The organism is Blastococcus sp. SYSU DS0541 (assembly GCF_054050875.1).
Map to the genome: position 1 here is coordinate 1 of NZ_JBJHAD010000006.1, position 115343 is coordinate 115343.

108 protein-coding genes (1 of these 108 running past the window's edge) are annotated in these 115343 nt (G+C 74.3%); 60 read left to right on the forward strand and 48 right to left on the reverse strand.

All coding sequences use genetic code 11. From position 1 onward, the window contains the following. Positions 1-171: 171 nt before the first annotated feature. A complete protein-coding gene (locus tag ACI794_RS08435; protein WP_456603850.1) occupies positions 172-1164 on the forward strand; it encodes an NAD(P)H-quinone oxidoreductase in 993 nt (330 codons plus the stop codon). Here the strand turns inward: ACI794_RS08435 and ACI794_RS08440 are convergent. The 7 genes from ACI794_RS08440 to ACI794_RS08470 all read right to left on the reverse strand — a co-directional run bounded on the left by ACI794_RS08440 (position 1150) and on the right by ACI794_RS08470 (position 6433). Then, complete coding sequence (locus ACI794_RS08440; protein ID WP_456616132.1) at positions 1150-1509, reverse strand: hypothetical protein; 360 nt, start codon at positions 1507-1509, stop codon at positions 1150-1152. The genes ACI794_RS08435 and ACI794_RS08440 overlap by 15 nt on opposite strands. 110 nt (positions 1510-1619) lie before the next feature. Then, positions 1620-3941 carry a heavy metal translocating P-type ATPase gene (locus tag ACI794_RS08445; RefSeq protein ID WP_456616133.1) on the reverse strand — a complete coding sequence of 774 codons (2322 nt, stop codon included), beginning with the start codon at positions 3939-3941 and terminating at the stop codon, positions 1620-1622. Next, a complete protein-coding gene (locus ACI794_RS08450) occupies positions 3941-4852 on the reverse strand; it encodes a hypothetical protein (RefSeq protein ID WP_456616134.1) in 912 nt (303 codons plus the stop codon). Before ACI794_RS08450 ends, ACI794_RS08445 begins: the two co-directional genes overlap by 1 nt. A gap of 13 nt (positions 4853-4865) precedes the next feature. Further along, positions 4866-5075, reverse strand: coding sequence for a heavy-metal-associated domain-containing protein (locus tag ACI794_RS08455; protein ID WP_456581546.1), 210 nt, complete (start codon positions 5073-5075; stop codon positions 4866-4868). Positions 5076-5099: 24 nt separating this feature from the next. Next, positions 5100-5420 (reverse strand): metal-sensitive transcriptional regulator, encoded by a 321-nt coding sequence (locus tag ACI794_RS08460; RefSeq protein ID WP_456581545.1) that lies wholly within the window; start codon positions 5418-5420, stop codon positions 5100-5102. Positions 5421-5481: 61 nt separating this feature from the next. Next, positions 5482-5823 (reverse strand): helix-turn-helix domain-containing protein, encoded by a 342-nt coding sequence (locus ACI794_RS08465; RefSeq protein WP_456603846.1) that lies wholly within the window; start codon positions 5821-5823, stop codon positions 5482-5484. A gap of 112 nt (positions 5824-5935) precedes the next feature. Continuing rightward, complete coding sequence (locus ACI794_RS08470; protein WP_456581543.1) at positions 5936-6433, reverse strand: Hsp20/alpha crystallin family protein; 498 nt, start codon at positions 6431-6433, stop codon at positions 5936-5938. A gap of 188 nt (positions 6434-6621) precedes the next feature. On the opposite strand from ACI794_RS08470, the gene ACI794_RS08475 reads away from it, so the two are divergent. Genes ACI794_RS08475 through ACI794_RS08490 form a run of 4 tightly spaced genes read left to right on the forward strand, consistent with a single transcriptional unit; the run spans position 6622 to position 9477 of the window. Further along, positions 6622-7068: an STAS domain-containing protein gene (locus tag ACI794_RS08475; protein ID WP_456581542.1), complete on the forward strand. Its 447-nt coding sequence runs from the start codon at positions 6622-6624 to the stop codon at positions 7066-7068. Positions 7069-7116: 48 nt separating this feature from the next. Beyond that, complete coding sequence (locus ACI794_RS08480; RefSeq protein ID WP_456603845.1) at positions 7117-8391, forward strand: YibE/F family protein; 1275 nt, start codon at positions 7117-7119, stop codon at positions 8389-8391. After that, positions 8388-9095, forward strand: a complete 708-nt coding sequence (locus ACI794_RS08485) for a class I SAM-dependent methyltransferase (protein ID WP_456616135.1) — start codon at positions 8388-8390, stop codon at positions 9093-9095. Before ACI794_RS08480 ends, ACI794_RS08485 begins: the two co-directional genes overlap by 4 nt. 49 nt (positions 9096-9144) lie before the next feature. Next, positions 9145-9477, forward strand: a complete 333-nt coding sequence (locus tag ACI794_RS08490) for a TraR/DksA family transcriptional regulator (protein WP_456616136.1) — start codon at positions 9145-9147, stop codon at positions 9475-9477. 66 nt (positions 9478-9543) lie between these two features. Here the strand turns inward: ACI794_RS08490 and ACI794_RS08495 are convergent, their stop codons facing one another. From ACI794_RS08495 to ACI794_RS08515, 5 genes are read right to left on the reverse strand one after another with little or no spacing between them, the layout of a single operon-like run. Then, positions 9544-10491, reverse strand: a complete 948-nt coding sequence (locus ACI794_RS08495; protein ID WP_456603843.1) for a glycosyltransferase family 2 protein — start codon at positions 10489-10491, stop codon at positions 9544-9546. Beyond that, positions 10488-11369: a glycosyltransferase family 2 protein gene (locus tag ACI794_RS08500; protein WP_456603842.1), complete on the reverse strand. Its 882-nt coding sequence runs from the start codon at positions 11367-11369 to the stop codon at positions 10488-10490. The genes ACI794_RS08495 and ACI794_RS08500 overlap by 4 nt, the downstream gene beginning before the upstream one ends. Further along, positions 11366-12454 (reverse strand): prenyltransferase, encoded by a 1089-nt coding sequence (locus ACI794_RS08505; RefSeq protein WP_456616137.1) that lies wholly within the window; start codon positions 12452-12454, stop codon positions 11366-11368. Before ACI794_RS08505 ends, ACI794_RS08500 begins: the two co-directional genes overlap by 4 nt. Before the next feature lie 10 nt (positions 12455-12464). After that, positions 12465-13229 carry a class I SAM-dependent methyltransferase gene (locus ACI794_RS08510; RefSeq protein ID WP_456616138.1) on the reverse strand — a complete coding sequence of 255 codons (765 nt, stop codon included), beginning with the start codon at positions 13227-13229 and terminating at the stop codon, positions 12465-12467. Further along, on the reverse strand, positions 13223-14476 hold the full coding sequence (locus ACI794_RS08515) for a glycosyltransferase family 4 protein (protein WP_456603839.1): 1254 nt from the start codon (positions 14474-14476) through the stop codon (positions 13223-13225). Before ACI794_RS08515 ends, ACI794_RS08510 begins: the two co-directional genes overlap by 7 nt. Positions 14477-14571: 95 nt before the next feature. Here ACI794_RS08515 and ACI794_RS08520 point away from each other — a divergent pair, with 95 nt between their 5' ends. The 3 genes from ACI794_RS08520 to ACI794_RS08530 all read left to right on the forward strand — a co-directional run bounded on the left by ACI794_RS08520 (position 14572) and on the right by ACI794_RS08530 (position 16842). Then, the gene (locus ACI794_RS08520; protein WP_456603838.1) at positions 14572-14865 is read left to right on the forward strand and encodes a Dabb family protein; all 294 of its coding nucleotides are present in this window, start codon (positions 14572-14574) and stop codon (positions 14863-14865) included. 37 nt (positions 14866-14902) lie between these two features. After that, entirely contained in the window at positions 14903-15658 is a 756-nt protein-coding gene (locus ACI794_RS08525) for a hypothetical protein (RefSeq protein ID WP_456603837.1), read from the forward strand. Between the two features lie 95 nt (positions 15659-15753). Next, positions 15754-16842, forward strand: a complete 1089-nt coding sequence (locus tag ACI794_RS08530) for a DUF4192 domain-containing protein (protein ID WP_456616139.1) — start codon at positions 15754-15756, stop codon at positions 16840-16842. Positions 16843-16856: 14 nt separating this feature from the next. On the opposite strand, the gene ACI794_RS08535 is transcribed toward ACI794_RS08530, so the two are convergent. From ACI794_RS08535 to ACI794_RS08545, 3 genes are all read right to left on the reverse strand, one after another. Further along, positions 16857-18947 (reverse strand): S9 family peptidase, encoded by a 2091-nt coding sequence (locus tag ACI794_RS08535; RefSeq protein WP_456603835.1) that lies wholly within the window; start codon positions 18945-18947, stop codon positions 16857-16859. 69 nt (positions 18948-19016) lie between these two features. Continuing rightward, complete coding sequence (locus ACI794_RS08540; RefSeq protein WP_456603834.1) at positions 19017-19163, reverse strand: hypothetical protein; 147 nt, start codon at positions 19161-19163, stop codon at positions 19017-19019. 12 nt (positions 19164-19175) lie between these two features. Then, positions 19176-19901 (reverse strand): metal-dependent transcriptional regulator, encoded by a 726-nt coding sequence (locus ACI794_RS08545; protein ID WP_456580406.1) that lies wholly within the window; start codon positions 19899-19901, stop codon positions 19176-19178. Positions 19902-20056: 155 nt separating this feature from the next. On the opposite strand from ACI794_RS08545, the gene ACI794_RS08550 reads away from it, so the two are divergent. From ACI794_RS08550 to ACI794_RS08560, 3 genes are all read left to right on the forward strand, one after another. Then, positions 20057-21238 carry an acetoin utilization protein AcuC gene (locus ACI794_RS08550; RefSeq protein ID WP_456603833.1) on the forward strand — a complete coding sequence of 394 codons (1182 nt, stop codon included), beginning with the start codon at positions 20057-20059 and terminating at the stop codon, positions 21236-21238. Between the two features lie 66 nt (positions 21239-21304). After that, entirely contained in the window at positions 21305-23992 is a 2688-nt protein-coding gene (locus ACI794_RS08555; protein ID WP_456616140.1) for a bifunctional acetate--CoA ligase family protein/GNAT family N-acetyltransferase, read from the forward strand. 102 nt (positions 23993-24094) lie between these two features. Next, entirely contained in the window at positions 24095-24691 is a 597-nt protein-coding gene (locus ACI794_RS08560) for a class I SAM-dependent methyltransferase (protein WP_456603831.1), read from the forward strand. A 185-nt stretch (positions 24692-24876) separates the two neighbouring features. On the opposite strand, the gene sigB is transcribed toward ACI794_RS08560, so the two are convergent. Together sigB and dtd are read right to left on the reverse strand one after the other, a co-directional pair. After that, positions 24877-25863, reverse strand: a complete 987-nt coding sequence (gene sigB / locus ACI794_RS08565; protein WP_456580410.1) for an RNA polymerase sigma factor SigB — start codon at positions 25861-25863, stop codon at positions 24877-24879. A gap of 279 nt (positions 25864-26142) precedes the next feature. Next, positions 26143-26574 (reverse strand): D-aminoacyl-tRNA deacylase, encoded by a 432-nt coding sequence (gene dtd / locus ACI794_RS08570; RefSeq protein WP_456616141.1) that lies wholly within the window; start codon positions 26572-26574, stop codon positions 26143-26145. Positions 26575-26723: 149 nt separating this feature from the next. Here dtd and ACI794_RS08575 point away from each other — a divergent pair, with 149 nt between their 5' ends. Continuing rightward, positions 26724-27263 (forward strand): hypothetical protein, encoded by a 540-nt coding sequence (locus ACI794_RS08575; protein ID WP_456616142.1) that lies wholly within the window; start codon positions 26724-26726, stop codon positions 27261-27263. Between the two features lie 47 nt (positions 27264-27310). Here the strand turns inward: ACI794_RS08575 and ACI794_RS08580 are convergent, their stop codons facing one another. Next, positions 27311-27775, reverse strand: coding sequence for an ATP-binding protein (locus ACI794_RS08580; protein WP_456603828.1), 465 nt, complete (start codon positions 27773-27775; stop codon positions 27311-27313). Positions 27776-28143: 368 nt separating this feature from the next. On the opposite strand from ACI794_RS08580, the gene ACI794_RS08585 reads away from it, so the two are divergent. Beyond that, complete coding sequence (locus tag ACI794_RS08585) at positions 28144-28857, forward strand: GAF and ANTAR domain-containing protein (protein ID WP_456616143.1); 714 nt, start codon at positions 28144-28146, stop codon at positions 28855-28857. 135 nt (positions 28858-28992) lie between these two features. Then, the gene (locus ACI794_RS08590; RefSeq protein ID WP_456603826.1) at positions 28993-29469 is read left to right on the forward strand and encodes a hypothetical protein; all 477 of its coding nucleotides are present in this window, start codon (positions 28993-28995) and stop codon (positions 29467-29469) included. 39 nt (positions 29470-29508) lie between these two features. On the opposite strand, the gene ACI794_RS08595 is transcribed toward ACI794_RS08590, so the two are convergent. Then, a complete protein-coding gene (locus ACI794_RS08595; RefSeq protein ID WP_456616144.1) occupies positions 29509-30039 on the reverse strand; it encodes a DUF421 domain-containing protein in 531 nt (176 codons plus the stop codon). Positions 30040-30736: 697 nt separating this feature from the next. Here ACI794_RS08595 and ACI794_RS08600 point away from each other — a divergent pair. From ACI794_RS08600 to ACI794_RS08615, 4 genes are all read left to right on the forward strand, one after another. Further along, entirely contained in the window at positions 30737-31318 is a 582-nt protein-coding gene (locus ACI794_RS08600; protein ID WP_456616145.1) for a hypothetical protein, read from the forward strand. 868 nt (positions 31319-32186) lie between these two features. Next, positions 32187-32972 (forward strand): bifunctional 2-polyprenyl-6-hydroxyphenol methylase/3-demethylubiquinol 3-O-methyltransferase UbiG, encoded by a 786-nt coding sequence (ubiG, locus tag ACI794_RS08605; protein ID WP_456616146.1) that lies wholly within the window; start codon positions 32187-32189, stop codon positions 32970-32972. 109 nt (positions 32973-33081) lie between these two features. Next, on the forward strand, positions 33082-33666 hold the full coding sequence (locus ACI794_RS08610) for an HhH-GPD-type base excision DNA repair protein (RefSeq protein WP_456616147.1): 585 nt from the start codon (positions 33082-33084) through the stop codon (positions 33664-33666). A gap of 105 nt (positions 33667-33771) precedes the next feature. Then, positions 33772-34110, forward strand: a complete 339-nt coding sequence (locus ACI794_RS08615; protein ID WP_456580421.1) for a DUF3099 domain-containing protein — start codon at positions 33772-33774, stop codon at positions 34108-34110. Positions 34111-34521: 411 nt separating this feature from the next. Here the strand turns inward: ACI794_RS08615 and ACI794_RS08620 are convergent, their stop codons facing one another. Together ACI794_RS08620 and ACI794_RS08625 are read right to left on the reverse strand one after the other, a co-directional pair. Further along, complete coding sequence (locus ACI794_RS08620; protein ID WP_456616148.1) at positions 34522-35400, reverse strand: carbohydrate kinase family protein; 879 nt, start codon at positions 35398-35400, stop codon at positions 34522-34524. 8 nt (positions 35401-35408) lie between these two features. After that, complete coding sequence (locus tag ACI794_RS08625; protein WP_456616149.1) at positions 35409-36338, reverse strand: pseudouridine-5'-phosphate glycosidase; 930 nt, start codon at positions 36336-36338, stop codon at positions 35409-35411. A gap of 91 nt (positions 36339-36429) precedes the next feature. Between ACI794_RS08625 and ACI794_RS08630 the strand changes: the two genes are divergently transcribed. Then, positions 36430-36660: a DUF3039 domain-containing protein gene (locus tag ACI794_RS08630; protein ID WP_456580424.1), complete on the forward strand. Its 231-nt coding sequence runs from the start codon at positions 36430-36432 to the stop codon at positions 36658-36660. Between the two features lie 145 nt (positions 36661-36805). Here ACI794_RS08630 and ACI794_RS08635 read toward each other — a convergent pair whose 3' ends face one another. The 5 genes from ACI794_RS08635 to ppgK form a co-directional block, all read right to left on the reverse strand. Then, positions 36806-37864: a YihY/virulence factor BrkB family protein gene (locus ACI794_RS08635; RefSeq protein WP_456603821.1), complete on the reverse strand. Its 1059-nt coding sequence runs from the start codon at positions 37862-37864 to the stop codon at positions 36806-36808. Between the two features lie 83 nt (positions 37865-37947). Further along, positions 37948-40221: a VanW family protein gene (locus tag ACI794_RS08640; RefSeq protein WP_456616150.1), complete on the reverse strand. Its 2274-nt coding sequence runs from the start codon at positions 40219-40221 to the stop codon at positions 37948-37950. Positions 40222-40363: 142 nt separating this feature from the next. Then, on the reverse strand, positions 40364-40588 hold the full coding sequence (locus tag ACI794_RS08645; RefSeq protein ID WP_091930645.1) for a DUF7455 domain-containing protein: 225 nt from the start codon (positions 40586-40588) through the stop codon (positions 40364-40366). Between the two features lie 406 nt (positions 40589-40994). Continuing rightward, entirely contained in the window at positions 40995-42326 is a 1332-nt protein-coding gene (locus ACI794_RS08650; protein ID WP_456603819.1) for an RNA polymerase sigma factor, read from the reverse strand. 289 nt (positions 42327-42615) lie between these two features. After that, entirely contained in the window at positions 42616-43359 is a 744-nt protein-coding gene (gene ppgK / locus ACI794_RS08655; RefSeq protein ID WP_456616151.1) for a polyphosphate--glucose phosphotransferase, read from the reverse strand. Between the two features lie 87 nt (positions 43360-43446). Here ppgK and ACI794_RS08660 point away from each other — a divergent pair, with 87 nt between their 5' ends. Then, positions 43447-44277 carry an inositol monophosphatase family protein gene (locus tag ACI794_RS08660; RefSeq protein ID WP_456616152.1) on the forward strand — a complete coding sequence of 277 codons (831 nt, stop codon included), beginning with the start codon at positions 43447-43449 and terminating at the stop codon, positions 44275-44277. 16 nt (positions 44278-44293) lie between these two features. Here ACI794_RS08660 and ACI794_RS08665 read toward each other — a convergent pair whose 3' ends face one another. Together ACI794_RS08665 and ACI794_RS08670 are read right to left on the reverse strand one after the other, a co-directional pair. After that, positions 44294-44830 (reverse strand): LytR C-terminal domain-containing protein, encoded by a 537-nt coding sequence (locus ACI794_RS08665; RefSeq protein ID WP_456580430.1) that lies wholly within the window; start codon positions 44828-44830, stop codon positions 44294-44296. Positions 44831-44948: 118 nt separating this feature from the next. After that, a complete protein-coding gene (locus ACI794_RS08670) occupies positions 44949-45995 on the reverse strand; it encodes a phosphotransferase family protein (protein WP_456603816.1) in 1047 nt (348 codons plus the stop codon). Positions 45996-46279: 284 nt separating this feature from the next. On the opposite strand from ACI794_RS08670, the gene ACI794_RS08675 reads away from it, so the two are divergent. From ACI794_RS08675 to ACI794_RS08700, 6 genes are all read left to right on the forward strand, one after another. Continuing rightward, entirely contained in the window at positions 46280-46579 is a 300-nt protein-coding gene (locus ACI794_RS08675) for a DUF4193 domain-containing protein (protein ID WP_091930594.1), read from the forward strand. Positions 46580-46665: 86 nt separating this feature from the next. Next, positions 46666-47541, forward strand: coding sequence for a hypothetical protein (locus tag ACI794_RS08680; RefSeq protein WP_456616153.1), 876 nt, complete (start codon positions 46666-46668; stop codon positions 47539-47541). A gap of 101 nt (positions 47542-47642) precedes the next feature. Further along, positions 47643-48143 (forward strand): dUTP diphosphatase, encoded by a 501-nt coding sequence (gene dut, locus ACI794_RS08685; RefSeq protein ID WP_456603814.1) that lies wholly within the window; start codon positions 47643-47645, stop codon positions 48141-48143. A 1-nt stretch (position 48144) separates the two neighbouring features. Further along, the gene (locus ACI794_RS08690; protein WP_456616154.1) at positions 48145-48864 is read left to right on the forward strand and encodes a DUF3710 domain-containing protein; all 720 of its coding nucleotides are present in this window, start codon (positions 48145-48147) and stop codon (positions 48862-48864) included. A 64-nt stretch (positions 48865-48928) separates the two neighbouring features. Continuing rightward, positions 48929-49306 (forward strand): OB-fold nucleic acid binding domain-containing protein, encoded by a 378-nt coding sequence (locus ACI794_RS08695; RefSeq protein WP_456580435.1) that lies wholly within the window; start codon positions 48929-48931, stop codon positions 49304-49306. 61 nt (positions 49307-49367) lie between these two features. Beyond that, a complete protein-coding gene (locus ACI794_RS08700) occupies positions 49368-50153 on the forward strand; it encodes a DUF3159 domain-containing protein (protein WP_456616155.1) in 786 nt (261 codons plus the stop codon). A gap of 66 nt (positions 50154-50219) precedes the next feature. Here the strand turns inward: ACI794_RS08700 and ACI794_RS08705 are convergent, their stop codons facing one another. Next, positions 50220-50900: a potassium channel family protein gene (locus ACI794_RS08705; RefSeq protein ID WP_456616156.1), complete on the reverse strand. Its 681-nt coding sequence runs from the start codon at positions 50898-50900 to the stop codon at positions 50220-50222. Beyond that, complete coding sequence (locus ACI794_RS08710; RefSeq protein ID WP_456580438.1) at positions 50900-51568, reverse strand: potassium channel family protein; 669 nt, start codon at positions 51566-51568, stop codon at positions 50900-50902. Before ACI794_RS08710 ends, ACI794_RS08705 begins: the two co-directional genes overlap by 1 nt. A 173-nt stretch (positions 51569-51741) precedes the next feature. Here ACI794_RS08710 and ACI794_RS08715 point away from each other — a divergent pair, with 173 nt between their 5' ends. The 7 genes from ACI794_RS08715 (at position 51742) to ACI794_RS08745 (ending at position 58436) form a co-directional block, all read left to right on the forward strand. Beyond that, the gene (locus ACI794_RS08715; protein ID WP_456603810.1) at positions 51742-53784 is read left to right on the forward strand and encodes an APC family permease; all 2043 of its coding nucleotides are present in this window, start codon (positions 51742-51744) and stop codon (positions 53782-53784) included. A gap of 106 nt (positions 53785-53890) precedes the next feature. After that, positions 53891-55135, forward strand: coding sequence for a class I SAM-dependent RNA methyltransferase (locus ACI794_RS08720; protein ID WP_456616157.1), 1245 nt, complete (start codon positions 53891-53893; stop codon positions 55133-55135). 126 nt (positions 55136-55261) lie between these two features. Continuing rightward, positions 55262-55390, forward strand: a complete 129-nt coding sequence (locus ACI794_RS08725; protein WP_456580441.1) for a hypothetical protein — start codon at positions 55262-55264, stop codon at positions 55388-55390. 92 nt (positions 55391-55482) lie between these two features. Next, complete coding sequence (locus ACI794_RS08730; protein WP_091930586.1) at positions 55483-55710, forward strand: DUF4177 domain-containing protein; 228 nt, start codon at positions 55483-55485, stop codon at positions 55708-55710. Positions 55711-55764: 54 nt separating this feature from the next. After that, positions 55765-56133, forward strand: coding sequence for a hypothetical protein (locus tag ACI794_RS08735; RefSeq protein ID WP_456580442.1), 369 nt, complete (start codon positions 55765-55767; stop codon positions 56131-56133). A gap of 105 nt (positions 56134-56238) precedes the next feature. Beyond that, entirely contained in the window at positions 56239-58155 is a 1917-nt protein-coding gene (dxs, locus tag ACI794_RS08740) for a 1-deoxy-D-xylulose-5-phosphate synthase (RefSeq protein ID WP_456602541.1), read from the forward strand. Continuing rightward, positions 58152-58436, forward strand: a complete 285-nt coding sequence (locus ACI794_RS08745) for a thiamine-binding protein (protein ID WP_456616158.1) — start codon at positions 58152-58154, stop codon at positions 58434-58436. Before dxs ends, ACI794_RS08745 begins: the two co-directional genes overlap by 4 nt. 181 nt (positions 58437-58617) lie before the next feature. On the opposite strand, the gene ACI794_RS08750 is transcribed toward ACI794_RS08745, so the two are convergent. The 3 genes from ACI794_RS08750 to ACI794_RS08760 all read right to left on the reverse strand — a co-directional run bounded on the left by ACI794_RS08750 (position 58618) and on the right by ACI794_RS08760 (position 63283). After that, positions 58618-59745 (reverse strand): ScyD/ScyE family protein, encoded by a 1128-nt coding sequence (locus ACI794_RS08750; RefSeq protein WP_456616159.1) that lies wholly within the window; start codon positions 59743-59745, stop codon positions 58618-58620. A 230-nt stretch (positions 59746-59975) separates the two neighbouring features. Beyond that, the gene (locus tag ACI794_RS08755; protein WP_456616160.1) at positions 59976-62063 is read right to left on the reverse strand and encodes a 3-hydroxyacyl-CoA dehydrogenase NAD-binding domain-containing protein; all 2088 of its coding nucleotides are present in this window, start codon (positions 62061-62063) and stop codon (positions 59976-59978) included. Beyond that, the gene (locus ACI794_RS08760) at positions 62060-63283 is read right to left on the reverse strand and encodes a thiolase family protein (RefSeq protein WP_456616161.1); all 1224 of its coding nucleotides are present in this window, start codon (positions 63281-63283) and stop codon (positions 62060-62062) included. The genes ACI794_RS08755 and ACI794_RS08760 overlap by 4 nt, the downstream gene beginning before the upstream one ends. Before the next feature lie 223 nt (positions 63284-63506). Between ACI794_RS08760 and ACI794_RS08765 the strand changes: the two genes are divergently transcribed. The 3 genes from ACI794_RS08765 (at position 63507) to ACI794_RS08775 (ending at position 66844) form a co-directional block, all read left to right on the forward strand. Continuing rightward, positions 63507-64601, forward strand: a complete 1095-nt coding sequence (locus ACI794_RS08765; RefSeq protein ID WP_456602536.1) for a sugar ABC transporter substrate-binding protein — start codon at positions 63507-63509, stop codon at positions 64599-64601. Positions 64602-64740: 139 nt separating this feature from the next. Further along, on the forward strand, positions 64741-65547 hold the full coding sequence (locus ACI794_RS08770; RefSeq protein WP_456602535.1) for an ATP-binding cassette domain-containing protein: 807 nt from the start codon (positions 64741-64743) through the stop codon (positions 65545-65547). Positions 65548-65557: 10 nt separating this feature from the next. Next, complete coding sequence (locus tag ACI794_RS08775; protein ID WP_456580450.1) at positions 65558-66844, forward strand: sugar ABC transporter permease; 1287 nt, start codon at positions 65558-65560, stop codon at positions 66842-66844. Between the two features lie 141 nt (positions 66845-66985). Here the strand turns inward: ACI794_RS08775 and ACI794_RS08780 are convergent, their stop codons facing one another. Both ACI794_RS08780 and ACI794_RS08785 read right to left on the reverse strand, forming a co-directional pair. Continuing rightward, positions 66986-68236, reverse strand: a complete 1251-nt coding sequence (locus tag ACI794_RS08780; RefSeq protein WP_456616247.1) for a ribonuclease D — start codon at positions 68234-68236, stop codon at positions 66986-66988. A gap of 130 nt (positions 68237-68366) precedes the next feature. Continuing rightward, the gene (locus ACI794_RS08785; RefSeq protein ID WP_456602534.1) at positions 68367-68999 is read right to left on the reverse strand and encodes a DUF3000 domain-containing protein; all 633 of its coding nucleotides are present in this window, start codon (positions 68997-68999) and stop codon (positions 68367-68369) included. Positions 69000-69102: 103 nt separating this feature from the next. Here ACI794_RS08785 and hemE point away from each other — a divergent pair, with 103 nt between their 5' ends. The 3 genes from hemE to hemQ all read left to right on the forward strand — a co-directional run bounded on the left by hemE (position 69103) and on the right by hemQ (position 72618). Beyond that, positions 69103-70155 carry a uroporphyrinogen decarboxylase gene (gene hemE, locus ACI794_RS08790; protein WP_456580452.1) on the forward strand — a complete coding sequence of 351 codons (1053 nt, stop codon included), beginning with the start codon at positions 69103-69105 and terminating at the stop codon, positions 70153-70155. Then, positions 70152-71525 carry a protoporphyrinogen oxidase gene (gene hemG / locus ACI794_RS08795; RefSeq protein WP_456616162.1) on the forward strand — a complete coding sequence of 458 codons (1374 nt, stop codon included), beginning with the start codon at positions 70152-70154 and terminating at the stop codon, positions 71523-71525. Before hemE ends, hemG begins: the two co-directional genes overlap by 4 nt. Before the next feature lie 382 nt (positions 71526-71907). Beyond that, complete coding sequence (gene hemQ, locus ACI794_RS08800) at positions 71908-72618, forward strand: hydrogen peroxide-dependent heme synthase (protein ID WP_456602532.1); 711 nt, start codon at positions 71908-71910, stop codon at positions 72616-72618. Between the two features lie 68 nt (positions 72619-72686). Here hemQ and msrB read toward each other — a convergent pair whose 3' ends face one another. Genes msrB through ACI794_RS08815 form a run of 3 tightly spaced genes read right to left on the reverse strand, consistent with a single transcriptional unit; the run spans position 72687 to position 76094 of the window. Next, positions 72687-73103 carry a peptide-methionine (R)-S-oxide reductase MsrB gene (gene msrB, locus ACI794_RS08805; protein ID WP_456616163.1) on the reverse strand — a complete coding sequence of 139 codons (417 nt, stop codon included), beginning with the start codon at positions 73101-73103 and terminating at the stop codon, positions 72687-72689. Between the two features lie 41 nt (positions 73104-73144). Beyond that, positions 73145-73810, reverse strand: a complete 666-nt coding sequence (locus ACI794_RS08810; protein WP_456616164.1) for a response regulator — start codon at positions 73808-73810, stop codon at positions 73145-73147. Beyond that, positions 73803-76094: a sensor histidine kinase gene (locus tag ACI794_RS08815; protein ID WP_456616165.1), complete on the reverse strand. Its 2292-nt coding sequence runs from the start codon at positions 76092-76094 to the stop codon at positions 73803-73805. Before ACI794_RS08815 ends, ACI794_RS08810 begins: the two co-directional genes overlap by 8 nt. Positions 76095-76268: 174 nt before the next feature. On the opposite strand from ACI794_RS08815, the gene ACI794_RS08820 reads away from it, so the two are divergent. Together ACI794_RS08820 and ACI794_RS08825 are read left to right on the forward strand one after the other, a co-directional pair. Next, a complete protein-coding gene (locus tag ACI794_RS08820) occupies positions 76269-76913 on the forward strand; it encodes a hypothetical protein (protein WP_456616166.1) in 645 nt (214 codons plus the stop codon). Positions 76914-77037: 124 nt separating this feature from the next. Next, entirely contained in the window at positions 77038-77514 is a 477-nt protein-coding gene (locus ACI794_RS08825; RefSeq protein ID WP_456602527.1) for a hypothetical protein, read from the forward strand. Positions 77515-77579: 65 nt separating this feature from the next. Here ACI794_RS08825 and ACI794_RS08830 read toward each other — a convergent pair whose 3' ends face one another. Both ACI794_RS08830 and ACI794_RS08835 read right to left on the reverse strand, forming a co-directional pair. Next, positions 77580-77783, reverse strand: a complete 204-nt coding sequence (locus tag ACI794_RS08830; protein ID WP_040339721.1) for a cold-shock protein — start codon at positions 77781-77783, stop codon at positions 77580-77582. 158 nt (positions 77784-77941) lie between these two features. Continuing rightward, positions 77942-78337, reverse strand: a complete 396-nt coding sequence (locus tag ACI794_RS08835) for a hypothetical protein (RefSeq protein ID WP_456616167.1) — start codon at positions 78335-78337, stop codon at positions 77942-77944. Between the two features lie 258 nt (positions 78338-78595). Here ACI794_RS08835 and ACI794_RS08840 point away from each other — a divergent pair, with 258 nt between their 5' ends. Further along, positions 78596-78853, forward strand: a complete 258-nt coding sequence (locus tag ACI794_RS08840) for a hypothetical protein (protein WP_456616168.1) — start codon at positions 78596-78598, stop codon at positions 78851-78853. A 409-nt stretch (positions 78854-79262) separates the two neighbouring features. Next, on the forward strand, positions 79263-79571 hold the full coding sequence (locus ACI794_RS08845) for a hypothetical protein (protein ID WP_456616169.1): 309 nt from the start codon (positions 79263-79265) through the stop codon (positions 79569-79571). Positions 79572-79583: 12 nt separating this feature from the next. Here ACI794_RS08845 and ligD read toward each other — a convergent pair whose 3' ends face one another. The 5 genes from ligD to treZ form a co-directional block, all read right to left on the reverse strand. After that, a complete protein-coding gene (gene ligD, locus ACI794_RS08850) occupies positions 79584-80654 on the reverse strand; it encodes a non-homologous end-joining DNA ligase (RefSeq protein WP_456616170.1) in 1071 nt (356 codons plus the stop codon). 34 nt (positions 80655-80688) lie between these two features. Continuing rightward, positions 80689-82248 (reverse strand): alpha/beta hydrolase, encoded by a 1560-nt coding sequence (locus tag ACI794_RS08855; RefSeq protein WP_456616171.1) that lies wholly within the window; start codon positions 82246-82248, stop codon positions 80689-80691. A 107-nt stretch (positions 82249-82355) separates the two neighbouring features. Beyond that, on the reverse strand, positions 82356-83426 hold the full coding sequence (locus tag ACI794_RS08860) for an ATP-dependent DNA ligase (protein ID WP_456616172.1): 1071 nt from the start codon (positions 83424-83426) through the stop codon (positions 82356-82358). A gap of 310 nt (positions 83427-83736) precedes the next feature. After that, the gene (locus ACI794_RS08865) at positions 83737-84474 is read right to left on the reverse strand and encodes a dihydrofolate reductase family protein (RefSeq protein WP_456616173.1); all 738 of its coding nucleotides are present in this window, start codon (positions 84472-84474) and stop codon (positions 83737-83739) included. Further along, positions 84474-86228 (reverse strand): malto-oligosyltrehalose trehalohydrolase, encoded by a 1755-nt coding sequence (gene treZ, locus ACI794_RS08870; RefSeq protein WP_456616174.1) that lies wholly within the window; start codon positions 86226-86228, stop codon positions 84474-84476. The genes ACI794_RS08865 and treZ overlap by 1 nt, the downstream gene beginning before the upstream one ends. A 268-nt stretch (positions 86229-86496) precedes the next feature. Here treZ and ACI794_RS08875 point away from each other — a divergent pair, with 268 nt between their 5' ends. Both ACI794_RS08875 and ACI794_RS08880 read left to right on the forward strand, forming a co-directional pair. After that, the gene (locus tag ACI794_RS08875) at positions 86497-87390 is read left to right on the forward strand and encodes an ATP-grasp fold amidoligase family protein (protein WP_456616175.1); all 894 of its coding nucleotides are present in this window, start codon (positions 86497-86499) and stop codon (positions 87388-87390) included. A gap of 168 nt (positions 87391-87558) precedes the next feature. Further along, positions 87559-88500, forward strand: coding sequence for an ATP-grasp fold amidoligase family protein (locus tag ACI794_RS08880; protein WP_456616176.1), 942 nt, complete (start codon positions 87559-87561; stop codon positions 88498-88500). A 34-nt stretch (positions 88501-88534) separates the two neighbouring features. On the opposite strand, the gene treY is transcribed toward ACI794_RS08880, so the two are convergent. Further along, entirely contained in the window at positions 88535-90910 is a 2376-nt protein-coding gene (gene treY / locus ACI794_RS08885) for a malto-oligosyltrehalose synthase (RefSeq protein ID WP_456616177.1), read from the reverse strand. After that, positions 90907-93018, reverse strand: a complete 2112-nt coding sequence (gene glgX, locus ACI794_RS08890; RefSeq protein WP_456602516.1) for a glycogen debranching protein GlgX — start codon at positions 93016-93018, stop codon at positions 90907-90909. Before glgX ends, treY begins: the two co-directional genes overlap by 4 nt. Positions 93019-93485: 467 nt before the next feature. On the opposite strand from glgX, the gene uvrB reads away from it, so the two are divergent. From uvrB to ACI794_RS08920, 6 genes are all read left to right on the forward strand, one after another. Then, positions 93486-95603, forward strand: a complete 2118-nt coding sequence (gene uvrB, locus ACI794_RS08895) for an excinuclease ABC subunit UvrB (protein ID WP_456580472.1) — start codon at positions 93486-93488, stop codon at positions 95601-95603. Between the two features lie 274 nt (positions 95604-95877). Next, positions 95878-97059, forward strand: a complete 1182-nt coding sequence (locus tag ACI794_RS08900; RefSeq protein ID WP_456616178.1) for a TerC family protein — start codon at positions 95878-95880, stop codon at positions 97057-97059. 220 nt (positions 97060-97279) lie between these two features. Next, a complete protein-coding gene (locus ACI794_RS08905) occupies positions 97280-98383 on the forward strand; it encodes a TerC family protein (RefSeq protein ID WP_456602513.1) in 1104 nt (367 codons plus the stop codon). Between the two features lie 54 nt (positions 98384-98437). Beyond that, positions 98438-100399 (forward strand): S9 family peptidase, encoded by a 1962-nt coding sequence (locus tag ACI794_RS08910; RefSeq protein ID WP_456616179.1) that lies wholly within the window; start codon positions 98438-98440, stop codon positions 100397-100399. A gap of 259 nt (positions 100400-100658) precedes the next feature. Beyond that, entirely contained in the window at positions 100659-102314 is a 1656-nt protein-coding gene (locus tag ACI794_RS08915; RefSeq protein WP_456616180.1) for a M28 family peptidase, read from the forward strand. Positions 102315-102417: 103 nt separating this feature from the next. After that, positions 102418-102705, forward strand: a complete 288-nt coding sequence (locus ACI794_RS08920) for a hypothetical protein (protein ID WP_456602510.1) — start codon at positions 102418-102420, stop codon at positions 102703-102705. A gap of 12 nt (positions 102706-102717) precedes the next feature. On the opposite strand, the gene ACI794_RS08925 is transcribed toward ACI794_RS08920, so the two are convergent. After that, complete coding sequence (locus ACI794_RS08925) at positions 102718-103383, reverse strand: MBL fold metallo-hydrolase (protein ID WP_456580478.1); 666 nt, start codon at positions 103381-103383, stop codon at positions 102718-102720. A 47-nt stretch (positions 103384-103430) separates the two neighbouring features. Here ACI794_RS08925 and ACI794_RS08930 point away from each other — a divergent pair, with 47 nt between their 5' ends. The 9 genes from ACI794_RS08930 to ACI794_RS08970 form a co-directional block, all read left to right on the forward strand. After that, complete coding sequence (locus ACI794_RS08930; protein ID WP_456616181.1) at positions 103431-104936, forward strand: amidase; 1506 nt, start codon at positions 103431-103433, stop codon at positions 104934-104936. 166 nt (positions 104937-105102) lie between these two features. Next, the gene (uvrA, locus tag ACI794_RS08935) at positions 105103-108000 is read left to right on the forward strand and encodes an excinuclease ABC subunit UvrA (protein ID WP_456616182.1); all 2898 of its coding nucleotides are present in this window, start codon (positions 105103-105105) and stop codon (positions 107998-108000) included. A gap of 194 nt (positions 108001-108194) precedes the next feature. Continuing rightward, the gene (locus ACI794_RS08940) at positions 108195-108470 is read left to right on the forward strand and encodes a hypothetical protein (RefSeq protein WP_456580481.1); all 276 of its coding nucleotides are present in this window, start codon (positions 108195-108197) and stop codon (positions 108468-108470) included. 131 nt (positions 108471-108601) lie between these two features. Then, entirely contained in the window at positions 108602-110635 is a 2034-nt protein-coding gene (gene uvrC / locus ACI794_RS08945) for an excinuclease ABC subunit UvrC (RefSeq protein ID WP_456616183.1), read from the forward strand. Then, positions 110632-111624 (forward strand): RNase adapter RapZ, encoded by a 993-nt coding sequence (rapZ, locus tag ACI794_RS08950; protein WP_456602506.1) that lies wholly within the window; start codon positions 110632-110634, stop codon positions 111622-111624. The genes uvrC and rapZ overlap by 4 nt, the downstream gene beginning before the upstream one ends. Then, positions 111624-112592 (forward strand): gluconeogenesis factor YvcK family protein, encoded by a 969-nt coding sequence (locus ACI794_RS08955; protein ID WP_456616184.1) that lies wholly within the window; start codon positions 111624-111626, stop codon positions 112590-112592. The genes rapZ and ACI794_RS08955 overlap by 1 nt, the downstream gene beginning before the upstream one ends. A 134-nt stretch (positions 112593-112726) precedes the next feature. Continuing rightward, entirely contained in the window at positions 112727-113707 is a 981-nt protein-coding gene (gene whiA / locus ACI794_RS08960; RefSeq protein WP_091930636.1) for a DNA-binding protein WhiA, read from the forward strand. A gap of 233 nt (positions 113708-113940) precedes the next feature. Continuing rightward, positions 113941-114945, forward strand: a complete 1005-nt coding sequence (gene gap / locus ACI794_RS08965; RefSeq protein ID WP_456602504.1) for a type I glyceraldehyde-3-phosphate dehydrogenase — start codon at positions 113941-113943, stop codon at positions 114943-114945. Next, positions 114945-115343: the 5' portion of a phosphoglycerate kinase gene (locus tag ACI794_RS08970; protein WP_456616185.1), read on the forward strand. Its footprint extends 795 nt past the window's final position; 399 of the gene's 1194 nt are visible here — the first part of the coding sequence; it begins with the start codon at positions 114945-114947; the stop codon falls past the right edge of the window. Before gap ends, ACI794_RS08970 begins: the two co-directional genes overlap by 1 nt.

The window sequence follows — 115343 nt, forward strand, 5'->3', positions numbered from 1 at the left end:
AGCGGCTACGGCCGGGAGCTCACCGAGCTGGGCATGCGGGAGTTCATGAACGCCAAGACCGTGTGGATCGGCGGGCCCAGCAGCCAGCAGGCCAAGGGCAGCACCGCCGGCGCCGCCGCGGAATGACATCCCCGTCCCGGGGCCAGGTGCAGGTTCGGTGAGGAGCGGTCGATGCGTGCGGTGACGATGACGGGGCCCGGCGGCCCGGAGGTACTGGGCTGGGGAGAGGTGCCCGACCCGGTGTGCGGCCCGGACGAGGTGGTCGTCGACGTCGTCGCCGCGGCCGTCAACCGCGCCGACATCATGCAGCGGGAGGGCAACTACCCACCGCCCCCCGGGGCGAGCGAGATCCTCGGGCTGGAGTGCAGCGGCGTCATCAGCGAGGTCGGCCCGCAGGTGACCGGCTGGTCGGCCGGCGACGAGGTCTGCGCCCTCCTCTCCGGTGGCGGCTACGCCGAGCGGGTGGCCGTGCCCGCGAGCCAGCTGCTGCCACCGCCGGCCGGGATGGACCTGGCCACCGCCGCCGCGCTCCCCGAGGTGGTCTGCACGGTGTGGTCGAACGTCTTCATGCTCGCGGGGCTGCGCGCCGGTCAGGTGTTCCTCGTGCACGGCGGGTCCAGCGGCATCGGGACGATGGCGATCCAGCTGGCCGCCCGCGCCGGGGCGCGGGTGGCGACCACCGCCGGCAGCGCGGCGAAGCTGGACGTCTGCCGGCAGCTGGGGGCAGAGATCCTGGTCGACTACCGGGAGCAGGACTTCGTGGCGGAGGTGCGGCGGGCCACCGGCGGGCACGGCGCCGACGTCGTGCTCGACAACATGGGCGCCGCCTACCTCGGGCGCAACGTCGACGTCCTGGCCACCGGCGGGCAGCTGGTGACGATCGGCATGCAGGGCGGCACCAGGGGGGAGCTCGACTTCGGTGTCCTCATGCGCAAGCGGGGGACCGTGCGGGCCACCACGCTGCGCGGCCGGCCCGCCACCGGCCCGGGGAGCAAGGCGGAGGTCGTCGCGGCCGTGCGGGCCGAGGTCTGGCCCGACGTCGAGAAGGGGGTGATCCGGCCCGTCGTGGACCGGAGCCTGCCGATGAGCCGGGCCGGGGAGGCCCACGCGCTGCTGGAGGCCAGCACGCACGTGGGCAAGGTGCTGCTGCTACCGGGGGGCTGACCCCGCCGACCGCTGCGCCGCCAGTGCGGAGAGCGCCGCCACCCCGCCGCTGACCAGGGCGGCCCGGCGGTAGCGGGGGAGGGCGAGCGCCGGCAGCATGCTCGCCGCGTGCAGCCCGTCCACGGCCGCCGCGAACCGCAGCGTCCGCGGGCCCGGGGAGACGAGGACCGCTCCGTGCTGGACCACCAGCCGGGCACCGAGCACCCGGGCCACCCGGCGCCGCTCGTCGGGGAACCGCGGGTCGATCGCGGCGACCACCCCCTGCGGCCGGAGCACCAGCGCCAGGCCGGCGGCCAGCCCGGCCGTCGCCAGGGTGCGGACCGTCGCTCGGTGCACGTTCCTCATGGGTGGCCTCCGGGGCGGTGGGTGGGTCCTCGAGCGGTAGCGCTCTGCCCCGCGGGGGTGGGCAGAGGGCAACTGTGCCGGACGGTGGCCGGGACCGGAGGTGGGCCCCGTCAGGCCGGGGTGTGCGCGTCGGCGCGGTGACCCCCGGGCACGGCCAGGGTGGCGTCCCGGTTCTCGGGCAGCGGCGCAAAGCCGCGCAGCCGCAGGCTGTTGGAGACGACGAACACCGAGCTGAACGCCATGGCGGCGCCGGCGATCATCGGGTTGAGCAGCCCGGCGGCGGCCAGCGGCAGGGCGGCGACGTTGTAGGCGAACGCCCAGAACAGGTTGCCCCTGATGGTGGCCAGCGTCCGCCGGGCCAGCCGGATGGCGTCCGCGGCCACCCGCAGGTCGCCCCGCACCAGGGTCAGGTCGCTCGCCTGGATCGCGACGTCCGTGCCGGTGCCCATCGCCAGGCCGAGATCGGCCTGGGCCAGCGCCGGGGCGTCGTTCACGCCGTCCCCGACCATCGCGACGGTCCGGCCCTCCGCCTGCAGCCGGCGGACGACGTCGACCTTGTCCCGCGGCAGCACCTCGGCGACGACCTCGTCGATGCCCACCTCGCCGGCGACCGCCCGTGCGGCCCGCTCGTTGTCGCCGGTGAGCAGGATCGGGGTCAGCCCGAGCGCGCGGAGCTGGGCGATCGCCGTCGCCGAGGTGTCCTTCACCGCGTCGGCGACCACGAGCACGCCGCGGGCGGCGCCGTCCCACCCGACGGCGACGGCGGTGCGCCCGGCCGCCTCCGCCTCGTCGGTGGCGCGGACCAGCTCCTCGGGCAGCGGGAGCGACCAGTCGGCCAGCAGCCGCCGGCGGCCGACGACCACCGCCGCGCCCTCGACGACGCCCTGGACACCGAGGCCCTCGACGTTGGTGAAGTCGGCCACCGGGGGGAGCTCGCCGGTGCGCTCGGCGGCGCCGGCGGCGACGGCACGGGCGATCGGGTGCTCCGAGGCGGCCTCGAGCGCGCCGGCCAGCCGCACCACGCGGTCGGGGTCCTCGCCGGGGGCGGGGACGACGTCCAGCAGCGTCATGCGGCCCGTGGTGACGGTGCCGGTCTTGTCCAGGACGACGGTGTCGACCCGGCGGGTGGACTCCAGCACCTCGGGGCCCTTGATGAGGATGCCGAGCTGGGCGCCGCGGCCGGTGCCGACCATCAGCGCGGTCGGGGTGGCCAGGCCCAGGGCGCAGGGGCAGGCGATGATCAGCACCGCCACCGCGGCCGTGAAGGCGGCCGGGAGCCCCGCGCCCGTGCCGACCCAGAACCCGAGGGTGGCCGCGGTCAGCGCCAGCACGACGGGCACGAAGACCCCGGAGATGCGGTCGGCCAGGCGCTGCACCTCGGCCTTGCCGTTCTGCGCCTCCTCGACCAGCCGGGCCATCTGCGCCAGCTGCGTCTCGCTGCCCACCCGGGTGGCCCGCACGACCAGCCGGCCCCCGGCGTTGACGGTGCCCCCGGTGACGGTGTCGCCGGGGCGGACCTCGACCGGTACGGACTCGCCGGTCAGCATCGAGGCGTCGACGGCGGAGGAGCCCTCGGTGACCTCGCCGTCGGCCGCGAGCTTCTCGCCCGGGCGGACGACGAAGCGGTCGCCCGCCGCGAGCTCGGCGACGGGGACCCGCTGCTCGCTGCCCCCGCGCAGCACGGAGACCTCCTTGGCGCCGAGCTCGAGCAGCGCCCGCAGGGCCGCGCCGGCCCGCCGCTTGGACCGCGCCTCGAACCAGCGCCCGGCGAGGATGAACGTCGTCACCCCGGCTGCGGCCTCGAGGTAGATGTTCGCGCTGCCGTCGGTGCGGGCGATGGTGAGCTCGAACGGGTGCGTCATCCCCGGGACGCCGGCGGTGCCCCAGAACAGTGCGTACAGCGACCAGCCGAAGGCCGCGAGCGTGCCGAGGGAGACCAGGGTGTCCATGGTCGCCGCGCCGTGGCGCAGGTTGGTCCACGCGGCCCGGTGGAACGGCAGCCCGCCCCACACGACGACCGGTGCGGCCAGGGTGAGGGAGAGCCACTGCCAGTACTGGAACTGCAGTGCCGGCGCCATCGCCATGGCGACCACCGGGACGGTGAGCAGCGTCGAGACGACCAGCCGGGTGCGCAACGCCCGTAGAAGGGCCCCGTCCTCCTCACCCCTCGCGGGCTCGGGGTGAGCCTCTGCACGGGGCCGCTGGGGCAGCCGGGCGGTGTAGCCGGTCTTCTCCACCGTGGCGATGAGGTCCTCGGTGCTCACGCCGTCGGCGTAGCTGACCTTCGCCTTCTCGGTGGCGTAGTTGACCGTGGCGGTGACGCCCTCGATCTTGTTGAGCTTCTTCTCGACGCGGGCCGCGCAGGACGCGCAGGTCATGCCGCCGATGAGCAGCTCGACGTCGCTGGTGGCGCTGCCGGGGGCGGTGGTCATCAGGGGTGCTCCTCCGAGTGCTCGGCGGTCACCGTGAACGCGGCCGTGTGCACGGCGTCGTCGTGCCGGAAGTCCAGGAACAGCCGGTAGGTGCCCGCCGAGGGGGCGGTGGTGGTGAAGGGGACGTGCGGCCCGGGAGCGGCCCGGGTGCCCTCGTGCTCGGCGGGGTGGACGTGCAGGTAGGCGAGGTCCCCGTCCCGCAGGGCGACCAGGTGCCCGTAGGCGCCGAGATACGGCTGCAGGTCGGTGACCGGGACGCCGTCCCGGCTCACGCTCAGCGTCAGCTCCGACTCCTCGCCCGGGGTGAGCCCGCCGGTGAGGACGACGGTGTAGCCGTCGACCTCCGCCACCTGCGAGGGCGCCGGCACGGGAGCGGGGTCGTAGGGGCCGGGAACGGCGAGGTCGGCGCCCAGGACGCGGTTCTCGCCATCGGCCGCGGCGGTGAAGTCGGCGAAGAGCCGCCAGCTGCCCGGCTCCAGCTCCAGGGGAGCGCGCCAGACGCCGTCCTCGCCGAGCCGGGGGTGCACGTGCTGGTAGCCGGTGAGGTCGCGGCGGACCGCGACCAGGTGCAGGTCGACGTCGTGGTCGGTCTCGTAGGCCGTGACCGGGGAGCCGTCGGGCCCCAGGACGCGGAAGGCGACCTCCGTGGAGGGGCCGGCCGGGACGGTGCCGTCGGCGAGGGCGAGGGTGTAGCCGTCCTCGCTCACCTGGAGGCCGGCGGGCGCCTCCACGGCGGCCGGGGCGGCGGCGTCGTGGCCGCCGTCCCCGTGTCCGTCGCCGTCCCCGTGCCCGGCTCCGGCCGGGGCCTCGACCGTGCCGGTGGGGCCGACCGCGGAGCCCACGCCGACCGCCGCGCCGAAGACGGCGACCAGGCCGACGGCGAAGGCGGCGATCCTCGCGGGTGCGTTCATGGCGCCGGCCGCGTCAGCGGCCGCTCACCTCGTATCCGGCCTCCTCGACCGCGGCGCGGACGGCGGCGTCGTCGACCGGCTGCTCGCTGCTGACGGTGAGCCCGCCGGTGGCGAGGTCGACCTCGACGCCGGTCACGCCGGGCACCTGCGAGACCTCCTCGGTCACCGCGCCGACGCAGTGGCCGCAGGTCATGCCGGTGACGGTGTAGCTGGTGGTGGTCATGGGTGTTCCTCTCGGTTCAGGTGGTCAGGAGCGGACGAGGCGGGCGATCGCGTCGGTGGCCTCGCGGACCTTCTCCTCGGCCTCGCGGCCGCCGGCGCGCGCGGCGTCGACGACGCAGTGGCTCAGGTGCTCCTCGAGCAACCCGAGCGAGACCGCCTGCAGCGCCTTGGTCATCGCCGAGACCTGGGTGAGGATGTCGATGCAGTACTTCTCGTCCTCCACCATGCGCTGCAGACCGCGGGCCTGCCCCTCGATCCGCCGCAGGCGCTTGAGGTAGTCGTCCTTGCGGTGGATGTAGCCGTGCGCGTGGTCGTGGCCGGTGCAGGCACCGTCGGTGGTCTCCACGTCGTCCCTCCTGCCGGCGCCGCACCCTGCGACACCGGGACGAACCATACCCCCCTAGGGTTCAGTCGTCCACCGGGTTCGGGTCCTGCGGCTCCTCCTGCAGCCGGGCGAGGTCGGCGCGGGCCGCGGCGAGCTCGTCCTGCAGGCCGACGATGACCTCGGCGGACGCGACCGGGTGCCCGTCGTCCAGGAGGCCCCGCATGCGCGCGGCGAGCTCCAGCTGCCGGCGGGAGTAGCGCCGGTGGCCGCCGGGGGAGCGGTGCGGGGACAGGATGCCGGAGCCGTCGAGGCTGCGCAGGAAGGCGGCCTGCACGCCGAGCAGCTCGGCGGCCTGGCTCATGGTGAGCGCCGGGTACTCCGGGTCGTCCAGCCGGCGCAGCGGGTCCTGCTCCTCGGGTGCCATCGCGGCGCGCTCCTGTCCTCGTGGGCGGTGGCCCGGTGGGCGGGTCGGGAACGGCGCAGGGGCCGGGCCCCGGACGGGCCCGGCCCCTGCGGTGCTGCCGGTTCGGCCGCGGTCAGCTCTCGACCGCCTTGGCCTCCTGCTGGGACTCGCCCTCGATCGTGCGGGCCTCGACCTGGGCGGGTGCGTCGGCGCGGGTCACGGTGATCCGGCGCGCCTTCGCCTTCTCCGCCACCGGGATGCTGATGGTCAGCACCCCGTCGTGGTAGCTCGCCTCGAGCCGGTCGGTGTCGAGGCTGCGGCCGAGCACCAGCTGACGGGTGTAGCTGCCGAAGGGTCGCTCGGCGACGGTCCACTCGGCGTTCTCCAGCTGGGGGACCGAGCGCTCGGCGCTCACGGTGAGGGTGTTGCCCTCGACGGAGAGGTCGATCGACCCGGGGTCCACGCCGGGCAGGTCGAAGTGGGCGACGAAGTTGTCGCCGACCCGGTAGGCGTCCATCGGCATGCCCGAGAGGGCCCGGGCGGTGGCGGTGCCGCCCCGACCGGTGAGCTGGTCCAGCGCGCGGAAGGCGGCGGACGTGGCGGCGAACGGGTCGTAAGCGGTCAGCATCATGGCTGGAACCTCCTGTGACGGTCGTGCTGTTGTTCGCTGCCCGAGGATGAACCTCTAGTGGCAACTGGAGATTACCTCGGTCGCGCACTCTGGTAAACGTCTTCGTCCGCGAAATGTTCCCGACGGTTCCGTCGCGTCGCGCGGGCGGCGGGTGCGTGAACCGCCGCTGCACGGGGCAGGACGCTGGCGTGGAGGAGACGACCAACGACCTGCCGCGCCAGGAAGCGCCCACCGATGACGCGCCGCCCGCCGAGCCCTCCGTCTCGCACACGGTCGAGGGGGAGACGGTGCGGCTGGTCGTCGGCGGGGAGCTGACCGAGGCCGCGCGCCGCCCCCTCGTCCGGGTCCTCACCGACCTGCTGCTCACCGAGCACTCCCTGCGGCGGGTGGAGCTGCACCTGCGCGACGTCGGCTTCATGAACTCCGCCGGCCTGGCGGTGCTGGTGCAGCTGCAGAAGCTCGGGGTGCCGCGGGCCATCGAGACGGTCCTGGTGGACCCACCCCCTTCGGTCTCCCGCCCCCTGCAGCTCACCGGGCTGTGGCACCGCTTCACCGTGGTCGCCGCCGACGGCCGGGTGGTCGCGGAGCCGTCGGGCGGCGGCGGCCCCGCCCCGCGGGATCCCCGACACACCTGATCCGCACGCCCGCGCGGCTCCCGGCTGCCCGGCTCCTAGCCTGACCGGGTGCCCGCCAGCGATCCGCACGCCCACGTCCACGGTCCCGACCCCGACGCGCCACCGCCCAGCCCCGAGGCGCTGACCCGCCGCCGGCGGGCGGTGTGGCTGATGCTGCTGGTCCTCGTCCCCGTGGGGCTGGCCACCGTCGTCGGGCTGTTCGTCCTGTGGCCCAGCGGCGAGCCGACCCGCGCCCAGCTGGCGGCGGAGCAGGCGCTGCCGCCGGGGACCACCTACCCCGACGGCCGGGTCGCCGCCCTCGAGGAGTACGACTGCGGCGTCGAGGGCCGGCCGGCGACCTGTGCGACCGCCGTCGTGGAGGTGCTCGACGGCGACGGCGAGGGCGAGTTCGTCGAGCTCGACCTCGACGCGGTGGTGGTGGCCAACGGGGTCGAGGAGGGCGACACGCTCGTCCTGACCCGGGACGCGGCAGCCGAGGGCGGCGTCACCTACGGGTTCTTCGACTTCGCCCGCGACCTCCCCATGGTGACCCTGGCCATCGTCTTCGCGGTCGTCGTGGGCCTGGTCGCCCGGCTGCGCGGCCTGGCCTCGTTGGTCGGGCTGGCGTTCGCCTTCTTCGTGCTCCTGCAGTTCGTGCTGCCCGGGCTGCTCGGGGAGGGCTCCCCTGTGCTGGTCACCCTCGTCGGCTCGGCGGCCATCATGTTCGTCGTCCTCTACCTCGCGCACGGGTTCTCCGCGCGGACGACGACGGCGCTGGTCGGCACCCTCTTCGGGCTGGCCCTGGTCGCGGTCATGGGGGCGCTCGCGGTGCAGACCGCGCGGCTCACCGGGCTGACCAGCGAGGAGACGGTGCAGCTGCAGACCTACGACCCGACGCTCGCCTTCTCCGGCCTCGTGCTGGCCGGCATGGTGGTCGCCGGGCTGGGCGTGCTCAACGACGTCACCATCACCCAGGCCTCGGCGATCTGGCAGCTGCACGAGGTGGACCCGTCGATGACCTGGCGCGAGCTCTACACCCGCGGGATGACCGTGGGGCGCGACCACATCGCCTCCACCGTCTACACGATCGTCTTCGCCTACTCCGGGGCGGCCCTGCCGCTGCTGCTCCTGTTCGAGCTCTACGCGCAGCCCTGGAACGTCGTGCTCACCTCCTCGGCGCTGGCCGAGGAGGTCATCCGGACGCTGGTCGGGGCGATCGCGCTGGTGCTCGCCGTCCCGGTGACGACGGCGGCCGGAGCCTTCTTCGCCAAGGCCGCGGACACCCAGGCGGGAGCGGCCACCGAGCGCAGCGTCACCGCGTTGCGGACTAGATTCGCCCGGTGACGATCGACCGGCCCCGGGAAGGACCCCCTGCCCCCCACCGCTCGCACGCCCGCGGCGGGCCCCTGCAGGGGGCCGAGGGGGACGGGGTCCTCCAACTGCTCGCCGCCGCCCGGGCCGCCCCCGGCTTCATGCCCGACGACGAGGGCTGCGCCCTGCACGAGGCCGCGCGCACCGTCGCGGTCCCGGGCCCGCTGCTGGAGGTCGGCAGCTGGATGGGGAAGTCGGCGCTCTACCTCGCCGCCGCGGCGCGGGAGACCGGCCGCCAGGTGGTCACCGTCGACCACCACCGCGGCTCCGAGGAGCACCAGCCGGGCTGGGAGTACCACGACCCGTCGCTGGTCGACCCCGCGGTCGGGCGGATCGACACCCTGCCGCGGTTCCGCCGGACCATCGCCGACGCCGGCGCCGAGGACGTCGTCGTCGCCGTCGTCACCCGGTCGGAGACCCTCGCCCCGCTGTGGAGCACGCCCCTGGCACTGCTGTTCCTCGACGGCAGCCACACCGAGGAGTCCGCGCGCCGCGACCAGGACGCCTGGGTGGCCAAGCTGGCCGTCGGCGGCACCCTCGCCATCCACGACGTCTTCCCCGACCCGGCCGACGGCGGCCAGGCGCCCTACGGCGTGTACCGCCGGGTGCTGGAGAGCGGGGAGTTCGAGGAGCTGCCGGGCACGGGGTCGCTGCGGCTGCTGCGCCGCACCGCCTGAGCCCGTGCCGAGACGTCGTCCTGCCGGCACGGGGGTGCAGGATGGGCCGGTGCTCCCACCCGACCACCTCTCCCACGCCCGGGTGGAGGCGCTCGCGCAGATCGAGGCGCTGACCCGCGAGTTCGACGCGATCGTCGCGGCGTCGCAGGCGTCCAACGCCGACGACGAGCACGATCCCGAGGGCGCCACCATCGCCTTCGAGCGGCAGCAGGTGGCCGCGCTGCTGGAGCAGGCGCGCCGCCGGCTGGCCGACGTCGACGCCGCGGTGGTCGCCGTGGAGAACGGCACCTACGGCCGCTGCGAGACCTGCGGCCGGCCGATCGCGCCGGAGCGGCTCGCCGCCCGACCCACCGCCCGCACCTGCATCCGCTGCGCCCGCTGACCCGAGCGTGTGCGCTGAGGGGGTGTTCCCGGCACGGAGCCCCCGCGTCAGCCCACCCCCTCCGGTTCAGCTGACGTAGCGGCGGGCGGTCGAGTTCCGCTGCGCCTCCTCCAGAGCGGCGAAGCGGGCCTCCGCGTGCGGCGGCAGCACCCGCCGCTCGCGCAGCACCCACGGCAGGCCGCGGGCCGCCTGGAGCAGGCCGCGGGCGGTCACCCGGTCCCGCGGCACGGTCCGCAGCAGGTGCAGGGTGCGACGCAGCGCGGGGCGGACCGGCCGCCGCAGCCAGGTGGTCCACAGCGTGTTGCGGATGCCGTCGGCCCGCCTCTTGTGCGGGTCCCGGGCGGTGCTCGCCTGGTGGTGGAGGGTGAGCTGCTCGAGGTAGCACAGCTCCCAGCCGCGCGCGGCCAGGTCGCCGGCCATCAGCTCCTCCTCGCCGCCCAGCCAGAGCCGCTCGGAGAAGCCGCCGACCTCGGTGAAGGCCTCCCGGCGCAGCACGGATGCGCCGGCCAGGAACGAGCCCAGGGCGGGCCCGGGCAGCCAGTCGGCGCCCCGCACGGGCGAGTCGCGCAGCTCGGCGACGATCGGGTCCTCGGTGCCCCCGGGCTCCACCACGATGCGGGCGGTGACGATCGCCAGCCGCGGATGGGCGTCCAGGACGTCGGCCGCGGCGCGCAGCGAGCCCGGCTCCCACCAGGTGTCGTCGTCGCAGAAGGCGACGTAGGGGGTGCCGAGCCGGGCGACGCCGAGGTTGCGGCCCACCGCACCCAGGTTCTCGGGGCTGGCGATCAGCTCCACCTGCGGGAACCGCTCGCGCACGGCGTCGGCGGTGCCATCGGTGGAGCCGTTGTCCACCACCACGACGTGCGGCTGCTCGGGGAGGGCCACCAGCCGCCGCAGCGCCAGCAGCAGCTCGTCGCGCCGCTGGTGGGTGATGACGACGACGGCGACGCGCGGGTCCGGGCCGGTGGTGCGGTCGCCGGCCGGCGCCGGAGAGGTGGTGCCGGCCGTGCTCACGGGCGCTCACCGGCCAGCACCCGCAGGCCCGCCCGCACCGAGGGCGGCACCGTCTCCCGCCGGCGCAGCGCGGCCGGGGCGTCGGGCAGCGCGCGCAGCAGCCCCTCGACGCCCGGGCGGCCGGCGCGCGCGGCCCGCCCCGCCGTGCGTGCGACGTCGAGTGCCGGGAGGCGCATCGCCGCGGTGAGCAGCCGGCTGCGCCAGATCCCCGCCTGCCGGATGCCGGGCGCGTCGCGCCGGGGGGACGGGTGGTGGTGCACGGTCACCTCGTCGACGTAGGCCAGGCCCCACCCGGCGGCGGCCAGGTCCAGGGCGAGCCGCTCCTCCTCGCCGGGGAACCGGACCACCGGGTCGAAGCCGCCGACGGCCTCGAAGGCCTCGGTGCGCACGAGGGCGGCGCAGGCCACGAAGCCCAGCAGCGAGGGGCCCGGCAGGTCGCGGGCGGTGCCGAGCGGGCTCGCGGCCATCTCCTCGCAGACCGGGTCGAGCCGCTCCTCGGGCCCGACGAGGACGCGGGCGTTGAGCAGGGCCAGCCGGGGGTGGGCCCGCATGATCGCCACGGCGCGGGCGAGGTCGCCCGGCGCCCACCACGAGTCGTCGTCGGCGAAGGCGAGGAAGGGGGTGCGGGCGCGTGCGGCGCCCAGTGTGCGGCCGTGGGCGCCCTCGTTGCGCTCCAGCGGCAGCAGGGCCACCTCGGGGTGCGCCTGCCGCACCGCCTCGACCGTGCCGTCGGTGGAGGCGTTGTCGACCAGCACCACCGGGGCCTCGTGGCGCGGCAGGGTCGCCAGCAGGTCCTCGCGGCGGTTGCGGCTGGCGACCACCACGGTGACGTCGGCGGAGGGGTGCGGGGATCGGCCGGTGCCGGGGGGCGCGCTCACGGGGACACCGTGCCCGCACCTCCCGCCAGCCAATCAACCGGGGTGGTGGCATCGACCAGGCCCGCGGCCGGCAGCGCCTCCGGCACGGCGAACAGGACGCTGGCGGGGGAGGCGCCGGACAGCGCGTCGGCGGCCAGCAGGACGGCGGCCGCCGTCCAGGTGGTGCGCTCGACGGGCCACCGCGCGTCGTCCGGGTAGACGAAGCCGGTCCAGTAGGCGCCGTCGGGGCCGCGCAGGTGCTGCATGGCCGCGACCTGCTCCAGAGCGGCGTCGCGCTGCCCGGCGACGACGAGGGCCAGCGCCAGCTCGCACGTCTCCGCCCCGGTCACCCACGGCCGGTCGGCCACGCAGCGGATGCCGAGCCCGGGGACGACGAAGCGGTCCCAGTCGGCGGCCAGCCGCTCGCGGGCGGCCTCACCGGTGACCGCGCCGGCGAGCACCGGGTAGTACCAGTCCATCGAGTAGCGGGAGCGGTCGGCGAAGGCCTCCGGCCGGCCGCGCAGCGCCGTCCCCAGGTCGGCGACGGCCAGCTCCCAGTCCAGCTGCGCCTCACCGGTGAGCTCGGCCAGCGCCAGCCCGCAGCGCAGCGCCTGGAACAGGCTGGCGCTGCCGGTGAGCAGCGCCAGGTCGTCGGGGGTGCCGTCGGGCCGCAGCGCCCAGGAGATGGCGCCACCGGGCAGCTGCATCCGGGTGACGAGGTCCAGCCCGGCGCGCACCGCCGGCCACAGGTCGGTGACCAGCTCCTCGTCGCCGCTGGTCAGCCAGGAGTGCCAGAGGCCGACCGCCAGGTACCCGGCGTGGTTGCTCTCCGCGGCCGGCGCGGTCTCCACGCCCCCGCGGTACTCGGCCGCCCAGCTCCCGTCGCGCCGCTGCCGGCCGGCCAGCCAGCGGTACGCCGCCGCGGCGCGGAGGTGCTCGCCGCCGAGGTCCAGGGCCATCGCCGCCTCGACGGAGTCCCACGGGTCGAGCTGCCCGCCGGCGAACCAGGGGAGCGCGCCGTCGCGGTGCTGCTCACCGGCGATCCAGGCCACGGTCCGGCGCACCTGGTCGGCCCCGAGGACCCCCGGCAGCTCCGGGAGCACCACGCGGCGCCGGTCAGCGGGCGGCAGCGGACCGCTCCCGCTCCAGCCCGGCGGCGGCGGGCGTGACCCCGGCGGGCTTGTCGGCGTAGACGACGAAGCTCTTGCCCACGAGGGGGTCCAGCAGGCGCTCGGCCGTCCGCGTGATCCACGGGCGCCTCGTGAGGTCCCAGACCAGCAGCCGGTGGTAGGCCCGCACGACAGCGGAGTCGTTGTCGACGCCGACGGCGCACTTGAGCCACCAGTACGGGGCGTGCAGGGCGTGCGCGTGGTGGCTCGCCCCGGGCACCAGGCCGGCGGCGGTCAGCCGCGCCCGCAGCACGTCGCTGCGGTAGATGCGGATGTGCCCGCCCTCGTTGGCGTGGTAGGCGTCCGACAGCGCCCAGCAGACCCGCTCGGGGCCGTAGCGCGGCACGGTCACCGCGACCCGGCCGCCCGGCTTGAGCACGCGGACGATCTCGGCCATCGCCGTGGCGTCGTCGGGGATGTGCTCGAGCACCTCCGAGGCCATGACCCGGTCGACGCTGGCGTCGGGGAAGGGCAGGTGCAGCAGGTCACCCCGCACCACCTCGAAGCGCGCACCTCCCGGGGCCTCGCCCGCCTCGGCGATCGCGCCCAGCCACCGCTTCGTCGTCTCGACCTCCTGCTGCCCCCAGTCGACGGCGACCACGCGGGCGCCGCGCCGGTAGGCCTCGAAGGCGTGCCGGCCCTCGCCGCAGCCCAGGTCGAGGACGGTCATCCCCGGGCGCAGGTCGAGCCGCTCGTAGTCGACGGTCAGCACGGGTCGCCCTTCCGGTCCAGCGTCTCGGCGTACCAGTCGGCGGTGCGCTCCGCCGTGGCCCGCCAGGTGTAGGTGTCCAGGACCCGGCGGCGGCCGGCGCGCCCCAGCTGCTCGGCGAGCGAGGGGGAGTCGAGGACCAGCTGCAGGGCGGCGGTGAGCTCGCCGACGTCGCCGGCCTGGACCCGCAGCCCCGCCTTGGTGCCGACGACCTCGGGCAGCGCGCCGGCGTCGGTGGTCACGAGCGGGGTCGCGCACGCCATGGCCTCCACGGCCGGCAGGGAGAACCCCTCGTAGAGCGACGGGATCGCCACCAGGGTGGCCCGCTGGATGAGCCCGACGAGCTCCTCCTCGGGCACCGGGCCGGTGAAGCGGACCGCGTCGCGCAGGCCCAGCCGGTCCAGGGCCGCCTCGGCGGGGCCGCCGGGGCGGGTGCTGCCGACGACGGTGAGCACCACCGGCCGCTCGGTGCGCAGCTTGGCCAGCGCCTCCAGCAGGTGCACGAGCCCCTTCAGCGGGACGTCGGCGCTGGTGATCGCGAGGATGGAGTCGGTCTCGCGGGGCCGGCCGGCCGGCGGTGGGGTGAACCGGTCGGGGTCGATGCCCACCGGGATGACGGTCATCCGGTCCGGCGCGAGGCCCATGTGGGCTGCGATGTCGCGGCGGGAGTTCTCCGACACGGTGGTGACGGCGTCCAGCTGCCGGACCACCCGCGCCTGCATCCGGGTGAAGGCGTACCAGCGGCGCAGGGTCAGCGCGCGGCGCAGGGTGGGCGCCGCGGCCAGCTCCAGGTCGCGGTCGATGGCGATCGGGTGGTGCACGGTCGCGACGGTGGGGACGCCGGCCCGCACCAGCCGGAGCAGGCCGTAGCCCAGCGACTGGTTGTCGTGCACGACGTCGAACTCGCCGGCCCGGGGCAGGAGGTGCCGCGCCGCGCGCAGGGTGAAGGTCATCGGCTCGGGGAATCCGGCGGTGCACATCGTGGCCCACTCGGCGACGTCCACCCAGTCGCGGATCTCCGAGGGGCGCGGGGTGCGGAAGGGGTCGGGCTCCCGGTAGAGGTCCAGGCTCGGCACGCGGGTGAGGGGCACGCCCGCGTCGAGCTCCGGGTAGGGCTGGCCGCTGAGCACCTCGACGCGGTGACCGAGCTCGCGCAGCTCGCGGGAGAGCGCCCGGACGTAGATGCCCTGGCCGCCGCTGTGCGGCTTGCTGCGGTAGGACAGCAGTGCGATGCGCAACGACCGTCCCATGGGGTCGGACTCTAACGACCGCGCCCCCGCGCCCGGCTACCAGCCGGTAGGGGTGCCACCCGGCCGGAGGAGGGCGCGACTGGCACAGTTCCCGCATGATCCGTCACGTCGTCCTCTTCACCTGGTCCCCGGACGCCGACGCCGAGCGGCGGGCGCGCACGGTCGAAGCGCTGCGCGACCTGCGGCGCACGGTCGGCGGGATGACGTCGCTGGTCGTCGCCGACGACGCCGACCTGGTCGACGGCAACGCCGACAGCGTGCTGATCGCCGAGTTCCCCGATGTCGAGGCCTTCCACCGCTACGCGCAGGACCCCGTGCACCTGGCGGTCATCGCCGAGCACGTGCGCCCGATCCTGGCGGCGCGGACGGCGATCCAGCACCGGATCTGACCACCGGCGCGGCGGCCCGGCGACTAGCGTCGGTGGCATGACCTCCGCGCACCGCGTGCCCGGCGTCCTCGTGGCCGGCCCGGCCGCGGCCCTGCTGCTGGCCGGCTGCGGCGGGGACGCCTCGGACCGCACCGCCGCGGCCGCCTCCTCGGCGTCGTCCGCGGCGGCGGCCTCCTCCGCGCAGGCGACGAGGGCACCCGACCTCGCGTCGGGGCTGCTGCCCGCGGACGCATTCGGGCCCGGCGCGACCGTGCTCGCCCTCTCGCCGGAGCAGTTGCGCGTGGGATCGGGCATCGTCGGCAGCGGGGCCGACGTGACCATCACCCCGGAGAGCTGCCGGGCCGCCGTCGACGGCACCCAGCCGGCCCTGGACGCCTTCGACGACGTCGCCGCGCAGAGCGCCACGACCGGGTCGACGACGACGGTGCAGATGCTGGTGCGCGGTGGCCCGGTCGGCGACGCCGTCGAGCAGCTGGCCGGCGCCGCCGAGCGGTGCCCCGAGGCGCGGCTCACCTCCCCGCAGCTGGGGGAGGCGACGATCACCTTCGAGGAGCTGCCGGTGGCCGAGCTGGGCGACGGCTCGGCGCTGCTGCGCTACACGACCACGATCGCCGCTCCGGACGGGACCCGCGTGACGGTGCCGACGCTGGTCGCGGCGGTGGAGGACGACGACCGGGCGCTGGTCCTGCTCTCGGTGGACACCGGTCTCGGCGGTGCCCCGGCGGGCGATCCGGCGGCCTTCGTGGAGCTGCTCGAGCAGGCCTACGAGGTCCAGGCCGACGCGCTGGGCTGAAACCCGCCGTCCGCCGCATCCCCAGCGCCGGCCGCCGTCCACAGATTCCGCCGGGTGCTGCCCGCCGGCGCCCGGGCGCCCCAGGGTCGATGCCCATGGACGTCCCCACCGCGCAGCAGCCCGCCGACCGGCTGGAGATCCGGCTCTCCGACCCCGGTGAGGTGGCCGCCGCGCTGCCGCACCTGCTGGGCTTCCACCCGGCCGAGTCGGTGGTGCTCGTCGGGCTGGGCGGGCCTTCGGGTGGCCGGGTCGGGCTCATCGTCCGGGGCGACCTGCCCTCGCCCGCGGAGGGCGCGCGGGCGGCGCGCCTGCTGGTCGGCAGCCTGCGGCGCGACCGGCCCGCGGCCGCGCTGCTCCTCGTGGTCTCCGAGGCGCCCGACGACCCGGCTCCGGCGGGGGAGGAGCTGGTCGTCCTGCCGCACCGGCCGCTGGTGCACGAGCTCGTGCAGGCCCTGGCCGCGGCGGGCGTCGCCGCGCGCGACGTGCTGCTGGTCCGGCGCGGGCGCTGGTGGTCCTACGACTGCCCGCACCCCTGTTGCGCGCCGTCGGCGGGGACCCCGCTGCCCGGTGGCGTCAGCGCGCTGGCAGCCGCGGCGGTGTGCACGGGGCAGGTGGTCGCCCCCGACCGCGCCGCCCTGGCCGAGCGGCTCGACGCTCCGCCCGGCTCGGCCGCGGGCATGCGGGAGGCCTGCGTCCGAGCCGCGTCCGGTCGCGCCGCCCGGCTCCGGGAGGTGGGGCGGCCGGCGCTGACCGGGGAGTGGTGGGCGGCGGTGCGGCAGGCGGTCGCGCGCTGCCGGCCCGGCCCGTCCGGCGAGGGCCCGCTGGACGACGACGACCTCGCGGCGCTGGGCTGGGCGCTGCGGGACGTGCGGGTGCGCGACCGCGCCCTGCAGCTGGCGCTCGGGGCCGACGCGGCGGCCGCGGAGGTGCTCTGGACGGTGTGCGCCCGGCGGGTGCCGGCGCCGCTGGACGCGGCGCCGGCCACCCTGCTGGCGGTCAGCGCCTGGTTGCGCGGCGACGGCGCGATGGCCGGGATCGCCCTCGACCGGGCACTGGACAGCGACCCGGACCACACGCTGGCACGGCTGCTGCGGCAGGCGCTGGACGCGTGCCTGCCGCCGGCGGGGCTGCGCGACCTGCTCGAGCAGGCCGCCGAGCCACCCTCCGGCGGACGGCCGGCGTGACCGCCGACCCGGGGTCAGAGCAGCTCCGGCCGCCGCCACGGCTCGCCGAGCACGTGCTCGGCGAGGAAGGCCAGCACGGTCTCGTACCAGATCCGGCTGTTCCCCGGTGTCAGCACCCAGTGGTTCTCGTCGGGGAAGTAGAGGAACTTGGACGGCACGCCGCGCTTCTGCAGGCCGTACCAGAGCGCCAGCGCCTCGCCGATCGGCACCCGGTAGTCCTTGTCGCCGTGGATGACCAGCATCGGGGTGCGGATCTGGTCGACGTAGCGGTGCGGCGAGTTCTGCTCGTACCGCCGGGGCTCGGTGAACGGGTCGCCCCACTCCTTCTCCCAGTAGTACGCCGCGTCGGTCGTGCCGGTGAACTGCTCCAGGTTCCACAGGCTGGCGTGGGTGACGATCGCCCGGAACCGGTCGGTCTGCGTGGCCACCCAGTTCGCCATGTAGCCGCCGAACGAGCCACCCATCGCCGCCGTGCGCGTGCCGTCGACGTCGGGCCGCTGCTCGGCCGCGTCCACGGCGGCCATCAGGTCGGTGTAGGGAGCGTCGCCCCACTCACCCCAACCGCGGCGCACGAACTCCTGGCCGAAGCCCTGGGAGAGCGCGGGGTTGGGCAGCAGCACCGCGTATCCCTGGGCCGCCAGCACCCACGGGCACCAGCGCCACGACCAGGAGTTCCAGCTCATCAGCGGCCCGCCGTGGATCCAGAGCACCAGCGGCGCGGGGGAGTCGGCCGAGGCCCCCTCGGGAAGCACCAGCCACGACTGCACCCGTGCCCCGTCGGCGGCGGTGGCGCGCACCTCGTGCAGCGTCCCGGGCAGCCGGTCGACCGACCCCGGGGTGGGCAGCGGCTCGGGCTCCTGCAGCGGGGCCGCGGGGTCCAGCCGCACCGGCACGGGCGGCGAGTCGTACGCCGAGCGCAGGGCGTAGAGCGCGCTCCCGTCGCGGGCGACCTGCAGGTCGCTGTAGGCGCCGTCGCCGGTCAGCCTCAGCGGTTCACCGCCGTGGAGGGGCACGCGGAAGACCGCGTGGCGGCCGTCCTCGTCGGCGAGGAAGTAGACGGCGCCGCCGTCGGCGGAGAACTGCGGGGCGCTGGGCCAGCGGTCGAAGCCGGGGGTGAGGTCGCGGGCGGTGCCGTCGGCGACGTCGACCAGCAGCAGGGTGTAGTCCGGTGGTTCGGCGTAGGAGGACATCGCCTCCCGCACGCAGACGAGCCGGTTGCCGTCGGGCGAGAAGGTGGCCCCGTAGACGTCGGCCAGCGGGTCGTCGACCAGCACGCGCGTCGCCCCGGAGCCGGTCTCGGCCAGCACCAGCCGGGTGCGCCGCCCGGCGGGTCCGTCGGGCACCTCCTCGGCGCGCGCCAGGAGGGTGCCGTCGGGGGAGAGGGCGATCTCCTCGCCGGAGCCGTTCGGCGGCGGAGCGTCCGGGGTGAGGTCGCGCAGCTCCACCGGTTCGCCACCGGCCGGCTCCTCCTCGGCCGGCAGCTGCCCGGCCCAGAAGAGGTGCGGCGCCGCGGGCCCGAGGTCGTGGTCCCAGTACCGCACCGGGTAGGCCTCGTGCAGGATCGCCGAGACCCCGGCGTCCGCCCGGGCCTTGCGCCGCTCCTCGTCGGCGTCCGGCGCCGAGCCACCGGGCATGGTCGCGGAGACGACGACGACGTCGCCGCTGTCGACGGCGACGGCGAACGAGCCGATGCCGCCCGGTCGTGCGAGCACCGGCCGCGCCTCGCCGCCGTCCGCGGGGAGCCGCCACAGCGCCGGCTTCGGCTCGGCCGCGGGGTCGGCCCCGGGATCGGGCCGGGCGGAGGTGAACAGCAGCGAGCCGTCCGGCGCCCACGCCGGGGCCGACTCACCGGGCGCGCTCCGGGTGAGCCGCCGGGCGGGGCGCACCCCCTGCGGGTCGAGCTCCCACAGCGCCGTCTGCCACTTCTTGCCCTCGCGGTCCAGCGTCTGCAGCGGCACCGCGAGGCGCGTCCCGTCCGGGGAGAGCGCGAGACCACCGATCCGCGGCAGGGCGACGAAGTCGGCAAGGCGGTGGAAGGGCGTGGGCGCCGGATCGGTGGCCTCGTCGGTGGCGGGGGCGTCGGGTGGGGGTGCGGGCGTGCTCACCGGGGCCTTCTCTCGCGCGGCGGGGGGGTCCGCACCACCGTAGTGAGCCGGTGGGCACCCCGCCGGGCGTCAGCGCAGGTCCCAGGCCTGCGGGAGCTCCTCGGGGCCCAGCGCGGCGAGCTCGGCCGCCACCGGCTGCAGCCCGTCTCCGGCCTCGGGCGGGTCACCGGCCGGGACGCGCAGCACCTCCGTGCCGTCGTCCCGCCGGCTCACCACGACCGGCCCCCCTCAGAGCAGCGGAGCGGCTTCGAGCGGGGTGAGCTCCTCGTCGGTGGCGCTGACGAACATGTGCTGGGCCACGCCCATCGGCAACACGTACCCGTCGAGGCTGACCGAGCCCTCGACGAGCTGCGCGGTCATCGTGACCCCCGGGCGCACCCCGTGCTCGGCCAGCGCGCGCAGCAGGTCGGCGTTCTCCTGCAACTGCTCGCTGATCCGTCGGATCACCACCGGGCGCCCCTCGGCGGTGGCGGTGCCCGAGAGCAGCGTGAGCGAGTCCAGGACCGCGGAGGTCTCGCCGCCCAGCGGCTCGTCGCCGCGCAGCGCCTCGAGCCCGGGGATCGGGTTGCCGAAGGGCGACACCGTGGGGTTGCCCAGCAGCGACAGCAGGCGGCGCTCGACCGCCTCGCTCATCACGTGCTCCCAGCGGCAGGCCTCCTCGTGGACGTCGGCGTAGTCCAGGCCGATGACGTCGACGAGCAGGCACTCGGCGAGCCGGTGCTTCCGCATGACGGCGGTCGCGAGCTGACGACCCTCCTCGGAGAGCTGCAGGTGCCGGTCGCCCTCGACGGTGAGCAGGCCGTCGCGCTCCATGCGGGCGACCGTCTGGCTGACCGTGGGGCCGCTCTGGTGCAGGCGCTCGGCGATGCGGGCCCGGAGCGGGACGATGCCCTCTTCCTCCAGCTCGAAGATCGTCCGGAGGTACATCTCGGTGGTGTCGATGAGGTCGTTCACAGCTCTCCTCCGTGTCGGCGGCCAGTCTACGGGGCCGGGCGCCCGGCGCCGGGCTCCCGGCGGGCGGACTCGGCGACCGACCGGCCGGCACCGGACCCGGTAGCGTCCGGGCGGAGCCGCCCGCGCCCGTCCGGGCGCGCCGCAGGGGAGGTGCCATGAGCGACTCGGTCGCCGTCGTCTGGGACGACGCGCTGCTCGGATACACGATGGGTGGCGACCACCCGCTGCACCCCGTCCGGCTCGACCTCACGATGCGCCTGGCCGACGGGCTGGGTCTGCTCGCCTCCGACCGGTTGCAGGTGCTCAAGCCCGAACCCGCCGGCGAGGACCTGCTCACCCTGGTCCACGACCCGGTGTACCTGGAGGCGGTGCGCCGGGCGCCGGCCGACCCCGGCGTCGGCCACGGCCTGGGGACGGCGGACAACCCGATCTTCCCGGAGATGTACGAGGCCGCCGCCCTGATCACCGGGGGCAGCGTGCTCGCCGCCCGCCAGGTGCACACCGGCGCCGCGCAGCACGCGGTGAACATCTCCGGCGGGCTGCACCACGCGATGCGCGGCAACGCCTCGGGCTTCTGCGTCTTCAACGACGCTGCCGTCGCCATCGCCTGGCTGCTGGGCCAGGGGTACGAGCGGATCGCCTACGTCGACCTCGACGTCCACCACGGCGACGGCGTCCAGGCCGCCTTCTACGACGACCCCCGCGTGCTCACGGTGAGCATCCACCAGACGCCGCTCACGCTGTTCCCGGGGACCGGCTTCCCGGAGGAGACCGGCGACCCCGACAAGGCCCTGGGCAGCGCGGTGAACCTGGCCCTGCCCAACGGCACCGACGACTCGTCCTGGCTCCGGGCGTTCACCGCCGTCGTCCCAAGCGTGCTGCGGGCCTTCCAGCCGCAGATCATCGTGACCCAGTGCGGCTGCGACGCGCACCACGAGGACCCGCTGGCCGATCTCGCCCTGACCGTCGACGGGCAGCGGGCCAGCTACAAGGCCATGCACGAACTGGCCCACGAGATCTGCGACGGTCGCTGGGTCGCCCTCGGCGGGGGCGGGTACGGCCTGGTGCGCTGCGTGCCCCGGGCGTGGACCCACCTGATCGCCGAGGCCGGGGGCGCGAAGCTGGATCCGGCCACCGAGATCCCGGAGTCCTGGCGGGAGGACGTGCTCCGCCGCGGCCTGCGCGCCCGGCCACCGACACACATGACCGAGGGCGGGTACACCGGCTTCTCCCGCTGGGACCCCTTCACCGAGTCCCGGGTCGACCGCGCGATCATGCGCACCCGTCGCGCGAGCTTCCCCTACTTCGGCCTGGACCCGGACGATCCCCGTGATTAAGGACCACCCAGCCCCCCACCGCCCGCAAGCTCGTGGCGGGACCCTGCTGGGCGGCCGGAGGCTGCTGTGACGACCGAAGAATCCGCCCCTCCCGCGCCGCCGCCGGGCTGGGAGGCCGACATCGTCGCGGCCGACGGCGGCACGGTGCACCTGCGGCCGATCTGCCCCGAGGACGCCGACGGCCTCAACGGCCTCATGGAGCGCAGCAGCGACCAGACCCGCTACTACCGGTTCTTCGGACCGATGAAGCGGCTCTCCGAGCGCGACCTCCACCGCTTCACCCACGTGGACCACGACTCCCGGGTCGCCTTCGTCGTGCTGCTGGGCGACCAGATCGTCGCCGTCGGCCGCTACGACCGCTACCCCGGCACCGACGACGCCGAGGTGGCCTTCCTCGTCGAGGACGCCCACCAGGGGCGGGGGCTGGGCTCGGTGCTGCTCGAGCACCTCGCCGCCGCCGCCCGCGAGCGCGGGATCAAGCGCTTCGTCGCCGAGGTGCTGGCCCAGAACAGCAAGATGGTGCGGGTCTTCCGCGACGCCGGTTACAAGGCGGAGCGCTCGTACGAGGACGGCGTCGTCCACCTCACCTTCCCCATCGAGCAGACCGAGGACGCGCTCGCCGTCGCCTACGAGCGCGAGCAGCGCAGCGAGTCCCGGTCGATCGCCCGGCTGCTGACGCCGTCGTCGGTCGCCGTCGTCGGCGCCAGCAACGACGACGGGAAGATCGGCAACGCCGTGCTCCGCCACCTGCTGGACTACGGCTTCGCCGGGCCGGTGTACCCGGTGAACCCGGGGGCCCGGCACGTGCGCGGCGTCCCCGCCTACGCCGACATCGAGTCCATCCCCGACGACCTGGACCTGGCGGTCCTCGCGGTGCCCGCGGACGAGGTCGCCGGTGTCGTGGAGGCCTGCCGTCGCAAGCGGGTCCGCGGGCTGGTCGTCATCTCCGGGGGGTTCGGCGAGTCCGGGCCCCAGGGGCGCGCCGCCGAGCGGGAGCTGGTGGCGTCCGCCCGGGCGTCGGGCATGCGGGTCGTCGGGCCGAACTGCCTGGGCGTCGTCAACACCGACCCCGAGGTGCGGCTCAACGCCAGCCTCGCCCCGATGGTCCCCGGCCGCGGCCGCGTCGGGTTCTTCGCCCAGTCCGGCGCCCTGGGCGTGGCGCTGCTCGAGCGGGCCCGCAGCCGCGGGATCGGCCTGTCGACGTTCGTCTCCGCCGGCAACCGGGCCGACGTGAGCGGCAACGACCTGCTGCAGTACTGGGCCACCGACCCGGGCACCGAGGTCGTGCTGCTGCACCTCGAGAGCTTCGGCAACCCCCGCAAGTTCGCCCGGCTGGCCCGCACCGTCGGGCGCACGAAGCCGGTGGTCGCGGTGAAGAGCGGTCGGCACGTGGGGGTCACCCCCGGCCTGGCCGGCACCTCGGTGGCCGTGCCCGAGCAGTCGGTGGCCGCGCTGTTCGCCTCGGCCGGCGTCATCCGGGTCGAGACCGTCGCGCAGCTGTTCGACGTCGGGATGCTGCTGGCCCACCAGCCCCTGCCGGCGGGGAGCCGGGTCGCGATCGTGGGGAACTCCACCGCGATCGGGGTCCTGGTCGCCGACGCCGTCCTCGAGGAGGGGATGGAGCTGGCGCACGCCGCGCCGGTGGACATCGGCGTCGCCGGCAGCGCGGAGGCGTTCCGGGCGGCGCTGCAGGACGCCGTGGACGACGAGGGCGTCGACGCCGTCGTCGCGGTGTTCCTGCCGCCGCTGATGGCGGGCTCGCAGGAGTTCGGGCCGGCGTTGCGCGAGGTGTCGGTGCGCGCGGGCAAGCCGATCGTGGCGAGCTTCCTGTCGACGGAGGGGATCCCCGCGGAGCTCGCCGTCCTCGACGAGCACGGCATGCCCGCGCGCGGGTCGGTCCCGTCGTACAGCACCCCGGAGCGGGCCGTCATCGCGCTGGCCAAGGTCTGCGAGTACGCCCGCTGGCGGCGCCGGCCGGTCGGCGAGGTGCCGGAACTCCCCGACGTCGACGAGGCCGCCGCAGAACGGATCGTCCACGGCGCGCTGGAGGGGGCGCCGGCCGGGCGGGAGCTGACCGACGACGAGTTGATCGGGCTGCTGGCCGCCTACGGCATCCCGCTGCTGGGCACCCGCACGGTCACCGACGCGGAGGCCGCGGTCGCGGCGGCGGAGGAGGTCGGGTACCCGGTCGTGCTCAAGTCGACCGCGCCGTGGCTGCGGCACCGGTCCGACCTCGGTGGCGTGCGGCTGGACCTCCCCGACGCCGAGGCGGTGCGCAGTGCGTTCGCCGCCATCCCGTCCGGCGATCCGGTGATCGTGCAGGAGATGGCCGCTCCCGGCGTGGCCACCGTGGTCGAGATCGTCGACGACCCGTCGTTCGGCGCGCTGGTCAGCTTCGGGCTCGGGGGGGTGGCCACCGATCTGCTCGGCGACCGCGCCTACCGCACCCTGCCGCTGACCGACCTGGACGCCGCCGAGCTGGTGCGCTCGCCGCGGGCCTTCCCGTTGCTGGACGGGTACCGGGGCTCCGAGCCGGTCGACCTCGCCGCGCTGGAGGACCTGCTGCTGCGGGTGGCCCGGCTGGCCGACGACCTGCCGGAGGTGCTGCGGCTCAGGCTGGAGCCGGTGATCGTCGGGCCGGCGAACCCGTGGCACGGCGGCCGCTCGCTGGTGGTCGCCGGCGGCACCGGGGTGGTGGGCCCACCGACCGCCCGCGTCGACCCGGGTCCCCGCCGCATGCGCTCACCCGTCTGACGTCGGAGGCCGCGCGTCGAGACGGCGCGCGGGGTGGTGTCAGCGGGGAGCGCGGCTGCTGCACTTCCTGCGACGGGTCCGACGTGCGACTGGAGGTCGGCGATGACCAGGTACGCCTTCGCCTACCGCGTGGGCTTCACCCCGTGGGAGCGGTACGCCACCGCGGCCGCCGCGAGCACCGGGGCCCTGCTGGCCCGGGAGGAGGCCGACCGCCCCACCCCGCCCGGACGGGCGCTGGACCTGGGCTGCGGGCGGGGCCTGTACACGAACGAGCTCGCGCGCCGGGGCTGGGACGCGGTGGGCATCGACGCCGTGCCGCGCGCGGTCCAGGCGGCCCGGCGTCACGCCGTCCCCGGTGCCCGCTTCGTGGTGGGCGACGTGACGGACCTGCCCGGGGCCGACGACACGGGGACGTTCGACCTCTTCCTCGACGTCGGCTGCTTCCAGGGTCTGGGAGCCGCCGGTCGGCAGGCCGAGGGCGCGGGCGTGTCGGCGCTGGCGAACGCCGGCGCAACGCTGCTGGTCCTCGCCTTCGGCCCCACCCGGGTGCGCTCCTCCGTCGGGGGCGTGTCCCCGGCCGAGGTCGAGGCCGCGTTCGTCGGGTGGGACCTGCTGTCGGTCGAGCCGGCGGACACCGCAGGGCTGGGCTGGCCGTTGAACCGCACCTCGCCGCAGTGGTACCGCCTCCGGATGCGGTAGACAGGGGGCTCCGTCGTCCTCCCTCACCGCGCAGCGTCCTCCCTCACCGCCGGCCGTGAGGGAGGACGCTCCATGATCAGGTTCCCTGATCGTGGCGGGCCACCGAAGCGATGAGGGCCCGCCACCGGGTGGTGACGGGCCCTCGGGGCGATCGGCCGGTCGCGCCGATCAGGTGGTCGTGCGGATCAGGCGAGGTAGTCGCGCAGGGCGTCGGCGCGCTGCGGGTCGCGCAGCTTGGCCATCGTCTCGCGCTCGATCTGCCGGACCCGCTCGCGGGAGAGACCGAACTGCTTGCCGATCTGCTCCAGGGTGCGGGGCTGCCCGCCGTCCAGGCCGAAGCGCAGGACGACGACGTCGCGCTCGCGGTCCTCCAGCGTGGAGAGGACGTTGCGCACGTCGCCCTTCATCATCTGGAAGGCCACGGCGTCCTCGGCCACGGCCGCGTCGGCGTCCTCGATGAAGTCACCGAGACGGGACTCCTCGTCGGCGCCGACGGTCTGGTCGAGGCTGACCAGGTCGCGGCTGTACTCGAGCAGCTCGGTGATGCGCTCCTCGGGCAGGTCGAGCTCCAGGCCCAGCTCCTCGGCGGTGGGCTCCCGCTCGAGCTCCTGGTGCATGCGCCGGCGGGTGCGGACCACCTTGTTGACCTGCTCGGCCAGGTGGACGGGCAGCCGGATGGTGCGCCCGGAGTCGGCCATCGCGCGGGTGATCGCCTGGCGGATCCACCACGTCGCGTACGTCGAGAACTTGAAACCCTTGGTGTAGTCGAACTTCTCGACGGCGCGGATCAGGCCGACGTTGCCCTCCTGGATGAGGTCCAGGAACGTCATGCCGTGGCCGGTGTAGCGCTTGGCCACCGAGACGACGAGCCGCAGGTTCGCCTCGAGTAGGTGGGCCTTGGCGGCCTTGCCGTCGGTGGCCAGGATCTTGTAGTCGCGCTTGCGGGCGGGCGTGAGGCCCTCCTGCTCGGCGAGCAGCCGCTCGGCGTAGAGCCCGGCCTCGATCCGCTTGGCCAGCTCCACCTCCTGCTCCGCGGTGAGCAGAGCGGTCTTGCCGATGGTGTTGAGGTAGACGCGCACGAGGTCGGTGGAGACCAGGCCGCTGGTGTCGGGCTCCCGCCGGGGGGCGCGCACGTCCAGGGTGTCGGTGGGGGAGGACTGCAGCAGCGTCACGATGGGTCTTCGTCCTTGCCTTGGTTTCGGATGCACCCGCCGGGCGGCGATGGGCGGCGGTGCTCTCCAGGCGTGGAGCGGGGGCCACGGTCCGGGGTCACCGGCCGGTCCCGCTCTTCTCTGTCCGGTGTGGTACGCCCTGCACAACGGCCACTGAGGGGTCCGGTGTTCCGCGATCCGGTCGTTCACAGCAAACCGACAGGGAGTGTCTTCGGTCACCTGCCGGTACCCGCCCCCGTGGAGTCCCAGACATGTCATTCCCATGACGAAGGCGGCGCGTCAGACCTCCAGCAGCAGGGTCATCGGCCCCTCGTTCACCGACGAGACGCGCATGCTCGCGCCGAAGACCCCCGTGGCCACGGTGGCGCCCCGGCGGCGCAGCTCGGCGACGACCTCCTCGACGAGCGGCTCGGCGAGCTCCCCCGGGGCGGCGTCCTGCCACGAGGGCCGGCGGCCCTTGCGGGTGTCCGCGTAGAGCGTGAACTGGCTCACGACGAGCACCGGTAGGCCCAGGTCGGAGGCCGAGACGGCGCCATCGGGGCCGGGGAAGATGCGCAGCTCGTGAATCTTGCGGGCCATCGCCCGGGCCCTGGCGACGTCGTCGTCGCGGCCCACTCCGACCAGTGACAGCAGTCCCCGCCCGATCTCGCCGACGAGGACGTCGTCCACCGTTACAGCCGCTGCACCGACCCGGCTCACCACTGCGCGCACCGGGGCATCGTCCCCGGTGGCCGGGGCGCCGTGCGAGGACGGTCAGGTCACAGGCGGCTGCCGGGCCGGCGCACAGCTCCGCCACAGGTGGCGCGTCGACCCTGCTGCCGGACCGGTCACGGGGACCGGTCCGGACGGAGGAGGAGAACGTGCGGAAGAAACTGATCATCGCGACGACGGTCGGGGCGCTCGCCCTGGGCGGGGGGCTGGCGGCCGCGGTCCCGGCCCTGGCCGACGAGGACTCCGCGACCACCAGGCAGGACCGCATCCGCGACGCCCTCGCGGGCCTGGTGGACGACGGCTCCCTCACCGGGGCGCAGGCCGACGAGGTGGCCGCGACGCTGGCCGGCAGCGGGCTGGGCAGAGGTTCCGACCGGGGCGGTGGCCGGCTGGACCTGGCGACGGCGGCGACGGCCCTCGGCCTCACCGAGGACGAGCTCCGGGAGGCGCTGGCCGCGGACGGCACCTCGATGGCCGACGTCGCCGGGCAGCAGGGCGTCGCCGTCGACACCGTCGTCGACGCGCTGGTGACGGCCGGGCAGGAGCGCCTAGCCCAGGCCGTCGAGGACGGGGACCTCACCCAGGAGGAGGCCGACGAGCGCCTCGCGGAGCTGGAGGAGCGGATCACCGAGCGGGTGGCCGACGACGACCCACGTCCAGGCGGACGCGGGTGGCGCGACCGGGACTGACCCCCGACGCGGGGACGGCGGTGCCGCAGGGGCTCGCGGCACCGCCGTCAGCGGCCGTACCGGCCGAGGGGCGGCGTCGGCTCCAGGCAGCCCCACACCACCTTGCGGCCCGAGTGCACGTCCCAGCCGTGGGCCGGGCAGAGCGCGGCGACCAGATTCAGGCCCATGCCGCCGGCGGCGGGGTCCCGGTCGACGGGCGGGGTGGGTGGCCGGTCGACCGCGGCGTCGCTCACCTGGAGGAGCCAGCCGCCCGACGTGCCGGTGACCGTCACCCGTACCGGCGGAGCACCGTGCCGCAGCCCGTTCGAGACCAGCTCCTCGAAGACCAGCATCAACCGGTCGAGGTCGTCGTCGCCGGGATCGGTCACGGCGGCCGCATCGGCCACCGCGGTGCGCAGCTGGGCGCGGCCGGCGCTGACCTCGGCCGCCGTCGCCGGCTCGCCCCGCCAGATGGGAGGCGCCCCCGCGTCGGGCGCCGGCGGTGGCTGGTGCGCCCAGAAATTCTCTGTCATCTACCTCTCCCGGGATGCCGGAGGACCGACATGCGAGAGGTCCTCGTCCCCGGGAGAGCTGTGGTGCACCCCGTCGAGCGACCGGACCCGTGCTGTTAGAGCTCCGTCCGCCTCGCGGTACCCACTCGCCGGCGCGGTAAGCGGCGTCCGGTGGCGTGCTGTCGAGACGGAGCCTCGGCGGGAGCGGGCCGCCTCGACCTGCGGGTGAGCTGGTCCCTTCGACATGGGCGATGCGGTGCGTGCCCCGGAGAGCGCTTCCTCGGTGAGGCGCTCGGGGCACGGGTGATGCCCAGCGTGCCAGAATCGGGTCGTCCGCGATCCGGTTGTCGACAGCGAGGCCTGTCCCGGTCGTGAGGGGGAGGCTCCGCGTGACCGGCCAGGGAGTTCCACCGGGATCGGTGCTGCTGGGGCTGGTCGACCGGCTGGCGCACGAGATGCTGGCCCGTTCGGACCCCGACGACGTCCTCGCCCGCGCCGTGGAGCTCGCCGTCGCGAACATCGACGGAGCGACCAGCGCCAGCATCACGGTGCTGGAGCGCCGGGACGTCTCCACCGCTGCCGCATCGGGAGACCTCGCCCGCGCCGGTGACTCGCTGCAGTACCAGCTGGGCGAGGGCCCCTGCCTGGATGCGGCGGCGGGCGCCGAGGTGGTGCACAGCCAGGACGTCGCCGAGGATCCGCGCTGGCCGCGCTGGGGGCCGGCGGCCGCCGCCGACCTCGGGGTGCGCAGCACGCTGTCGGTGCAGCTGCGGAGCCGCCGGAGCGCCTGGGGCTCGTTCAACGTCTACGGCCGGCAGCCCGACGCCTTCGACGACTCCGCGATCGCCCTGGCCGTCAGCTTCGCCGGCCACTCCGCCATCGCCCACGCGCGGGCGTCCGACCGGCGGAACCTCGAGGCGGCGCTCGTCACCCGCAACCTCATCGGCCAGGCCCAGGGCGTGCTGATGGAACGACACAAGATCACCGCCGACCGGGCGTTCGAGGTGCTCGTGGCGACCTCCCAGGGGAGCAACACCAAGCTCGTGGAGATCGCCCGGCGGGTCATCGAGACCGGCGTCAGCCCGCCCGACGTCGGCCGCTGATCCGGGCCCCTCCGCGGACCTCGACCGGGTTTTCTCCCGGCGGTGGGCATCACCGGCCGGGCCCGGGTACAGGGGGCCATCGAGCACCGTTGCCGAGCGCCGGAGCGCCGGTGCCGCGAGGTCGAGGAGGACGTCATGGCGGCGGACGAGGACACCGGCAACGCGCGTGGCACCGTCGTCCGGGGCCTGCGGAGCACGGTGGGGCGGGAGAGCACCACGTTCGGCTTCTCGATCCTGGTCACCGTCACCTTCGGGGTGTGCCAGGTGACCCAGGGCTCGCCGGACCTCCCGCACATCTACCTGTACGCGGCCGGTGCGGTCCTGTCCTTCACGCTGCTCGAGGGCATCCTCTCGAGGGGATTCCGGCGCCCGATGCCGCAGCACCCCACCCAGACGCTGGCGCTGGGTACGAGCATGAACATGCTGTCCGTGCTGGTGGGGATGGGCGCCGCGACGCTGGTCGGCGTCTGGTTCTCCCACCTCGCAGTCTGGGCGCTGGCGCCGTTCGTCGCCGGCGTCGGCTACCTGGTGACCGAGAGCCTGGAGGCCGCGATCGCGGAGCGGATCCTCGTCTCCGCCGGAGATCCTGAGGCCCAGGACGTGTCGGGGTAGGCGCCGGGGCGACGAAGGCGACGGCGCCCGCGCAGGGGATCAGGCTCCGTCGGAGGTGAAGGGGTGGACCGAGGCGCCGTCCCCCATCTTGTCGGAGCCGATGACCGCGAAGCTGCCGTCGGCCTGGAGGATCACCGCCGCGACGTCTCGCAGCGACCCGAAGCCGTTCTCCCGCGCTGCTGAGTGGAGGTCCGACTCGATCATCCGGTGCCGGCGCATGGCCCGGTCGACCGGCCGCCCGTCGTGGTAGAGCAGCGTGGGGCCGGGATCCAGCAGGCTCTTCAGGGCAGGCCACCGGGCACGGCCTGCCGCGAAGGCCCACTGCAGCGCGACGAGCAGCGCGAACGTCACGAGAGCTTCGACCAGGGACACCTCGGAAGCGGTGAGCACCCGACCGAACGCCGAGCCGAGCGTCACCGTGATGATGAAGTCGAACGGTGTCATCTTCGCCATGTTGCGGGGGCCGGTACCGCGCAGCAGCAGGGCCAGCCAGACGTATCCGACCACGCCGATCAGCACGATGCGCAGGATCGGGTCCCAGCTGTCCCAGAGGAACTGGACCTGGTTCACGCGGCGACCTCCGTCGGTGTCGGGACTGCGGAAACGGCGGGATCGCGGCCGGAACGCCGCGCTGCCGCAGCCACCGGGCGATCGGCTCCGGCATGGCCACGCGGGCGATCCGCAGCTTCTGCGCAGCAGCGTCCGACCCAGCATCGCCCAGCGGAACGCCCACGGCGCGGTCGCGGGCTGCCGCGGCGGTTTGCCGCAGGTCCCGGTCCGGCGAGGAGCGCGTGACCCGGGGGCATCCAGCGTCTCCCGGGGCGGTGGTGGAAGCCCCGGGGCAGCCGGTGAAGGCCGGCCAGAGGGCGGCAGCGACGACGACGACGGCGGGGGTGCCGGCGGTCGCCGCGGTCGCGGAGAGCCATCCGGCGCGGCGGACGTCGAGGGCCAGTCCGGCCCCGCCACCGGTGGGCACCGGCGGCGCGCCGACCCAGGAGATGGCCAGTGCGTCGGTCGTCGAGTTGCTGGTGGCGCGAGCAGCGATCGTTCGACACTCCGGATGGTCTGCGAGCGGATCGATCCCGACCGGCGGACCGTGCGGGGAGATGCAACGCTTGCGGGACCGCTACGGACCCGGACCGGTTCGGGGTGCTCTCCCGCCCGGCCGTTCGCCGGATGGCGCGGTGCGAGCGGTCAGGTTGCGCCGTCGACCGCGCCTGACGCATCGAGCGATGACCTGAGCCGCCGGACGACCGATCGAGGTGCGATGGAGACGACGCCCTTCTACATCCTGCTCTTCTTCCATCTCGGTGGCCTGGTCCTGGGCTTCGGATCGGTCCTGGTGACGGATCTCTACGGTCTGCTGTGGCTCCGGGACCGGGTTCGCTTCCCGCAGGTGGTGCGCGTGAGCGGCGTGACGGAGACGTTCGTCTGGGCCGGGTGGGGGGTGATGGTGGTCACCGGGATCCCGCTGCTCCTGCTCAAGGGCGAGGTCGACAACCTGCTGGTGGTCAAGCTCTTCTTCGTCGCCCTCATCGGGCTCAACGGCATCCTGCTGCACAGGCTCCACGACCGGATCCGAGGCTACGAACAGGGCCGCGACGTGCCGGCTGCGGTCCTGTTCCGTCTGTCCTTCGCGTTGCTGGTGTCGCAAGTGGCCTGGTGGGGCGCGCTCCTGATCGGGTTCCTGCATCGCCACGTGCAGTCGATCATCGAGTGGCCCGATCCGCCGTGGTTGCTGATCGGGCTGATCGTCGCTGCTTTCCTGGCGCTCTGGACCGGCGGCGAGGTGCTGGTGCGGCGCAAGCGCAGGGCCGCCGAGGACCTGGTCGACGAGGTCGCACCCTGACCCGGCGAGCGGAGCGGCGGCGGAGGCGGTCTGCCGTGTGCCGGCGACGTGAGGGGTGAACGCACCCGCACATCCCGGGGGCGCTGCCCGAGAGGAGCTCGCAGGTGCCTAGCCGCGTGGTGACAGCGGGGCTGCCATCGTTCGGGCGAGTGCGGCAGGATCGGCGAGCGTGCCGACCCTTCGCATCGCCGGAGGACGACGCCGGTGACGAGCTGCTCAGCCGCGACCCGCTCGCGCTGCTGATCGGGATGCTGCTGGACCAGCACATGCGTCAACGAAGCAGTCGAACCCTCGCACCCGGGGCAGGCGTCGGACGGGTGACGGATCATGGAAGGACGAGCCGCTCCATCTCCTGCCTGGTGATCTCGGCGATCTCGAAGAGGAGTCCGCAGCGTTGCCAGGCGTGACTCAGTGCCTGGACAGCTCGAGCCACACGTCACCGGCTGAACCTCGGGCAATCCCGCCGCCCAGGACGCCCAGCAGGTCGGAGGTCTGCAGCGACCGGCCGGCCGCTATGCCGAGCGCCAGTGTGGTCAGCGGCAGCGCGAGCAGTACGACGGCCGGAACCGGCCGTGCGCGGCGGGGTCGAGGCGCCGAGGTGCGAGCTGATCGACCGGCGTCAACACGTGAGCGGCGCTACGTCCGTCACCGGGGTGTCCCGGTGCCTCTCGTGAACCACGTGGACCACCCCGTGCTCGCACAGAGTCCTGTCCATTGGCTCGGGGACCGGGTGCCGCGTGCGGTCAGGGCGCTGCACTCCCGCGCTGGGGACGGCATGCCTGGTAGACGTGGGCAGACCGGTGGACACTGTGGTCCGTGCGAGGGGACTCGTCACGCATGCGCCGATTCGGCCTCCTCCAGGGGGTGGATGGTGATCGACAACGACGTCTACGACCGGCATGCGGCCAGCTGGTGGGACGAGGACTACCCGCTCAACATGCTGCACGGCAGCGTCACCCCGGGGCGCTTGAGCTACTTCGTCGCCGTGCTCAACCGGCTCGGATGTGACCCCGCGGGCCTGCGTGTGCTGGACATCGGCTGCGGCGGCGGCTTCCTCGCGGAAGAGTTCGCGCGGCTCGGCTGCCGAGTGGTCGGCGTCGACCCATCCGCGCCGTCGCTGGAGACCGCCCGTCGCCACGCTGAGGCCTCGGGACTGGAGATCGACTACCGCGTCGGCTCGGGGGAGGACCTCCCGGTGGAGGACGCGGAGTTCGACCTGGCCTACTGCTGCGACGTCCTGGAGCACGTCACCGACCTGGACCAGGTGATCCGTGAGACCGCGCGGGCGCTGAGGCCCGGGGGGACGTACTTCTTCGACACGGTGAACCGCACTGCCGTCAGCAAGCTGCTGGCCATCAAGGTCATGCAGGAGTGGCGCGCGACTCGTGTCTTCGACACGCCCGTGCACGACTGGAGCATGTTCATCCGGCCAGCGGAGCTCGAGTCCACGATGGCCCGCCACGGGCTGCAGCTGCACGAGGCGGTGGGGCTCGGACCACGGACGAGGAACCCGGTCGGTGCCCTCCTCGGGTTCGTCCGGGCACGGCGAGGACGGATGTCATTCGGAGAACTCAGCCGCCGCCTGGACTTCGGGCAGACGAGAAGCCGGGCAATGTCCTACAGGGGCTACGCCACTCGGGTGGAGACCGCCTGAGCGACGCCGCGGATACAGCACGTGACCGCTGTCCCAGGGCGAATCCGGACCGAACGCTCGCGGTCGCGCGCCGCGCGTCGACGCCCAGCCGCTGGGGCACACTGCTCGGGTGCCGCAGCTCCGCATCGCCCAGGACGACGCCGCCGACGAACTGCTCGGCCGCGACCCGCTCGCGCTCCTGATCGGGATGCTGCTGGACCAGCAGTTCCCGATGGAGCGCGCCTTCGGTGCTCCGCGGCTGCTGGCCGACCGCCTCGGCGTGGAGGCGCTCTCGGCCGAGCATCTGGCGGCGATGGACCCCGAGGAGCTCGTCCGGGTGTTCCAGGGCCCTCCGGCGCTGCACCGGTACCCCGGCTCGATGGCGGGCCGGGCCCAGGAGGTGTGCCGCGCGCTGGTCGAGCGCTACGACGGCCGGGTCGAGGGGCTGTGGGCGGACGGCTGCGACGGCGCCACCCTGCTGAAGCGGCTCAACGGTCTGCCCGGCTTCGGCGCCCAGAAGTCGAAGATCTTCCTGGCCCTCCTCGGCAAGCAGTACGGCGTGACGCCGCCGGGTTGGCGGGAAGCCGCCGGCGACTACGGGACCGACGGCTCCCGGCGCTCGGTCGCCGACATCACCGGCCCCGAGTCGCTGGCCGAGGTGCGGGCGTTCAAGCAGGAGCAGAAGCAGGCGGCCAAGGCGGCCGCGCAGGGCTGACCGGGTCGCCTGCACCGGGCCCGTCCCAGTGGCACCATGGGGGCGGTCCGGAGAGCCGCAGGGGCGATCCCCCGCGGACACCGGCCAGCGAGGGGAAGGGTGCCCGTGGCCTCGAGCCAGCAGTTCCCGCGTACACGCAAGCCGGAGCCGGTGCTCATCACCGAGGCGGCCCCGAGCCTGGCCGAGCAGCAGGCCCGCCGGAAGCGGCGGTACGCGATCACGATGGCCATCCGTGGCGTCGCGCTCATCCTGGCCGCCGTCTTCTACAAGATCGTGTGGTTGATGGTCATCCTGGCGATCCTGGGCACCGTGCTGCCGTGGATCGCCGTCGTCATGGCCAACGACCGGCCGCCGAAGCCGCGGACCCGCCTCCAGGGCGTCGACGTGCGCCCCGACCGCGTCCTGGAGAACCCCGCCCGCTCCGGGCGGATCATCGAGGGCTGAGCGTCCCGGCCGGCGCCTGAACGTGGTGGCGGCCGATCGGGAGCCTCAGCGGCCGGCCCGACGTCGGGTCCACCACGACCCGGCTCTCCAGCCCGAAGACGGCGCGCACGCACGCCTCGGTCAGCACGTCGGGGGGTCCCCGGCGGCGTGCAGGCGCCCGTCGGCCAGGGCGATGAGGTGGTCGGCTTAGCACGCGGCCATGTTCAGGCCGTGCAGCACCATGACGACGGGTCGTGCCGCGGGCCGGGTCGAGGTCGGCCAGCGGGGGCGACGAAGCCGATCGGCCCACCCGCTCACCGAGGCCGGCGGCGAGCTCGTCGCCCAGGGCCAGGGAGTTCAGGCTGCGGGCGGAGAGCAGGCTGACGGCGAAGCCCGCGGCGAGGAACGGCAGCACCGTGCCGACGGCCGGGGTCAGCGTGCGCCGGCGCGGCGCACCACCTCGGCCGCGCGGGCCAGCCCGGCCTCGAGCGCCTCGCCGGGGGTGGGCCGCGGCCCACCCAGCCACGCGGCGAGCAGCCCGGCGGCGAACGCGTCGCCGGCGCCGGTGGTGTCGACGACGTCCGTGGGATGGGCGGGCCGGTGCACGAGCTCGTCGCCCGCCGCCCACAGGGCGCCGTCGGCGCCGAGCGTGACGACGGCGATCGCGTGCCGGGCGGCCAGCGCCCGCGCCGCCGCGGTGACGTCCGCGCAGCCGGTGAGCAGCCGCGCCTCCTCCGCGTTGGGGAGCACGAGCGTCGCGACGGCGGTGTCCGCGAGCCACCGGTCCACGCCGTAGGCGCGCAGCGGGCCGGTCGAGGCCGGGTCCACCGAGACGCTGCACCCGGCAGCCGCCGCCGTGCGCAGCGCGGCCAGCCCGGCGTCCCGGGGACCGGGGTCCAGCAGGGTGTAGCCCGACAGGTGGAGGTGGCCGCCCGGCGGGGGAGCCGGGACGTCGGCAGGGCGCAGCGCGAGGTTGGCGCCGCGGTCGGCCAGCATGCTGCGCTGCCCGTCGGGCTCCACCAGGCTGACGATCGTCCCGGTCGCCCCGCCGGGCACGGTGCGCAGCCGCAGCTCCACGCCGCCCGCCGTCAGCTCGGCGGACAGGCCGGCGCCGGCTGCGTCGTCCCCGATGCAGCCGGCCAGCAGCACCGGCGTCCCGAGGCGGGCCAGGTGCGCCGCCACGTTGGCGCCCGCGCCACCGCCACGGCTGACGATCCGCGCGGGCCGGTCCGACCCCGGCGCCGGATCCCCGGCGAGGACGGCGACGACGTCGGTGGCCACGTCGCCGACCACGACGACCCGGGGCTGCACGGTCGCGCTCAGGGGGTGCGGGCGGCCAGCGCCGCGGCGATCCGGCCGGCCAGCTCCGCGTTGCGCAGCACCAGCCGGACGTTCACCTCCAGCGTCGCGCCCTCGCTGGCCCGGTGCAGGTGGTCCAGGACGAACGGCGTGACGTCCTTGCCGCGCACGCCCGCCGCATCTGCCGCGGAGAGCGCGTCGGCGATGACGCGGTCGTGCAGCTGCCGGTCCAGCTGTTGGTCGACCGGCAGGGGGTTGGCCACCACCACGGCCCCCGGCGCCAGCCCGCGGCGGGCCGCGAACACCGCGGCGGCCTGCTCGGGGTCGGCGACCGACCAGTCGACGGTCGAGCCCGAGTCCGCGACGTAGAAGCCGGGGAAGGTGGTGGTTCCGTAGCCGACCACGGTGACCGAGAGCGACTCCAGCCGTTCGAGGGTGGCCGGGACGTCGAGGATCGACTTCACGCCGGCGCAGACCACCACGACCGAGGTGCGGGACAGCGCCGTCAGGTCGGCGGACTCGTCGAAGGTCTCGACCGACTGCCGGTGCACGCCGCCCAGGCCGCCGGTCGCGAACACGGCCACCCCGGCCGCCTCGGCCAGCAGGGCGGTGCTGGAGACCGTCGTGGCGCCGCTCATCCCGAGCGCCGCGGCCACCGGCAGGTCGCGGACGCCCAGCTTGGCCAGGTCGGGGTCCGCGCAGACCCGGTCGACCTGGTCGGGGGTCAGCCCGACGTGCGGGGTGCCGTCGAGGACGGCGATGGTGGCCGGAACCGCGCCGCCGGCCCGGACCGCCGCCTCGACGTCGTCGGCGGCCTCCCGGTTGTCCGGCCGGGGGAGGCCGTGGGCGAGGAGCGTGCTCTCCAGCGCGACGACCGGCCGGCCGGCGGCGAGGGCGTCGGCGACCTCGGGGGAGAGGACCGGGCGGGGAGCGGTGGTCGGCAGCGGCACCCTGTCATCATGGTTCCCGGGTGCGCCGAGCACCGCGGCGACCCCGGCCGCGCGGCCGCCGCACGACCGCACCGTCGAGCAGGGAGCCCGCATGAGCAGCAGCGACATCCTCGAGCGGCCGGACGTCCGCGACTCCGACACCGGCAACGCCAACGAGGTCTTCCACTACGTCAAGAAGAACAAGATCGCCGAGAGCGCCGTCATGGGCACCCTCGTCGAGGCGTTGTGCGGCGAGGTCTTCCCGGTGACGAAGAGCCCCAAGCCCGGCAGCCCGGTGTGCCCGGCCTGCAAGGAGGTCTACGAGCAGCTCCGCAAGGAGTAAGGGGCCACGAGACCCCGCCCGCGTAGCGGGTGGACCGGTCGCGGGGGCCCGGAGGGCCTCCCGACCGGAACACGCGGAGGGCTCCACGCACCAGGGGCACGGCACCTGGTCGCGGTGCGGTCCGGAGGACCGCGATGTCATCGCGTCATCGCAGGCCGAGTCGGCGCGCCTCCTCGTCCAGCTTGGCCTGCCGCCGTTCCTGCCGGCGACGCTCGTGGCGGCGCAGCGGCGCGGGCCACCGCGCCTGGATCGTGGCGTTGAGCTCGGCGCCGAGCAGCACCGCCATCCCGAAGAAGAAGCAGAACAGCAGCGCGCCGATCGGTGCGGCCAGCGCTCCGTAGGGCAGCGCCACGGTCAGGATGTCGCTGACGTAGGCGCGCAGCAGCAGGGCGGCGACGAGGAAGAAGCCGAGGCTGAGCACCGCGCCGGGGAGCTGCCGCCGCCAGGGCAGCCGGTGCGGCAGGACGACGTGGAAGAAGCTGGTGAGCGCCAGCAGCATGCCGATGACCACCATCGGCCAGTAGACCGCGTTGATCAGCATGTCGGTGGTGTCCCGCCAGTTCTCCGGCACGAGTCCGACCAGCCTGCCGCGGCCCAGCACCAGCAGCGGCAAGGTCAGCACCGCCAGCAGCAGCCCCACGACGAAGAGCCAGAGCGCCATCAGCCGGGTGTGGATGGGGCCGCGCACGTCCCGCTGGTCGTAGGCGATCACGATCGTGTTCATGAAGGTCGCCGTCGCCGACGACCCCGCCCACAGCGAGAGCAGGAAACCGACGCTGACCAGCTCCAGCCGGCCGGAGCCGAGGATGTCGGCGAGCGTCGGGCGCACCAGGTCGTCGACGACGTCGGCGGTGAGCACCTGCGCCGACGCGTCGAGCAGCTGGGCCTCGATCTGGGCGACGGCGCCGCCGCCGATCAGCGAGCCCAGGTAACCGAGCGAGCCCAGCAGCCCGATGAGCAGCGGCGGGACGGACAGGATCTGCCAGAACGCCGCCTCCGCGGACAGCCCGATGATGCGGTCCTGCCAGGCCTTGGCCAGCGTGCGGCCGAGCACCTGCAGGGGCACCCGCAGCGGGCCCGGCCACCGGCGCACCCGGGAGGGCCGGGGCAGGTCGAGCCGCGTGGCACCCTGCGGGGCGGCGTGCTCGGCGGCCTCGTCCGCGCCGACCCCGGCGGGCGAGCCGCTGGGGAGGACGGCGCTCACCTGACCAGTGTGCACGCCCGGGCGTGCCCCGACCGGTGGGGCGCCGGGCTCGGCACCCCACCGGGTCGGATCGGAACGGGACGTCAGGCCGCCCGCGGGCGCGACGGGCGCCGGCCGCCCGGCGCCGGTGCGCCGCCCGGGACGGTGCCCTCGGGGCCGGGTGCCGGTGCCTCCGCGGGCACGCAGTTGATCACCGGCTCGGCGGCGTAGCGGGTGCGGAAGTCCTCCCGCTTGATCTCGGCGCCGGTATCGAGGTCGCGGAAGACGCGGGTGACCGTGATGTCGAAACCGGTGGACCCGGACTGCGGCTCGCAGGTGGGGCTGTCGGGCTTGTTCTGCACGACCGGCTCGCGGAAGTTGTAGCGCTCGCTGCTGATCGACTGGATCTCGTAGCGCTTGGTCCCGTAGAAGGTGACGGTGATCGTCCCCGGCGTCCACGCGGTGTCGACGTACACGGCGGTGTCGCCGTCGTTGCGCCACTTCAGGTCGATCGAGTCGTAGTAGACCGTCGCTTCGCGGCCGGCCGGGTAGCGGCTGATGTAGAAGCTGTGCGGCTTGTGGAAGACGTCCTCGAGGCCGGCGAAGAAGACGGCGTTGAACATCGTCGTGGCGAACTGGCTGATGCCGCCGCCCACGGCGGTGGTGAACTCGCCGTTGTTGATCACACCGGCCTCGACGTAGCCCTGCGCCACGCCGCGCGGCCCGGTGAAGCCGTTCAGGCTGAAGGTCTCGCCGGGCATGATGATCGCGCCGTCGACCTCCTCCGCGACCACCCGGATGTTCGTCCCGCTGGCCGGGTTGCCGATGTTGGTGGTGAAGCTGGAGATCTTCTCGCGCACGCCGAGGGCCTCGGCCTCCTGGGTGGTGAACTCCGCCGGCACCGGGCCCAGCTCGGCGGTGACGGTCCGGGGCGCCTCCTCGGTCAGCACCGGCAGCAGCTGCTCGGCCAGCCGGGCCGGCGCGATGCCGGTCCCGTCCACCGACGGGACGACGTTCACCGCGTCACCGGAGACCTCGAAGGTGGCGTCCTGCGCGGGGGTGCCGAAGACCGACAGCTCGTCACCGAGGGCCGCCTGCAGCGCCTCGGGGTCCAGCCCGACGGCGAGCTCGCCGTCGTCCTCGGGCGTGAAGGTGAGGGAGCCGGCGATCGCCTCCACCGGCACCTCCGCGGAGGTGGCGCCGTCCTGGCTCACGACCTGGACCGGCGCCGACAGGGCGGGGGTGACCGTCTCGTCGAGGACGCGCTGGGCCTCCGCGGCGTCCACGCTCACCGGCGTCACCTCCACGGGGAGCTCGATCGGCGTGCTCGGATCGCCACCGGAGGCCAGCGCCTCGGTGATCGCCTCGGCCGAGCCCTCGCGGTCCAGCGTGCGGCCGTCCACCGGCTCGACGACCGAGGGGGTGGTGCCCTCGATGGCGATGGTGGCGTCCTGCGGGGCGCGGTCGACCTGAGAGGCGATGCCGTCGATCTGGGCCAGCAGGGCGGTCTCCTCACCGGTGATGACCGGCTCGACCTCGCGGTCGGAGAACAGGGTGACCAGGCGCGTCCACGGGTTGAGCGGCTGCTCCTCGGCGGCGTCCACGGTGCTCGGGACGTCGAGGGTGATGCCGGCCGTGGCGGGGGAGAGGGTGCCCGTGACGTCGGCGGCGGTGACCGTGTGGTCGGCGACGACCCGGGGGGCGAGCCGCTCCTCCAGCCGCTGGGCGGCCGACGCGGGCGACAGGCCGCCGACGTCCACCCCGGCCACCACCGTGTTCCGCGGCACCTCGCCGGAGGACGCCACCAGGTCGACGCCGTAGAGGACGGCCAGGGCGGCCAGGACGCCGGCGGGGACGAGCGCCGCCGGGCGGCGCCACCAGGGGCCCCGGGGGCCGTGCGCGTGGTCGTCGCCGGGCGGAGGGCCGTCCGCCCCGCCTCCAGGTGCCGCCCGCAGGGTGTCGAGGGTCGCGGCGTCCACGGGGGCGGTGGCCGTGGCGTCGGCGTCCGTGACCGGGGTGGCGACGGCGGTGCCCGCGCCGTCCTGGGCCGTGGGGTCGCCGGCGTCCCGATCCGGCCGGCGGGTGCTGTCGGGCTCCTCCGCCGGGGCCGGCTCGGCGGCCGGCTGACCCCCGGCGGACGGGTCCTGCGCGGTCGCCGGGGTTTGTTCGGTCACGGTGTCCTGCTCGGCCGCTGCGTCCTCCGCGGTGGCCGGGGGCGCGGCGGGAGCCCCGCGCTGCCAGTCCCTGCCGACCGGACGGGTGTCGTCCGGGGCTGCCTCGTACGCCGGCGTCTGGCCGGTCGCCGGGGGCGGGGGCCCGTCCCCGCCGTCGGGACGCATGCGCACCGTCTCGTCGGGTGCAGGGTGGTGCTGGGACATGGGGGTTTCCTCCGGTCGCCGCCGACCGGGGGTCCCCGGAGACGACGGAGCCGCCGGCCCGACGCCCGCACGAGGCGGGACGTCGGACGCGGCGGCGTCGTCGGGTGAGGCGGTCATCGCGGGCGCGACGATAGCGCCTCCCTCACGCAGTTACGCGCTGCTCGCCCTCAGTGTCGATGATGTCGACGGCGATGTCACGCAGCTTGCCCTCGTACTCGCGGGCGTGGTGTCCGCAGAACACGAGGTCGCTGCCGTTGGCGAGCACGACACGGACCTTGGCAAGTGCGCCGCAGCGGTCGCAGTGGAAGGGCACGACCAGGTCGTCGGCGGCGGGGGTCGTCGTCAGCGTCTGGGTCATCTGGGTCATCACTCGCTCTCTACCGCACGGACCCGCGGCTGCGGATCGGCCTCCTGCACAGCGCCAGGATGGCCCCTCGGATTCCCGTTCCGACCCGGTTCATCCCGGACTCGCCGAAAGAGATGAGTCCGTAACACACCGGGCGTGGGTGGAGCGGGTTCAGCAGGGGACGTCACTGGGGTGGAACTGAACTGGTGGTGCTCGTGCTGGTGATCATCTGCCGGGCCGGTGGTCGACCGGTCCGACCGTGGGTCCGCTGCTGTTCTGACCGGGCCCACGCTACGCCGTCTACCCGACAGCTGTCGGCGTACACGGTCGTGATCTCCCCGTGACCACTCCCGGGTGACGGCGGGACGGCTGAACGCGAGTGGCCCAGAACCAGGGAGGTTCTGGGCCACTCGCGTCCGGTGCCGGCTCAGTCCAGGTAGTCGCGCAGCACCTGGGAGCGGCTCGGGTGGCGCAGCTTCGACATCGTCTTGGACTCGATCTGCCGGATCCGCTCACGGGTCACCCCGTAGACCTGGCCGATCTCGTCCAGCGTGCGCGGCTGGCCGTCGGTGAGGCCGAAGCGCAGCCGGACGACACCGGCCTCCCGCTCCGAGAGCGTCTGCAGCACGCTGGTCAGCTGGTCCTGCATGAGGGTGAAGCTCACCGCGTCGACCGCCACCACGGCCTCGGAGTCCTCGATGAAGTCACCGAGCTGGCTGTCGCCCTCGTCACCGATGGTCTGGTCGAGGCTGATCGGCTCCCGGGCGTACTGCTGGATCTCCAGCACCTTGTCCGGGGTGATGTCCATCTCCTTGGCCAGCTCCTCCGGGGTGGGCTCGCGGCCCAGGTCCTGGAGCAGCTCGCGCTGGATGCGGCCGAGCTTGTTGATGACCTCGACCATGTGCACCGGGATGCGGATGGTGCGGGCCTGGTCAGCCATGGCGCGGGTGATGGCCTGGCGGATCCACCAGGTGGCGTACGTGGAGAACTTGTAGCCCTTGGTGTAGTCGAACTTCTCGACCGCGCGGATCAGACCGAGGTTGCCCTCCTGGATCAGGTCCAGGAACGCCATGCCGCGGCCGGTGTAGCGCTTGGCCAGGGAGACCACGAGGCGGAGGTTGGCCTCCAGCAGGTGGTTCTTGGCGCGCTCGCCGTCGCGGACGATCCAGTTGAGGTCGCGGCGCATCTGCGGGGAGAGCTTCTGGCCCTCCTCCTCGGCCTGGCGGAGCCGCTCGGAGCCGTAGAGGCCGGCCTCGATGCGCTTGGCGAGGTCGACCTCCTCCTCGGCGTTGAGCAGGGCGACCTTGCCGATCTGCTTGAGGTAGGCGCGGACGGAGTCGGCGGAGGCGGTGAGCTCGGCGTCCTTGCGGGCCTGCCGCAGCGCCTCGGACTCCTCCTCCTCGTCCCACTCGAAGTCGGTGCCGCCCTCGGCGGCCTCCTCCTCGGCGACGACCTCGACGCCGTCCTTGCCGGTGACGACCGTCTCGTCGAGCTTCAGCCCCTCGGAGCCGGCGTCGACGACCGCGACCGCGCCCTCCTCGGTGGCCACCGCGGTGAGCACGGCGCCCTCGCCGGTGCCCGGCGACGGGGTGATCGCCGGCTTCGCGCGGCCCTTGGCGCCGGCGGCCTTGGCCGGTGCCTTCTTCCGTGCGGCGGCCGGGTCAGCGGCCGCCTTCCTGGCACGGGTACCGGTTGCGGCCGTCCTGGCGCGCGGGGTGCTCGCTGCGGCTGCTTCCGGTGCTGGCTGATCGGCGGGCACTCAGGTTCCTTCCCGTGCTGGGTGCGTTCCCCGGGGGACCGTGTGGTCCGCGGGCAGCGGCTCCGGCCGGCGCTCCGCGGGGGAGGAGGACCCACGGGACCGGCGCGGCGTTTGGCCGCGATCGGGTCGGGGGATCCCTCCCGGCTGGGAAGCGACGGGCTGGGGCTCCACCATTGTAACGACGTCGCCGGGTGAAACCAGCGCCTCGCACCCGGGGCCCTCGCTCCGAGGGGGCGGGCGGAGCGACCCGGTGGGGTGACGCGGAGCGCCCGGTCGGCGCCCTGCGCGGTCAGGCCTCGGCGCGCTCGACGGCGGCCAGGGCGGCGCCGACGATGCCGGCGTCGTTCTGCAGCTCGGCGGGGACGACCGGGGTGCGCGTGGAGAGCAGCGGTACCCACTTGTGCGCCTTCTTGCTGACGCCGCCGCCCACGATGATCAAGTCCGGCCACACGCTGGCCTCGAGGACGTCGAGGTAGCGGTCGACGCGCAGCGCCCACTCGGGGTAGCTGAGCTCCTCCCGCTCCCGGGCGGCCGCCGAGGCGCGGCGCTCGCCGTCCTCGCCGTCGACCTGGATGTGGCCGAACTCGGTGTTGGGCACCAGCCGGCCGTCGACGAACAGCGCGCTGCCGATGCCCGTGCCGAACGTGAGCATGAGCACCACCCCGCGGCGGTCGCGGCCGGCGCCGTAGCGCATCTCGGCCAGGCCGGCGGCGTCGGCGTCGTTCAGCGTCTCCACCGGGCCGGGGATGCGCTGCGCCACCCCCGCGGCCAGGTCGGTGCCCAGCCAGCTCTTGTCGACGTTGGCCGCCGTGTGGGCGACCCCTGACTTGAGCACGCCGGGGAAGGTCACGCCCACGCGCCCGGACCAGTCGAACGAGCCGACGATCCGCGCGACGACGTCGAAGACGGGCTCGGGCAAGGAGGGCTGCGGGGTCTCGACCCGGAGCCGATCCCCGATCAGCCGACCCGCCTCCAGGTCGACCAGGCACCCCTTGATGCCGCTGCCACCGATGTCCACCCCGAAGCCCTGCACGCGGACAGGCTAGTAGAAGGCCCCTTCGCCCCCCGCGACTCGCATGGGGCCCTGCTGCGAGGGGGGCCGCTGCGGCAGGATCGACCCATGAGCACCCCGCGCGCAGCCCTCACGGACCCACCGGCACCGGCCGGGCTGCTGGCACTGGCGGTCGCGGTCGCGCGCGAGGCCGCCGTCCTGGTGGCCCGCGGCCGGGAGTCCGCGGGGGAGCAGGTGACCACCAAGTCCAGCTCCGTCGACGTCGTCACCGCGGTGGACGCCGCCAGCGAGGAGCTGCTGGTCCGGCGGTTGCTGGAGGCCCGCCCGCACGACGGGGTGCTGGGAGAGGAGGGGGCCGCGCGCGAGGGCAGCAGCGGGGTCCGCTGGATCGTCGACCCGATCGACGGGACCGTGAACTTCCTCTACGACATCCCGGCCTACGCCGTCTCGGTCGCCGCCGAGGTCGACGGGGTCGTGCGCGCGGGCGCGGTGCTCAACGTCGCCACCGGGGAGCTGTTCACGGCGTCGGCCGGCGGCGGCGCGTGGCTGGGGGTGCCCGGCCGGCCGGTCCGCCGGCTGGCGGTCGGCACACCGGTGTCGCTGGAGCAGACGATGGTCGCGACCGGCTTCGGCTACCGGGTGGAGCAGCGCCGGGCGCAGGGTGCGGTCGTCGCGGAGCTCGTGACGCGGGTGCGCGACATCCGGCGGTTCGGCAGCGCGGCGCTGGACCTCTGCGCGGTCGCCGCCGGCCGGGTGGACGCCTACTTCGAGCTCGACCTGAACCCCTGGGACCACGCGGCCGGGGCGCTGGTGGCCGCCGAGGCCGGCGCGGTCGTGACCGGGCTGGGCGGTGCGCCGGTCGGGGAGCCGATGGTCGTCGCGGTGGCGCCCTCGGTGGCCGAGCCCTTCCTCGCGCTGGTCTCCGAGCTGCACCGCTGAGCGGGGGGCTAGGGCCTCAGCAGTCGGCGGGTGCGCTGTCCGGGGCGGTCAACGCGGCCTCGACCTCCTCGGGCGGGGCGAGGCCGGCGAAGTCGGGGCCAAGCACCAGGTCGACGACGGCGTCGGCCCGGACGTCGCGGTAGGTCGTGGACCCGGGCACGAAGACGGTCAGGAACCGCGCGGCGTCCGCGCCGGGAGCCCCGTACCGCACCTCGCCGACGCCGGTGACCTCCCGGTCCGTCGGGTCGTTGGCCACCTCGTTGACGGTGAAGCCCCGGCCGGCGAGCTCGTCGGCCACCGTCTGCGCGAGGCCGCCCTGGCTCGTGGCGTTCAAGACGCGCACCGACACGGTGGCCGGGTCGAGGGACGGGGGCGCCGCCTCGGCGGTGGCGCAGGCCCGGGCGTCCGCGGCCCGCTGCTCCCGCTCCTGCTGGGCCACCGACCACCAGACCGCGCCGGCGGCCAGGGCCAGGACGAGCAGGAAGATCAGCGGGGGGAGCGGGCGACGGCCACTGCGCGGGCGCACCGGGGGCTGGGCGGTGCGCTCGGTCACGGGAGAGCTCCTCGGCGGGGACCCGGCAGGCGTGACGCCGGCCGGCCGGAACGGGACGGACGACGCCCGCGACTGGTGCGGACGGCGGTCGGTGCGAGCTTAGGGGCGGCGGGGCGTCCTAGATCGCACCGTCGTCCAGAGCGGCGCGTCCCAGCTCGACGCAGGGGTCGATCCGCTCCGCGTAGCCCGTGGTGTCCTTGCCCGCCATCGCGCCCGCGGCCGAGCGGGCCACGATGCCGGCGATGATCGCGGCGAACTTGAAGAAGCCGAAGGCCACGTACCAGTTGAGCTCGGACAGGTCGGTGCCCGTCCGGCCGGCGTAGCGCTCGGCCACCTGCTGCCGCGTCGGGAAGCCGGGCAGGGTGGTGACCGGGCTCTGCGACGACGGCCGCTGCTCGCCGGCCTCGGGCCAGTAGACGAGCATCATCCCGAGGTCGGTGAGCGGGTCGCCGACCGTCGACATCTCCCAGTCCAGCACCGCCTTGATGCGGCCCGGCTCGGCCGGGTCGAGCAGGCAGTTGTCGAGCCGGTAGTCGCCGTGCACGATGCCCGAGCCCTGGGTGGTGGGCACCGTCTCGGCCAGGCGGGCCGCCAGCGCGTCCAGCCCGGGCCGGTCCCGGTCACGGGTGGCGTCCCACTGCTTGGTCCAGCGCCGCACCTGGCGGGCGGCGAAGCCCTCCGGCCGGCCGAAGTCCGAGAGGCCGACGGCGTCGTGGTCGACCGAGTGCAGGTCGGCCAGCACGTCGACCAGCCGCTCACCGACCGCCCGGCGCTGCTCCGGCTGGTCGGCGTAGCCCGGCGGGAACTCGCGGACCACGTGCACCCCGACCACGCGCTCCATCACGTAGAAGGGCGCACCGAGGACGCCGGTGTCGGTGCACAGGTGCAGCGTCCTGGGCACGGGGACGGCGGTGCCGCCCAGCGCGCTGATCACCCGGTGCTCGCGGGCCATGTCGTGCGCGGTGGCCAGCACGGCGCCCGTCGGCGGCCGGCGCAGGATCACCGCGTCCTCGGCCGACCCGCCCTCGGGGGTCACCACGTAGGTGAGGTTGGACATGCCCGCGGCGATCAGCTCGACGGTGACCGATCGCCATCGATCGTCCCCGAGAGCAGCGGCCAGGTAGGGCCCGACGACGGCTGGATCAGCACCCGGGGGAGTCGACACCGGCGCAGGGTAACCTCTGGCGCTCCGCCGCCCGCCCGACCCTTCCCCGGTCCGATGTGTCACCTCCGCTGAGGCGGGCACAAATCGGGGCCGAACGGCGTTGGGGGGCTGCCGGCCTCTCCGCGAGGGGAGGCCGACGCAGTGGACGGGCGCCCCGTGCGGGCCGCTCCCACACCGACCCACCGGTCGCCCACCGGCGAACGGCCAGGACGACGGCGCGCACCCCGCGCCTCGTCAGACGAGCGGGCACGACGCCCGCGGAACCCCGGAGGAGGGGCACACCCATGGCCACCGACTACGACGCCCCGCGCCGCAACGAGACCGACGAGCTCGGCGAGGACTCGCTCGAGGAACTGAAGGCGCGGCGGGCCGAGGCCCAGTCCTCGTCGGTCGACGTCGACGAGACGGACTTCAACGAGAACCTCGAGCTCCCCGGCGCGGACCTGTCCAACGAGGAGCTGACCGTCCGCGTGCTGCCCAAGCAGGAGGACGAGTTCACCTGCTCGCGCTGCTTCCTGGTGCAGCACCGCAGCCGGCTCGCGTCCACCCGCGGCGACCAGCTGTTCTGCCGCGACTGCGCCTGACGAAGGACCCCCGTGCCCCCCACCGCTCGCAGGCTCGCGGCGGGGCCCTGCACGGGGGCCGTTCCATCCCGTCACCAGGGGGACCGATGACCGAGGGGCCGCGCACCGGGGCGCCGCGTGACGTGCCGCCGCCGCGCCCGGTCGCGCCGCAGGCCACCCCCGCGACGCCCGAGGAGAGCCCCCTCGCGCGCGCCGGGCGGGCTCTCGCCGACGCCGTCGCCGGGCTGACCGGCAGCGGCGCGGACCGGCCCGCCGGCGGCGGCCTGCGCGACGTCGTCGGCGCCGTCGCGGGAGCCGTGGCCGGCGCGTTCGGCAGCGGGACCCCCGCGCCGCCTCCCGGCCCGGCCGAGACCCGGGCCGCCGCTGGGGACGGCCGCGCCCCGGGCGCGCTGCTGGGCGACCTCCTGGCGGCGGCCGCGCCCCGGCTGCCGATCCGTGACCGGGACCGCCTGCGCGCCGCCCACCCCGGGCTGTCGGACGACGAGATCGCCGAGGCGCTCGTCCAGCGGGCCGCCCGCGCCACGTCGGGCATCGGGGCGGCCACGGGCGGCCTCTCGGCCGCCCACTGGTTCGCGCCGCCCTCCCTTCTGGCGGTCCCGCTGGAGCTGGGGGCCGAGACGGTCCTGGTCGCCGCCGTCGAGGTCGTCCTGATCGGCGAGCTGCACGAGCTGCACGGCCGGCGCGCCCCGGGGGACGCCGCCGAGCGGGCGCAGGCCTACCTCGCCGGGTGGTCGCTGCAGCGCGCCGTGCGGGACGGCGGCCCCGCCGGGCTCGGCACGGTTCTCGGGGCCGCGGGCCTGCGCGCCCTGCGGCGGCGCATGACCCGCCGGCTGGCCGGTGCGCTCCCCGCGGCCGCCCCCTTCCTGGTCGGCGCCGCCCTCTCGGGCCGGGGCAACCGCCGGGCGACCGAGACCCTCGCCCGCCGCATCCTCTCCGACCTGCGGGAGGGTCCGACCGCGTGAGCCGACCCGGCCTCCGGGGTGCGGGTCGCCGGCCTCCCTGCAGGGGCCCGGCGCGAGCCTGCGAGCGGTGGGGGGCAGGGAGGTCCTTATAGGGTCGGCGAGTGCCCGAACCCTCCGAGCTGGACGTGGCCGTCCGGCTCACCGCCCCCGACGGCGCGGTCCCGGCCTACGCCCTGGCCGGTGACGCCGGGGCGGACCTCACCGCGGCCGAGGACGTGGAGCTGGCCCCGTTCGAGCGCAGGCTCGTGGGTACCGGTGTGGCGGTGGCGATCCCCGAGGGCTACGCCGGTTTCGTGCACCCCCGCTCGGGGCTGGCCCACCGGCTCGGGCTCAGCATGGTGAACGCACCCGGGACCATCGACGCGGGCTACCGCGGGGAGATCATGGTCAACCTCATCAACCTGGACCCGGTGACGCCGCTGCGGCTCTCCCGCGGCGACCGCATCGCGCAGCTGGTGGTGCAGCCGGTGGCCCGCGCGCGGTTCGTGCCGGTGCCCGAGCTCCCCGCCAGCTCTCGCGGCGAGGGCGGCCACGGTTCCACCGGCGGGTACGGGCCCGCGGCGACCGGGTCCTCCGACACACCAGCACTCGAGGGGAACTGACATGCCGTTCGGACGGCGGCGCAACCGCATCGACCGCAGCCTGCGCGAGCGCGGCGTGCCCCCGGAGCCGCAGCAGCGGATCCGGGAGGTCGACGAGACGACGGGCCCCTGGGACGAGGCCGACGCACCCGAGGACGGCCTGGCGCGGATCGACCTGGGCGCCCTCCGGCTGCCCGCGCTGCCCGGGATGGACCTGCGGGTGGAGCTCAGCCCGCAGCAGAAGGTGATCGGCGCGACGCTGCGCCACGGCAGCTCGCTGCTCCAGGTCGCGGCGTTCGCCGCCCCGCGCGCGGCCGGCATCTGGGACGAGGTCCGGGCCGAGCTGGCCCGCACCGCCTCGGGCCAGGGCGCGTCCCTGCGCGAGCAGGAGGGCCCCTTCGGCATCGAGCTCGTCGGCACCGTCGTGGCGGTCGCACCGGCGCAGCCCGGGCAGCCGGCCCCGGCGGCGTCCCGGCGGCCGGCCCGCTTCCTCGGCGTCGACGGCCCGCGCTGGTTCCTGCGCGGTCTGCTGAGCGGCTCCGCGGCCGCGGGCGGCGAGGCGGAGGCGGCCGCGCTGGAGGCGGCCTTCCGCGGCATCGTCGTCGTCCGGGGCAGCGAGCCCATGCCGGTGCGCGAGCCGCTCCCGCTCGCCCTGCCGCCGCAGGCCGCGGCGCAGCTGGCGGCGCAGCAGCCGCCGCCGGGGGCGGCCCCGGGCCGGGCGCCGGCCGACGGCCCCGCCTGACGACGCGATGCAGGGAACACCCGTGCGCGTCCACGTGGGCACACCGGCGGCCTACGCTGGTGCCGTGACGGAGACCCGACCGGCGGGCTGGTGGTCGCGCGCGGTGCAGCGACTCACCGCCGACGACCACACCATCGACGCCCAGGAGCTGCGGGCGGGATCGGCCAGCGCAGGCTGCGAACCGGTCAGCGCCTGCCGCAAGGGTGCGGTGGTCACGGTCACCGGCCGGCTCAAGTCGGTCGTCTACACCCCGCGCGAGACGGTGCCGACGCTCGAGGCCGAGCTGTTCGACGGCTCCGGTTCGGTGACCCTCGTCTGGCTGGGCCGCCGGCGCATCGCGGGCATCGAGCCCGGCCGGACGCTCACCGCGCGCGGGCGGTTCGCCGCCTTCGACGGCCGGCAGGTCATCTACAACCCCTGGTACGAGCTGAGCGCCGGCTGACCGCCGCGCGACGGCGGGCAGCCGCCACGCGGGGGACGGGCAGCGGACGAAGGGGACGAGCGTGACCGCAGCGGGCCGGACGGACGACGGCGAGCACGGTCCTGAGTCCGACGCCCCGGCGTCGGCCTTCGACCGGGAGCAGCTGCTGGCCCAGCTGGGCGGCTGGCGCGGCATGCTCGACGCCTCGCTGCCCACCGTGTCGTTCATCGTGGCCAACGGCATCGCGGGGCTGCGCACCGGCATCTGGGCGGCGGTGATCGCGGCGGTCGGGGTCTTCGTCCTCCGCCTGGCCCGGCGGCAGAGCGTGCAGCAGGCGTTCAGCGGGCTGATCGGGGTGGGCATCGCGGTGGCCATCGCGGCCAACAGCGGCGAGGCCCGCGACTTCTTCGTGCTCGGGATCGTGCGGAGCCTTGTCGTCGGCGTGGTCCTCCTGGGGTCCATCCCGTTCCGCTGGCCCCTCGTCGGGGTCGTCGCCGAGTTCCTGGCGCCGAGCCACCTCGGATCGATGGCGGGCCACTCGCTGCCCTGGAACCGGCGCTCGCGCGGGACGGAGCCCGAGGCCACCACGCCGGTGCCCCCCGACCTGCGGGACGCGCCGCAGCTGCACTGGCGCCGCGACCCCCGGCTGTTGCGCGCCTACTCCTGGCTCACCGCGCTCTGGGCCGCCTCGTTCTTCCTGCGCGCCGGCGTGCAGTGGGTGCTCTACCGGGCCGACGAGGTGGAGCTGCTCGGCACCGCGTCGGTCGTGCTCGGCCTGCCGCTGACCGCCGTCGTCCTCGTGATCACGCTGTGGGTCGTCGCGCGGCTGCACCGGCACCGCACCCCCCCGGCTCCACCCGAGGCCTGAGTGCATGGCCCCCCTTGCAGGGGCCCGCCGCGAGCCTGCGAGCGGTGGGGGGCAAGGGCTCCACGCTCAGGCGCGGATGCTGCCGGGGCCCTCCGGGGCGAAGACGTACTGCAGCTCCTCCTCGGTGTCGCCGTGCGACACGAACAGCAGCTCGTCGCCGGACTCCAGCGGCTCGTCGGGCGACGGTGTGATCACCCGGTCGCCGCGGAGGATGGTCGTGAGCACCGTCTCGCGGGGGAGCGGCACCTCGCGCAGCGGGCGCCCGACCCAGGCGGTGTCGTCGCCGAGGGTGATCTCGACCAGGTTGGCCGCGCCCTTGCGGAAGCTCATGAGGCGGACGACGTCGCCCACGGTCACCGCCTCCTCGACCAGCGCGGCCAGCACCCGGGGGGTGGAGACCGCGACGTCGACGCCCCACGCCTCGGTGTAGAGCCACTCGTTGCGCGGGTCCTTGACCCGGGCGACCACGCGGCCGACCGCGAACTCGGTCTTGGCGAGCAGCGAGACGACCAGGTTGGCCTTGTCGTCGCCCGTGGCGGCGACGACGACGTCGCAGGTGGCCAGCTGTGCCTCCTCCAGGGAGGAGACCTCGCAGGCGTCGGCCTGCACCCACTCCGCGCCCGGCACCGAGCGGGTGCGGACCTTGCGGCCGTCCTTCTCGATGAGCATGACGGCGTGGCCGTTCTCCAGCAGCTCCGTGGCGATGGAGCGGCCGACCGCGCCGGCTCCCACGATCGCGACCCGCATCAGTGCCCGCCTTCCTGGGGGCCGCGCTCGACGACCTCGTGCACCCGCGCGGTCAGCTCGTCGGTGACCGCGACGACCAGCTGGTCGCCGTCCTGCAGGACCGTGGTCGGCGTCGGCAGCTGGGCCTCGCCGAACCGGGTGAGCCAGGCCGCCCGGGCGCCGGTCGCCGCCTCGAGGGCGGCCAGCTTGCGGCCCACCCAGCGGTCGGTGACGGTCACCCGCACCAGCAGCACCTGCCCGGTCGGCTCGCGCCACAGCTCGCTCACCTTGACCGACAGCAGCTCGCGGAGCAGCCGGTTCACCGTCCACGGCACGGTGGCGACGCTCGGGATGCCCATGCGCTCGTAGACCTCGGCCCGCTTGGAGTCGTAGATCCGCGCGACGACGTGCTGGACGCCGAAGGTCTCCCGCGCCACCCGGGCGGAGATGATGTTGGAGTTGTCGCCGCTGCTCACCGCGGCGAAGGCGCCGGCGGAGTCGATGCCGGCGTCCAGCAGGGTCTGGCGGTCGAAGCCGAGCCCGGTGATCTGACGGCCGGCGAACTCCGGGCCGAGCCGGCGGAAGGCCTCGGGGTCCTGGTCGATCACGGCCACGCTGTGCCCGATCTGCTCCAGGCGCCGGGCGATGGCGGAGCCGACACGGCCGCAGCCCATCACGACCACGTGCACGCGTCACTCCCCGGAGCTCCCCGGTGGCGCCGGCGCCGACCGCCCGCGCATCACCGGCCGCGAAGCTACACCCGCCGGGCCCCCGGCAGCGGGCAGGACGCCGGTATCCCCCCTCGGGGCCAGGTGGCCCGAGTCACGCCCGCGGCGGCCCCGCGCGTCCGTACCATCGCGCCGTGCCGAACCTGTCCGATCTCGGACAACTCCCGAAACGCCTCGTCCTCGGCCGCCCCGTACGCAGCGACCGGGCGGGGGAGTCGTTGCTCCCCAAGCGGCTCGCGCTGCCGATCTTCGCCAGCGACCCGCTCTCCTCGGTGGCCTACGCCACGCAGGAGATCCTCATCGTCCTGACCCTGGCGGGGACGGCGTTCCTGTTCTTCGCCCCCTGGATCGCGATCGGCGTCGTGGTGCTGCTGACCACGGTGGTGCTCTCCTACCGGCAGGTCGTGCGCGCGTACCCGTCGGGTGGCGGCGACTACGAGGTGGCGGTCAAGAACCACGGGCAGTGGGCCGGCGTGACGGTGGCCAGCGCGCTGCTCGTCGACTACGTCCTCACCGTCGCCGTGTCGGTGTCGGCCGGGACCGACAACATCATCTCCGCGTTCCCCGAGCTGAACGAGTACCGCGTTCCCATCGCCCTGGCACTCGTGGCGCTGCTGGCGGCGGTCAACCTGCGCGGCGTCCGCGAATCGGGCCGGACCTTCGCGGCGCCGACCTACCTCTTCATCACCGGCATCATGATCATGGTCGTCACCGGCCTGCTGAAGTACTTCGTCACCGGGGGCGGCCTGGTCGCGGAGAGCGCCGCGTGGACCGTGCTGCCCGAGCCCGGCTACGAGGAGGTCACCGGGCTGGCGCTGATCTTCTTCGCGCTGCGCGCCTTCGCCTCCGGCTGCACCGCGCTCACCGGCGTCGAGGCGATCGCCAACGGCGTCCCGGCCTTCCGCCCGCCCAAGGGCCGCAACGCGGCGACCACCCTCGCCCTGATGGGCGGCATCGCGGCCACGATGTTCGCCGGCGTCACCGCCCTCGCCCTGCTCGCCGACGTGAAGTACGTCGAGCACACCTGCGACCTGGTCGGATTCCCCGGGGACTGCGAGACCGACCCCCAGCGCACCGTCATCGCCCAGCTGGCCGCGGCCACCTTCGGCGGCGACACCTCGTTCGGCTTCTTCTACGTCCAGGCCGCCACGGCGCTGGTCCTGATCCTGGCGGCCAACACGGCGTTCAACGGGTTCCCGCTGCTGGGCAACGTGCTGGCCCAGGACCGGTTCATGCCGCGGCAGCTGCACACCCGGGGCGACAAGCTCGTCTACAGCAACGGCATCCTGCTGCTCGCCGGCTTCGCCGGGCTGCTCATCCTCGCCTTCGACGCCGACGTCAACCGGCTGATCCAGCTGTACATCGTCGGCGTCTTCACGAGCTTCACGCTGGGGCAGACGGGCATGGTGCGGCACTGGAACCGCGAGCTGCGCAGCGTCACCGACCCGGGGACGCGGGCCCGGATGCGGCGCTCGCAGGCCATCAACGCCGTCGGCGGCACCCTCACCGGCGTCGTGCTGGTGATCATCGTGACCACCAAGTTCACCCACGGGGCCTGGCTGGTGCTGCTGGCGATGCCGGTCCTCGTCGTGCTGATGAAGGGCATCAACCGGCACTACTGCCACGTGTCGGAGCAGCTGGAGCCCGACACCGACGCCCGCACCCTGCCGAGCAAGGTGCACGCCGTCGTCCTCGTCTCCAAGGTGCACAAGCCGACGCTCCGGGCGCTGGCCTTCGCCCGCGCCACCCGCCCGGACGCGCTGACCGCGCTCACGGTCAACGTCGACGACGGCGAGACCCGTGCGCTGCAGGCGGACTGGCAGCGCTACGACATCCCCGTCCCCCTCACGGTCCTGGAGTCGCCGTACCGGGAGATCACCCGCCCGGTGCTCGACTACGTGAAGGGCATCCGGCGGGACAGCCCGCGCGAGCTGGTGGTGGTCTTCGTGCCGCAGTACGTCGTCGGCCACTGGTGGGAGAACGTGCTCCACAACCAGAGCGCGCTGCGTCTGCGCGCCCGCCTGCAGTTCCAGCCCGGCGTGATGATCACGACCGTGCCGTGGCAGCTGGAGAGCTCGGTCGGCCACGACGACGACGGGCGGCGCGGCGGCCCCGCCCCGGGCGACCTGCGCCGCGGCTTCACCGACGACGAGGTGGACGTGACGCCGTATGGGTAAGGACCCCGGCGCCCCCCACGCCTCGCAGGCTCGGCGCGGGCCCCTGCGCCGGGGCCGTTCCAGTGCGTCACGTTCCGGCACGTCGCCGGACAAGGGTCTCGGGTGGGTGGGCCGGGAGTTCGAGGTGGCCGTCGGGCCGGTGGCGCACGGGGGGCACTGCGTCGCCCGGCACGAGGGCCGGGTGGTGTTCGTGCGGCACACGCTGCCCGGCGAGCGGGTGCGCGTGCGGGTCACCGAGGACCGGCACCCCGGCTTCTGCCGCGCCGACGCCGTCGAGGTGCTGGAGGCGGCGCCCGCCCGGGTCGAGCGCCCCTGCCCCTACAGCGGCCCGGGGAAGTGCGGCGGGTGCGACTGGCAGCACGTCGACCCCGCCGAGCAGCACCGGCTGAAGGCGTCGGTCGTGCGCGAGCAGCTGGTGCGGCTCGGTGGCCCGGACGCCGGCGACCCCGTGGTCGCGGGCCTGGTCGTCGAGGAGCTCCCGGGCGGGGCGCTGCGCTGGCGGTCCCGCGCGCGATTCGCCGTCGACGGCGCCGGCGCCCCCGGCCTGCGGCGGCACCGCTCGCACGACGTCGTGCTCCTCGACGACTGCCCGATCACCGTGGAGCCGGCCGCGCAGGCGGTGCTGGGACGGCGCTGGCCGGGTGCGGGCGCCGTCGACGTCGCGATCGACTCGACCGGCGCGGTGACCACCGTCCCGCTGGACCGCCGCGGCCGGCCGCGGCGCGCCGAGGTGCGGCGCGCGGGGGAGGAGCTCCCCGCCGAGCCCGCCGGCCGCGCCGAGCGGCGGGCCGGGGGCCGGGACTGGGAGGTCGAGGGCACCGGCTTCTGGCAGGTGCACCCCGCCGCCGCCGACGCGCTGGTGGACGCCGTCGCCGGGTTCGCGGCCGTGACGGCCGGGGAGACGGTGCTGGACCTCTACGCGGGGGCCGGGCTGTTCGGCGGCGCGCTGGCCCCGGGCGTGGGTGCGGGCGGGCGCGTCGTCTGCGTCGAGGCCGACCCCGGCGCCTGCGCGGCCGCGGACGCCAACCTCGCCGACCTGCCCCAGGCCGAGGTGTGGCAGGGCGAGGTGGACGCCGACGGGCTCGCCGAGCTGCTCGCCGAACTGGGCTCCGGGCCGGACGTCGTCGTCCTCGACCCGCCCCGCGCCGGTGCCGGGACCGCGGTGAGCCGGCTGCTCGCCGGGAGCGGCGCGCGGGCCGTCGTCTACGTGGCCTGCGACCCCGCTGCGCTGGGGCGCGACGTCGCCGCGTTCGCCGCCGCCGGGTACCGGCTGGCCGCGCTGCGCGGCTTCGACGCCTTCCCGATGACCGCCCACGTGGAGTGCGTCGCGCTGCTGGTCCCGGCCGCGTAGGGCCAGGACGCCCGGCGGGACGTGGCGGTTCGGCGACGGAGGACCACTCCCGTCGCACCCGTCACACGCGTCGTCCGGCCGCCGGGTCGTCTGCGTAGCGTCCGCCCTGTGACGAGGGGAGATGCGATGCAGAGCACGACCGCCCACCCGCACGTGGCCGCCGCCCGCAAGCTCCTGGCGCTCGGGTGGTGGTTCGTCGCCGCCGGTGCCGCGCTGGCGCTGGGGCTCGAGGTCGAGGACGGCGTCTCCCTCTGAGCGAGCTCGGGGTGGTGCGCTCGGCGCCCTCCGGCGGCCCGCCGCACCCGCCCGGCTGCTCGCGCGGTGACCCGCCTCGCTACGGTCAGGGGGTGCCCACGTGGGAATACGCCTCGGTCATCACCGCCAACGATGCGGAATCACAGCGGGCCGGCGTGAGCGTCAAGCTCCCCGGCGGACAGTCGGAACGCCAGCAGGGCGACACCAGCTCGGTGCTCAACAAGCTCGGCGCCGAGGGGTGGGAGCTGGTCAGCTACCACTCCAGCGGCGCCGGCACCTGGGGCTTCGAGCAGTTCTGGCTCAAGCGCCAGTCCTCCTGACCCGACACGGCCACCTGTCGAACAGCTGTTCGACGACTGGGGCAGAATGGCGCCGTGGACGTCGCAGTGCCGCCGGGCTGGCCGGAAGAGGTGCGCCCGCCCGGCGCGCCTGACTGGGAGCGCACCGCCGTCGCCTGGCTGTTCGACCTCGTGCCGCCGGACTACCGCGCGCACGAGGTGCTCCGCCGGTACCCGGTGCTGCTCGCCCGGTTCGCCGGCGACCACGTCGCCGCCGGACTCGAGGCCGCCCGTGCCGGCTGGCGCACCCTGCGGGTCGAGCTCGCCGACCAGCTTCCCCCCGAGGCCATCGAGGCGGCGATGGGCGCCTACGAGCGCGAGGGCGCCCGGCTGGCCGCGGCCGCTCGCGGGGTGGAGGTCGTCGGAGGCGCGTTGCGCGGGGAGCGGTGGGTCCCGCGCCTGTGAGCTGCATCTGCGGCACCCGCTCGACCGGAAGTACGGGGCAACCGCAGTTACAGTGGATCGGCGGCGCTGACCAGCTCCGCCCGACCGAGAGGACACCGCCGCACCGTGCCGCTCCTGCGATCGCTGCGGGGCCCGGAAGACGTCAGGGCCCTCGAGTCCGAAGCGCTGCCCGCCCTCGCCGCGGAGATCCGTGACGCCCTGGTCACCAGCGTGGCGAGGACCGGTGGCCACCTCGGCCCGAACCTCGGCTGCGTCGAGCTCACCATCGCCCTGCACCGGGTGTTCGAGTCCCCGCGCGAGCCGATCGTGTTCGACACCGGTCACCAGTCCTACGTGCACAAGATGCTCACCGGCCGGGTCGAGGGCTTCGAGCGGCTGCGCCAGCGCGGCGGTCTGTCGGGCTACCCCAGCCGCACCGAGAGCGACCACGACTGGGTGGAGAACAGCCACGCCTCGACGTCGCTGTCCTACGCCGACGGCCTGGCCAAGGCCTTCGCCATCCGGGGTGACTCGCGGCCCGTCGTCGCCGTCATCGGCGACGGTGCCCTCACCGGCGGCATGGCCTGGGAGGCGCTGAACAACATCGCCGCGGCGCAGGACCGCCCGGTCGTCATCGTGGTCAACGACAACGGCCGCTCCTACTCGCCGACCATCGGCGGGGTCGCCGACGCGCTGGCCACGCTGCGGCTGCGCCCTGGCTACGAGCAGGCGCTGCTGCAGGTGCGCCAGGCGCTGCACCGGGCCCCCGTCGTCGGTTCGGCCCTCTACGACGCGCTGCACGCGATCAAGAAGGGCCTCAAGGACGTCCTCTCGCCGCAGGGCATGTTCGAGGACCTGGGCATGAAGTACGTCGGCCCGGTCGACGGCCATGACGTGCGCGCGATGGAGTCCGCGCTGCGGCGGGCCCGCTCCTTCGGCGGCCCGGTCATCGTGCACGCCGTCACCACCAAGGGGTTCGGCTACCCGCCGGCCGAGACCGACCAGATCGACGCCTGGCACGCGACGGGCGTCTTCGACCCGGACAGCGGCGCGAGCGTGCGCAAGACCGGGCTGGCCTGGACCGATGCCTTCGCCGACGAGCTGGTGCGGGTCGGCGCCGAACGCCCCGACGTCGTCGCCATCACCGCCGCGATGCTGCACCCGACGGGCCTGGCGCCGTTCGCCGAGCGGTTCCCCGAGCGCACCTTCGACGTGGGCATCGCCGAGCAGCACGCCCTCACCTCGGCCGCGGGCCTGGCGATGGCGGGGTTGCACCCGGTCGTCGCCGTCTACTCGACCTTCCTCAACCGGGCGTTCGACCAGCTGCTCATGGACGTCGCGCTGCACCGCCAGCCGGTGACGGTGGTGCTCGACCGTGCTGGCGTCACCGGTGACGACGGCGCCTCGCACAACGGCATGTGGGACATGTCGATCCTCTCGGTCGTGCCCGGGCTCGCCCTGGCCGCGCCGCGCGACGAGGCGACCCTGCGCGAGGCGCTGCGCGAGGCCGTCGACATCACCGACGGCCCCTCCGTCGTGCGCTTTCCCAAGGGCTCGCTGCCCCCGGACATCCCGGCCGTCGAGCGGCGCGGCCCGGTGGACGTGCTGCGCCGCGGCAGCCGGGCGGAGGTGCTCCTGGTCGCCGTCGGCTCGATGGTGCCGATGTGCCAGGCCGTCGCCGAGCGGGCCGCCGACCACGGCATCGAGGTGACCGTCGTCGACCCGCGCTGGGTGCTCCCGGTCTCGGCCGAGCTGGTCGAGCTTGCCGCCGGGCACCGGCTGGTCGTCACCGTCGAGGACGGCGGCCGGGCCGGGGGCGTGGGCACCACGCTGAGCCAGGCCCTGCAGGACCGCGACGTCGACGTGCCCGTGCGCACGCTGGGCCTGCCGCAGCAGTTCTTCGAGCACGGCAGCCGCGGGCAGGTGCTCGCCGACGCCGGGCTGACCGAGCAGGACGTCGCCCGTCGGATCGCGGAGTGGACGGCCCGGCTGGCCGAGCGCTCCGAGAGCCCCGTCGTCGAGTCGGTCGAGGGCGGGCGATGACCGTCATCGCCGAGATCCAGGTGGCGCCGTCGCCACCCGGCACCGCGGAGGACCCGCACGCGCACGTCGAGGCGGCGATCGCCGTCATCCAGTCCTCCGGGCTGCGTCACGAGGTGGGGGCGCTGGGCACCACCCTCGAGGGCGAGGCCGACGAGGTGTGGGCGACGCTGCGCGCCGCGCACGAGGCGATGCTGGCCGCCGGCGCCGCCGGTGGGCTCTCGCACATCAAGGTCGCCTCGGTGGACCGCACGATGGACAGCCTCACCGCCAAGTTCCGCTGAGCCCACCGCGAGGCTCGCCGCCCGGCCGCGCCACGCCGGCCGTCGTCCTCCCGCACCGCAGAGCGTCCTCCCTCACCGTGCACCGTGAGGGAGGACGCTCCACGATCAGGGCACCTGATCCCAGCAGAGGTTCAGGCGGCGACAGGTCGAGGTCGGCGCCTTCCGGCCGGGGTCAGCGCGGCTAGAAGGACCGCTTGGTCAACCGCCAGACCTGCCCGTCGCTGTCCGGTGCGCCGATCCCGGTGCCGGGGGAGAGCGAGTTCACCGACACGTACACGTTCCCGGGCTGGTCGACGACCACGCCCGCCGGCGAGGGGACGGGCAGCGTGGCCCGTGCGCCGTTCTTCGGCACGAACACCATCTGACCGGCCCGGTCGGCACCGCCGAACAGCTCGCTGACGTACAGGTTGCCCGCCTGGTCCTGCGCAGCACCGGTCACCCCGGTGAAGCCGGTCCAGGTCTGCTGGATGGCCCCGGTCCGGCGGTCCAGCTCCCAGACCCGGCCAGCACCGGGAACCAGCGATCCCAGGCCCCCCACGATGACGTCCCCGTCCCGGCTGAAGGTGAGGGCCGTCGGGACCGGGTCGCAGGAGTAGCTTTCGTCCTGATTGAGCCGGGTGTCGCAGCCGCCACCGGTGATGGTCGGCAGGACGGCGAACACGCTGATCACACCGCTACCGTCGACGGCGAGGACGGCGTTGGCGGCGGCGTCGGCCACCAGCACCCGGTCGCCCAGGTCGAGCACCCCGTACGGGTTCGACTCGAAACCCTGGCCGTCCGGGTCGTTCGCCTCCTCGAAGGCACGGATGTCGGCGACCACGACGGCCGGCTGGCCCGCCGCCGCGCGCAGCAGCTTCCCCTCCTGCTCCTTCGGCAGGCCGGTGATGCCGTCCGGCACGTCGACGTCCTTGGCGACGTAGATCCGGTCCAGGGACCGCGCGCTCGCCGAGTCGTTGCCGGTGGCGCCGATCCCGGACGGACCGGCCTCGGACAGCAGGCCGGTCACCACGCGCTCCGCGGTGACCCCCTGGACCTTGCTCGGGCGCCGCACGATGCTGACCGCCCCGGTGGTGCCGACGCAGACCTGTTCCCCGCCCACGACGGCACAGTCGCTGCCGCCGATCCCGGACTCCGCGATGACCAGGATCCCGTCATCGGTGAGGTCCAGCTGCCGCGGGTTGTCCAGGTGCCGCGCGACCGGCACCGGGGCCAACCGTGAAGCGTCGGCGGGCGCGGCGACGGCGGGACTGATCCACAGCGTCGTGATCGCCAGGCCGGTGGTGGCAGCTGCACATGCGAGACGTCTCATCAATACCCCTAGCCAGTCGAGGAGCTGGGCCGTCGGAACGGACCAGCGCGAGGACGCCGAACGTTGGCAGGGGGATCCGGGCTGGTCAACCGTCCAGGGCGCGGTGCGGTGGAGGCTGGTCGCGGGCTATACGGCGGGTCGGTGTTCCTCCCTCACCGCAGAGGGTCCACCCTCACCCCACACCGTGAGGGAGGACCCTCCACGATCAGGGCACCTGATCCCAGCGGGGGTCAGGCGGGGAGGGAGGCGACGCCCTCCGGCAGGAAGCGGGAACCGGTGACCTTCTCCGAGACGCCGGTGCGGTCCAGGTAGGCGGAGATGCCGCCCAGCCAGAACGGCCACCCGGCGCCGAGGATCATGCACAGGTCGATGTCCTGCACGGCCTGCACGACGCCCTCGTCCAGCATCAGCCGGATCTCCTGCGCCAGCGCCTCGAGGGCACGCGCGCGCACCTGCTCCTCGGTGAGCGGCTCCTCGCCGGCGAAGGCGTCCGCGAGCTCGGGGTCCACGACGCCGGGCTCGGTGAAGACGCTGGTCAGGCCGAGCTCGACGATCCGCCTGAGCCCCTCGCCGACGGCGAACCGGTCGGGGAAGGCCTCGTGCATCCGCTCGGCGACGTGCAGCGCCACCGCCGGGCCGACCAGCGAGAGCAGCTCGAACGGCGTCATCGGCAGGCCCAGCGGGTCGAGCGCCCTCTCGGCGACCCGCACCGGCGTGCCCTGCTCCACGGCGGCGGTGACCTCGCCGAGAAAGCGGGTGAGCAGCCGGTTGACCACGAACGCCGGGGCGTCGGCGACCAGCACGCACGACTTCTTCAACGACTTCCCGACGGCGAAGGCGGTGGCCAGCGTCGCGTCGTCGGTCTGTTCCGCGCGCACCACCTCCAGCAGCGGGAGGACGGCGACCGGGTTGAAGAAGTGCAGCCCCACCACGCGTTCGGGGTGCTCCAGCTTCGCCGCCATCTCGGTCACCGACAGCGCCGAGGTGTTGGTGGCCAGCACGCACGTCGCGGACACGACCGCTTCGACTTCACGGAACACCTGCTGCTTGACCGACATCTCCTCGAAGACGGCCTCGATGACGAGGTCGGCGTCGGCGAAGACGTCCTTGGACAGCGACCCGGTGACCAGGCCCTTGAGCTGGTTGAGCTTGTCCCGGCTCAGCCGGCCGCGGGCAGCCAGCTTGTCGAGCTCGCCGTGCACGTAGGAGACGCCCTTGTCCACGCGCGCCTGGTCGACGTCGGTGAGGACCACGGGCACCTTCAGCTGCCGCACGAACAGCATCGCCAGCTGGGAGGCCATGAGCCCGGCGCCGACCACGCCGACCTTGGTGACCTTGCGGGCCAGCTTCCGGTCGGGAGCGCCGGCCGGCCGCTTGGCCCGCTTGTTCACCAGGTCGAACGAGTAGAGCGAGGCCCGCAGCGGGTCGCTCATGAGCAGCTCGGTGAGCGCCTCGTCCTCGGCCGAGGTGCCGGCGGTGAAGGCGTCGCCCGCGATGCCGTTGCGGGCCAGGTCGAGCAGGTCGACCGAACGGACGGCGCCCGGGGAGGCGTTGCGCGTCCGGGCGGCGACGATGCCGCGGGCGCGGGCGATCGCGTCGTCCCACGCCGAGCGGTCGACCTCCGGACGGGAGACAGGCGCGGAGCCGTCGAGCACGCCGACGGCCCACTCGAGCGAGCGCTCGAGGAAGTCGGCCGGCTCGAAGAGCGCGTCGGCGATGCCGAGCTTCGCGGCCTCGGCCGCCGGCGTCATCTTGTTCTGCGCCAGGGCGTTCTCGACGATCACCGTGACGGCGGGGTCGATGCCGATCAGGTTCGGCAGCAGCTGGGTGCCACCCCAGCCCGGCACCAGCCCGAGGAAGACCTCGGGGAAGCCGACCGCCGCGCCGGCGCTGATCGTCCGGTAGTGGCAGTGCAGCGCAAGCTCCAGGCCACCGCCGAGGGCCACGCCGTTGACGAGCGCGAACGTCGGGATCGCCGAGTCCTTGAGCCGCCGGAAGACCCGGTGGCCGGTCTCGGCGATCTCGCGCGCGGCGGCGGCGTCGGTCACCGACGGGACGCCGGAGAGGTCGGCGCCGACGGCGAAGACGAACGGCTTGCCGGTGACGGCGATCGCCGCCGGTGCGGGGGAGTGCGCCGCGATCTCGTCCAGCGCGGCGTCCAGGGACGCCAGGCCGCCGGGGCCGAAGGTGGAGGGCCGGGTGTGGTCGTGCCCGTTGTCGAGCGTGATCAGCGCGATCTCGCCGACCAGGCCCGGGTGGGTCAGGAAGCGCACCTTGGCGGCGGTCACGACCTCGTTCTCGAAGACGGCGTTCGTCACTTCTGGAACCCCTCCCAGTTCGGGTTCTCCCAGATCACGGTGGCGCCCATGCCCAGGCCCACGCACATGGCGGTGAGGCCGTACCGGACGTCGGGGCGCTCGGCGAACTGGCGGGACAGCTGGGTCATCAGGCGGACGCCCGAGGAGGCCAGCGGGTGGCCGACGGCGATGGCGCCGCCCCACGGGTTGACGCGCTCGTCGTCGTCGGCGATGCCGAAGTGGTCCAGGAAGGCGAGCACCTGGACGGCGAAGGCCTCGTTCAGCTCGAACAGGCCGATGTCCTCGATGGTGAGAGCGGTGCGGGCCAGGGCGCGCTCGGTGGAGGGCACCGGGCCGACGCCCATGATTTCGGGCTCCACCCCCACGAAGCCGTAGCCGACCAGCCGCATGCCGACGTTCAGGCCGAGCTCCTCGGCGACGTCCTCGGCGGCCAGCAGGCAGCCGGTCGCGCCGTCGTTGAGGCCCGCGGCGTTGCCGGCGGTCACGTGCCCGTGCGGGCGGAACGGCGTCTTGAGCGTGCCGAGGCCCTCGAGGGTCGTCTGCGGCCGCGGCGGCTCGTCGACGGTGGCCATGCCCCAGCCGTGCTCGGCCGAGCGGGTGGCGACGGCGACCAGCTCCGGGCCGATCTTGCCGTTGGCGAGCGCCTTGGCGTACTTCTGCTGGCTGGCCAGCGCGAAGGCGTCGGCGCGCTCCTTGGTCAGGTGGGGGAACCGGTCGTGCAGGTTCTCCGCGGTCGAGCCCATGACGAGCGCGGACTCCTCGACCAGCTTCTCGCTGAAGAACCGCGGGTTCGGGTCGGCGCCCTCGCCCATCGGGTGGCGGCCCATGTGCTCCACGCCGCCGGCGATGGCGACGTCGTAGGCGCCGAAGGCGATGCCGCTGGCGGTCGTCGTCACCGCGGTCATGGCTCCGGCGCACATCCGGTCGATCGAGTAACCGGGGACCGACGTCGGCAGGCCGGCCAGCAGCGCCGCGGTCCGGCCCAGGGTCAGGCCCTGGTCGCCGATCTGGGTCGTGGCGGCGATGGCCACCTCGTCGACGCGGTCGGCCGGCAGCGCCGGGTTGCGGCGCAGCAGCTCGCGGATGACGCGGACGACGAGGTCGTCGGCGCGGGTCTCGGCGTAGATGCCCTTCGGGCCGGCCTTGCCGAACGGGGTGCGCACGCCGTCGACGAAGACGACCTCACGCAGCGAGCGTGGCCGCCGCTCAGTGGAAGACACAGAACCTCCGCAGGTGTCGGAGCCGGGCCCGGGAGGGCGCGGCGGGCTACAAGTTACCCACCGGTAACCGCCTGGGCCAAGCGCGGCACGACCCCCGTCCGAGGGGGGTCCCGGATCACGGTCCGGCAACGGCGCGGGGCTGTGCTTGCGGTCACAAGCGGATGGCGCGCAAGATGACCCGCCGGAATTTCTCTGTAACCCCAACGAAATAGAGGTCCCTCTCATGGCGCGACGGCGCACGGTGACGACGGCGATCGCTGCGGCCCTGGTCTTCGGGCTGGCCGCGTGTGGTGGCGACGACAGCAGCGGTGGCAACGGCGGCGGCGGTGGCGGTGGCGAGGCCGCTGCGGGCAAGGTCGGCGTGATCCTCCCCGACACCGCCTCCTCGGCCCGCTGGGAGTCGGCCGACCGCCCGCTGCTCGAGGCCGCCTTCGAGGAGGCCGGTGTCGAGTACGACATCCAGAACGCGCAGGGCGACGCCCAGCGGATGAACACGATCGCCGAGCAGATGATCACCGAGGGCGTCACCGTCCTGGCGATCACGAACCTCGACTCCGCCTCGGGCGCCGCCATCCAGCGCCAGGCCGAGAGCCAGGGCGTGCAGACGATCGACTACGACCGGCTCACCCTCGGCGGCGAGAGCGACTACTACGTCTCGTTCGACAACACCGAGGTCGGCCGCCTGCAGGGCGAGGGCCTGGCCCAGTGCCTCGGCCCCGAGCCGGCGAACATCGCCTTCCTCAACGGCTCGCCCGACGACAACAACGCCACGCTGTTCTCGCAGGGTGCGCACGAGGTCCTGGACCCGATGGACCAGTACACGCAGGTCGCCGAGCAGGCCGTGCCGGAGTGGGACAACCAGCAGGCCGCCACGATCTTCGAGCAGATGTACACCCAGGCCGGCGGTGACATCCAGGGCGTGCTGGCCGCCAACGACGGCCTGGCCAACGCCGTCGTCTCGATCCTGGCCCGCAACAACGTGGCCGGGCAGGTGCCGGTGACCGGTCAGGACGCGACGGTCGAGGGGCTGCAGAACATCCTCGCGGGCGAGCAGTGCATGACCGTCTACAAGCCGATCGCCGACGAGGCCCAGGCCCTGGCCGACCTCGCCGTGGCCCTGGTCAACGGCGAGGAGCCCCAGGTCGACGGCTCGGTCGAGGACCCCGAGGGTGGCCGTGAGGTCCCCTCGGTGCTGCTCGAGCCGGTCTCGATCTTCCGGGACAACGTCAAGCAGGTCATCGACGACGGCTACCAGACCGCCGCCGACGTCTGCACCGGTGAGTACGCCGCTGCCTGCACGGAGCTCGGCATCTCCTGAGCCATCCGGCCGGGGCACCCGCACGGGTGCCCCGGCCGCGTGCTCCCGCCCTGCCGGCCCCGGCTCGCCCCGGGGCGGCGGGGCGCCCTATCGTCCCGCCCACGGTCGACCGACCGTTCCCTGCTGGAAGGACGCAGCGGTGTCCGCACCCGAACAGACCTCTCCCACCCCGACCCTCGAGCGGCCCACGCTGAGCCTGCGGGGGGTCAACAAGAGCTTCGGGGCCGTCCAGGTCCTGCACGACGTCCACCTCGACGTCTACCCCGGCAAGGTGACCGCGCTGGTCGGCGACAACGGCGCCGGCAAGAGCACGCTCATCAAGGCCATCGCCGGCATCCACCCGATCGACTCGGGCACCGTCGAGTTCGAGGGCGAGCCGGTCCAGCTGAGCGGCCCGCGCGACGCCGCCCGCCTGGGCATCGAGGTCGTGTACCAGGACCTCGCGCTCGCCGACAACCTCGACGTCGTCCAGAACATGTTCCTGGGCCGGGAGCGCAAGCGCGGCGTCCTCCTCGACGAGGCCTCCATGGAGGAGGCCGCGCGGGACACGCTGACCAAGCTGTCGGTGCGCACGCTGAAGTCGGTGCGCCAGCTGGTGTCCAGCCTCTCCGGTGGGCAGCGGCAGACCGTCGCCATCGCCAAGGCCGTGCTCTGGGAGTCCAAGCTCGTCATCCTCGACGAGCCGACCGCCGCGCTCGGCGTGGCGCAGACCCGGCAGGTGCTCGACCTCGTGCGGCGGCTGGCCGACACCGGTCACGCCGTCGTCTTCATCACCCACAACATGGTCGACGTGTTCGAGGTCGCCGACCGCGTCGCCGCCCTGTACCTGGGCCGCATCGCCGCCGACGTCCCGATCTCCGAGGTCGACCGCACCCAGGTCATCGAGCTGATCACCTCCGGCCGCTCCGGCGAGCTGGGGCTCGCGCCCGACGCGCTCGAGGACTGAGAGGACCCCCATGTCGAGCAACACCCTGACCGCCGCCGAGGCCAGCGGGCCGCACAAGCCGGCCGCGGGCTTCGAGGGCGACCGGCAGGACAACACCGTGGGCGGCGCCGTCCGCGGCTACCTGAACAAGCTGCGGGCCGGTGACCTCGGCGCGCTGCCCGCCGTCCTGGGCATCGTCGTGCTGGGCATCCTGTTCACGGTCCTGCGGCCGGGCACCTTCCTCACGCCGCTGAACCTCTCCAACCTGCTGGTCCAGTCGACGCCGATCATCGTGCTGGCGATGGGGCTGGTCTTCGTCCTGCTGCTGGGCGAGATCGACCTCTCCGCCGGTGTGGTGAGCGGGGTCTGCTCGGCGGTGCTGGCGCAGTTGCTGGTGCAGGCCGGGGTGGCCTGGCCGATCGCCGTCCTCGGCGCGATCGCCACCGGCGCCGTCATCGGCGTCTTCACCGGCAGCCTGGTGGGTCTGGTCGGCATCCCGTCGTTCGTGGTGACCCTCGCGCTGTTCCTCGGCTTCCAGGGCGTCACCCTGCGGCTGATCGGCCAGGGCGGCACCGTGCCCGTCCGCGAGCCGGTCATCCGGGCGCTGGCCAACGAGAACCTGCCGGTCACCCTCGGGTGGATCCTGGCCGTGCTCGTCGTCATCGCCTACGCAGCTGTCGAGTTCTGGCGGTGGCGGTCGCAGCGTTCCCGCGGGCTGGCCCACCAGCCGCTGGCCCTGGTCGTGCTGCGCATCGTCGTGATCGCCGCCGTCGTCTTCGCGGTGACGGCGATCCTCAGCGTCGACCGGGCCCTGGCGGCCACGATCGACCTGGCCGGCATCCCGTACGCGGTCCCGCTCGTCGTGGTCCTGCTGCTGGTCCTGACGTTCGTGCTGTCGCGGACCAGCTTCGGCCGGCACGTCTACGCCGTCGGCGGCAACGCCGAGGCCGCGCGCCGTGCCGGCATCAACGTCACCCGGATCCGCGTCCTGGCGTTCGTGATCTCCTCGAGCCTGGCGGCGATCAGCGGCATCCTCGCCACCTCGCGGCTGAGCTCGGTCACCCCTGACGCGGGCGCCGGCAACACCCTGCTCTACGCGGTCGGTGCGGCCGTCATCGGCGGCACCAGCCTCTTCGGTGGGCGCGGCCGGGCCCGGGACGCCGTCCTGGGCGGGCTGGTCATCGCGATCATCGCCAACGGGCTGGGCCTGCTGGGGGTCGCGGCGTACCTCAACTTCATCATCACCGGCGGCGTGCTGCTGCTGGCCGCGAGCGTCGACGCGCTCGCCCGCCGACGGGCCGCCACGGCCCGACGATGACCCCTGCCGCCCGCCGTGCTCAGCGCCGGCGGGCGGCAGGTGACCACGCCGACGCCGGCGCCACCCGCTCAGCGCGGGGGGCGCCGGCGTCGTCGTCCCGGCGTCCCGGCCCGCCCCGGGTCGTTCAGGCGCCCGGGTCGTTCAGGCGCGGGTGACGGCGTCCGCGAGCAGGTCGAGGGTCAGCTCGACCTGCCACTCGCGGGCGCCACCGGCCCGCAGCGCCTCGGCCACGGCGGCGCGCTCCCGCGGCTCCGGCGGGCTCCACATGATCCGGCGCACCAGGTCGGGGGAGAGGAGGTTCTCCACCGGCACGGAGTGCTTCTCCGACAGCTCGGCGAGCCCGGCCCGCACCACCTGCAGCCGGGTGGCGGCCGCGGGGTCGCGGTCGGCCCAGCGGTTCACCGGCGGCGGGCCGTCGCCGGGCCTGCTCTGCAGGGGCAGCTGGTCCTCGGGCAGCGCCTTGCCACGCGCGAGCGCGGTGTACCAGTGCGCCACCAGCCGGCGGTTGGCCCGGCCGCGGAAGACGGGCAGCTCCAGCAGGGCGCCCTCGTTCCTCGGGTCGGCCTGGACGGCGGCGACCATCGCGGAGTCGGGCAGCACGCGGCCGGGCGCGACGTCGCGCTTGCGGGCCAGCTCGTCGCGGGCCTCCCAGATCGCCCGCAGCATGCCCAGCTGACGGCGGCTGCGCAGGCCGTGCACACCCGACGTCCGCCGCCAGGGGTCCTGCCGCGGCGCGGGCGGGCCGGCGGCGAGGATCGCCTCGAACTCCTGCCGCGCCCACTCGGTCTTGCCCTGCTCCTCGAGGATGGCGGCCAGCGCGTTGCGCAGGTCGACCAGCACCTCGACGTCGAGCGCGGCGTAGACCAGCCACTCCTCGGGCAGCGGGCGGGTGCTCCAGTCGGCGGCGGAGTGGCCCTTCTGCAGCGAGAAGCCCAGCAGCGACTCGACGACGGCGCCGAGCCCCACGCGGGGCAGCCCCGCCAGTCGGGCGGCGAGCTCGGTGTCGAAGATCCGGGCGGGGACCAGGCCGATCTCGGCGAGGCAGGGCAGGTCCTGGTTGGCCGCGTGGAGCACCCACTCGGCGTCGGCGATCGCCGCCTGCAGCACCGAGAGGTCCGGCAGCGGGATGGGGTCCAGCAGGCCGGTGCCCGAGCCGTCGCGCCGCAGCTGCACCAGGTAGGCGCGCTGGCCGTAGCGGTAGCCGGAGGCGCGCTCGGCGTCGACGGCGACCGGGCCGGTGCCCGCGCGCAGCGCCTCGGCGTACTCGACCAGCTGCGTGGAGGTCTCGATGACCGGGGGGAGGCCGTCGCGGGGGGCGAGCAGCGGGATCGCCTCGGGGGTCTCGGCGGCCGCCGGGTCCTCCGGTGGCCGGGGAGTGGGCTCGGTGCTCAGTTGCCGTCCACCTTCTTGCCGGTCCTCGTCCTTCGGTCCACCGGCGCCCGGGCCGGGAGGGCGGCGACCGCGCCGATCCTGGGGAGGAGCACCGGCTCAACGGGCTCCGCGCCGCTGTGCCGCACCGATGTTAGAGAGTCTCGCTGCCGACCCGGTCGGAGGGACCCAGGAGGTGCACGCCGGGGGGCGGCAGACCGGCGGCGTTGCCCAGCACCTCGAGCCACGCCACCAGGTGCCGGTCGAGGTCGGAGTCCACGGCGGTCCAGGAGGCGCGGATCTCGACGTCGACCGTGTGCTCGGGGCCGGCCAGCTCGCCGAAGCGCGTCGACGCGGTCCGGGTGACCGTGCCGCCGACCGTGTGGTGCACCGCGCCGGCGTCACCGAGCGCGTCGGTCAGCCAGCTCCAGGCCACCTCGGAGAACATGGCGTCGTCCACCAGCTCCTCGTCGGTCCCGGCGGAGAGGTAGCCGACGCAGCGCGTGGTGCCGTGCCAGGCCTCGTGGCCGTCGGGGTCGAACAGGACGATGAACCGCGCGCTGGCGATCTCCACGTCGTCCTCGTCGTCGCCGGCCTCGGGATCGGGCACCCGGGCGCCCAGGGCGACGGCGTAGGGAGCCAGGCGCTGCGGCGCCGGGATGCGACCCAGCTCGATCTCGGGGCGCACCCGCACCGCGGCCAGCGACTCCAGGGCGGCGCGGAAGGCGGCCGGGACGTCGCCGTCCCGGTTCCCGTCCCCGGCGTCGGCCAGGTTGCGCGGCTCCACGTCCGCAGAGTAGGCCGGTGCGGGGCGGTGCGTCGCCGACGCGCCGCAGGCGGCCGGACGCGGCGCGGCGGTGCGACCCGGCGGTCTGGGAGGATCGGCGGTCGTGAGTCCCGCTCCCGCGTCGGCGTCCCCGGCCGATTCCGACCTCGTCCGTGCCGCACGCGGCCTCCCGGTGAGCCGCACCCCGGTCTGGTTCATGCGCCAGGCCGGGCGTTCGCTCCCGGAGTACCGGGCCCTGCGCGCCGGCACGGCGATGCTCGCGGCCTGCCAGGACCCCGACCTGGTCACCGAGATCACCCTGCAGCCGGTCCGCCGCCACCAGGTCGACGCCGCCATCCTCTTCTCCGACATCGTGCTGCCGCTGGTGGTGGCCGGGGTGGACATCGAGATCAAGCCGGGCATCGGGCCGGTCGTCGCGAACCCGGTGCGCACCGTGGCCGACGTCGACGCGCTGCCCGACCTCGGGCCCGACCAGCTCGGCTTCCTGCAGACGGCGGTGCGCTCGCTGGTCGCCGAGCTCGGCCCGACGCCGCTGATCGGCTTCGCCGGGGCGCCCTTCACCCTCGCCACGTACCTGATCGAGGGCGGGCCCTCCAAGGAGCACGCCCGCACCAAGGCGTTCATGTACGCCGAGCCGGAGGCGTGGTCCCGGCTGCTGCAGCGGCTGTCGCTGTCGGCGGCGACCTTCCTGCGCGCCCAGGTCGACGCCGGCGCCTCGGCCGTGCAGCTGTTCGACTCGTGGGCCGGGGTGCTCTCGGCTGCCGACTACGCCGAGCGCGTGCTGCCGCACTCGCGGGCGGTCTTCGACGGGCTCGGCGACCGGGACGTCCCCCGGATCCACTTCGGGGTGGGCACCGGGGAGCTGCTGCCGCTCATCGGCGACGCCGGCGCCGACGTCGTGGGGGTCGACTGGCGCGTCCCGCTGGACGAGGCCGCCCGCCGCGTGGGCCCGGCCCGCTCGCTGCAGGGCAACCTCGACCCCGCCGTGCTGCTGGCCGACCGGGCCACCGTCGAGCGGGAGGTCCGCCGGGTCGTCGAGCAGGCGAAGGGTGCCCGCGGGCACATCTTCAACCTCGGCCACGGCGTGCTGCCCGACACCGACCCCGACGTCCTCACCCGGGTCGCCGCGCTGGTGCACGAGCTGACGGGCTCGTGACCCGCCGGCTGGTGGTCGTCGGCGCCGGGATCACCGGCCTGGCCGCCGCCTTCGAGTGGCGCCGCCGCCGGCCCGACGACGAGATCGTCGTCCTGGAGGCCGGCGACCGCATCGGCGGCAAGCTGGACCGGATGGACCTGGCCGGGGCCTGGTACGACACCGGTGCCGAGGCGATGCTGGCCCGGGTGCCCGAGGCCGTCGCCCTCGTGGAGGCCCTCGGGTGGGGCGACCGGCTGGTGCCGCCGGCCACCACCCAGGCCTCGGTGGTGCTCCCCGAGGGCCGGTTCCCGCTGCCGGCGGGCACCCTCCTCGGCGTGCCGGCCTCGGCCGACGGGCTGGACGGTGTGCTGACCCCCGCCGGGGTGGCGCGGGTCCGCGCCGAGGCCGAGCTTCCGCCGCTGGAGCTGCCCGACGGCGACGTCACCGTCGGTGGGCTGCTGCGCGAGCGGCTCGGCGACGAGGTGGTCGACCGGCTGGTGGAGCCGCTGCTCGGCGGCGTCTACGCCGGCCGGGCGGACGAGCTGTCGCTGACCGCCACCATCCCGCAGCTGGCGGCGCACCTGCGCGGCGCCCGCTCGGTGCTCGAGGCCGTCGCGGCCGCCCGGGAGGCCGGGGGGCGCAGCCGCGGCGACGCCGACGGCCCGGTGTTCGTCACCGTCGACCGGGGAATCGGGGCGCTCCCCGCGGCGCTGGCCGAGGCGGCGCGGGCGGATGTCCGGCTCCGCACGCCGGCCCACGCCCTGCGCCGCACGGCGACCGGGTTCGAGGTCTCGGTCGGACCGGTCGCCGCGCCCGAGGTGCTGACCGCCGACGCCGTGCTCGTGACGGCCCCGGCGCCGAAGGCGGCACGCCTGCTCGGCGACGTCGCCGCGGACGCCGTCGAGCCGCTGCGGGGCATCCCGTACGCCTCGATGGCCGTGGTCGCCATGGCTTTCCCGGGCCAGGACGTCGACGCCGGGTCCGGCCTGCTCGTGCCGCCGGTGACCGGCCGGCTGGTCAAGGGCGTCACCGTCTCCTCGGCCAAGTGGCCGCACCTGGCCCGCGGCGGGGTGCTGCGGGTGCGCTCGTCGGTGGGCCGGTTCCGGGACGAGGAGCAGCTGCAGCGCCCCGACGAGGAGCTGGCCGCCGACGTGGTCGCCGACGTCGCGGAGCTGCTGGCCCTCGAGCGGCCGGAGCCGCTGCAGACCCGCGTGGTGCGCTGGGGTGGCGGGCTCCCGCAGTACCAGGTCGGCCACCCCGGGCGCGTGGCCGCGGTCCGGGCCGCGGTCGCCGGCGTGCCCGGCCTGGCCGTCGCCGGTGCCGCGTACGAGGGGGTGGGCGTACCCGCCTGCATCCGCGACGCGCACCGGGCCGTGGCCGCCCTCATCTAGGCGAGGTCCGGGCGGTCGACCCGAACGCGGGACCCGTGCCGGGGATCACGGGAGGCGCGGGCATCGGCGCGGCCCGGCCGGCGTTGGGTCTGCCGTGCGCACGCACCTGCACCAGAAGTCCATCGTCCCACCCGTCCCACCGGTCCGGTGCTTCAAGCACCACGTGTGGATGGCCGCCTGCTCCGACTGCCGCGCCGCTCGCGCGGTCCGGCCGTCGGAGGGGCGCGAGCAGCCGGCCCAGGCCGGCTGACGCCACCCCGCACCGGCACGGCCGACCCCCTCCGAGGGCCCCGATCGCACCGATCGGGGCCCTCGGTGTTCCCGCACCCGGGTGGGCCGCCCGGCACGGAGGGGCGAGCGGTGGTGCGGGACAATGGAGCGCATGAGCGAGGACCAGCGCAGCATCGGCAAGCGGGCCAACGAGCTGAACGACACCATCCGCTACACGATGTGGTCGGTGTTCAGGCTCGCGCGGCCGTTCGGTGACGAGCAGCGGAGCGCGGCCGCCGACGAGGCCGCCGCGCTGATCGAGGAGCTGGCCGGCAAGGACGTCGTCGTCCGCGGCACCTACGACGTCGCCGGGTTCCGCGCCGACGCCGACCTCATGGTGTGGTGGCACGCCTCGACCGCGGAGGCGCTGCAGGAGGCCTACACGCGCCTGCGCCGGACGGCGCTCGGCCGGCGGCTGGACCCGGTGTGGTCGCAGTTGGCGCTGCACCGCCCGGCGGAGTTCAACCGCAGCCACATCCCGGCGTTCCTCGCCGACGAGGAGCCGCGGCGCTACGTCTGCGTCTACCCCTTCGTGCGGTCCTACGAGTGGTACCTGCTGCCCGACGAGGAGCGGCGGGACATGCTGAAGGAGCACGGCATGCAGGCCCGGCCCTACCCCGACGTCCGGGCCAACACCGTCGCCGCCTTCGCCCTCGGCGACTACGAATGGATGCTGGCCTTCGAGGCCGACGAGCTGCACCGCATTGTCGACCTCATGCGCGACCTGCGCGCCAGCCGGGCCCGCCGGCACGTGCGCGAGGAGGTGCCGTTCTACACCGGCATCCGGAAGCCGATGGCGGAGCTGGTCCACGACCTGGCCTGAACACCCCGTCACACGCCTGAGGGCGGTCATCGAATGATCGATGACCGCCCTCAGGCGTAGGGGTGCGGCTACTCCGCCGGCTGCAACCGGATGGAGACGCTGTTGATGCAGTATCGGTCGCCGGTGGGCGTCTGCGGGGCGTCGTCGAAGAGGTGGCCCAGGTGGCTGTGGCAGGTGGCGCAGAGCACCTCGGTGCGGATCATCCCGTAGCTGCGGTCCTCGCGGAGGATGACGTTGTCCTCCGCGGAGGCCTTGTAGAACGACGGCCAGCCGCAGTGCGAGTCGAACTTCGTCTCCGAGCGGAACAGCTCGGCCCCGCACGCGCGGCACTCGTAGACGCCGACGGTCTTGGTGTCGACGTACTCGCCGGTCCACGCGCGCTCGGTGCCCGCCTGGCGGAGCACCGCGTACTCCTCCGGGGACAGCTGCGCCCGCCACTCCTCGTCGGTCTTGGTGACCTGGGGCTGCTGAGGGGAGGTCGTCATGCCTGGTCGAACGAGCGGCGCCGCACCACCATTCCCGGTGCTCAGCGGCCCAGCCCCGCGTCGCGGGCCCGCACGATGGCCTGCGCCCGGTCGGTGACCTGCAGCTTGGCCAGCACGTTGGACACGTTGTTGCGGACGGTCTTGGGCGACAGGTACAGCGCCGCCGCGATCTGCGCGTTGGACCGCCCGGCGGCGACCAGGTCGAGCACTCCCCGCTCGCGGGCGGTGAGCTGGGGGAAGACGGTCTCCGGCCCGGTCGGACCCGAGGCGAAGAACTCACCGATCCGCCGGGCGAGGGCGGCGCCGAACACCGCGCCGCCGTTGGCCACCGTCGTGATCGCCCGGACCACCTCCTCCTGGTCGGCGCCCTTGAGCAGGTAGCCGCGCGCCCCGGCCCGCACGGCGGCGAACACCGTCCCGTCGTCCTCGCTCATGGTCAGGACGACGATCCCCACCGACGGCGACGCCGAGGTCACCCGCCGGGTCGCCTCGATCCCGTCGATCCCCGGCATCTGCACGTCCATGACGACGACGTCGGGCTGCTCCGCGAGCGCGAGGGCCACCGCGGCCTCACCGTCGGCGGCGGTACCGACCACGGCGAGGCCCGGGACGGAGTCGAGCAGCATGGCCAGGCCGTCGCGGTAGACCGGGTGGTCGTCGGCGACCACCACCCGCAGCGGCTCGTCGTCCCCAGCGGGCTCACCCACGGTGCACCTCCTCGCTTCCGCGGACCGCTCCGCTCCTCGCTCCCACGCCCAGGCCGCCTCCGCGGTCGGTCCGCTCCTCGCTCGTACCTCGCTGCGATGCTCCCTCCCTGTCGGCAGCCGCCTCGCTGCGATGCTCACGGTCCTGTCCACTCGCCCTCCCCCCTCCGTCCGCGGGCAGGACCGCCCGCACCACCGTCCCGCCGTCCGGCGGGCACGACACCGTGCACCGGCCGCCGAGCTCGGCGGCGCGCTCGCGCAGCGACACCAGCCCCACGCCGGCCGGCGCGCCCTCCGGGATGCCGACGCCGTCGTCGGTCACCGTCAGGACCAGGGACCGGTCGGCGTCGCGGACCAGCTCCACCCGGCAGGTCGAGGCGCGGGCGTGCCGGGCGACGTTGGCCAGGGCCTCCGACGCGATCCGGTAGGCGGCGACCTCCACGGCGGCGGGCACGTCGTCGGCGGTCGGGTCCGCCTCGACCGTGGTGGCCGTGCCGGCGCCCAGCAGCCGGTCGGCCTGCTGGCGCACCGCCCCGGTCAGGCCGAGGTCGTCCAGCGCGGGCGGCCGGAGGTCGTGCACCAGCCGGCGGACGTCGGCCAGCGCGGCGGCGACGTCGTCCCGGGCCGTGCGGAGCAGCCGGTCGGCGTCCTCCGCGCGCCCGGCCGCGGCGAGGTTGCGGGCGGTGTCGATGCGCAGGACCACGGCGCCCAGGCTGGGGCCGAGGCCGTCGTGGAGGTCGCGGCGCAGCCGGCGGCGCTCCTCCTCGCGGGCGGCGACCAGCTCCTCACGGCTCTGCTGCAGCTGGGCGGCCAGCGAGCTGGCCCGCGCGGCGGCCGCGGCCTGGCGCACGACGTCGGCCAGCAGCCCCTCGTCGCGGGTGACCAGGTGCGCGCGGACGCCGTCCCGGGGCAGCAGGAGGCGCCCGACCTCCTCGCCGCGGTAGGCGATGGGCAGGGACCGCACCGCCGGTGGGCGCCGGCCGTGCTCGGCGACCAGCCGCTCGCCGCCCGCGTGATCCACCTCGACGCCGACGTAGGGAGACCGGAAGGCCTCCGCGACCGCCGCCGCGATCGCCACGAGCTGCGCCTCCGCGCCGTCGGAGCGCTCCAGCCGCGCGGCCAGCCCCGAGACCACCCGGTAGGGGTCGTCCCGCTCGCCGAGCACCCAGCGCCGGACCAGCCGCCAGAGCGGGGCTCGCAGCGGCACGTAGACGGCGGCGACGAGCAGCAGGGTCAGCAGGGTCGCATCGTGCTCGCCGAACCGGTCGCCGAGCAGCGCGCCGGCCGCGCCGAGCACCGCCAGGTCCAGCAGGACGACGCCGATGCCCAGGACGCCGTAGACCACCGTGCCGCCGAGGAGCCGGTCGATGTCCACCGCGCGCGGCCGCAGGATGCCGACGGCCACGGCGCCCCCGGTGAGCGCGACGGCGACCATCAGGGCCATCGCGCTCGGCTCGCCCGGCAGCAGGAGCGTGCTGAGCATGACGAGCAGGTCCACGACGGCGGCCCAGAGGAGCCAGCGCATCCGGCGACGGTCCTCGTTCGTGGCCCGGCGGTAGCGGAGGACCACCGAGGCCGCGGGCACGGCGATCCCCAGCACGGCGACGGGAAGGGCGATCCGCAGGAGGGGCAGGGTGACCGATTCGGGCAGCGGCAGGGTGGTGAGGTCGAGGTCCAGGGAGCGGTAGACCCCCGGCACCTGACCGTCGTCGGCGGTGAAGGCGACCTCCGAGGGGACCACCAGGAGGAGCGCCGGCAGCAGGGCGGTCGACGCGAGGCTGACGATCGCGACGGGCCTCCACCGCCCGCCCGGCAGCCGCCCGTCGGGGTAGAGGAGCAGCAGCAGCGGCAGCCCGAGCAGCAGGGCGGCGCCCAGCCGCTGCAGGAACCAGAAGGCGAAGCTCGCCCCGGGCAGCGCCGGGTCGTGCTGGACCGCGTACGCGAGCCACGACTCGGCGAGGCCGTCGACCGCCCAGAACAGCCCCGTGCCGGCGAGCACCCAGGAGACGGCGTTGCCCGGCGCCCGGAGGAGCAGCAGCGCCCCGGGGACGGCGACGGCGACACCGGCGAGCGCGGCCACCGAGCCGGGGGCGACGTCGACGGCGGCCCGCGCCGCGGAGGGCGTGAGCACGTCCAGGACGGCGGCGGCGGCGCAGGCGGCCAGCGACAGGGCGAGGACGGCCCAGGCGGCCGGCCGGCCGACCCGGACCCGGCGAGGTGGCGGCGGTGGCGGGCCCTGCGACCGCGACGCCCCGATCCGCCCGGTCGCCGGCGCCTGTGTCTGCACGCGCGCATCCTCGCCTGCCGGCGTCCCGGTCGTCACGGGGCAGTTGTCCCGGGTTCCCCGGGACAGTTCTCGGGACCCGATCGAGGGCGGCGGGCCCTGGGTGCCCGGGACGGGTTCCCGCGACCGTTCTCCCAGGCGGTGCACAGGGCACCGCACCTCACCACCGGAGACGTGATGTCCCTCAGCACCACCCCCGCCCCCGCCCGCACCGACGTCGCGGAAGCCCGCGGCGCGGTCCCCGGCGCCTCGACCAGCCTGGTCCGCCGCGCCGGCGTCGCCGTCGCCGCCGGCGCCGGGTCCTGGGCGATCGCCTGCGCAGCCCTCGGGACGACGCCGCCCGCCGGCACCTGGCAGGCGACCGTCGTCAACGTGGCGGCCGTGGCCTTCCAGGTCGGCCTGATGTTCCTGGTGACCGTGCAGATGCGGACCGGCGCCATCGGCACCGGCCGCCTCGCCCGGCGCCTCCTGCACGTGGAGCACGGCCTGCTGTCGGTGGCCATCGTGTCCTCGCTGATGTGGGCGTTCACGCCCGGGCTCTACGACACCGGCTTCTTCTTCGTGATCGACCTCTTCTGGCCGCTGTCCATGCTGGGCATGGCCGCCCTGGGGGTCCGCATCGCGATCGCCGGCCGCTGGCAGGGCATCGCCCGCTTCTGGCCGATGGTCGCCGAGAGCTGGGCGCCGGTCACCGTCCCGACCGCGTTCCTCCTGCCGGCGATCACCCAGTACGTGGGCGCCGCTCACCTGCTCGTCGGGTACGTCGTCCTGGGCGTCATCCTCGCCACCCGGCCGCACCTCACCGGGGCCCGTGACTGCTGACGGACCTCCTGCCCCCGCGACTCGCGAGCTCGCGGCGGGACCGTGCAGGAAGGCCCGGGTGCCCCGTCTCCCACGCGGGAGGCGGGGCACCGTCGTGCTCGGGGCCAGGGGGGAGACTGGGGGAGTGACCTCCGCCCCCCAGCCGCCCGGCGGCCTCCTGCCCGACGTCTGGTTCACCCGCGACCTGCCTGTGCTGCGGGCGATCGCCCGGCTGGTGGACGAGCCCAAGCACGGCGGCGCGCCCTACCTGCTCGGCTCGGTGGTCCCGGGCAGCGGGCTGCCGAAGGCGGACGTCGTCGCCGCGGCGAGGGCGCTGGCCTCGGCGGGCTACATCGAGCCGCTGACCAACCACGCCGGCGACATCGTCCGGATCACCGGGATCTCGGCGGAGGCCCGCCGGCTGGCCGGGCTGTGGCCGACCCCGCAGGGCGAGTGGGAGCGGCTGCTCGAGCAGCTGGCCGCCCGCGCCGCGAACGCGCCCACCGACGTGGAGCGGCAGCGCTGGCAGGCGTTCGCCGATGCGGCCCGCGGGGTCGGCGAGCACGACGGCGCGCTGCTCATGTCGGCGCTGATCGGCGGGTACGTGCCGCGCGCCCGCTGACCGGCCCGCGAACGACGACGCCCCCGCCCGGAGAACCGGACGGGGGCGTCGTGCTGATCAGGTGATCAGAGCGGGGTGACGTTCGCAGCCTGCGGGCCCTTCTGGCCCTGCTCGATGTCGAACGCGATCCGCTGGCCTTCATCGAGCGAGCGGTACCCGCTGGTCTGGATGGCCGAGTAGTGGACGAACACATCCGGTCCGCCGCCGTCGGGGGTGGCGAAGCCGAACCCCTTCTCCGCGTTGAACCACTTGACAGTTCCTTCGGGCATTGCTCGCTCCTAGCTGAGGTGGTGCATCGGGGTCCTGCCATAGCGCAGGGCCTTCCCGACGCGACAACCCTAGCGGCCCATGACCGGATCGGGACACCGGTGCGGCAGAACTGTGACCTGGGACTCCTTCCGCGGGTCGATGCGGAACCGCTCCGGTCTCAGAGCAAGTGGCCCGGATCCTCCGGGAACGCGGGCGCAACCCGTCGTCCCCGGCGGGGCCAGGCGGGCCCGTGGGCGCCGACGGAATACGTCCCGCGCACCGGCGTGGCGGCGGGCAGGGCGGCCGGCTCGGGACGCCAGGAACGGACGCCGATCGGTCGTTCGGCGAGGAGGACCGGGGCCGCCGGCGGATGCGGCACCGAGGCCCAGCGCCGGAGCCCGAGCTGGCCGGCCAGCAGGACGGCGAGCGCGATGGAGACGGTGAGGAAGGCGTCGGTGACCGCGGTGGCCACGTCGAGGGCGGTGATCCGGGGCCAGCCGATGGCCTCCAGCTGGTGGCCGACCATCTCGACGACGACGTACAGCACGCCGTACGCCAGCAACCAGATCCTCACCCGTGCTCCTCCGCCGTGGTCGACAGGTGCATCGACCACCGCTACCCCCCGCTGGAGCTCCGGGAGGCGTCCCGGGATCGCCGCTCACCCCTCCGGGGGAGCGGGACCGTCCGTGCGGAGGAGGACGGCCGGCGGGGGAGACGGTCCGCCCTGGTCTTGCGGTTTTCCTGCGGTTCCCTCCGCACCGCCGTGCGGCTCCTCGCCGACGGTGGGACCTGCCGGACGGATCCGGCGCACCACCGATCCAGGAGGACCGCCATGCAGCCGCTCGCCGCCTCGCCCGTGCCCACCCGCACCGCCGTCCCGGCCGGTGCCGTCTTCCTGCGCGACGTGGACGACCTGCACGACGCCGACCTGGACCAGCTGCTGGCCGACCGCCTGGCCGAGCCCGCCGGTGCGTTGCTCGCCGTGGTGATCGCGGCCCGGCTGGCGGAGCAGATCGCGCAGCCCGGGACGGCGCCGGCCGCCGGCCGGGTGCACGCGCTCCCCGCGACCGCGCACCGGCTCGTCGGCTGACCCCCGACGCACCTCTCGCGGCAGCGGTACATGTCCTGTTGCTCCCATCGACACCACCCCGTCTCATCGAGGCGTTGCGTCGACCCCTGGACCCGCGGGGCCAGAAGTGGGCGTCAGCGCACTCCCTCGGTCGGTGGCGGTTCGCGCCGACGATCCCTCCGTCGCCCGACGAGCGGATTCCTTCCACAGGTATCCGGAGGCGGCCGGCGCGTCAGAGCCTCGACCGCGTGGCGATGTCCACAGGACCGCCCAGCCGTTGCGGTTCCCGCAGGTGGCCGCGCCGGCCCCCGTCCGGGCACGACGGCGCCCGGGCGTCCCGTGCCCCCGTGGAGGACCACCACGACCGTGCCGGAGCAGGGGCCGGCCCGAGGAGAGCACCCAGGCCGACGTCACCCTCGTGGCGCGCGGGTTGACGGTCACGGCTCAGGTGGAGGTCTCCGACGAGATCACGCCCGGGGACCCGGTCGCCCTCCACCGGGTGAGCGGGTACGGAGAGCGCTCCCTCCGCGCGACGACCACCAGCGTCGGGGCCGGTGAGGAGCCGCTCTGGCACCTCGTGGCCACCGGCCCGGCCGAGCGCAGCCGGCGCCGCCGGACCGTCCGGGCCCGCCTGGAGGTCCCCGTCGTCCTCCCGTGGCTCGACGGGCTGCTCGTCGGCTGCACCGTGGACGTGCAGGGGCAGACCGTCCGGCAGCAGGTCGGGGCCGCGGTCGACTGATCCCCGCCCTCACTACCCGGCGGTCGCGGGGGGTTTCCGTGCCCGGCTGGGCTGCACCCGCATCGGCTCGCCCGGCATCTTCGGGTAGTCGGGGGGATAGGGCAGGTCACCGAGGCCCTCGTCGGCCTCCTGCTTCTCGAACAGCTCCAGCAGCGGCTCGATGCCGAAGGCGTGGTCGGCCAGCCCGGCGTGCTTGTCACCGACGGCGGCGAACCGGGCCGGCATGGTGCGGAGGTCGAAGTCGGTGGGGTGGACGTCGGGGAGCTCGTCCCAGTCGACCGGTGCCGACACGGGCGCGTGGGCCCGGGGCCGGATCGAGTAGGCCGAGGCGATCGTGCGGTCCCTGGCCATCTGGTTGTAGTCGATGAAGATCTTCTCGCCGCGCTCCTCCTTCCACCACGACATCGTCACCTGGTCGGGGAGGCGCCGTTCGAGCTCCCGCCCGAAGGCGATGACGGCGTGCCGCACCTCGGTGAAGGTCCACCGCGGCTGGATCGGCACGTAGACGTGCACACCACGGCCGCCGGAGGTCTTCGGCCACCCCTCCATGCCGTACTCGTGCAGCAGCGCCCGCACGTGGGGGGCGACGCGGACGGCGTCGGAGAAGTCGGTGCCCGGCTGCGGGTCCAGGTCGATGCGGATCTGGTCGGGCGACTCGACGTCGTCCCGGCCCACCGGCCAGGGGTGGAAGGTCAGCGTGCCCAGGTTGGCGCACCAGGCGACGACGGCGACCGAGTCGGGCGCGATCTCGTCGGCGGTGCGCCCGCTGGGGAAGGTGATGTGCGCCGTCGGCACCCAGTCGGGAGCGTTCTTCGGCACCCGCTTCTGGTAGAACGCGTCGCCGTGGGTGTCCGCCCGCGTGGCCATCTTCGCGTCGGGGGAGAACCCCCCCGGCCAGCGCTCCAGCGTGGTCGGCCGGTCTCTCAGCGCGAAGAGGATCCCGTCGCCGACCGCGATGAAGTACTCGACGACGTCGATCTTGCGGATCCCGCGTTCGGGGAAGTACGGCTTCTCCGGGTTGGAGACCCGCACCTCGTGCCCGTCCACCTGCAGGACGACGGCGTCCTTGCTGCTGCTGGCCATTCCCGCGCTCCGCTCGTCCGGGGGCTGCCGAGTCTCACGCAGGACAGGTGAGCCCGTCCACGGGGACGGTGAGGTCGATCAGGTAGGCGTTGACCGCCGCGGTGACGCACTCGGTCTTGGGGTAGGCGGTGTGGCCCAGCCCCTGCCAGGTCAGCAGGGCGCCGTTCTGGAGGTCCTCGGCGAGGTCGACGGCGCCGGGCAGCGGGGTGACCGGGTCGCCCTCGGTGCCCACGACCAGGATCGGCGCGCTGCCCTCGGCGTCGCGCTCGGGCAGCGGGGTGCGGTCGGCCTCCCACACCGAGCAGGTGAACAGGCCGGCGGCCGCGCCCGCACCGAAGAGCGGGTAGCGGGCGCTCCACTCACCGACCAGCTCCCGCACCCGGTCCTCGGGCACGGTCTCCTCGGTGTCGGCGCAGTTGATCGCCAGGTTGGCGTCGAGCAGGTTCGAGTAGGTGCCGTCCTCGAGCCGGCCGCTGTAGTCGTCGGCCAGCGAGAAGAGCAGGCGCGAGTCACCGTTGCGGGTGGCGGCGAGGCCCTGCGCCAGCTGCGGCCAGGATGCGGTGTCGTACAGCGCCGCCTGCACCGCGGTGAGGATGACCCCCGGCGTGGCCTGCCGGGTCTCGCCCTCCTCGCTGCTCGGCACGGGCGTGGCCTGCGCCTGGGCGAGGAGCTCCTCGAGGAAGCGGCGCGGGTCGTCACCCAGCGGGCAGCCGGCGATGAGCGCCCGGCAGTTGTCGGCGAAGGCGTCGAAGCCCCGCTCGAACCCGGCGGCGTTGGCCTCGGCGTCGGCGACCGCGTCGACGTCCGGGTCGACGGCGGCGTCGAGCACCATGGCGCGCACGCGGTCGGGGTAGAGCTCGGCGTAGGTCGAACCGAGCGTGGTGCCGTAGGAGTAGCCGAGGAAGTTCAGCTGCTCCTCGCCCAGGGCCAGGCGCAGCTGCTCCATGTCCCGGGCGGTGTCGACGGTGTTGAAGGTGCCCAGCGCCTCGCCGTACTCGTCGGCGCAGCCCTCCGCCACCTCGCGGGAGAGGGCGAAGACGTCGTCGAGCTGCTCGTCGGTCGTCGGACGCGGCTCCGCGGCGATCGCGCGGTCCTTGAGCTCCTTGGGGATGCACTCCACGGGGGTGGACAGGCCCACGCCGCGCGGGTCGAAGCCCACGATGTCGAAGCGGCGCAGCACGTCCTCCGGCAGGGTGAGCGCCAGGCCGATGGCGGCGTCGGCGCCCGAGCCGCCCGGGCCACCGGGGTTCACCATCAGCGACCCGATCCGATCGGTCTGCCCGGCCAGCACCGCGCGGACGAGGAAGAGCGGCAGCGTGGCGCCGCCCGGCTCGTCGTAGCTGATCGGCACGTCGGTGCGGCCGCACTCGAAGGCGAGGTCGCGCTCGCTGCCCGGCTGCCCCTCGATGAGCGGCTGGATCTGCGCGTCGCAGTCGGTCCACTCGATCGGAGCAGCCTCCGGCTCGGCCGGTGCCGTGCTGGTCGCCGCGGGCTCTTCCGTGGTCTCGGCGAAGGAGGTGCAGCCGCCCAGCACGAGGGACAGGGCCAGGAGCAGGCCGGAGGCGGCGGCCGGGAGGCCACGGTGCAGACGCATGATCACGAGCATAGGTACCTCCCCGCCCCCCACCGCTCGCACGAGCTACCCCGGCCCCCTGCGGGGGCCCGCCCGAGCCCGCGAGTGGTGGGGGGACAGGGGGTCCTTCACCCGTCCAGGACCTCGGCCAGGTCGTAGCGGACCGGCACCTCGAGCTGGTCGTACGTGCAGCTGCGGGGGTCCCGGTCGGGGCGCCAGCGGAGGAACTGGCCCGTGTGACGAAGTCGACGGCCTTCCAGCTGGTCGTACTTGATCTCCACGACCAGCTCCGGGCGCAGCGGCACCCACGAGAGGTCCTTCTTCGCGTTCCACCGGCTCACCGCGCCGGGCATCCGCTGCTCGCCGTCGGCCTGCACCTGGGCGTTGGCCCAGTCCTGCCACGGGTGGCCGTCGAGCGCCTCGGCGCGGTAGGGCGCGAGCTCCGCGACCAGCTCGGCGCGGCGCTTCATCGGGAAGGACGCCGCGACCCCGATGTGCTGCAGTTCGCCGTCGTCGTAGAGGCCCAGCAGCAGCGAGCCGACGATCGGCCCGCTCTTGTGCCAGCGGAAACCCGCGACGACGCAGTCCGCCGTCCGCACGTGCTTGACCTTGGTCATCAGCCGCTGGTCCGGGCCGTAGGGCAGGTCGGCGGACTTGGCGACGACCCCGTCGAGGCCGGCGCCCTCGAACGTCTCGAACCAGCGCTCGGCGGTGGCGGCGTCCCGGGTGATGCCGGTCAGGTGCACCGGCGGGCGGGCCCCGGCCAGGGCGTCCTCCAGCCGGGCCCGCCGGTGGGCGAACGACACCTCGAGCAGCGACTCGTCGCCCAGGGCGAGCAGGTCGAAGGCGACGAAGGAGGCCGGCGTCTGCTCGGCGAGGAGCGTGATGCGCGACTCCGCCGGGTGGATCCGCTGCAGCAGCGCCTCGAAGTGCAGCCGGTCGTCCCGCGGCACGACGATCTCGCCGTCGACGACGCAGCGCTCGGGCAGGTTCTCCTTCACCGCCGCGACGACCTCCGGGAAGTAACGGGTCAGCGGGCGCTCGTTGCGGCTGCCGAGCTCCACCTCGTCGCCGTCGCGGAAGACGATGCAGCGGAAACCGTCCCACTTGGGCTCGTAGAACCACTCGTCGCCGACCGGCACCTTCGTGGCGGGCTTCGCGAGCATCGGCTTCACCGGCGGCTGCAGCGGCAGGTCCATGCCGGTCAGTCAAGCAGCCGGGGCGCGCACGGGGGCCTCGACGGAGTGCGCCGGCCGTCCTGGCGCTCCGGGCGCGGGGGGCGACCCCCGGGAGGCGCAGATGCCCGTGCACCTGAAGAGATCCAGCTGCACGCCGGAGTCCTGGAGGCGGCTGATCGCGGACCCCCAGGACCCCCGCGAGGACCTCCGTCGAGTGGGAGGGCGGGATGCCCCACGGCCCCGGGTACGCCTTCGGCTCGCACGACGGGGTCGACCTCTGGGCGGCGCCGGACGACGTCGCCACGGAGTCCGTGGTGCCGGCGCCCGCCGGTTACCGCTCCGCCGACCCGATCGCGTACCGGGCGAAGAGCATGCCGTCCTCCTCGAGCAGCTGGCGCAGCTCCAGCCGGGTGGGGGCGCCCAGGGCGCCGTCCAGCAGCCGGGTCTCGCCGCCGACCAGGGCCGGGGAGAGCGACAGGTCGAGCTCGTCGACGACGCCCGCCGCGAGCGCGGTCCGGAGCAGCTGCGGCCCGCCCTCGCAGGTGACCTGCTCCAGACCGAGCCCGGCGAGCGCGGCGAGGGCGGCCGGCAGGTCGACGTCGTCTTCCCCGCACACCAGCACCTCCGCGCCGGCGGCGGCGAGCGCGGCGCGGCGGTCGGCGTGGGCGGCCCCGCAGGTGACGACGACGGTGCGGGAGGCCGCCTCGGTGACCAGCCGGCTCGACGGGTCGAGGCTGGCCCGCCGGGAGACCACGGCGATCGGCGCCGTGGGCGGTCGGCCGATCGCCGCGCGCAGCCGGCCGACCGCGGAGCCGGGCAGGACCGGCCGGTAGCCCTCGGCGGAGGCGGTGCCGTGCCCGACCAGGACGACGTCGGCGAGCGCGCGCAGCACGCGGAACACCCGCTTGTCGCCGGGCGAGCCCAGCCCCTCGCTCACCCCGCCGACGGTGATCGCGCCGTCGAGCGAGGCGATGAAGTTCATCCGCAGCGCGGGGCCGGGCGGCAGCCGGTAGGCCTCCACGAGCCCGTCGTCGTCGACCGGCCCCGGCTCGGGCAGCAGCCGCCGCATCAGCGGGTGGCGAGGACGGCCGCGCTCTCGGCCGGCAGGGTCACCGTCGCGCCGTCGACCTCGGGCAGCTCCCCGGTGCAGAAGAGGACGTCGCCCACCGTGCGGTCCAGGTCGACCTCGCGCGGCTGGTCGGCGAGGTTGACCGCGACCCGCAGCGCGCCGCGGTGCACCACCAGCCAGCGGTCGGCGTCGTCCCAGGTCACCTCGACCGACGCCAGGTCCGGGTCGACCAGGTCCGGGTGGGCCCGGCGCAGCGCCAGCAGCGAACGGTGCAGCGCGAGAAGCCGGTCGTGCGGCTCCCTCTCCGGCTCGCTCCAGTCGAGCTTCGAGCGGGTGAAGGTCTCCGGGTCCTGGGGGTCGGGCACCTCGTCGGCGTCCCACCCGTGCTCGGCGAACTCGCCCTTGCGACCCTCCGCCGTCGCCCGGCCGATCTCCGGGTCGGTGTGGCTGGTGAAGAACTGCCAGGGCGTGGCGGCGCCCCACTCCTCGCCCATGAAGAGCATCGGGGTGAACGGGCTGGTGAGCACCAGCGTCGCGCCGACGCCGAGCAGGCCGGGGGAGAGCGACGCCGAGATGCGGTCGCCGACGGCGCGGTTGCCGATCTGGTCGTGGTCCTGCAGGTAGCCGAGGAACTTCCAGCCCGGCAGGTGGGCGGTGTCCACCGGCCGGCCGTGGTGCCGGCGGCGGAAGCTCGACCAGGCGCCGTCGTGGAAGAAGGCGCCGGTGAGGGTCTTGGCCAGGCCGCCGAGCCCGGCTTCGGCGAAGTCGCGGTAGTAGCCCTGGTCCTCGCCGGTCAGCGTGGCGTGCAGCGCGTGGTGGAAGTCGTCGCTCCACTGCGCGTGGATGCCGGTGCCGCCGGCGACCCGGGGCGTCACCATCCGCGGGTCGTTGAGGTCGCTCTCGGCGATCAGCGTGAGCGGCCGGCCGACGGCGGCCGACAGCCGGTCGACCTCCGCGGCCATCTCCTCCAGCAGGTGGGTGGCCCGCTCGTCGACGAGGGCGTGGACGGCGTCCAGGCGCAGCCCGTCGACGTGCATGTCGCGCAGCCACATCAGGGCGTTGTCGATGATGTAGCGGCGCACCTCGTCGGAGTCCGGCCCCGACAGGTTGACCGACTCGCCCCAGGTGTTCGCGCCGCCCTCGCTGAAGATCGGCATGAACAGCGGCAGGTAGTTGCCCGAGGGGCCGAGGTGGTTGTAGACGACGTCCTGCACCACGCCGAGACCGCGCTGGTGGCAGGCGTCGACGAACCGCTGGTAGGCCGCCGGGCCGCCGTAGCTCTCCTGCACCGCGTACCAGAGGACGCCGTCGTAGCCCCAGTTGTGCGTGCCGTCGAAGCCGTTGACGGGCAGCAGCTCCACGAAGTCGACGCCGAGGCCGACGAGGTGGTCGAGCTTGGCGATCGCCGAGTCCAGGGTGCCCTCGGGGGTGAACGTGCCGACGTGCAGCTCGTAGACCACGCCGCCGGCGAGGGGGCGGCCGGTCCAGGCGTCGTCGCCCCAGGCGTGGGCGGAGGGGTCGAAGCGGCGGGAGAGGCCGTGCACGCCGTCGGGCTGGCGGCGCGACCGCGGGTCGGGGCGGGGCGTGTCGTCGTCACCGAGCAGGAAGCCGTAGTCGGCCTCGGGCCCGGCCTCGACCTCGGCGCGCCACCAGCCGCCCTCGTCGCGGTGCATGTCGTGGACCGCGCCGTCCACCTGCAGACGCACCCGCTCCGGCAGCGGCGCCCAGACGGCGAACTCGACGGGTGCGGGCATGCAGGGCCTCCAGGACGGGGTCGGGCGGGGACGGTGACGGTGTTCTGCCCGGACGGCGGCCGTCGAACCGTCGGGCGGTGCCGCAGCGCCGTCGGAGGGCTGCGGACCCGTGACGGCCGAGCGGGAGCCGGGTGACCGGCTCTTCCCCCGATGGTGGGACGCGGGGACGGGATCGCGGTACCTAGGCTTCTCGCCGCGGTGGCGCACGGTCGCCACGGTGCAGACGCACGCCGGGGCATGCCGGCGTTCCCCGAAGAAGGATCTCGTGATGCCCAGGAGCCAGCTGAACGCGGTCCTGCGCTCGCGCCTGCGGCCCGCGCACCGCCGCATCGCCGGCCTCCTGCCTCCGGCCGCCCGGCGGCGCTACCTCTACCTGGCCGGCCAGGGGCGGGTGCCCCGGTTGCGCGCCCCGCAGACGTTCACCGAGAAGGTCAGCTGGCGCATCCTCCGGGACCGTCGGCCGGAGCTGGCGTGGACGTGCGACAAGCTGGCGATGAAGGACCACGCGCACCGCTTGCGGCAGGAGGCCGGCGTGGCCGTGCCGGAGACGCTGTGGTCGGGCGAGGACCTGACCGCGGTGGCCGGCCGGCGGTTCGACCGCCCCTGGGTGCTCAAGCCCAACCACCGGAGCGGGCTCGTGCGGTTCGGGGCCGCCTCGGACGTCATCGACGCGGCGACGGTGGCGGCGACGCGGGACTGGCTGCGCGACGACCAGAACGCGCTGCTGGGGGAGTGGGCCTACAGCTTGGCCCGGAAGCTGTTCCTCGTCGAGGAGGCTGTCGGCGGGGGCGACCCCCTGGACGACTACAAGTTCCTGGTGTTCGACGGCGAGGTCGCCGCGGTCCAGGTCGATCGGGGCAGGTTCACGGCGGAGCAGACGCGCTCCTACTACACGCCTGACTGGGAGCGCATGCCCGTCGAGCTGGTCGTGCCGACCGGACCGCCGGTCGAGGCCCCGGCGAACCTGGGCGCCATGCTGCGCGCCGCGGAGGTGCTCGGCCGTTCCTTCGACTTCATGCGCGTCGACCTGTACACCACGGGGGACGAGGTGTGGTTCGGCGAGCTCACCCCGTACCCGAGCGGGGGCTGCATGCGGTACGAGCCCAAGGAGTTCGACGCGTGGCTGGGATCGCACTGGTCGCTGCCGGCGTCCCCGCGCTGAACCCGGCGCCGGACGGCGCCACGGCCCGGGTCGGCGGCGTCGGTCTCCCCCGACGGTGGGACGCGGGAACGGGATCCGGAACCTAGGCTTCTCACCGTGGCGGCCAGGTGTCGCCGCCACGGTCAGCAGCACGCCGGGGATGCCGGCGTCCCACGGAGAAGGACCTCGATGCCCCGCAGCCAGTTGAACGCGGTCCTCCGCTCCTACCTTCAGCCCGCACACCGCGGGATCGCCGGTCTGCTGCCACCGACCGCGCGGCGGCGGTACCTGTACCTCGCCGGGCACCGGCAGCTGCCGCGCCTGCGGGACCCGCAGACCTTCTCCGAGAAGGTCAACTGGCGGATCCTGCGCGACCGCCGGCCCGAGCTGGCGTGGACCTGCGACAAGCTCGCGATGAAGGAGCACGCACACCGGCTGCAGCAGCAGGCGGGCGTGGTCGTCCCCGAGACGCTGTGGTCGGGGGAGGACCTGGCCGCGGTGGCCGGCCGGCGGTTCGACCGCCCCTGGGTGCTCAAGCCGAACCACCGGAGCGGGCTCGTGCGGTTCGGCGCGGCCTCGGAGGTCGTCGACGCGGCGACGGTGGCGGCGACGCGGGGCTGGCTCCGGGACGACCAGAGCGTGCTGCTCGGGGAGTGGGCCTACAGCGAGGCCCGGAAGCTCCTCCTCGTCGAGGAGGCCATCGGCGGGGGTGAACCGCTGGACGACTACAAGTTCTTCGTCTTCGACGGGCGGGTCGCCGCCATCCAGGTCGACCGGGGCCGGTTCTCCGGCGACCACACCCGCAACCTGTACACCCGCGACTGGGAGCCCGTCCCCGTGCAGGTCGTCGCGCCCAGCGGGCCGCCGACCGGGGCACCGGTGGACCTCCCCGCGATGCTGCACGCGGCGGAGGTGCTCGCTCGCTCCTACGACTTCATGCGGGTCGACCTCTACAGCTCGGCTGGCGCCATCTGGTTCGGGGAGCTCACCCCCTATCCGGGCGGCGGGGTCATGCCCTTCGAGCCGGCATCCTTCGACGAGTGGCTCGGGTCGCGGTGGACACTGCCGACGTCCCCGCAGGAAGACCGGCCGGCCGGCGCCCCGCGACCTCGCGCCACCGCTCCGGCGTAGCCGCGCACGTCGGTCACGCCCCCGGCCGCCGCCGCTACTCGCGCACGAGGAGCGCCACCGGGAGGCGGGAGAGCAGCGCGCCGGCCGCGACCCCCGCCGCGTCCGAGACCACCCGGGTGCCGGTCAGCAGGTCGCGCCAGGCGCCGGTGCCCAGCTGCAGTGCCGTGTCTCCCCAGCCGGTCCCGGCCAGCGCCGCCGGCAGCCGGGTCCCCACGACGACGACGCCGCCGCGGTCGTAGGCCACCAGGTGGTCCGCCGCCGAGCCGGTGACCGCGACCGGCTGGTACCCGCTGAACCGGTCGGGGTGGTCGCGGCGGGCGCGCAGGGTCCGCGACACGACGAGGAGCTTCGCCGCCCCGCTCTCGTCCACCGGAGGCACCTCGCCGCCGTCGAGCCGCTCCAGCAGCGAGCGGCGGAGGGCGTAGTCGACCGGGCGGCGGTTGTCGGGGTCGACCAGCGACAGGTCCCACAGCTCGGTGCCCTGGTAGACGTCCGGGACGCCCGGCATGGTGAGCTGCAGCAGCTTCTGGGTGAGGGAGTTCGACCAGCCCAGTGGGGCGATGCGGGTGACGAACGCGTCGACCTCCGACCGCGTGGCGGGGTCGTCGAAGGCCGCGTCGACCAGCGCGTGCAGCCGGGCCTCGAACTCTTCGTCCGGATCGGTCCAGGTGGTGGAGGTGCCGGCCTCGCGCGCGGCCTTCTCGGCGTAGGCGTGTGCGCGCTCGCGGGACAGCGGCCAGGCGCCGACCAGGTTCTGCCACACCAGGTGCGCCAGCGGGCGGTCGGGGAGCGGGTGCCGGTCGAGCCACCCCCGCACGAGCCGGGCCCACTCGTCGGGGACCTCCGCGAGCACCGCCAGCCGGGCGCGCACGTCCTCGCTGCGCTTGGTGTCGTGCGTCGAGAGCGTGGTCATCGACAGCGGGCGCACCTCCTGGCGCCGCTGCTGGGCCGCGTGGAACTCGGCGACCGTGCTGCCGAAGCGGGCCGGGTCGCCGCCGACCTCGTTCAGCGCCACGAACCGCGACCAGCGGTAGTAGGCGCTGTCCTCGACGCCCTTGGCCATCACCGGCCCGCTGGTCTGCTCGAACCGGGTCGCCGCCTCGGTGCCCGCCTGCGACAGCACCGGGTGCAGCGCGTCCAGGGCCGCGACCAGGTCGGGTCGCCGGGCGCGCACCGCCGCGACCGCCTCGTCGAGGTGCTCCCGGCCGTCGGGCAGGTAGCTGCGGTAGACGCCGAAGGTGGCCAGCAGCTCGGCCAGCGCCTCGGTCTGCTGCTCGGGGTCGATCCCGGGCAGCTCACCGATCACCCGCACCAGGCGGGCGACCTCCGAGCCGAGCATCCCGTCCGTGACCTCGCGCTTGCAGTCGTGGACGAGCTGCGCGTAGTCGACCGGCCGGCCGGCGAGCTCGGTGTCCAGCGCGGTGAGCGCCTCCTCGCCGGCCGGGTCGACGAGCACCTGGTCGACCTCGGTGAGCGCGTCGTAGCCGGTGGTCCCAGCGGTCGCCCAGCTCTCCGGCAGGTCCTCGCCGGGCTCGAGGATCTTCTCGACGACGGTCCAGCGGCCGCCCGACGCCTCGGCGAGCCGGTCGAGGTAGCCCTTGGGGTCGGCCAGCCCGTCGGGGTGGTCGATCCGCAGCCCGTCGACGGCGCCGTCGTGCACCAGCCGCAGCACGAGCTCGTGGGTGGCGTCGAAGACCGCCGGGTCCTCGACCCGCAGGCCGGCGAGGGTGTTGATGGCGAAGAACCGCCGGTAGTTCAGATCGGAGTCGGCGCGGCGCCAGTCGACCAGCTCGTAGTGCTGGCGGGCGTGCACCTCCTGCGGGGTAGGCCTCCGGCCTTCCTCGGTCGTCATGGTGCCCGGCGCGATCGGGAAGCGGTTGTCGTAGTAGCGGAGCTCCCCGTCTTCGTCGCCCCCACCCTCCCGGCCGACGGCCTCCAGCTTCTCGACGTCGTCCGCCGACCCCAGGACGGGGATGCGCACCTTGCCGCCGCCGAAGTCCCAGTCGATGTCGAACGCCGCGGCGTGCGCGCTGTCCCGTCCGTGCTTCAGCACGTCCCACCACCACGCGGCCGCGGCGGGGTCGTCCACGCCCATGTGGTTGGGCACCAGGTCGAGCACCAGCCCGAGGCCGTGCTCGTGCAGCGCGGCGACGAACCGGTCGAAGCCGGCCTGCCCGCCCCGGGCCTCGTCGATGTGCGCGTGGTCCACGGTGTCGTACCCGTGGTTGCTGCCCTCGGCGGAGCGGAGCAGCGGCGAGCTGTAGGCGTGGGTGACCCCCAGGTCGGCGAGGTACCCGGCCACCTCCGCGGCGTCCTGCAGCGGGAATCCGGCGTGCACCTGCAGCCGGTAGGTCGCCGCCGGGGTGCCGCGGCGGCGCTCGCTGCCGGGCACCTGGATCGGCTGGCTCACTGCGCGGGACCCGTCAGGACCACGATCGAGCGACCCTGCACGGTGACGGTTTCCCCGGGCTTGACCTCGACCGGCTCAACCTCGTGCATCTCGGCGGTGTCGAGCACCGGCGTCCAGGTCCGCGAGTAGTCGTCGCTGGGCAGGGTGAACTCGATCGGCTCGTGCGAGGCGTTGAACGCCAGGTAGAAGTGGTCGTCGGAGACGTACTCGCCGCGCTCGTCGGTCTCCCGGATCCCCACGCCGTTGAGGTAGACCGCCAGCGACTTGGCGTAGGCGGCGTCCCAGTCCTCGTCGGCCATCTCCTCGCCCGACGGGGCCAGCCAGGCGATGTCGGGCACCGGGTCACCGAGCCCGCGGCGCACCGGCCGGCCGTGGAAGAACCGGCGACGGCGGAACGTCGGGTGGTCGCAGCGCAGCTTGGTGACCTTCTTCGTGAACTCCAGCAGGCCCTCGTCGACGTTCTCCCAGTCGATCCAGGTCAGCTCGGAGTCCTGGCAGTAGCCGTTGTTGTTGCCGCCCTGCGAGCGCCCGAGCTCGTCGCCGTGCAGCAGCATCGGCACGCCCTGGCTCAGCATGATCGTGGTGATGAAGTTGCGCCGCTGCTGCGCGCGCAGCTGCAGGATCTCCGGGTCGTCGGTGGGGCCCTCGACGCCGCAGTTCCAGCTGCGGTTGTGGCTCTCGCCGTCGTTGTTGCCCTCGCCGTTGGCCTCGTTGTGCTTCTCGTTGTAGGAGACGAGGTCGTTGAGCGTGAAGCCGTCGTGCGCGGTCACGAAGTTGATGCTGGCCACCGGCCGCCGGCCCGAGTGCTGGTACAGGTCGGAGGAGCCGGAGATCCGGTCGGCGAACTCGCCGATCGTCCCCCCCTCGCCGCGCCAGAAGTCGCGGACGGTGTCGCGGTACTTGCCGTTCCACTCCGTCCACAGGGCCGGGAAGTTGCCGACCTGGTAGCCGCCCTCGCCGACGTCCCACGGCTCGGCGATGAGCTTCACCTGGCTGACCACCGGGTCCTGGTGGACAAGGTCGAAGAAGGTCGCCAGCCGGTCGACGGCGTGCAGCTCGCGGGCCAGCGCGGAGGCGAGGTCGAAGCGGAAACCGTCGACGTGCATCTCGGTGACCCAGTAGCGCAGCGAGTCCATGATCAGCTGGAGCGACTGCGGCGTCCGGACGTTGAGCGTGTTCCCGGTACCGGTGTAGTCCATGTAGAACTGCTCGTCGCCCTCGACGAGCTTGTAGTACGTGCGGTTGTCGATGCCCCGGAAGGAGAGCGTCGGGCCCAGGTGGTTGCCCTCGGCCGTGTGGTTGTAGACCACGTCGAGGATCACCTCGATGCCCGCCTCGTGCAGGGCGCGGACCATGCCCTTGAACTCCTGGACGTGCTGCCCGGCCGTCGTGTTGCTGGCGTACTCGTTGTGCGGGGCGAAGAAGCCGATCGTGTTGTAGCCCCAGTAGTTGCGCAGCCCCTTCTGCTGGAGGGTGTCGTCCTGCACGAACTGGTGCACCGGCAACAGCTCGATCGCCGTGATGCCCAGGTCCTGGAGGTGCTCGATCGTCGCCGGGTGCGCGACGCCGGCGTAGGTGCCGCGCAGCTCCTCGGGGATCCGCGGGTTGGTCATCGTGAGCCCCTTGACGTGGGCCTCGTAGATGACCGTCTTGTTGTAGGGGGTCTTCGGCGGGCGGTCCACGCCCCAGTCGAAGTACGGGTTGACGACGACGGACTTCGGCATGTGCGCCGCCGAGTCGTCGTCGTTGCGCTCCTTGGTCTCGAAGTCGTAGCCGAACACGGACGGGTCCCAGTCGATCTGGCCGTCGATCGCCTTCGCGTACGGGTCGAGCAGGAGCTTGTTCGGGTTGCAGCGCAGCCCCTGCGCCGGGTCGTGCGGGCCGTGCACCCGGAAGCCGTACTTCTGGCCGGGGTGGATGCCGGGCAGGAAGGCGTGCCAGACGTACCCGTCCATCTCGGGCAGCCGGACGCGTTCCTCGTTGCCGTCGTCGTCGAACAGGCACAGCTCGACCTTCTCGGCCACCTCGCTGAAGATCGCGAAGTTCGTCCCGGTGCCGTCGTACGTGGCGCCGAGGGGATAGGCACTTCCGGGCCACACCTGGGTCATCTGGGGGGTTCCTCCTGCGCAGGGCGCCCCGGGGCTGGGGGCGGGTGACCCGGGTGCATGCTCGCGCGACCCGGGTCCGGGGACGGGCGTCGGGACCCCGTTGCCCGCGCGCGGGGCTCGCCACACCTACGCGGAGGGGTGAGACTGCCGACTCCCGCGCCGGCGGGCGGGTACCGGGTGCGACGACGCCCCCCGCGGTGGACCGCAGAGGGCGTCGTGCGCAGGCCCGGCCGGGGGCCGCGGGCCCGCCGGGCCGGGACCGGGGGGCGCACCGGGGTCCGACCTCGCCCGGGGAGGACCCGGGTGGCGCTGGTCCTCGGCGCGGACCGCTCCTGCGACTCGGCACGCTAGGGGTGCGGGCGGGAGCAGACAAGTACCCGGCCTGCCGGTCGGTGTCCCGGGCGCCCCAGCGCTCGCGCCCAGCGCTCGCGACCCGTTCTGTCACACCGCCGACGTACCGTCGTCCCGTGCGCACGTCCACCGAGCTCAGGCCCACCCAGGGGCGCTTCCGCGTCGTCAGCGACTTCCAGCCCTCGGGCGACCAGCCGGCCGCGATCGAGGCGCTCGCCCAGCGGGTGAACGCGGGGGAGAAGGACGTCGTCCTCCTCGGCGCCACGGGCACCGGCAAGTCCGCGACGACGGCGTGGCTGATCGAGAAGGTCCAGCGCCCGACGCTCGTGATGGCGCCGAACAAGACCCTCGCCGCACAGCTGGCCAACGAGTTCCGCGAGCTGCTCCCCGACAACGCCGTGGAGTACTTCGTCTCCTACTACGACTACTACCAGCCCGAGGCATACGTCCCGCAGACCGACACCTACATCGAGAAGGACTCCTCGATCAACGAGGAGGTCGAGCGGTTGCGGCACTCGGCGACCAACAGCCTCTTCACCCGGCGGGACGTCGTCGTGGTGGCCACGGTCTCCTGCATCTACGGCCTCGGCACGCCCCAGGAGTACGTGGAGCGGGCGCTGAAGATCAAGGTGGGGGAGGAGCGCGACCGCGACGAGCTGCTGCGCACCCTGGTCACCGAGCAGTACACCCGCAACGACCTCTCGTTCACGCGCGGCACCTTCCGGGTGCGCGGCGACACGATCGAGGTCTTCCCCGTGTACGAGGAGCTCGCCGTCCGCATCGAGATGTTCGGCGACGAGGTCGAGCGGCTCTACTACCTGCACCCGCTGACCGGCGAGGTCGTGCGCGAGGTCGAGGAGATCTACGTCTTCCCGGCCAGCCACTACGTCGCCGGCCCGGAGCGGATGGAGCGGGCTATCGGCAACATCGAGGCCGAGCTGGAGACGCGGCTCGCCGAGCTCGAGAAGCAGGGCAAGCTGCTGGAGGCCCAGCGGCTGCGCATGCGCACCACCTACGACATCGAGATGATGCGCCAGGTCGGCTTCTGCTCGGGCATCGAGAACTACTCGCGCCACATCGACGGCCGCTCGCCCGGCAGCGCCGGCAGCTGCCTCCTCGACTACTTCCCCGACGACTTCCTCCTGGTCATCGACGAGTCACACGTGACCGTCCCGCAGATCGGCGGCATGTACGAGGGCGACATGAGCCGCAAGCGCACGCTGGTCGAGCACGGCTTCCGGCTCCCCTCGGCGATGGACAACCGGCCGCTGAAGTGGGAGGAGTTCACCGACCGGATCGGCCAGACCGTCTACCTCTCGGCGACGCCGGGTGACTACGAGCTCGGCCGGACCCAGGGCGAGGTCGTCGAGCAGGTCATCCGCCCGACCGGCCTGGTCGACCCGGAGGTCGTGGTCAAGCCGACCAAGGGCCAGATCGACGACCTGGTGCACGAGATCCGGCTGCGGACCGAGAAGGACGAGCGGGTGCTGGTCACCACGCTCACCAAGAAGATGGCCGAGGACCTCACCGACTACCTGCTCGAGCTCGGCATCAAGGTCCGCTACCTGCACTCCGAGGTCGACACCCTGCGGCGGGTTGAGCTGCTCCGCGAGCTGCGCCAGGGCGAGTACGACGTGCTGGTCGGCATCAACCTGCTGCGCGAGGGCCTGGACCTGCCCGAGGTGTCACTGGTCGCCATCCTCGACGCCGACAAGGAGGGGTTCCTCCGCTCGGGCCGGTCGCTCATCCAGACGATCGGCCGGGCCGCGCGCAACGTCTCGGGTCAGGTGCACATGTACGCCGACAAGATCACCCCCTCGATGGCGCAGGCGATCGAGGAGACCAACCGGCGCCGGGAACGGCAGATCGCCTACAACACCGAGCGCGGGGTGGACCCGCAGCCGCTGCGGAAGAAGATCGTCGACATCCTCGACGGCATCTACCGCGACGCCACGGAGGCCGAGGGCGCCACCGAGCTGCTCGGGGGCTCCGGCCGGCAGCAGTCGCGCGGCAAGTCCCCGGTGCCCGGGCTGTCGTCCAAGTCGCGGGCGAAGGCCGGTTCGATCGACGTCCAGGGCCTGCCGCGCAACGAGCTGGCGGACATGATCACGCAGATGAACGAGCAGATGCTGGCCGCCGCTCGTGAGCTGCAGTTCGAGGTGGCCGCCCGCCTGCGCGACGAGCTCAACGAGCTGAAGAAGGAGCTGCGCCAGTTCGACGCCGCGCACGCCTGACCCCCGGCGGGAGCCGGCCCGTCGACCGGACGGGCCTCGGATCTTCGTCGGGGAGCGGGGAACTCCTCGGCGACCCGGGGCGTTGACGGCTCTGAACCACACGGAACGTGCGGGCGATGACGTCTGCGCGGACCGGGTTCGTGGAGGGGAGTATCCCGACGCGAGCGGGTCGTCACTACGGGATCCCCTGCGGTCCCCGGCCCGTCGGCCGCCCGTCCGGGCGGTGGGAGAGACCTCCGGCAACTGACAACCGCCAGTTCCCCGGAGGCTCTTCTTGGACGTCCCGTTCTGGGTCTGGGCGATCACGGTCACCGCGATCGTCGCCATGCTCGCTTTCGACTTCTTCGGTCACGTGCGCACACCGCACGCGCCGACCCTGCGCGAATCGGCCACCTGGTCGGCGATCTACGTCGCGCTCGCCATCATCTTCGGGATCCTGATCTGGGTCTTCTACGGGGCGACGTACGGCGGTGAGTACTTCGCCGGCTACATCACCGAGAAGAGCTTGTCGGTCGACAACCTCTTCGTGTTCGTGATCATCATGGCGAGCTTCGGGGTGCCTCGGGAGCTCCAGCAGAAGGTGCTGCTGTTCGGCATCGCCTTCGCGCTCGCGCTGCGCACGGTCTTCATCGCCGTGGGCGCCGCCGCCATCGCCAACTTCAGCTGGGTGTTCTACCTCTTCGGCGCCATCCTCATCTGGACGGCCTGGGTGCAGGCGCGCAGCGGCGGGCACAGCGAGGAGGAGGACTACAAGGAGAACGCCGTCCTCCGGTTCGCGCGCAAGCGGCTGCGGACCACGGACGAGTACCACTCCGACCGGATGACGGTGAAGCAGGAGGGCAAGCGCTACCTGACCCCGCTGGCGATCGCGCTGATCGCGATCGGCACCGCCGACGTCATCTTCGCCGTCGACTCGATCCCGGCGATCTTCGGCCTCACCCAGGAGACGTTCCTCGTCTTCGCCGCGAACGCCTTCTCGCTGCTGGGTCTGCGCCAGCTGTTCTTCCTCATCGACGGGCTGCTCGACCGGCTGGTGTACCTGGCATACGGGCTGGCGGTCATCCTCGGCTTCATCGGCATCAAGCTGGTCATCCACGCGCTGCACACCAACGAGCTGCCGTTCCTCAACGGCGGTGAGCACATCACCCTGATCCCCGAGGTGCCCACCTGGCTCTCCCTGTCGGTCATCCTGGTCACCTTGGCCGTGACGACCGTGGCGAGCCTGGCCAGGAGCCGCCGGGACCGCGAGGAGCACGCTGCCCTCGCCGCCGACCTGCCGCAGGCCCCCGCCGGGCTCGCCGCCGAGGAGCGGCCGGCGGGCGCCGACCCGGCGGTCGGGACGGGGTCGGCCACCGCGGGCGATCCGCTCGGCCAAGGCGTGGGCGACCACGGGCCCGGGGCTGCGGACGCGCGCGAGGAGACGGCGCGCCGGACGGACGGATCACTCCGGCGGTAGACGGCGGAGCGCCGGGGTACGGTGTGCGCCACGTACCCCGGTGCTCGCAGTCGATGGGGCCTGCACGGCGACGGGGTCGCACGATGGAGGGGAGTATCCCCCCGCGGCAGCGTCGTCATCACGAGATCCCACGGTCTCCGGTGCTGCCGGTCGTCGGCCCCGGCCGGCGGTGGGAGAGACCTCCGGTGCCGACACTCGTCCCCCGGAGGACCTCACCCGCATGGAACTTCCCGTCTGGTTCGAGATCACGACGTTCGTGGGGCTCACGGTCCTGCTTCTCGCCGACCTCGCCATCGTCGCCCGCCGCCCGCACGAACCCTCCATCAAGGAGGCCGGGCTGTGGGTGAGCTTCTACATCAGCCTGGCGCTGATCTTCGGCCTGCTGATGCTGGCGTTCACCAACGGCACGTACGCCACGGAGTTCTACGCGGGCTGGCTCACCGAGTACTCGCTCTCGGTCGACAACCTCTTCGTCTTCGTGATCATCATGGCCCGCTTCCAGGTGCCCCGGAAGTTCCAGCAGGAAGCGCTGATGATCGGCATCATCATCGCGCTCGTCCTGCGCGGGATCTTCATCCTGCTCGGCGCCGTGGTCATCGAGCGGTTCGTGTGGGTCTTCTACATCTTCGGCGCGTTCCTCATCTACACCGCGATCAACCTGGTGAAGCACCGCGGCGAGGACGACGAGTACGAGGAGAACGCGTTCATCCGGCGGATGCGCTCGGTGCTCCCGATCACCCAGGACTACCACGGCGCGAAGATCCGGGTGACCGAGAACGGCAAGAAGATGTGGACGCCGATGATCGTGGTCATCCTGGCGCTCGGCACCACCGACCTGATCTTCGCGCTGGACAGCATCCCGGCGATCTTCGGCCTGACCCGGGAGCCGTTCATCGTCTTCACGGCCAACGTCTTCGCCCTCATGGGCCTGCGCCAGCTGTACTTCCTGCTGGGCGGCCTGCTCAAGCGGCTCGTGTACCTCTCCCTCGGGCTCGCCGTCATCCTGGCCTTCATCGGCGTCAAGCTGATCCTCGAGGCGGTGCACGAGAACCAGCTGCCGTTCGCCGGTGAGCGCGAGCCCATCGAGGCGGTGCCGCACATCCCGATCTGGCTCTCGCTGAGCATCATCCTGGGCGTCCTGGTCATCGCCACCGTGGCCAGCCTCCTGAAGACCCGCGGCCAGATCGCCACCGCCGGTCCGCCGGACATCGACACGGAGACGGCGCAGTCGGTGCCCACCGGCGGGCCGGAGGCCGCGGCCGCGGCCGAGGCCAAGATCGCCGAGCGCGGCGCGGCCGCCGAGGACGACCACCGCAGGAGCTGACGACGGGGGTTCCGCCCGGAGGGCGGGTCCGGGGTCTCGGCTAGCGTCGCCGGCATGCGCCCGTCGGACCTCGCCCTCCTGCGGACGCCGGGGACGCCGACGGTCTCGCCCGACGGGCGCATCGCGGTGGTCGCCGTGGGCTGGGCGGATCCGGAGGCCGACGCCTACCGCAGCCAGCTGTGGGCGGTGCCGACCGACGGCTCGGCGCCCGCGCGCCCGCTGACGGCCGGTCGCCGCGACACCGACCCCCGCTTCTCCCCGGACGGGCGGTGGATCGCCTACCTCGGCGCGGAGCCCGGCGGCCGTCCCCAGGTGCGGGTGCTGCCGGCGGCCGGCGGGGCGCCACGCCGGCTGACCGGCCACCCGCTCGGTGCCGGGGCCCCGGTGTGGGCCCCGGACTCGCGCCGCCTCGCCTACGTCGCCCGGGTGCCCGAGCAGGGCCGGTACGGCACGGTGCCCGGGGTCGGGCCGGCGGCGGAGCCGCCCCGGCTGATCACCACCCTCGGGTACCGGCGGGAGGGGATCGGGCACCTGCGCGACCGGCCGGCCCAGGTCTTCGTCGTCCCCCTCCCGGCCGACTTCGCCGACGACGCCGCCCCGCTCCAGGAGCCGGTGCAGGTGACCACGGGGCACGCCGACTGCGCCGACGTGACCTGGCGCCCGGACGGCGCCGAGCTGGCCTTCGTCTCCGCGCGGCACGACCGCGCCGACCTGGTCCGGGACGTGCACGCCGTCCGCCCCGACGGCTCCGGGCTGCGCCGGGTCACGGAGGCGCGCGCCGACTGCTCGCTGCCCACGTACGCCCCGGACGGCGGCTCGATCGTGCTCACCGCCGTTCCCGACCTCGGGCCGGCGGGGGTGGACACCGCGGCCCGGGCGACGGTGCCCTGCCGGGTGCCCGTCGACGGCGGCCCGCTGACCCCGCTCCTCGACCCGGAGCAGCACGCACGGGGCGATTTCACCCCGGCGACCGTGCTGGCCGACGGGGCGGTGCTGGTGGGCGACCAGCGGCGGGGGGCGGTGGCGCTCCTGCGGGTGCCCCTGGACGGCGGGCCGCCCGAGACGCTCGTCGACGGCTCGTTCACCGTCCGCGGGATCGGAGCCGCCGGCGCGGTCGTCGTCGCCACCGTGGCGCACGACCGCTCGGCCGGCGAGCTGCTGGCCCTGCGCGGCGGGGAACGCCGGCTGCTCACCGGGTTCGGCCGGGAACTCGGGGCGACCGGGCGCCTGCACCGGATGCACGAGCGGAGCGCGCACGCGCCCGACGGGTACCCGGTGCACGGCTGGGTGACGCTGCCGCCGGGGGAGGGGCCCCACCCGGTGCTGCTCGTCCTCCACGGCGGGCCGTTCCGCCAGGACGGCTGGGAGCTGCTGGACGAGACGCAGGTGCTCGCCTCGGCCGGCTACGCCGTCGTCCGGTGCAACCCGCGCGGGTCCGCCGGCTACGGCGCGGCGCACGGGCGGGCCGTCCGCGGCGCGTGGGGCGGCCCGGACGCCGACGACGTCCTGGCGTTCCTCGACGCGGTGCTCGCCGACCCGGCGCTCGACGCCGGGCGGGTGGGCGTCATGGGGCGGGGCTACGGCGGCGCCCTCGCCGCCCTGCTGATCGGCCGGACGGACCGCTTCGCGGCGGCCGTCGTCGAGGGCGCGTTGACCGATCCGGAGAGCTTCGTCGGCAGCTCGGACGTCGGCTGGTGCTTCGTCGACTCCCACCTCGGGACCGATCCGGAGCGGCTGCGGGCGCAGAGCCCGCTGGCCCAGGCCGGGAGCATCCGCACGCCCACGCTGGTCGTCCACGGCGAGGAGGACCAGCGGACGCCGCCGGAGCAGGGGGAACGCCTCTACGTCGAGCTGGTGCGGCGCGGGGTCCCGGCCGAGCTCCTGCTCTTCCCGGGGGAGGGGCACGACCTCCCGCACACCGGTGGTCCCCGGCACCGCCTGGCGCGCCTGGAACACCTCCGCGACTGGTGGGGGCGGTGGCTCCCGGTCGGCGGCACGGCCCACTCCGGTAGGTGATCCCTCGACACGCCGTCACGGTCGATCACTGAGCGTCGAAGACGTCGCTCAGCGTGTCGTGACGTGCGTCACACGCGAAGTCGCAGGTCGTGAACGGCAATCGAGGTGCGGGAAGACGTCCCCGGGCGGGCCGCGCGGGCTTCCGGATCGCAACCTTCCTCTATGCAACCGGGCCGTCACTCCGGTGGAGTGCCGGTGCCGGCAACGGAGCCGGCGCCCGGCGGCTGCGCCGCCGACCACCGATCGAAGGGGATCGAGCGTGAACGAACGACGGACCGCGTCCGCACGACGGACGGCGGCTCGAACCATCGCACTGGGCACCAGCGGGCTCATGATCGCCCTGGCGCTCCCCGTCACCACGGCCACCGCCGCACCCCGGGACCCGTGCGACCGCCGGCACAACAACACCTACGCCAAGCTGCTCGAGTGCGTGGACCTCGAGGACGTCCTCGAGCACCAGCAGGCCTTCCAGAAGATCGCCGACAACAGCGACGACCCGGTCTACCCCGGCAGCCGCGCGGCGGGCACGGACGGCTACGCCGACAGCGTCGAGTACATCGCAGGCCTGCTGGAGGACGCCCGCATGGACGTCACCCTCGATCCGGTGGAGGTCACCTTCAACTTCCCCGCCGTGCTCCGGCAGCTGACGCCGGTCCCGGCCGAGTACGAGACCGGCGTCTTCACCGGCAGCGGCTCGGGCGCCGTGGAAGGCGCGGTCGTCCCCGTGGACCTCGTCATCGACGGCGACCGCGCGACCTCCAGCAGCGGGTGCGAGGCCGCCGACTTCGCCGGGCTGGACCTGACCGGTGGCTCCGACGTCGCGCTGATCCAGCGCGGTACCTGCAACTTCGGCGACAAGGTGGTCAACGCGCAGACCGCGGGGGCGGAGGCGGTCGTCATCTTCAACCAGGGCAACGGCCCCGACCGCATGGAGCTGATCGTCGCCAACGCCGCCACGCTCGGTGACGGCAGCACGGTGACGCACAGGATCCCCGTCGTCGGCGCCAGCTTCGACCAGGGCGTCGCCCTCGCGGCGGAGGGCGCCACCGCGTTCGTCGAGGTGCTGCCCGCGGAGACCCGCACCGACTACAACGTGATCGCCGAGGTGCGGGGCCGGGACAGGAACAACGTCGTCATGGCCGGCGCGCACCTCGACAGCGTCACCGAGGGCCCCGGCATCAACGACAACGGGTCGGGCTCCGCGGCGCTGCTGGAGACGGCGCTGTCGATGGCCAGCCTCAAGCCGCACAACACCCTGCGGTTCGCCTGGTGGGCGGCGGAGGAGCAGGGGCTGGTCGGCTCGGCCAGCTACGTGGCGAAGCAGCCGCAGAGCGAGCTCGACCGGATCGCCCTCTACATGAACTACGACATGGTCGCCTCGCCGAACTACGTGCAGATGGTCTACGACTCGGACGAGTCGACCTGGGACGCCTCCGCTCCCATCCCGCCGGGGTCGACGGCGATCGAGGACGTCTACGAGTCCTACTACACCAAGATCGGCGTGCCCTACGACGACGCGGAGTACTCCGGCCGCAGCGACTACCAGGCGTTCATCAACGCCGGCATCCCCTCCGGTGGACTCTTCACCGGCGCGGAGGTGCGCAAGACCGAGGAGCAGGTGGCGATCTGGGGCGGGGACGCGGGTGAGCAGTTCGACCCCTGCTACCACCAGGCCTGCGACCAGATCGGCAACCTCGCGCTGGACGCACTGGACGTGAACAGCGACCTCATCGCGTTCGCGATGCTCACGTTCGCCTTCTCCACGGAGTCGGTGAACGGCGTGAAGGGCAGGCCGGTCCCCGGGCCGGCGTTCGAGCTGCCCGCCCCCGCCGGTGCGGAGGGCACGTTCGCCGTGCCCGCCGGCGGCGGTGGTCTCGAGCACGACCACGTGCACGGCCACGAGATCGTGAGCTGACCTTCCCGAACGCGAGCCGTCGTCGGCGTCCCCCCGGGACGCCGGCGGCGGCTCGTGCCGTGCGGGGGTGCCGGCCAGGGTCCGGGGGCCTACCGTGCGCAGGATGGCGCTCATCTACCCCGTGCGGATCGACTCCCCGGAGCCCGACGAGGACGCGGACCCCGACTTCGGCGAGCTCGCCGCCGACCTCTCCGACCAGTGGCTGGTCGAGGTCGACCTGGGCGAGGACGGCGACGACGCCTGTTTCGGCCCGCTCACCCCGCGGGCGGCGTGGGACCTCGCCCTCGGCGTGGAGGGGCAGCGCCCCGAGTGGACGGTCTCGGTGCTCCCGCTGCACGTCCCGGGCACCCCCGACGAGCTCGTCGCCCTCTTCGACGAGGACGACGAGTAGCCCGGCCGGCGGTCACCAGCCGCGGGCGCGCCACTCCGGGAGGTGCGGGCGCTCGGCCCCCAGGGTGGTGTCCCGGCCGTGCCCGGGGTAGACCCACGTGTCGTCGGGCAGGACGGCGAACAGCCGCTGCTCGACGTCGTCGATCAGGCTGGCGAAGTCCTCCGCGGACCACGTCTTCCCCACGCCGCCGGGGAAGAGGCTGTCGCCGGTGAAGACGTGCACGCCGGCGTCGGCGGGCCCGCGCCAGACCAGCGCGATGCTGCCCGGCGTGTGCCCGCGCAGGTGCACGACCTCGAGCACCTGCTCGCCGACGGTCACGGTGTCCCCGTGCTCGACCGGCCGCGTCACCGGGACGGGGAGGGCCAGGGCGTCGGCGGGGTGCGCGACGGTCCCGGCCCCGGTCGCGGCGACCACGTCGGGCAGCGCCCGGTGGTGGTCCCAGTGGCCGTGCGTGGTGACGACGGTGCGCAGGTCGGCGTCCCCGACCAGCGCGCGGAGGACGTCCGGCTCGTCGGCGGCGTCGACGAGCAGGGCCTCGCCGGTCGCGGTGCAGCGGAGCAGGTAGGCGTTGTTGGCCATCTCGCTGACCGCGACCTTGGCGACGGTCAGGCCCGGCAGCTCGCGGACGTCGGCCGGGCCGCCGACGGTGACGTCTCCGGTGTAGGTCGGGGTGCTCATCCGGACTCCGTTCGGAAAGTGTCGGCGGGCGCCGTTACGGTCCAGGCATGGACGCTAGCGGAGGTGTCGGCACCGCTCAGGGCGATGCCCCGGGGGAGAGGGCCGGTGGGCAGCAGGCCGGGCAGCGGATCGTCGGGCTGACGGCCACGGAGATCGCCGCCCGGGTGCGCGCCGGCGAGCTCACGGCGGTGGAGGTGGTCCGCGCGCACCTCGACCACATCGAGGCGGTCGACGCACGGGTGGGCGCCTTCCGCGTCGTGCGGCGCGAGGCGGCGCTGGCCGAGGCGGCCGCGGTGGACGCGAGCCTCACCCGCTTCGCCCTCCCGCTGGCCGGCGTCCCGGTCGCGGTGAAGGACAACATCCCCGTGGCCGGCGAGGTCTGCACCGACGGCTCCCCGGCCTGCCCGGCGGGCCCGGCGCGGCGGGACCACGAGGTCGTGACGCGGCTGCGCAAGGCCGGCGCGGTCGTCGTCGGCATCACCCGCGTGCCCGAGCTCTGCCTGTACGCCGCCACCGACGGCCCTGGCACGGTCACCCGCAACCCCTGGGACACCGCCCTCTCGCCGGCCGGGAGCTCCGGCGGCAGCGCGGCAGCGGTCGCGTCCGGCTCGGTCCCGATCGCGCACGGCAACGACGGCATGGGCTCCCTCCGGCTGCCCGCCGCCGCCTGCGGCCTGGTCACGCTCAAGCCGGGCAACGGGGCGGTCCCCGGCGGCATCGGGGCCGACGACTGGTCGGGCATGGCGGTCAACGGGGTGCTGGCCACGACGGCGGCCGACCTCGCGGTCGCGTACGCCGTGCTCGCGGGGGAGCAGCCGTCGGCGCCGGCGGCACCCGACCGCCCGCTGCGGATCGCCGTCAGCACCCGGTCGCCGCTGCCCGGGGTCCGCGCCGACGAGTCCACCCGCGCGGCGGTCGACGCCGTGGTCAACCAGCTGCGGGCGGCGGGGCACACGGTGGTGCGCCGGAACCCGCCGGTCACCCCCGCGGCCGCGGCCGGCGCCCTCGCGCGCTGGATGGCCGGGGCGGAGGACGACGCGGAGTTCCTCGGGATCGACCGCGCTCTCCTGCAGCCCCGCAGCCGCACCCACGCCCGCATCGGCCGGCTGGTGCGCCGGCTCGGGCTGATCCGGCCCCGCACGCAGGCGCGGTTCCGGCAGCGGATGATCGACTTCTTCGGCTCCGAGGCCTCCGCGCAGGAGCCCGGTGCGAGCGCGCGGGGGTCGGGGGGCGGGGAGGTCCTCGATCTGCTGCTCACCCCGGTCACCACCGGTCCGCCGCTGCCCGCCCGGCCTTGGCACGAGCGCGGGTTCCTGGCCAACATCACGGCCAACGCGCGGTGGGCGCCGTGGACGGCGGCGTGGAACCTCGCGGGCATCCCGGCCGCGGTCCTGCCGGCCGCCACCCGGCCCGGCGGGCCCCCGGTTCCCGTCCAGTTCGTCGGCCCGCCGGGTGCCGAGGAGCGGCTACTCTGGATCGTCGGCGAGCTGGAGTCCCGCCGGCCCTGGCGCCGGTACGCGCCCGTCTTCGACCCCACCGCGACGCCGGACTGAGCGCCCGACCCGGCAGCGCCCGGCCCCGGTGACCGGGCGCAGCTCACACCGCCGGGTGGACGACCGCGGAACGCGCCGGTGTTGGACCGGGTGAACCGCGACCGGACCACGACGGCCGCCGTCCAGCGCACCACCGCTCCACACACCAGCGACCGACAGGGATCACATGGACCGGCTCGTCGTCCGCGGCGCCCGCGAGCACAACCTCAAGGACGTCCACATCGACCTCCCCCGTGACGCGCTCATCGTGTTCACGGGGCTGTCGGGGTCGGGCAAGTCCAGCCTCGCCTTCGACACGATCTTCGCCGAGGGGCAGCGGCGGTACGTCGAGTCGCTGTCGGCCTACGCCCGCCAGTTCCTCGGCCAGATGGACAAGCCGGACGTCGACTTCATCGAGGGGCTCTCCCCGGCGGTGTCGATCGACCAGAAGTCGACCAACCGCAACCCCCGGTCGACCGTCGGCACCATCACCGAGGTCTACGACTACCTGCGCCTGCTCTACGCGCGGGCCGGCCAGCCGCACTGCCCGAACTGCGGCAAGCCGATCTCCCGGCAGACGCCCCAGCAGATCGTCGACCAGGTGCTGGCGATGGAGGAGAGCACCCGGTTCCAGGTCCTGGCCCCCGTGGTCCGCGCCCGCAAGGGCGAGTACGTCGACCTGTTCAGCTCGCTGCAGACCCAGGGCTTCTCCCGCGTCCGCGTCGACGGGACGGTGCACCCGCTCACCGAGCCGCCGACCCTGAAGAAGCAGGAGAAGCACAGCATCGAGGTGATCGTCGACCGCCTGACGGTCAAGGAGAGCGCCAAGCGCCGGCTCACCGACTCGGTGGAGACCGCGCTGGGCCTCGCCGGCGGCCTGGTCGTCCTCGACTTCGTCGACCTGCCCGACGACGACCCCGCGCGGGAGCGCACCTTCTCCGAGCACCTGGCGTGCGTCGACGACGGGCTCTCCTTCGAGGCGCTGGAGCCGCGGTCGTTCTCGTTCAACTCCCCCTTCGGCGCCTGCGGCGAGTGCACCGGCATCGGCACCCGCAAGGAGGTCGACCCCGAGCTCGTCGTCCCCGACCCCGGGAAGAGCCTCGCCCAGGGCGCCATCGCCCCGTGGTCGAGCTCGATGAGCAACGAGTACTTCACCCGGCTGCTCACCGGTCTCTCGCAGCAGGTCGGCTTCTCCATGGACGAGCCGTGGGAGCGGCTGCCGGCCAAGGTGCAGAAGGCGATCCTGCACGGCTCGCCCGACCAGGTGCACGTCCGCTACAAGAACCGGTACGGCCGCGAGCGCAGCTACTACGCCGCGTTCGAGGGGGTGCTGCCGTTCCTGGAGCGCCGGCACGACGACACCGACAGCGAGTACATGCGGGACAAGTACGAGGGCTACATGCGCGACGTGCCGTGCCCCGTCTGCCACGGCACCCGGCTCAAGCCCGAGATCCTCGCGGTGAAGCTCAACGGGCGGTCCATCGCCGACGTCACCAACCTCTCCATCGGCGAGGCGTCGCAGTGGCTGGGCGCGCTGGAGCTCGGGGAGCGGGAGAAGGCGATCGCCGACCGCGTGCTGCGCGAGATCCAGGCCCGGCTCTCCTTCCTCGTCGACGTCGGCCTCGACTACCTCTCCCTCGACCGCCCGGCGGCCACCCTGGCCGGTGGTGAGGCGCAGCGCATCCGCCTGGCCACCCAGATCGGCTCCGGGCTCGTCGGCGTCCTCTACGTGCTGGACGAGCCCTCGATCGGGCTGCACCAGCGGGACAACACCAAGCTGATCGAGACCCTCGTGCGGCTGCGGGACATGGGCAACACGCTGATCGTCGTGGAGCACGACGAGGACACCATCAAGATGGCCGACTGGGTGGTGGACATCGGCCCCGGTGCCGGTGAGCACGGCGGCGAGGTCGTCGTCAGCGGCACGGTCGAGGAACTGCTCGCGAGCGAGCGGTCGCTGACCGGCCAGTACCTGTCCGGCCGCAAGCAGATCGTCGTCCCCGAGCAGCGTCGCGAGATCACGCCCGGGCGCGAGCTGGTGGTCAAGGGCGCCCGCGAGAACAACCTGCGCGGCGTCGACGTCGCCTTCCCGCTCGGCTGCATGGTGGCGGTCACCGGGGTGTCGGGCTCGGGCAAGTCCAGCCTGGTCAACGACATCCTCTACAGCGTCCTGGCCAACGAGCTCAACCGGGCGCGGCTGGTGCCCGGCCGGCACCGCACCGTCACCGGGCTGGAGCACCTGGACAAGGTCGTGCACGTCGACCAGTCGCCGATCGGCCGCACCCCGCGGTCGAACCCGGCCACGTACACCGGTGTGTGGGACCACGTCCGCAAGCTGTTCGCCCAGACCTCCGAGGCGAAGGTCCGCGGGTACCTCCCGGGCCGCTTCTCCTTCAACGTCAAGGGCGGCCGCTGCGAGGCGTGCTCGGGCGACGGCACGCTGAAGATCGAGATGAACTTCCTGCCCGACGTGTACGTCCCCTGCGAGGTCTGCAAGGGCGCCCGGTTCAACCGGGAGACCCTCGAGGTGCACTACAAGGGGAAGACCGTCTCCGAGGTCCTCGACATGCCGATCGAGGAGGCGGCGGACTTCTTCGCGGCCATCCCGGCCATCGCCCGCTACCTGCGCACGCTCACCGACGTGGGTCTGGGCTACGTCCGTCTGGGCCAGCCCGCGACCACGCTCTCCGGCGGTGAGGCGCAGCGGGTGAAGCTCGCCAGCGAGCTGCAGAAGCGGTCGAACGGGCGCAGCATCTACGTCCTCGACGAGCCGACCACCGGCCTGCACTTCGAGGACATCCGCAAGCTGCTGCTGGTCCTGCAGAGCCTGGTCGACAAGGGCAACTCGGTGATCGTCATCGAGCACAACCTCGACGTCATCAAGAGCGCCGACTGGCTCATCGACATGGGGCCGGAGGGGGGCTTCCGCGGCGGCACCGTCGTCGCGGAGGGCACCCCGGAGTTCGTCGCCTCGGTGCCGGAGAGCCACACCGGCCGCTACCTGGTGCCGTTGCTCGACGCCGAGGCGATCGCCGCGGCGGCGGCCGGCCCGGTGAAGAAGCGGGTGCGCAAGAAGGCGAGCTGACCGACCGGCGTCGTTGACGGCCCGCGTTCCCCGGGGGGAGCGCGGGCCGTCGCTCTCGGGGGGTGCGTCGCCGGTGCGGCGGCGCGGTCGACGCAGGGGGTTGAGTCGTCGCCTCACCCGCACTACTCTCGGTGTGACCGACGTCACCCCGGCCGACCGGAGGGGGTGACGGAGTCCCTCGGAGGAGGACAGCGATGAGTGCGCTGACGCCCGACTGCGACCCCGACCTGTCCAACTGCGGCTCGCCCGTGTCCGGTGGCGGCGTGCGGTCCACCATCGTCCTGCTCGCCGTGCTCGCGGCGTCCGCGAGCGCGGTCGGCAGCGGCGCGACCGGCGCCATGGCGTTCACCGCCGGCGGCGCCGCCGTCGTCTCGGCGCTGGTGCTCGGCCGCCGGGCCGTGCGCCTCGCGCAGCGCGCGACCGCCGGGATCGTCGCGCACACCTCCTGGCGGTCCCGCCCCGCCGGCTGACGCACCCGTGCGAGCCCGGTCCGGTGCGGTGCCACCGGACCGGGTCGGCGCGCCCGGGGCCGCTGGGGCGGTTGTGGCCGGGCGGGTGCGCTTCCTGACGGCGTGTCGGTGCCGCGACCTAGTGTGGAGACATGGCCGACCCGTCCACGTACCGCCCGGCGGTCGGCTCCATCCCGGAGTCCCCGGGCGTCTACAGGTTCCGCGACCCCAACGGCCGCGTCATCTACGTGGGCAAGGCCAAGAGCCTCCGCCAGCGGCTGAACAGCTACTTCGCCGACGTCGCGGGCCTGCACCCGCGCACCCGCCAGATGGTCACGACGGCGGCGAGCGTCGAGTGGACCGTCGTCGGCACCGAGGTGGAGGCGCTCCAGCTCGAGTACAACTGGATCAAGGAGTTCGACCCGCGGTTCAACGTCCGCTACCGCGACGACAAGAGCTACCCCAGCCTCGCCGTGACGCTGAACGAGGAGTACCCGCGGCTGCAGGTGATGCGCGGCCCGAAGAAGAAGGGCGTGCGCTACTTCGGCCCCTACGCCCACGCCTGGGCGATCCGCGAGACCCTCGACACCCTGACCCGCGTCTTCCCCGCCCGCACCTGCTCCACCGGGGTCTTCAAGCGGGCCGGCCAGATCGGCCGCCCCTGCCTGCTCGGCTACATCGGCAAGTGCGCCGCACCCTGCGTCGGCCGGGTCAGCGCCGAGGAGCACCGCCGGATCGTCGACGACTTCTGCGACTTCATGGCCGGCCGCACCGAGTCGATGATCAAGCGGCTCGAGCGCGAGATGGGCGAGGCCGCCGAGGCGATGGAGTACGAGCGGGCCGCGCGGCTGCGGGACGACATCGGCGCGCTCAAGCGGGCGATGGAGAAGCAGGCCGTCGTCCTCGGTGACGGCACCGACGCCGACGTCGTGGCGTTCGCGCAGGACGAGCTCGAGGCCGCCGTCCAGGTCTTCCACGTCCGCGGGGGCCGCGTGCGGGGTCAGCGCGGCTGGATCATCGACAAGGTCGAGGACGTCACCACCGGCGAGCTGGTGGAGCAGTTCCTCCTGCAGGTCTACGGCGGGGTCGACGAGCAGACCGGCGTCGGTGAGGCCGGCGAGGCGGTGCCCCGCGAGGTGCTGGTGCCCGAGCTGCCCGCCGACGCCGACGTCTACGTCGAGCTGCTGGAGGAGCTGCGCGGGGGCCGGGTCTCGCTGCGCGTCCCCCAGCGCGGGGACAAGCGCAGCCTCATGGAGACCGTCGAGCGCAACGCCAAGGAGGCGTTCGCCCGGCACCGGGTGAAGCGGTCCAGCGACCTCACCGCCCGCTCGCTGGCGCTCTCGGAGCTGCAGGAGGCACTGGAGCTCCCCGATGCGCCGCTGCGGATCGAGTGCATCGACATCAGCCACGTCCAGGGCACGAACGTGGTCGCGTCGATGGTCGTCTTCGAGGACGGTCTGGCGAAGAAGTCGGACTACCGGCGCTTCTCCGTCACGGAGGGCACCGACGACACCGCGGCGATGGCCGAGGTCGTGCGCCGCCGGTTCGCCCGCCACCTCAAGGACGAGGCGGACCGCCGGGACGAGCAGGGCATCGCCGCGGAGGAGGGGCGGCCGCGCAGGTTCGCCTACCCGCCGAACCTCCTCGTCGTCGACGGCGGTGCCCCCCAGGTCGCCGCCGCCGCCCGCTCGCTCGACGAGCTCGGCGTCGTCGACGTCGCGGTCTGCGGGCTGGCCAAGCGCATGGAGGAGGTCTGGCTGCCGGGGGAGAGCGACCCGGTCATCCTGCCGCGCACCTCCGAGGCGCTCTACCTGCTGCAGCGGGTGCGCGACGAGGCGCACCGGTTCGCGATCACCTACCACCGCCAGAAGCGGTCCACCAGCATGCTGGTGTCGCTCCTGGACGACGTCCCCGGGCTCGGGGAGACGCGACGGAAGGCGTTGATGAAGCAGTTCGGATCGCTCAAGCGGTTGCGCGCCGCGACAGTGGAGGAGCTCATGGCGGTGCCGGGGATCGGCCGGCGGACGGCGGAGGCGGTGCAGATGGCGGTCGCGGAGCCGGCCCGGGCGCCCGAGGAGGGGCGGCCGCCGGCGGAGACCAGCCTGGCACCGCAGGGCCCGGCCGAGCAGGGTGTCCCGCGCGCCGGCTCCGGCGACACCGCCGAGGTCGGCCGGGTGGCCTCGTGACCGCCGGCACCGGGTCGGCGCCGGCGGATGAGTCGGCCGTCGGGGAGGCCGGCGTCGAGGTCTCCGGGGCGCCGGCGGTCGGGCCGCAGAACGGCCTCTCGCCGGCGATGGATCCCGCGAGCACCGAGGTCCAGCCGCTCGAGGTCGTGGTCGTCACCGGGCTCTCCGGCGCCGGGAAGAACAGCGCCGGGCGCGTCCTCGAGGACCTCGGCTGGTTCGTCGTCGACAACCTGCCGCCGGCGCTCCTGCTCCCCATGGTGGAGCTGGGCGCCCGCGGTGACCTGCGCCGGTTCGCCGCCGTCGTCGACGTCCGCAGCCGCGCCTTCTCCAGTGACCTGGAGGAGGCGATCCGGGTCCTCTCGGCAGCCGGGCACCGGCCGCGCGTGGTCTACGTCCACGCCCGCGACGAGGTCCTGGTCCGCCGCTACGAGTCCAACCGCCGGGAGCACCCGCTGCAGGGCAACGGCACGCTCACCGACGGGATCACCGAGGAGCGGGCGCTGCTCACCGGCATCGCCGGCGAGGCGGACCTCTGGGTCGACACCAGCGACCTCAACGTCCACCAGTTGCGCGCCACGCTCGAGAACGCCTTCGCGCGCGACGGCCGCACCCCGCCGCTGACCGCGACGGTGATGAGCTTCGGCTTCAAGTACGGGCTGCCCCTGGACGCCGACCTCGTGGTGGACGCCCGCTTCCTGCCCAACCCGCACTGGGTGCCCGAGCTCCGCGAGCACACCGGGCGCGACGCCGACGTCCGCGACTACGTCCTCGGGCAGCCGGACGCCCGTGACTTCCTGGACCGGTACAGCGAGGTCCTGCGGCTGCTGCTGCCCGGTTACCGGCGCGAGGGCAAGCGCTACCTCACGCTCGCGGTCGGCTGCACCGGCGGGAAGCACCGCAGCGTCGCGATCGCCGAGGAGTTCGCCCGCCGGCTGCACGCCGAGGGCATCGCCGCCGTGGCCCGGCACCGCGACCTGGGACGCGAGTAGTGGGCGGGGCGACGTTCCCGGGGCGGGCGCCCCGGGTGGTCGCGTTCGGCGGCGGTCACGGGCTCGCGGCGGCGCTGGCGGCGTGGCGCAGGATCACCCCTGAGCTGACCGCCGTCGTCACGGTCGCCGACGACGGCGGTTCGTCGGGGCGGATCCGGCGCGAGATGCCGGTGCTGCCCCCCGGCGACCTCCGCATGGCCCTGGCGGCCCTGGCCGGGGAGGCCGAGCGCGAGCAGACCCTCGCCGCGCTCTTCCAGCACCGCTTCGGCGGCAGCGGCGTGCTCGCCGGCCACCCGGTCGGCAACCTGCTGCTGACCGGGCTGGCCGAGATGTTCGGCGGCGACACCGTCCGCGCCCTCGACGAGATGTGCGTGCTCGTCGGCGCCTCCGGTCGCGTGCTGCCCATGGCCGACGAGCCGCTGGACCTCGTCGCCCGGGTGGAGACCGCCGACCCCGACGACCCGGCCCGCGTGCGCACCATCCGCGGGCAGGCGGCGATCGCTGCGACCCCCGGCCGGGTCCGGGAGATCCGGCTCGCGCCCGCCGACCCCGTGGTGCACCCGGCGGTGCTCGACGCCATCGCCGCGGCCGACGTCGTCTCCCTCGGCCCCGGTTCCTGGTACACCTCGGTGCTGCCGCACCTGCTCGTGCCGCGGCTCCGCGCGGCGCTGGCGGCCTCCGGTGCCCGGGTGGTGGTGGTGCTCAACCTGGAACCGCAGCCCGGCGAGACGGACGGCTTCTCCCCGGAGGAGCACCTGTCGGTGCTGCAGGCGCACCTGGACGGAGTGGCGTTGCACACGGTGGTCGCGGACGTGGAGTCGGTTGTTGACCGCCGTGGTCTCCTTGAGGCGGTCCGCGGGTGCGGTGCCGAGCTGCTGCTGGCGCCGGTCGCCGAGCCGGACGGTGCGCCGCGGCACGACCCGGGGCGGCTGTCCGCGGCGCTGGCATCCGTGGTCGGCTTGCGGTGAACGGATAGCGGAGTGCGAGCGGGTACCAGGTGGACGGTCGACCGGCCGGCACGAGGGGGAGAGGGGACGGCGTACGTGACGCTGACCCGGACTGCGGGGGCGGATACCTCCGGAGGAACGTGGGGGTGGACGGCATGGCGATGACCGCCATGGTGAAGGACGAGCTCTCCAGGGTGGAGTGCACGAAGACCTCCGAGCGCAAGGCCGAGGTGACCGCGCTGCTGCGGTTCTCCGGCGGGTTGCACATCGTCGGTGGCCGCGTGGTCATCGAGGCCGAGCTGGACACCGGCTCGGTCGCCCGGCGGCTGCGCCGGGACATCAGCGAGGTCTACGGCTACACCAGCGGTGTCAGCGTGCTCGCGGGCGGGAACATCCGCCGCGGTGTGCGCTACCTCGTCCGCATCGCCAAGCACGGCGAGGGTCTGGCCCGCCAGACCGGCCTGGTCGACCAGCGCGGCCGCCCGGTGCGCGGGCTCCCGCCGGCGGTCGTCTCCGGCAGCATCAACGACGCCGAGGCGGCCTGGCGCGGTGCCTTCCTCGCCCACGGCTCGCTGACCGAGCCCGGCCGCTCGTCCTCGCTCGAGGTCACCTGCCCGGGGCCGGAAGCGGCCATGGCGCTCGTCGGCGCGGCCCGCCGGCTGGGGATCGCCGCCAAGGCCCGCGAGGTCCGCGGCGCCGACCGCGTCGTCGTCCGGGACGGTGACGCGATCAGCGCGCTGCTGACCCGCATGGGCGCCCACGACGCGGTGCTGGCCTGGGAGGAGCGGCGCATGCGCCGCGAGGTGCGGGCCACCGCGAACCGCCTGGCCAACTTCGACGACGCGAACCTGCGCAGGTCCGCGCGGGCCGCCGTCGCCGCCAGCGCGCGGGTCGAGCGCGCCCTGGAGATCCTCGGCGAGGACGCGCCCGAGCACCTGCTCGTCGCCGGCCGGCTGCGCCTGGAGTTCGGTCAGGCCTCGCTGGAGGAGCTCGGTCAGCGGGCCGACCCGCCGATGACCAAGGACGCCGTCGCCGGTCGCATCCGGCGGCTGCTGGCCATGGCCGACAAGCGGGCCAAGGACCTCGGCATCCCCGACACGGAGTCCGTCGTCACCGACGACATGCTGGCCCAGTAGAAGGACCCCCTCGCCCCCCACGCCTCGTACCTCGGCGCGGGCCCCTGCGAGGGGGCCGTTCCAGAGCGTCGCCGGCGGGGCCGTTCCAGAGCTGGGCCAGGACCCTTGTCGATCAGGTGACCTGATCACCAGGGAGCGGGGGCCGCGCCGCGGCGGGACCGATAGGGTCTGCACCGAGCGAGGCCGCGCGGTCCGTGCGGCAACCGACGTGACGGTTCCATGGGAGGTCTGCAGTGACGGTCCGGGTAGGCATCAACGGATTCGGCCGGATCGGCCGCAACTTCTGGCGGGCCGCCGCGGCCAGCGGTCAGGACATCGAGATCGTGGCGGTCAACGACCTGACCAGCAACGAGGCCCTGGCCCACCTGCTGAAGTACGACAGCATCCTCGGCGTCCTCAAGGAGGAGGTCGCGGCCGACGGCGACGGCATCACCATCGGCGGGAAGACCATGAAGGTCCTCTCGGAGCGCGACCCGGCCAACCTGCCCTGGGGCGACCTCGGCGTCGACGTCGTCGTCGAGTCGACCGGCTTCTTCACCAAGGCCGCCGACGCCCGCAAGCACGTGGACGCCGGTGGCGCCAAGAAGGTCATCATCTCCGCGCCGGCCACCGACGACGACATCACCATCGTCATGGGCGTCAACGACGACCTGTACGACGGCTCGCAGACGATCATCAGCAACGCCTCGTGCACCACCAACTGCCTGGCGCCGCTGGCCAAGGTCCTCAACGACGCGTTCGGGATCGAGCGCGGCCTGATGACCACCATCCACGCCTACACCGCCGACCAGAACCTGCAGGACGGTCCGCACAAGGACCTGCGCCGTGCGCGCGCCGCCGCCCTCAACATGGTGCCGACGTCCACGGGCGCGGCCAAGGCGATCGGCCTGGTGCTCCCGGAGCTCAAGGGCAAGCTCGACGGCTACGCCATCCGGGTCCCCGTGCCGACCGGCTCGGCCACCGACCTCACGGTCCAGGTCTCCCGCGAGGCCTCGGCCGACGAGATCGACGCCGCCTACCGCGAGGCCGCCGCCGGGCCGCTGGGCAAGTACCTCACCTACACCGACGCGCCGATCGTCTCCTCCGACATCGTCACCGACCCGTCGTCGTGCATCTACGACGCGAAGCTCACCAAGGTCTTCGGCCCGATGGTCAAGGTCCTGGGCTGGTACGACAACGAGTGGGGCTACTCGAACCGCCTCGTCGACCTCACCACCCTGGTCGGCAAGTCCCTCTGATGCGCTCCGTCGACGACCTCATCGCCGAGGGCGTCTCCGGTCGGCGCGTGCTGCTGCGCGCCGACCTGAACGTCCCGCTGGACAAGCAGACGCGCGAGATCACCGACGACGGCCGGATCCGCGCGAGCCTGCCGACCCTGCAGGCGCTGCGGGAGGCCGGGGCCCGCGTGATCGTGGCGGCGCACCTCGGCCGCCCCAAGGGCACGCCGGACCCGCAGTTCTCGCTCGCGCCGGTGGCCGCCCGCCTGGGCGAGCTGCTCGGCACGACCGTGCCGCTGGCCACCGACGTGGCCGGCGAGGACGCGCAGGCCAAGGCCGCCGGCCTCGGGGACGGCGACGTCCTCCTGCTGGAGAACGTGCGGTTCGAGGCCGCGGAGACGTCGAAGGACGACGCCGAG

Coding starts and splice junctions, on each gene's coding strand:
- ACI794_RS08455 (WP_456581546.1), bottom strand. CDS start 5,075: ATGACCACCACCAGCTACACCGTCACCGGCATGACCTGCGGCCACTGC.
- ACI794_RS08745 (WP_456616158.1), top strand. CDS start 58,152: ATGACCGTCATCGCCGAGATCCAGGTGGCGCCGTCGCCACCCGGCACC.
- ACI794_RS08725 (WP_456580441.1), top strand. CDS start 55,262: ATGCAGAGCACGACCGCCCACCCGCACGTGGCCGCCGCCCGCAAGCTC.
- ACI794_RS08465 (WP_456603846.1), bottom strand. CDS start 5,823: ATGGCACCCGAGGAGCAGGACCCGCTGCGCCGGCTGGACGACCCGGAG.
- ACI794_RS08630 (WP_456580424.1), top strand. CDS start 36,430: ATGAGCAGCAGCGACATCCTCGAGCGGCCGGACGTCCGCGACTCCGAC.
- ACI794_RS08675 (WP_091930594.1), top strand. CDS start 46,280: ATGGCCACCGACTACGACGCCCCGCGCCGCAACGAGACCGACGAGCTC.
- uvrA (WP_456616182.1), top strand. CDS start 105,103: ATGGACCGGCTCGTCGTCCGCGGCGCCCGCGAGCACAACCTCAAGGAC.
- ACI794_RS08925 (WP_456580478.1), bottom strand. CDS start 103,383: ATGAGCACCCCGACCTACACCGGAGACGTCACCGTCGGCGGCCCGGCC.
- ACI794_RS08875 (WP_456616175.1), top strand. CDS start 86,497: ATGCCCAGGAGCCAGCTGAACGCGGTCCTGCGCTCGCGCCTGCGGCCC.
- ACI794_RS08880 (WP_456616176.1), top strand. CDS start 87,559: ATGCCCCGCAGCCAGTTGAACGCGGTCCTCCGCTCCTACCTTCAGCCC.
- ACI794_RS08840 (WP_456616168.1), top strand. CDS start 78,596: ATGCAGCCGCTCGCCGCCTCGCCCGTGCCCACCCGCACCGCCGTCCCG.
- ACI794_RS08750 (WP_456616159.1), bottom strand. CDS start 59,745: ATGAGACGTCTCGCATGTGCAGCTGCCACCACCGGCCTGGCGATCACG.
- ACI794_RS08855 (WP_456616171.1), bottom strand. CDS start 82,248: ATGCGTCTGCACCGTGGCCTCCCGGCCGCCGCCTCCGGCCTGCTCCTG.
- ACI794_RS08680 (WP_456616153.1), top strand. CDS start 46,666: ATGACCGAGGGGCCGCGCACCGGGGCGCCGCGTGACGTGCCGCCGCCG.
- ACI794_RS08450 (WP_456616134.1), bottom strand. CDS start 4,852: ATGAACGCACCCGCGAGGATCGCCGCCTTCGCCGTCGGCCTGGTCGCC.
- ACI794_RS08690 (WP_456616154.1), top strand. CDS start 48,145: ATGCCGTTCGGACGGCGGCGCAACCGCATCGACCGCAGCCTGCGCGAG.
- treZ (WP_456616174.1), bottom strand. CDS start 86,228: ATGCCCGCACCCGTCGAGTTCGCCGTCTGGGCGCCGCTGCCGGAGCGG.
- ligD (WP_456616170.1), bottom strand. CDS start 80,654: ATGGCCAGCAGCAGCAAGGACGCCGTCGTCCTGCAGGTGGACGGGCAC.
- ACI794_RS08515 (WP_456603839.1), bottom strand. CDS start 14,476: ATGGGACGGTCGTTGCGCATCGCACTGCTGTCCTACCGCAGCAAGCCG.
- ACI794_RS08830 (WP_040339721.1), bottom strand. CDS start 77,783: ATGCCCGAAGGAACTGTCAAGTGGTTCAACGCGGAGAAGGGGTTCGGC.
- ACI794_RS08705 (WP_456616156.1), bottom strand. CDS start 50,900: ATGCGGGTCGCGATCGTGGGAGCCGGCGCGGTCGGCCGCTCCATCGCC.
- ACI794_RS08930 (WP_456616181.1), top strand. CDS start 103,431: ATGGACGCTAGCGGAGGTGTCGGCACCGCTCAGGGCGATGCCCCGGGG.
- msrB (WP_456616163.1), bottom strand. CDS start 73,103: ATGACGACCTCCCCTCAGCAGCCCCAGGTCACCAAGACCGACGAGGAG.
- ACI794_RS08580 (WP_456603828.1), bottom strand. CDS start 27,775: ATGACAGAGAATTTCTGGGCGCACCAGCCACCGCCGGCGCCCGACGCG.
- ACI794_RS08560 (WP_456603831.1), top strand. CDS start 24,095: ATGACCAGGTACGCCTTCGCCTACCGCGTGGGCTTCACCCCGTGGGAG.
- hemQ (WP_456602532.1), top strand. CDS start 71,908: ATGAGCGAGGACCAGCGCAGCATCGGCAAGCGGGCCAACGAGCTGAAC.
- ACI794_RS08905 (WP_456602513.1), top strand. CDS start 97,280: ATGGAACTTCCCGTCTGGTTCGAGATCACGACGTTCGTGGGGCTCACG.
- ACI794_RS08860 (WP_456616172.1), bottom strand. CDS start 83,426: ATGGACCTGCCGCTGCAGCCGCCGGTGAAGCCGATGCTCGCGAAGCCC.
- ACI794_RS08590 (WP_456603826.1), top strand. CDS start 28,993: ATGGCGGCGGACGAGGACACCGGCAACGCGCGTGGCACCGTCGTCCGG.
- ACI794_RS08520 (WP_456603838.1), top strand. CDS start 14,572: ATGATCCGTCACGTCGTCCTCTTCACCTGGTCCCCGGACGCCGACGCC.
- ACI794_RS08445 (WP_456616133.1), bottom strand. CDS start 3,941: ATGACCACCGCCCCCGGCAGCGCCACCAGCGACGTCGAGCTGCTCATC.
- whiA (WP_091930636.1), top strand. CDS start 112,727: ATGGCGATGACCGCCATGGTGAAGGACGAGCTCTCCAGGGTGGAGTGC.
- ACI794_RS08660 (WP_456616152.1), top strand. CDS start 43,447: ATGAGCACCCCGCGCGCAGCCCTCACGGACCCACCGGCACCGGCCGGG.
- ubiG (WP_456616146.1), top strand. CDS start 32,187: ATGGTGATCGACAACGACGTCTACGACCGGCATGCGGCCAGCTGGTGG.
- ACI794_RS08910 (WP_456616179.1), top strand. CDS start 98,438: ATGCGCCCGTCGGACCTCGCCCTCCTGCGGACGCCGGGGACGCCGACG.
- ACI794_RS08550 (WP_456603833.1), top strand. CDS start 20,057: ATGAGCGACTCGGTCGCCGTCGTCTGGGACGACGCGCTGCTCGGATAC.
- ACI794_RS08645 (WP_091930645.1), bottom strand. CDS start 40,588: ATGACCCAGATGACCCAGACGCTGACGACGACCCCCGCCGCCGACGAC.
- ACI794_RS08435 (WP_456603850.1), top strand. CDS start 172: ATGCGTGCGGTGACGATGACGGGGCCCGGCGGCCCGGAGGTACTGGGC.
- ACI794_RS08920 (WP_456602510.1), top strand. CDS start 102,418: ATGGCGCTCATCTACCCCGTGCGGATCGACTCCCCGGAGCCCGACGAG.
- uvrC (WP_456616183.1), top strand. CDS start 108,602: ATGGCCGACCCGTCCACGTACCGCCCGGCGGTCGGCTCCATCCCGGAG.
- ACI794_RS08600 (WP_456616145.1), top strand. CDS start 30,737: ATGGAGACGACGCCCTTCTACATCCTGCTCTTCTTCCATCTCGGTGGC.
- ACI794_RS08775 (WP_456580450.1), top strand. CDS start 65,558: ATGTCGAGCAACACCCTGACCGCCGCCGAGGCCAGCGGGCCGCACAAG.
- ACI794_RS08440 (WP_456616132.1), bottom strand. CDS start 1,509: ATGAGGAACGTGCACCGAGCGACGGTCCGCACCCTGGCGACGGCCGGG.
- ACI794_RS08470 (WP_456581543.1), bottom strand. CDS start 6,433: ATGATGCTGACCGCTTACGACCCGTTCGCCGCCACGTCCGCCGCCTTC.
- ACI794_RS08820 (WP_456616166.1), top strand. CDS start 76,269: ATGTCCCTCAGCACCACCCCCGCCCCCGCCCGCACCGACGTCGCGGAA.
- ACI794_RS08940 (WP_456580481.1), top strand. CDS start 108,195: ATGAGTGCGCTGACGCCCGACTGCGACCCCGACCTGTCCAACTGCGGC.
- ACI794_RS08865 (WP_456616173.1), bottom strand. CDS start 84,474: ATGCGGCGGCTGCTGCCCGAGCCGGGGCCGGTCGACGACGACGGGCTC.
- ACI794_RS08765 (WP_456602536.1), top strand. CDS start 63,507: ATGGCGCGACGGCGCACGGTGACGACGGCGATCGCTGCGGCCCTGGTC.
- ACI794_RS08640 (WP_456616150.1), bottom strand. CDS start 40,221: ATGTCCCAGCACCACCCTGCACCCGACGAGACGGTGCGCATGCGTCCC.
- glgX (WP_456602516.1), bottom strand. CDS start 93,018: ATGACCCAGGTGTGGCCCGGAAGTGCCTATCCCCTCGGCGCCACGTAC.
- ACI794_RS08530 (WP_456616139.1), top strand. CDS start 15,754: ATGGACGTCCCCACCGCGCAGCAGCCCGCCGACCGGCTGGAGATCCGG.
- ACI794_RS08525 (WP_456603837.1), top strand. CDS start 14,903: ATGACCTCCGCGCACCGCGTGCCCGGCGTCCTCGTGGCCGGCCCGGCC.